The 110,751-nt window shown below is 65.8% G+C and carries 113 protein-coding genes and 1 tRNA gene (2 of these 114 running past the window's edge); 57 read left to right on the forward strand and 57 right to left on the reverse strand.

All coding sequences use genetic code 11. The features are described from left to right. The 6 genes from ispZ to K3M67_RS01750 form a co-directional block, all read right to left on the reverse strand. On the reverse strand, window positions 1–325 hold the start of the coding sequence (gene ispZ / locus K3M67_RS01725) for a septation protein IspZ (RefSeq protein WP_066860378.1). 338 nt of this gene lie to the left of the window's left edge; 325 of the gene's 663 nt are visible here — the first part of the coding sequence; it begins with the start codon at window positions 323–325; its stop codon lies beyond the left edge, outside the window. Continuing rightward, a complete protein-coding gene (gene ftsY, locus K3M67_RS01730) occupies window positions 315–1,247 on the reverse strand; it encodes a signal recognition particle-docking protein FtsY (protein ID WP_066860375.1) in 933 nt (310 codons plus the stop codon). Before ftsY ends, ispZ begins: the two co-directional genes overlap by 11 nt. 120 nt (window positions 1,248–1,367) lie before the next feature. After that, window positions 1,368–2,618 (reverse strand): tRNA (N(6)-L-threonylcarbamoyladenosine(37)-C(2))-methylthiotransferase MtaB, encoded by a 1,251-nt coding sequence (mtaB, locus tag K3M67_RS01735; RefSeq protein WP_285832098.1) that lies wholly within the window; start codon window positions 2,616–2,618, stop codon window positions 1,368–1,370. 3 nt (window positions 2,619–2,621) lie between these two features. After that, window positions 2,622–3,422, reverse strand: a complete 801-nt coding sequence (gene dapF / locus K3M67_RS01740) for a diaminopimelate epimerase (RefSeq protein WP_066860367.1) — start codon at window positions 3,420–3,422, stop codon at window positions 2,622–2,624. Window positions 3,423–3,465: 43 nt separating this feature from the next. Then, the gene (locus K3M67_RS01745; RefSeq protein WP_066860365.1) at window positions 3,466–4,065 is read right to left on the reverse strand and encodes an energy transducer TonB; all 600 of its coding nucleotides are present in this window, start codon (window positions 4,063–4,065) and stop codon (window positions 3,466–3,468) included. Between the two features lie 34 nt (window positions 4,066–4,099). Beyond that, complete coding sequence (locus K3M67_RS01750) at window positions 4,100–5,494, reverse strand: amino acid permease (protein ID WP_066860363.1); 1,395 nt, start codon at window positions 5,492–5,494, stop codon at window positions 4,100–4,102. A gap of 179 nt (window positions 5,495–5,673) precedes the next feature. Here K3M67_RS01750 and K3M67_RS01755 point away from each other — a divergent pair, with 179 nt between their 5' ends. The 12 genes from K3M67_RS01755 (at window position 5,674) to K3M67_RS01810 (ending at window position 16,300) form a co-directional block, all read left to right on the forward strand. Then, the gene (locus K3M67_RS01755) at window positions 5,674–6,396 is read left to right on the forward strand and encodes a hypothetical protein (RefSeq protein WP_066860360.1); all 723 of its coding nucleotides are present in this window, start codon (window positions 5,674–5,676) and stop codon (window positions 6,394–6,396) included. Window positions 6,397–6,589: 193 nt separating this feature from the next. Beyond that, window positions 6,590–8,062 carry a signal recognition particle protein gene (ffh, locus tag K3M67_RS01760; RefSeq protein WP_066860357.1) on the forward strand — a complete coding sequence of 491 codons (1,473 nt, stop codon included), beginning with the start codon at window positions 6,590–6,592 and terminating at the stop codon, window positions 8,060–8,062. Window positions 8,063–8,103: 41 nt separating this feature from the next. Then, complete coding sequence (gene rpsP, locus K3M67_RS01765; RefSeq protein WP_285832099.1) at window positions 8,104–8,544, forward strand: 30S ribosomal protein S16; 441 nt, start codon at window positions 8,104–8,106, stop codon at window positions 8,542–8,544. A 5-nt stretch (window positions 8,545–8,549) separates the two neighbouring features. Further along, window positions 8,550–9,044, forward strand: a complete 495-nt coding sequence (gene rimM, locus K3M67_RS01770) for a ribosome maturation factor RimM (RefSeq protein ID WP_285832100.1) — start codon at window positions 8,550–8,552, stop codon at window positions 9,042–9,044. 31 nt (window positions 9,045–9,075) lie between these two features. Next, entirely contained in the window at window positions 9,076–9,351 is a 276-nt protein-coding gene (locus tag K3M67_RS01775; RefSeq protein WP_066860350.1) for an AbrB/MazE/SpoVT family DNA-binding domain-containing protein, read from the forward strand. Then, complete coding sequence (locus K3M67_RS01780) at window positions 9,348–9,722, forward strand: type II toxin-antitoxin system VapC family toxin (RefSeq protein WP_285832101.1); 375 nt, start codon at window positions 9,348–9,350, stop codon at window positions 9,720–9,722. The genes K3M67_RS01775 and K3M67_RS01780 overlap by 4 nt, the downstream gene beginning before the upstream one ends. Continuing rightward, a complete protein-coding gene (locus tag K3M67_RS01785) occupies window positions 9,719–11,221 on the forward strand; it encodes a serine hydrolase domain-containing protein (protein ID WP_285832102.1) in 1,503 nt (500 codons plus the stop codon). The genes K3M67_RS01780 and K3M67_RS01785 overlap by 4 nt, the downstream gene beginning before the upstream one ends. 106 nt (window positions 11,222–11,327) lie before the next feature. Further along, a complete protein-coding gene (locus K3M67_RS01790; RefSeq protein ID WP_066860341.1) occupies window positions 11,328–11,603 on the forward strand; it encodes a hypothetical protein in 276 nt (91 codons plus the stop codon). Then, window positions 11,600–12,337 carry a tRNA (guanosine(37)-N1)-methyltransferase TrmD gene (gene trmD / locus K3M67_RS01795; RefSeq protein WP_066860589.1) on the forward strand — a complete coding sequence of 246 codons (738 nt, stop codon included), beginning with the start codon at window positions 11,600–11,602 and terminating at the stop codon, window positions 12,335–12,337. Before K3M67_RS01790 ends, trmD begins: the two co-directional genes overlap by 4 nt. A 7-nt stretch (window positions 12,338–12,344) precedes the next feature. Further along, window positions 12,345–12,713: a 50S ribosomal protein L19 gene (gene rplS / locus K3M67_RS01800; RefSeq protein WP_066860338.1), complete on the forward strand. Its 369-nt coding sequence runs from the start codon at window positions 12,345–12,347 to the stop codon at window positions 12,711–12,713. A 327-nt stretch (window positions 12,714–13,040) separates the two neighbouring features. Continuing rightward, window positions 13,041–15,716 (forward strand): TonB-dependent receptor plug domain-containing protein, encoded by a 2,676-nt coding sequence (locus tag K3M67_RS01805; protein ID WP_066860335.1) that lies wholly within the window; start codon window positions 13,041–13,043, stop codon window positions 15,714–15,716. Window positions 15,717–15,787: 71 nt separating this feature from the next. Beyond that, window positions 15,788–16,300: a GNAT family N-acetyltransferase gene (locus K3M67_RS01810; protein WP_066860332.1), complete on the forward strand. Its 513-nt coding sequence runs from the start codon at window positions 15,788–15,790 to the stop codon at window positions 16,298–16,300. Here the strand turns inward: K3M67_RS01810 and K3M67_RS01815 are convergent. Together K3M67_RS01815 and K3M67_RS01820 are read right to left on the reverse strand one after the other, a co-directional pair. Next, window positions 16,293–17,549: an MFS transporter gene (locus K3M67_RS01815; protein ID WP_232313797.1), complete on the reverse strand. Its 1,257-nt coding sequence runs from the start codon at window positions 17,547–17,549 to the stop codon at window positions 16,293–16,295. The genes K3M67_RS01810 and K3M67_RS01815 overlap by 8 nt on opposite strands. Before the next feature lie 149 nt (window positions 17,550–17,698). Further along, complete coding sequence (locus tag K3M67_RS01820; RefSeq protein WP_285832103.1) at window positions 17,699–18,499, reverse strand: TrmH family RNA methyltransferase; 801 nt, start codon at window positions 18,497–18,499, stop codon at window positions 17,699–17,701. A 127-nt stretch (window positions 18,500–18,626) separates the two neighbouring features. Here K3M67_RS01820 and K3M67_RS01825 point away from each other — a divergent pair, with 127 nt between their 5' ends. Next, window positions 18,627–19,748: an AI-2E family transporter gene (locus K3M67_RS01825; RefSeq protein WP_285832104.1), complete on the forward strand. Its 1,122-nt coding sequence runs from the start codon at window positions 18,627–18,629 to the stop codon at window positions 19,746–19,748. Between the two features lie 22 nt (window positions 19,749–19,770). Here the strand turns inward: K3M67_RS01825 and K3M67_RS01830 are convergent, their stop codons facing one another. Next, window positions 19,771–20,349 (reverse strand): GNAT family N-acetyltransferase, encoded by a 579-nt coding sequence (locus K3M67_RS01830; protein ID WP_285832874.1) that lies wholly within the window; start codon window positions 20,347–20,349, stop codon window positions 19,771–19,773. A gap of 33 nt (window positions 20,350–20,382) precedes the next feature. After that, window positions 20,383–21,006, reverse strand: a complete 624-nt coding sequence (locus K3M67_RS01835; protein WP_066860321.1) for a c-type cytochrome — start codon at window positions 21,004–21,006, stop codon at window positions 20,383–20,385. A 174-nt stretch (window positions 21,007–21,180) separates the two neighbouring features. Here K3M67_RS01835 and K3M67_RS01840 point away from each other — a divergent pair, with 174 nt between their 5' ends. From K3M67_RS01840 to K3M67_RS01865, 6 genes are all read left to right on the forward strand, one after another. Then, complete coding sequence (locus tag K3M67_RS01840) at window positions 21,181–22,071, forward strand: prephenate dehydratase (RefSeq protein WP_066860318.1); 891 nt, start codon at window positions 21,181–21,183, stop codon at window positions 22,069–22,071. 54 nt (window positions 22,072–22,125) lie between these two features. Then, entirely contained in the window at window positions 22,126–22,854 is a 729-nt protein-coding gene (locus tag K3M67_RS01845) for a sterol desaturase family protein (RefSeq protein ID WP_285832875.1), read from the forward strand. Window positions 22,855–22,865: 11 nt separating this feature from the next. Then, entirely contained in the window at window positions 22,866–23,285 is a 420-nt protein-coding gene (locus K3M67_RS01850; RefSeq protein ID WP_066860315.1) for a DUF2141 domain-containing protein, read from the forward strand. A 111-nt stretch (window positions 23,286–23,396) separates the two neighbouring features. Next, window positions 23,397–24,308 carry a tetratricopeptide repeat protein gene (locus tag K3M67_RS01855; RefSeq protein WP_285832105.1) on the forward strand — a complete coding sequence of 304 codons (912 nt, stop codon included), beginning with the start codon at window positions 23,397–23,399 and terminating at the stop codon, window positions 24,306–24,308. Between the two features lies 1 nt (window position 24,309). Next, a complete protein-coding gene (locus K3M67_RS01860) occupies window positions 24,310–24,948 on the forward strand; it encodes an LON peptidase substrate-binding domain-containing protein (protein ID WP_066860309.1) in 639 nt (212 codons plus the stop codon). Beyond that, window positions 24,945–25,139, forward strand: coding sequence for a Trm112 family protein (locus K3M67_RS01865; RefSeq protein ID WP_066860305.1), 195 nt, complete (start codon window positions 24,945–24,947; stop codon window positions 25,137–25,139). The genes K3M67_RS01860 and K3M67_RS01865 overlap by 4 nt, the downstream gene beginning before the upstream one ends. A 37-nt stretch (window positions 25,140–25,176) precedes the next feature. Here the strand turns inward: K3M67_RS01865 and K3M67_RS01870 are convergent, their stop codons facing one another. From K3M67_RS01870 to K3M67_RS01880, 3 genes are all read right to left on the reverse strand, one after another. Further along, a complete protein-coding gene (locus K3M67_RS01870) occupies window positions 25,177–25,614 on the reverse strand; it encodes a RidA family protein (protein ID WP_285832106.1) in 438 nt (145 codons plus the stop codon). A gap of 65 nt (window positions 25,615–25,679) precedes the next feature. Then, entirely contained in the window at window positions 25,680–28,331 is a 2,652-nt protein-coding gene (locus K3M67_RS01875; protein ID WP_285832107.1) for a TonB-dependent receptor plug domain-containing protein, read from the reverse strand. Window positions 28,332–28,575: 244 nt separating this feature from the next. Beyond that, window positions 28,576–29,169 (reverse strand): TlpA family protein disulfide reductase, encoded by a 594-nt coding sequence (locus K3M67_RS01880; protein ID WP_285832108.1) that lies wholly within the window; start codon window positions 29,167–29,169, stop codon window positions 28,576–28,578. 43 nt (window positions 29,170–29,212) lie between these two features. On the opposite strand from K3M67_RS01880, the gene argH reads away from it, so the two are divergent. From argH to K3M67_RS01900, 4 genes are read left to right on the forward strand one after another with little or no spacing between them, the layout of a single operon-like run. After that, the gene (gene argH, locus K3M67_RS01885; protein ID WP_066860296.1) at window positions 29,213–30,583 is read left to right on the forward strand and encodes an argininosuccinate lyase; all 1,371 of its coding nucleotides are present in this window, start codon (window positions 29,213–29,215) and stop codon (window positions 30,581–30,583) included. After that, on the forward strand, window positions 30,580–30,837 hold the full coding sequence (locus K3M67_RS01890) for a hypothetical protein (RefSeq protein WP_066860293.1): 258 nt from the start codon (window positions 30,580–30,582) through the stop codon (window positions 30,835–30,837). The genes argH and K3M67_RS01890 overlap by 4 nt, the downstream gene beginning before the upstream one ends. Before the next feature lie 16 nt (window positions 30,838–30,853). Next, complete coding sequence (gene lysA, locus K3M67_RS01895) at window positions 30,854–32,131, forward strand: diaminopimelate decarboxylase (RefSeq protein ID WP_285832109.1); 1,278 nt, start codon at window positions 30,854–30,856, stop codon at window positions 32,129–32,131. Continuing rightward, window positions 32,131–32,889 (forward strand): precorrin-2 dehydrogenase/sirohydrochlorin ferrochelatase family protein, encoded by a 759-nt coding sequence (locus K3M67_RS01900; RefSeq protein ID WP_285832110.1) that lies wholly within the window; start codon window positions 32,131–32,133, stop codon window positions 32,887–32,889. The genes lysA and K3M67_RS01900 overlap by 1 nt, the downstream gene beginning before the upstream one ends. On the opposite strand, the gene K3M67_RS01905 is transcribed toward K3M67_RS01900, so the two are convergent. Beyond that, window positions 32,875–33,495: a response regulator transcription factor gene (locus tag K3M67_RS01905; RefSeq protein WP_066860285.1), complete on the reverse strand. Its 621-nt coding sequence runs from the start codon at window positions 33,493–33,495 to the stop codon at window positions 32,875–32,877. The two genes, K3M67_RS01900 and K3M67_RS01905, sit on opposite strands and share 15 nt — an antisense overlap. Window positions 33,496–33,642: 147 nt before the next feature. On the opposite strand from K3M67_RS01905, the gene K3M67_RS01910 reads away from it, so the two are divergent. Genes K3M67_RS01910 through K3M67_RS01925 form a run of 4 tightly spaced genes read left to right on the forward strand, consistent with a single transcriptional unit; the run spans window position 33,643 to window position 36,139 of the window. Next, entirely contained in the window at window positions 33,643–33,783 is a 141-nt protein-coding gene (locus K3M67_RS01910; protein WP_198162936.1) for a hypothetical protein, read from the forward strand. Beyond that, complete coding sequence (locus K3M67_RS01915) at window positions 33,780–34,592, forward strand: hypothetical protein (protein WP_285832111.1); 813 nt, start codon at window positions 33,780–33,782, stop codon at window positions 34,590–34,592. Before K3M67_RS01910 ends, K3M67_RS01915 begins: the two co-directional genes overlap by 4 nt. Further along, window positions 34,580–35,518 carry a transposase gene (locus K3M67_RS01920; protein WP_285832112.1) on the forward strand — a complete coding sequence of 313 codons (939 nt, stop codon included), beginning with the start codon at window positions 34,580–34,582 and terminating at the stop codon, window positions 35,516–35,518. The genes K3M67_RS01915 and K3M67_RS01920 overlap by 13 nt, the downstream gene beginning before the upstream one ends. A 27-nt stretch (window positions 35,519–35,545) precedes the next feature. Next, a complete protein-coding gene (locus K3M67_RS01925; RefSeq protein WP_232313793.1) occupies window positions 35,546–36,139 on the forward strand; it encodes a winged helix-turn-helix domain-containing protein in 594 nt (197 codons plus the stop codon). On the opposite strand, the gene K3M67_RS01930 is transcribed toward K3M67_RS01925, so the two are convergent. After that, the gene (locus tag K3M67_RS01930; protein WP_066860277.1) at window positions 36,094–36,765 is read right to left on the reverse strand and encodes a TetR/AcrR family transcriptional regulator; all 672 of its coding nucleotides are present in this window, start codon (window positions 36,763–36,765) and stop codon (window positions 36,094–36,096) included. The two genes, K3M67_RS01925 and K3M67_RS01930, sit on opposite strands and share 46 nt — an antisense overlap. 89 nt (window positions 36,766–36,854) lie before the next feature. On the opposite strand from K3M67_RS01930, the gene K3M67_RS01935 reads away from it, so the two are divergent. The 3 genes from K3M67_RS01935 to K3M67_RS01945 are packed head-to-tail and all read left to right on the forward strand — an operon-like array spanning window position 36,855 to window position 41,041. Then, on the forward strand, window positions 36,855–38,369 hold the full coding sequence (locus K3M67_RS01935) for an efflux transporter outer membrane subunit (RefSeq protein ID WP_285832113.1): 1,515 nt from the start codon (window positions 36,855–36,857) through the stop codon (window positions 38,367–38,369). Beyond that, window positions 38,362–39,498: an EmrA/EmrK family multidrug efflux transporter periplasmic adaptor subunit gene (locus tag K3M67_RS01940; RefSeq protein ID WP_285832114.1), complete on the forward strand. Its 1,137-nt coding sequence runs from the start codon at window positions 38,362–38,364 to the stop codon at window positions 39,496–39,498. Before K3M67_RS01935 ends, K3M67_RS01940 begins: the two co-directional genes overlap by 8 nt. 13 nt (window positions 39,499–39,511) lie before the next feature. Further along, window positions 39,512–41,041, forward strand: coding sequence for a DHA2 family efflux MFS transporter permease subunit (locus K3M67_RS01945; RefSeq protein ID WP_066860268.1), 1,530 nt, complete (start codon window positions 39,512–39,514; stop codon window positions 41,039–41,041). A gap of 3 nt (window positions 41,042–41,044) precedes the next feature. Here K3M67_RS01945 and K3M67_RS01950 read toward each other — a convergent pair whose 3' ends face one another. From K3M67_RS01950 to K3M67_RS01980, 7 genes are all read right to left on the reverse strand, one after another. Next, window positions 41,045–42,640: an ABC-F family ATP-binding cassette domain-containing protein gene (locus tag K3M67_RS01950; RefSeq protein WP_285832115.1), complete on the reverse strand. Its 1,596-nt coding sequence runs from the start codon at window positions 42,638–42,640 to the stop codon at window positions 41,045–41,047. Window positions 42,641–42,915: 275 nt separating this feature from the next. Beyond that, a complete protein-coding gene (locus K3M67_RS01955) occupies window positions 42,916–43,188 on the reverse strand; it encodes an HPr family phosphocarrier protein (RefSeq protein WP_066860263.1) in 273 nt (90 codons plus the stop codon). After that, window positions 43,185–43,589, reverse strand: a complete 405-nt coding sequence (locus tag K3M67_RS01960) for a PTS sugar transporter subunit IIA (protein ID WP_066860260.1) — start codon at window positions 43,587–43,589, stop codon at window positions 43,185–43,187. The genes K3M67_RS01955 and K3M67_RS01960 overlap by 4 nt, the downstream gene beginning before the upstream one ends. A 28-nt stretch (window positions 43,590–43,617) precedes the next feature. Further along, window positions 43,618–44,550, reverse strand: a complete 933-nt coding sequence (gene rapZ, locus K3M67_RS01965; RefSeq protein ID WP_285832116.1) for an RNase adapter RapZ — start codon at window positions 44,548–44,550, stop codon at window positions 43,618–43,620. Beyond that, window positions 44,547–44,978: an HPr kinase/phosphorylase gene (locus tag K3M67_RS01970; protein ID WP_066860254.1), complete on the reverse strand. Its 432-nt coding sequence runs from the start codon at window positions 44,976–44,978 to the stop codon at window positions 44,547–44,549. The genes rapZ and K3M67_RS01970 overlap by 4 nt, the downstream gene beginning before the upstream one ends. 64 nt (window positions 44,979–45,042) lie before the next feature. Further along, entirely contained in the window at window positions 45,043–46,638 is a 1,596-nt protein-coding gene (locus tag K3M67_RS01975) for a sensor histidine kinase (RefSeq protein ID WP_066860251.1), read from the reverse strand. Next, entirely contained in the window at window positions 46,607–47,311 is a 705-nt protein-coding gene (locus K3M67_RS01980) for a response regulator transcription factor (protein ID WP_066860248.1), read from the reverse strand. The genes K3M67_RS01975 and K3M67_RS01980 overlap by 32 nt, the downstream gene beginning before the upstream one ends. Window positions 47,312–47,582: 271 nt before the next feature. On the opposite strand from K3M67_RS01980, the gene K3M67_RS01985 reads away from it, so the two are divergent. The 3 genes from K3M67_RS01985 to K3M67_RS01995 all read left to right on the forward strand — a co-directional run bounded on the left by K3M67_RS01985 (window position 47,583) and on the right by K3M67_RS01995 (window position 50,619). Further along, window positions 47,583–49,184, forward strand: a complete 1,602-nt coding sequence (locus K3M67_RS01985) for a phosphoenolpyruvate carboxykinase (protein WP_066860245.1) — start codon at window positions 47,583–47,585, stop codon at window positions 49,182–49,184. 133 nt (window positions 49,185–49,317) lie between these two features. After that, complete coding sequence (locus K3M67_RS01990; protein ID WP_285832117.1) at window positions 49,318–49,629, forward strand: hypothetical protein; 312 nt, start codon at window positions 49,318–49,320, stop codon at window positions 49,627–49,629. 174 nt (window positions 49,630–49,803) lie between these two features. Continuing rightward, entirely contained in the window at window positions 49,804–50,619 is an 816-nt protein-coding gene (locus K3M67_RS01995) for a ferredoxin--NADP reductase (RefSeq protein ID WP_066860575.1), read from the forward strand. A gap of 70 nt (window positions 50,620–50,689) precedes the next feature. On the opposite strand, the gene K3M67_RS02000 is transcribed toward K3M67_RS01995, so the two are convergent. Continuing rightward, on the reverse strand, window positions 50,690–52,537 hold the full coding sequence (locus K3M67_RS02000; RefSeq protein WP_285832118.1) for a DUF885 domain-containing protein: 1,848 nt from the start codon (window positions 52,535–52,537) through the stop codon (window positions 50,690–50,692). Window positions 52,538–53,245: 708 nt separating this feature from the next. After that, window positions 53,246–53,319: transfer RNA gene (locus K3M67_RS02005), tRNA-Cys, on the reverse strand. A 188-nt stretch (window positions 53,320–53,507) separates the two neighbouring features. On the opposite strand from K3M67_RS02005, the gene K3M67_RS02010 reads away from it, so the two are divergent. The 7 genes from K3M67_RS02010 to K3M67_RS02040 all read left to right on the forward strand — a co-directional run bounded on the left by K3M67_RS02010 (window position 53,508) and on the right by K3M67_RS02040 (window position 62,462). Next, window positions 53,508–54,140 carry a protein-L-isoaspartate O-methyltransferase family protein gene (locus K3M67_RS02010; protein ID WP_285832119.1) on the forward strand — a complete coding sequence of 211 codons (633 nt, stop codon included), beginning with the start codon at window positions 53,508–53,510 and terminating at the stop codon, window positions 54,138–54,140. Window positions 54,141–54,159: 19 nt separating this feature from the next. Continuing rightward, complete coding sequence (locus K3M67_RS02015) at window positions 54,160–55,635, forward strand: TolC family outer membrane protein (RefSeq protein WP_066860234.1); 1,476 nt, start codon at window positions 54,160–54,162, stop codon at window positions 55,633–55,635. 70 nt (window positions 55,636–55,705) lie between these two features. Then, window positions 55,706–56,170, forward strand: coding sequence for a DUF2497 domain-containing protein (locus K3M67_RS02020; protein ID WP_066860231.1), 465 nt, complete (start codon window positions 55,706–55,708; stop codon window positions 56,168–56,170). A gap of 199 nt (window positions 56,171–56,369) precedes the next feature. Next, window positions 56,370–57,416, forward strand: a complete 1,047-nt coding sequence (gene add, locus K3M67_RS02025; protein ID WP_285832120.1) for an adenosine deaminase — start codon at window positions 56,370–56,372, stop codon at window positions 57,414–57,416. Between the two features lie 69 nt (window positions 57,417–57,485). Next, window positions 57,486–58,172: an NnrU family protein gene (locus tag K3M67_RS02030; protein WP_285832121.1), complete on the forward strand. Its 687-nt coding sequence runs from the start codon at window positions 57,486–57,488 to the stop codon at window positions 58,170–58,172. A 45-nt stretch (window positions 58,173–58,217) separates the two neighbouring features. Then, window positions 58,218–60,917, forward strand: coding sequence for a valine--tRNA ligase (locus K3M67_RS02035; RefSeq protein WP_285832122.1), 2,700 nt, complete (start codon window positions 58,218–58,220; stop codon window positions 60,915–60,917). A 93-nt stretch (window positions 60,918–61,010) separates the two neighbouring features. Next, window positions 61,011–62,462, forward strand: a complete 1,452-nt coding sequence (locus tag K3M67_RS02040) for an MATE family efflux transporter (RefSeq protein WP_285832123.1) — start codon at window positions 61,011–61,013, stop codon at window positions 62,460–62,462. A 7-nt stretch (window positions 62,463–62,469) separates the two neighbouring features. Here the strand turns inward: K3M67_RS02040 and K3M67_RS02045 are convergent, their stop codons facing one another. Further along, window positions 62,470–64,125: an ATP-binding protein gene (locus tag K3M67_RS02045; RefSeq protein WP_066860216.1), complete on the reverse strand. Its 1,656-nt coding sequence runs from the start codon at window positions 64,123–64,125 to the stop codon at window positions 62,470–62,472. Between the two features lie 207 nt (window positions 64,126–64,332). Between K3M67_RS02045 and K3M67_RS02050 the strand changes: the two genes are divergently transcribed. Beyond that, window positions 64,333–65,415: an acyltransferase family protein gene (locus K3M67_RS02050; RefSeq protein ID WP_066860214.1), complete on the forward strand. Its 1,083-nt coding sequence runs from the start codon at window positions 64,333–64,335 to the stop codon at window positions 65,413–65,415. On the opposite strand, the gene K3M67_RS02055 is transcribed toward K3M67_RS02050, so the two are convergent. From K3M67_RS02055 to K3M67_RS02105, 11 genes are all read right to left on the reverse strand, one after another. Next, a complete protein-coding gene (locus tag K3M67_RS02055; protein WP_285832124.1) occupies window positions 65,402–66,415 on the reverse strand; it encodes an LLM class flavin-dependent oxidoreductase in 1,014 nt (337 codons plus the stop codon). The two genes, K3M67_RS02050 and K3M67_RS02055, sit on opposite strands and share 14 nt — an antisense overlap. Before the next feature lie 44 nt (window positions 66,416–66,459). Further along, window positions 66,460–66,900, reverse strand: a complete 441-nt coding sequence (locus K3M67_RS02060) for an Hpt domain-containing protein (protein WP_066860569.1) — start codon at window positions 66,898–66,900, stop codon at window positions 66,460–66,462. Between the two features lie 89 nt (window positions 66,901–66,989). After that, window positions 66,990–67,211 (reverse strand): sulfurtransferase TusA family protein, encoded by a 222-nt coding sequence (locus tag K3M67_RS02065; protein ID WP_285832125.1) that lies wholly within the window; start codon window positions 67,209–67,211, stop codon window positions 66,990–66,992. Beyond that, on the reverse strand, window positions 67,198–68,565 hold the full coding sequence (der, locus tag K3M67_RS02070; RefSeq protein ID WP_066860209.1) for a ribosome biogenesis GTPase Der: 1,368 nt from the start codon (window positions 68,563–68,565) through the stop codon (window positions 67,198–67,200). Before der ends, K3M67_RS02065 begins: the two co-directional genes overlap by 14 nt. A gap of 127 nt (window positions 68,566–68,692) precedes the next feature. Beyond that, the gene (locus tag K3M67_RS02075; protein ID WP_066860206.1) at window positions 68,693–70,042 is read right to left on the reverse strand and encodes an outer membrane protein assembly factor BamB family protein; all 1,350 of its coding nucleotides are present in this window, start codon (window positions 70,040–70,042) and stop codon (window positions 68,693–68,695) included. 8 nt (window positions 70,043–70,050) lie between these two features. Further along, entirely contained in the window at window positions 70,051–70,749 is a 699-nt protein-coding gene (locus K3M67_RS02080; protein ID WP_285832126.1) for a tetratricopeptide repeat protein, read from the reverse strand. 75 nt (window positions 70,750–70,824) lie between these two features. Then, window positions 70,825–71,697 (reverse strand): 3-methyl-2-oxobutanoate hydroxymethyltransferase, encoded by an 873-nt coding sequence (gene panB, locus K3M67_RS02085; protein ID WP_066860201.1) that lies wholly within the window; start codon window positions 71,695–71,697, stop codon window positions 70,825–70,827. A 157-nt stretch (window positions 71,698–71,854) separates the two neighbouring features. Beyond that, complete coding sequence (locus tag K3M67_RS02090; protein WP_285832127.1) at window positions 71,855–74,275, reverse strand: TonB-dependent receptor; 2,421 nt, start codon at window positions 74,273–74,275, stop codon at window positions 71,855–71,857. 174 nt (window positions 74,276–74,449) lie between these two features. Then, window positions 74,450–74,638 carry a YezD family protein gene (locus K3M67_RS02095; protein ID WP_066860195.1) on the reverse strand — a complete coding sequence of 63 codons (189 nt, stop codon included), beginning with the start codon at window positions 74,636–74,638 and terminating at the stop codon, window positions 74,450–74,452. A 95-nt stretch (window positions 74,639–74,733) separates the two neighbouring features. After that, entirely contained in the window at window positions 74,734–75,402 is a 669-nt protein-coding gene (locus K3M67_RS02100; protein ID WP_285832128.1) for an RBBP9/YdeN family alpha/beta hydrolase, read from the reverse strand. A gap of 178 nt (window positions 75,403–75,580) precedes the next feature. Beyond that, entirely contained in the window at window positions 75,581–75,946 is a 366-nt protein-coding gene (locus K3M67_RS02105) for a PRC-barrel domain-containing protein (RefSeq protein ID WP_285832129.1), read from the reverse strand. Between the two features lie 88 nt (window positions 75,947–76,034). Here K3M67_RS02105 and K3M67_RS02110 point away from each other — a divergent pair, with 88 nt between their 5' ends. Beyond that, the gene (locus K3M67_RS02110; RefSeq protein ID WP_066860188.1) at window positions 76,035–76,466 is read left to right on the forward strand and encodes an OsmC family protein; all 432 of its coding nucleotides are present in this window, start codon (window positions 76,035–76,037) and stop codon (window positions 76,464–76,466) included. Here K3M67_RS02110 and K3M67_RS02115 read toward each other — a convergent pair. The 12 genes from K3M67_RS02115 to K3M67_RS02170 form a co-directional block, all read right to left on the reverse strand. Further along, a complete protein-coding gene (locus tag K3M67_RS02115; RefSeq protein WP_285832876.1) occupies window positions 76,438–77,325 on the reverse strand; it encodes a DMT family transporter in 888 nt (295 codons plus the stop codon). The two genes, K3M67_RS02110 and K3M67_RS02115, sit on opposite strands and share 29 nt — an antisense overlap. Before the next feature lie 76 nt (window positions 77,326–77,401). After that, complete coding sequence (locus tag K3M67_RS02120) at window positions 77,402–78,205, reverse strand: class I SAM-dependent methyltransferase (protein WP_066860185.1); 804 nt, start codon at window positions 78,203–78,205, stop codon at window positions 77,402–77,404. A gap of 124 nt (window positions 78,206–78,329) precedes the next feature. Next, complete coding sequence (locus K3M67_RS02125; protein WP_066860182.1) at window positions 78,330–79,862, reverse strand: TadA family conjugal transfer-associated ATPase; 1,533 nt, start codon at window positions 79,860–79,862, stop codon at window positions 78,330–78,332. A gap of 95 nt (window positions 79,863–79,957) precedes the next feature. Further along, on the reverse strand, window positions 79,958–80,539 hold the full coding sequence (locus K3M67_RS02130) for a hypothetical protein (RefSeq protein ID WP_285832130.1): 582 nt from the start codon (window positions 80,537–80,539) through the stop codon (window positions 79,958–79,960). Then, the gene (locus tag K3M67_RS02135; protein WP_285832131.1) at window positions 80,536–82,524 is read right to left on the reverse strand and encodes a hypothetical protein; all 1,989 of its coding nucleotides are present in this window, start codon (window positions 82,522–82,524) and stop codon (window positions 80,536–80,538) included. The genes K3M67_RS02130 and K3M67_RS02135 overlap by 4 nt, the downstream gene beginning before the upstream one ends. Before the next feature lie 240 nt (window positions 82,525–82,764). Further along, window positions 82,765–83,019 carry an ATP synthase F1 subunit epsilon gene (locus K3M67_RS02140; RefSeq protein ID WP_066860176.1) on the reverse strand — a complete coding sequence of 85 codons (255 nt, stop codon included), beginning with the start codon at window positions 83,017–83,019 and terminating at the stop codon, window positions 82,765–82,767. Window positions 83,020–83,185: 166 nt separating this feature from the next. Beyond that, a complete protein-coding gene (gene atpD / locus K3M67_RS02145) occupies window positions 83,186–84,631 on the reverse strand; it encodes a F0F1 ATP synthase subunit beta (protein WP_066860173.1) in 1,446 nt (481 codons plus the stop codon). A gap of 21 nt (window positions 84,632–84,652) precedes the next feature. Continuing rightward, complete coding sequence (locus K3M67_RS02150; protein WP_285832132.1) at window positions 84,653–85,537, reverse strand: F0F1 ATP synthase subunit gamma; 885 nt, start codon at window positions 85,535–85,537, stop codon at window positions 84,653–84,655. Between the two features lie 3 nt (window positions 85,538–85,540). Next, entirely contained in the window at window positions 85,541–86,179 is a 639-nt protein-coding gene (locus K3M67_RS02155; RefSeq protein WP_066860167.1) for a LysE family translocator, read from the reverse strand. A gap of 37 nt (window positions 86,180–86,216) precedes the next feature. Continuing rightward, window positions 86,217–87,746, reverse strand: a complete 1,530-nt coding sequence (atpA, locus tag K3M67_RS02160; RefSeq protein ID WP_066860164.1) for a F0F1 ATP synthase subunit alpha — start codon at window positions 87,744–87,746, stop codon at window positions 86,217–86,219. Window positions 87,747–87,778: 32 nt separating this feature from the next. Next, window positions 87,779–88,333, reverse strand: coding sequence for a F0F1 ATP synthase subunit delta (locus K3M67_RS02165; RefSeq protein WP_285832877.1), 555 nt, complete (start codon window positions 88,331–88,333; stop codon window positions 87,779–87,781). Between the two features lie 187 nt (window positions 88,334–88,520). After that, on the reverse strand, window positions 88,521–90,080 hold the full coding sequence (locus K3M67_RS02170; RefSeq protein WP_285832133.1) for a S1C family serine protease: 1,560 nt from the start codon (window positions 90,078–90,080) through the stop codon (window positions 88,521–88,523). Window positions 90,081–90,192: 112 nt separating this feature from the next. On the opposite strand from K3M67_RS02170, the gene ada reads away from it, so the two are divergent. After that, a complete protein-coding gene (gene ada / locus K3M67_RS02175) occupies window positions 90,193–91,254 on the forward strand; it encodes a bifunctional DNA-binding transcriptional regulator/O6-methylguanine-DNA methyltransferase Ada (protein ID WP_285832878.1) in 1,062 nt (353 codons plus the stop codon). A gap of 68 nt (window positions 91,255–91,322) precedes the next feature. Further along, entirely contained in the window at window positions 91,323–92,846 is a 1,524-nt protein-coding gene (locus tag K3M67_RS02180; protein ID WP_443019595.1) for a tetratricopeptide repeat protein, read from the forward strand. Here the strand turns inward: K3M67_RS02180 and K3M67_RS02185 are convergent. Next, a complete protein-coding gene (locus tag K3M67_RS02185) occupies window positions 92,761–92,970 on the reverse strand; it encodes a DUF1289 domain-containing protein (protein WP_285832134.1) in 210 nt (69 codons plus the stop codon). The genes K3M67_RS02180 and K3M67_RS02185 overlap by 86 nt on opposite strands. Window positions 92,971–93,111: 141 nt before the next feature. Here K3M67_RS02185 and yfiR point away from each other — a divergent pair, with 141 nt between their 5' ends. The 3 genes from yfiR to yfiB are packed head-to-tail and all read left to right on the forward strand — an operon-like array spanning window position 93,112 to window position 95,398. Then, a complete protein-coding gene (gene yfiR, locus K3M67_RS02190) occupies window positions 93,112–93,660 on the forward strand; it encodes a regulatory sequestration protein YfiR (RefSeq protein WP_285832135.1) in 549 nt (182 codons plus the stop codon). Window positions 93,661–93,663: 3 nt separating this feature from the next. Then, a complete protein-coding gene (gene dgcN / locus K3M67_RS02195; RefSeq protein WP_066860159.1) occupies window positions 93,664–94,890 on the forward strand; it encodes a diguanylate cyclase DgcN/YfiN in 1,227 nt (408 codons plus the stop codon). 16 nt (window positions 94,891–94,906) lie between these two features. After that, window positions 94,907–95,398 (forward strand): outer membrane lipoprotein YfiB, encoded by a 492-nt coding sequence (gene yfiB, locus K3M67_RS02200; protein ID WP_285832136.1) that lies wholly within the window; start codon window positions 94,907–94,909, stop codon window positions 95,396–95,398. A 3-nt stretch (window positions 95,399–95,401) separates the two neighbouring features. On the opposite strand, the gene K3M67_RS02205 is transcribed toward yfiB, so the two are convergent. Continuing rightward, window positions 95,402–97,573 carry a primosomal protein N' gene (locus tag K3M67_RS02205; RefSeq protein ID WP_066860153.1) on the reverse strand — a complete coding sequence of 724 codons (2,172 nt, stop codon included), beginning with the start codon at window positions 97,571–97,573 and terminating at the stop codon, window positions 95,402–95,404. Between the two features lie 46 nt (window positions 97,574–97,619). Further along, window positions 97,620–98,273, reverse strand: coding sequence for a DUF2490 domain-containing protein (locus K3M67_RS02210; protein WP_285832137.1), 654 nt, complete (start codon window positions 98,271–98,273; stop codon window positions 97,620–97,622). A gap of 130 nt (window positions 98,274–98,403) precedes the next feature. On the opposite strand from K3M67_RS02210, the gene fsa reads away from it, so the two are divergent. The 3 genes from fsa (at window position 98,404) to K3M67_RS02225 (ending at window position 100,618) form a co-directional block, all read left to right on the forward strand. Beyond that, entirely contained in the window at window positions 98,404–99,057 is a 654-nt protein-coding gene (fsa, locus tag K3M67_RS02215) for a fructose-6-phosphate aldolase (RefSeq protein WP_066860150.1), read from the forward strand. 140 nt (window positions 99,058–99,197) lie between these two features. Then, the gene (locus K3M67_RS02220; protein ID WP_285832138.1) at window positions 99,198–99,539 is read left to right on the forward strand and encodes an antibiotic biosynthesis monooxygenase family protein; all 342 of its coding nucleotides are present in this window, start codon (window positions 99,198–99,200) and stop codon (window positions 99,537–99,539) included. A gap of 251 nt (window positions 99,540–99,790) precedes the next feature. Continuing rightward, window positions 99,791–100,618: a hypothetical protein gene (locus tag K3M67_RS02225; RefSeq protein WP_285832139.1), complete on the forward strand. Its 828-nt coding sequence runs from the start codon at window positions 99,791–99,793 to the stop codon at window positions 100,616–100,618. A gap of 30 nt (window positions 100,619–100,648) precedes the next feature. Here the strand turns inward: K3M67_RS02225 and K3M67_RS02230 are convergent, their stop codons facing one another. Both K3M67_RS02230 and K3M67_RS02235 read right to left on the reverse strand, forming a co-directional pair. Beyond that, a complete protein-coding gene (locus tag K3M67_RS02230; RefSeq protein ID WP_066860143.1) occupies window positions 100,649–101,095 on the reverse strand; it encodes an NfeD family protein in 447 nt (148 codons plus the stop codon). Between the two features lie 142 nt (window positions 101,096–101,237). Continuing rightward, window positions 101,238–102,212 carry an SPFH domain-containing protein gene (locus K3M67_RS02235; RefSeq protein ID WP_066860140.1) on the reverse strand — a complete coding sequence of 325 codons (975 nt, stop codon included), beginning with the start codon at window positions 102,210–102,212 and terminating at the stop codon, window positions 101,238–101,240. A 100-nt stretch (window positions 102,213–102,312) separates the two neighbouring features. Between K3M67_RS02235 and K3M67_RS02240 the strand changes: the two genes are divergently transcribed. After that, on the forward strand, window positions 102,313–103,128 hold the full coding sequence (locus K3M67_RS02240) for an HpcH/HpaI aldolase/citrate lyase family protein (protein WP_066860137.1): 816 nt from the start codon (window positions 102,313–102,315) through the stop codon (window positions 103,126–103,128). Window positions 103,129–103,317: 189 nt separating this feature from the next. Here K3M67_RS02240 and K3M67_RS02245 read toward each other — a convergent pair whose 3' ends face one another. Together K3M67_RS02245 and ubiG are read right to left on the reverse strand one after the other, a co-directional pair. Beyond that, window positions 103,318–103,443, reverse strand: a complete 126-nt coding sequence (locus K3M67_RS02245; protein WP_269747255.1) for a hypothetical protein — start codon at window positions 103,441–103,443, stop codon at window positions 103,318–103,320. Window positions 103,444–103,521: 78 nt separating this feature from the next. Then, window positions 103,522–104,253 carry a bifunctional 2-polyprenyl-6-hydroxyphenol methylase/3-demethylubiquinol 3-O-methyltransferase UbiG gene (gene ubiG / locus K3M67_RS02250; protein ID WP_285832140.1) on the reverse strand — a complete coding sequence of 244 codons (732 nt, stop codon included), beginning with the start codon at window positions 104,251–104,253 and terminating at the stop codon, window positions 103,522–103,524. Window positions 104,254–104,623: 370 nt separating this feature from the next. Here ubiG and K3M67_RS02255 point away from each other — a divergent pair, with 370 nt between their 5' ends. From K3M67_RS02255 to K3M67_RS02265, 3 genes are all read left to right on the forward strand, one after another. Continuing rightward, complete coding sequence (locus K3M67_RS02255) at window positions 104,624–105,889, forward strand: aspartate kinase (RefSeq protein ID WP_066860131.1); 1,266 nt, start codon at window positions 104,624–104,626, stop codon at window positions 105,887–105,889. Between the two features lie 121 nt (window positions 105,890–106,010). After that, window positions 106,011–107,024, forward strand: a complete 1,014-nt coding sequence (locus K3M67_RS02260; RefSeq protein ID WP_285832141.1) for an NAD(P)H-dependent flavin oxidoreductase — start codon at window positions 106,011–106,013, stop codon at window positions 107,022–107,024. Between the two features lie 86 nt (window positions 107,025–107,110). Continuing rightward, window positions 107,111–107,995: a hypothetical protein gene (locus tag K3M67_RS02265; protein WP_285832142.1), complete on the forward strand. Its 885-nt coding sequence runs from the start codon at window positions 107,111–107,113 to the stop codon at window positions 107,993–107,995. 10 nt (window positions 107,996–108,005) lie between these two features. On the opposite strand, the gene K3M67_RS02270 is transcribed toward K3M67_RS02265, so the two are convergent. Beyond that, window positions 108,006–108,440, reverse strand: a complete 435-nt coding sequence (locus tag K3M67_RS02270; RefSeq protein ID WP_285832143.1) for a winged helix-turn-helix transcriptional regulator — start codon at window positions 108,438–108,440, stop codon at window positions 108,006–108,008. Between the two features lie 98 nt (window positions 108,441–108,538). On the opposite strand from K3M67_RS02270, the gene K3M67_RS02275 reads away from it, so the two are divergent. Both K3M67_RS02275 and K3M67_RS02280 read left to right on the forward strand, forming a co-directional pair. Next, complete coding sequence (locus K3M67_RS02275; RefSeq protein WP_285832144.1) at window positions 108,539–109,279, forward strand: SDR family oxidoreductase; 741 nt, start codon at window positions 108,539–108,541, stop codon at window positions 109,277–109,279. A 203-nt stretch (window positions 109,280–109,482) separates the two neighbouring features. Continuing rightward, window positions 109,483–109,803, forward strand: coding sequence for a DMT family transporter (locus K3M67_RS02280; RefSeq protein ID WP_066860117.1), 321 nt, complete (start codon window positions 109,483–109,485; stop codon window positions 109,801–109,803). On the opposite strand, the gene K3M67_RS02285 is transcribed toward K3M67_RS02280, so the two are convergent. Beyond that, window positions 109,778–110,470 carry a winged helix-turn-helix transcriptional regulator gene (locus K3M67_RS02285; RefSeq protein WP_066860114.1) on the reverse strand — a complete coding sequence of 231 codons (693 nt, stop codon included), beginning with the start codon at window positions 110,468–110,470 and terminating at the stop codon, window positions 109,778–109,780. The two genes, K3M67_RS02280 and K3M67_RS02285, sit on opposite strands and share 26 nt — an antisense overlap. A gap of 121 nt (window positions 110,471–110,591) precedes the next feature. Here K3M67_RS02285 and K3M67_RS02290 point away from each other — a divergent pair, with 121 nt between their 5' ends. Next, window positions 110,592–110,751 carry the 5' end (the start) of a VOC family protein gene (locus K3M67_RS02290; RefSeq protein WP_066860112.1) on the forward strand. 281 nt of this gene lie beyond the right edge of the window, so 160 of the gene's 441 nt are visible here — the first part of the coding sequence; the start codon lies at window positions 110,592–110,594; its stop codon lies off the right edge, out of view.

Genomic DNA, 110,751 nt, shown 5'->3' on the forward strand with positions numbered 1-110,751 from the left:
AGATGATGGTCGGCTTGAGCTGGATGAAGCTCTGGTCGTGGAAATAGATGGTGAGGCCGCCGAAGAACAGGATCAGCAGCGCTGAGAGCCAGAGCATCGGCGACACACGGCCCAGCTTCACCTTCGAGATGATGACAGCGATCACGATCGCCGCCATGAAGGCTGCGGTGCCGAAGGTCATGGCGGTGATGGGATTGCCCGATCCCCAGATCCAGCCCGCGCCCTTGTAGGTCAGAAAGAAGACCAGCAGCGGCCCGAAGTCGAGCGCCAGGCTGAGCGTGCCGCCATGAGCGGGCTTTGCGGACGCCTTGGTGTCAGCGGGCATAGGCCGTCCCCGCAATCGCCTTGGCCATGTCGCCCGGATCGAAGGGGCGCAGATCCTCGATCTTCTCGCCCACGCCGATCGCATGGATGGGCAGGCGATATTTCTCCGCCGCCGCGACCAGCACGCCGCCGCGCGCCGTGCCATCGAGCTTGGTCATGACGAGGCCCGTCACCTGAGCGGTTTCCTTGAAGACTTCGATCTGGTTCAACGCATTCTGTCCCGTGGTGGCATCCAGCACCAGGACAACGTCGTGCGGAGCGGCGGGGTTCAATCGGCCCAGAACTCGGCGCACCTTGGCCAGTTCGTCCATCAGTTCGGTCTTGTTCTGGAGGCGGCCGGCGGTGTCCACGATCAGCACGTCGATGCCGGTGGCAGTGGCCTGCTTGACCGCATCGAAGACGATGCCCGCCGCGTCGCCGCCTTCCTTGCCCGCGACGATGGGGACGCCGAGCCGCTCGGCCCAGACCTTCAGCTGTCCGATGGCAGCGGCGCGGAAGGTGTCGCCCGCCGCCAGCATCACGCCATAATCCTGCTCCAGGAAATTATGGGCGAGCTTGGCGATGGTGGTGGTCTTGCCCGAGCCGTTGACGCCGATCACCAGGATCACCTGCGGGCGGGGGAAGGCCTCTATCTCCAGCGGGCGGGCGACCGGGGCGAGGGTCTTCTCGATCTCCTCCGCGATGATTTCGCGCAGATAGTCCTCGGTCAATTCCTTGTTGTAGCGCCCCTCGGCCAGCCGCTCGCGCACGCGTGCGGCCATGGCGGGACCAAGGTCCGACATGATGAGCGCTTCCTCGATCTCGTCCAGTGTCTGGTTGTCGAGCGCGGCCTTGGTAAAAAGGCCGGTGAGATTTTCCCCGAGCCTGTCGGAGGTGCGCTTCAATCCGCCGAAGAGGCGGTCGCGCCAGGAAGTGTCAGCCATGCAAATAAACCATCGTCATTCCCGCGAAGGCGAGAAACCATCTCCGGCCATATCCCAAAACCGCAAGTCCGGGAGATGGATCCCCGCCTTCGCGGGAATGACGGATGATGGAAATCCCTGTCATGCCGCCTCTTGCGCGATCAGGGAGCCATTCTCAAGGCCCGTGATGGTTGCGCGCACGATGGAGGAGGGCGCTTGCCCTTCCGTAAAGCGCACGGGCGCGAAATTTTCCGCATGGCCGCTCAACCCGCTGCGTTCGACCAGCACCGACTGGGTGGTGCCGATCAGGCTGCGGAGCCAGGCTTCGCGGCGGGTGGCACAGGCATCGCGCAGCCGCGCGGCGCGGGCCTTGATCGTCGCGCGATCGACCTGCGGCATTCGTGCGGCGGGGGTGCCCGTGCGGGGTGAAAAGGGGAAGATATGGCCATGGACGATGACGCATTCATCGATCAGGCGGAGGCTGTTTTCGAACATCGCCTCGTCCTCGGTCGGGAAGCCGGCGATGATGTCCGCGCCGATGCTGATGTCGGGGCGGGCGGCCTTGACCGTCTCCACGATGCGGATCGCGTCCGCGCGGGCGTGGCGGCGCTTCATGCGCTTGAGGATCAGGTCGTCGCCGGCCTGGAGCGAGAGATGCAGGTGCGGCATCATACGCGGCTCATGAGCGATCAGATCGAGCAGGCGGTTATCGATTTCCACGCTGTCGATCGACGAGAGGCGCAGGCGGGGCAGGTCGGGCACGCCTTTCAGGATGCGTTCGATCAACAGGCCCAGCGACGGACTGCCCGGCAGGTCGGGACCATAGCTGGTGACATCCACGCCGGTCAGCACGATTTCCCGGTAGCCGGCATCGACCAGCTGCTTCGCCTTCTCGACCACCGCGCCGGCGGGGACGGAGCGGCTGTTCCCCCGGCCATAGGGTATGATGCAGAAGGTACAGCGATGGTCGCAGCCATTCTGCACTTCCAGGAAGGCGCGGGCATGATCGGCGAAGGCCGACGCCATGTGCGGCGCGGTGTCGCGCACGGCCATGATGTCGGAGACTCTGACGATGTTCCGTTCGACTCGAACGGAGCTGTAGGTGGCCGCCTCCATCTTCTCAAGGTTACCGATCACGCCGTCGACTTCGGCCATGGCGGCGAAGGTCTGCGGCTCGGTCTGGGCGGCGCAGCCGGTGACGAGGATGCGGGCGTCGGGGCGTTCGCGCCGGGCGCGGCGGATCGCCTGGCGGGTCTGGCGCACGGCTTCGGCGGTGACGGCGCAACTGTTGACGACGATCAGGTCGTCCTGGCCGCTCGCCATGTCGCGGATCGCCTCGCTCTCCGCGATGTTGAGGCGGCAGCCCATGGTGATGATGTCGGGGCCGGCCATGGCCTAAAAGCGCGACCAGTCCGCCTCGCCATCGAAGACATGGGTGGCTGGGCCGGTCATCTGGATGGTGCCGCCCGGTGCCCATTCGATGACGAGGTCGCCGCCGGGCAGGCTGACCGTCACCGGGCCGGCCATCAGGCGGCGGCGGATGGCGGCAACGGCGGTGGCGCAGGCGCCGGTGCCGCAGGCGCGCGTCAGGCCCGCGCCCCGTTCCCATACGACCAGGCGGATATGATTGTCGCCGACGACCTGCGCGAAATTGACGTTCACGCGCGCGGGGAAGAGCGGATCATGCTCGATCAGCGGGCCGAGACGGTCGAAGTTCACACCGTCCAGATCGTCCACGAAGAAGATCACATGCGGGTTGCCGACATTGACCGCAGCGGGTGCGGGCAGGTCTTCCCAGGTCGCGCCCATGGTCAGCGTGTCCATGGGGTAGGCGAGCGGGATCGCATCCCACTCAAAGCGCGGCGCACCCATGTCTACGCTCGCGCCGCCGTCGACGGCTTTGGCATCCAGCAGGCCCGCCCTGGTGCGGATCAGCACGTCGCGGCCGACGAACAGGGGAACGCAGCGTGTGGCATTGCCGCACGCCTCGACTTCGCTGCCGTCGGCGTTGAATATCTGCATCGATACGTCGGCATCCGGCGCGTCGCCGATCAGGATCAGCTGGTCGCAGCCGATGCCGGCATGGCGATCGGCAATGGCCCGCGCGCGCGCTTCCGTCATCTCGACGGGGTGGGCGCGGGCGTCGATCACGACGAAGTCGTTACCCAGGCCATGCATTTTGGAAAAGCGTCCCATGGGCGCGCATGTAGTGGGAGTGGACGAAAAAGGCGAGTCCGGGCTATTGCGCGGTCTTGAACAAGACGCTGATGCCGCGAACCAAGGATATGGGGGTGCCGTCATTGTCCTTGATGATCTCGGCGGGTATTGCTTTCGCCTGCCCGCAGGCGACAGAGGCGAGCTTCCATTCTTTAGAATTGGTAGGGCTTGGCTCGCACGCAGCCATCTGTCCGGTGGCGTCGTATCTGGCGATGAGCCAGACCATTTTTTCCCGTGAACCGTCGGGCAATTTTTGAACCGTTAATTCAATTGTCGGGCCAGGTGGTGCGGGCCTCTTGCTCCTGAACGGTCCGGAACGACCGGGCAGATGCCATGTGAGGCGTCCGTCATAAATATTATAGCTCGGCTGACCGCTTTCGTCGGTCGCTGGTCTGAACTTTGAATGAGCGACGATCATACTACAAGTGGCTGCGTCCAGGTCCGTCGAGCCACTGGGTTCCATGATCGTGCACCGGGCAACTCTTCCTTTTGGGCCAATCAATAGCTGGAAGCCGGCTGTGCCTTCCTCTCGTCGTTTCAGCGCGCCGGCCGGATAGTCGTTGTCGGACATCCAACTGCCGGGATTTCCGGCCGGTGAAGCCAATGCAAGCGCACTTGCCATCAAAAGTCCGGATACCACAAACTTACTTTCCCCCTTACACGACGGTTGCCCGCCGCTGCCCGTAAAGAAAATAGACTGCCAACCCAATCGCGTTCCACACCGCACACGCCAGAATCGTCTTCATCGGCAGGCTGACGAACAGATAGGCGCAGCCTGCGACCGCGCCGATACCAACCAACCAGGCGGCGGGGGTGCGGAAGGGGCGCTTGAGGTCCGGGGAGCGGCGTCGCAGGACGAGGAGGCAGAGGCCGACCGAGGTAAAGGCGATCAGGGTGCCGGCATTGGCCAGTGCCGCGATCTCGTCGATCGGCAGGACGCCGGCGATGATCGCCACCAGCACGGCGGTGACGGCAGTAATGCGTGCGGGGGTGCCGCGCCGCGAAATCTTTGCAAGGCTCTGCGGCAGGAAGCCGTCACGCGCCATCACCAGGAAGATACGGCTCTGGCCGTAGAGGAAGCCCAACAGCACGGTCGGCAGCGCGATCACGGCGGCGATGGCTACGATCCGGGCGATGCCGCCCTGTCCCATCTCGCGCAGGATCAGCGCCAGCGGCTCCGGGCTGGCGGCGAAACGGGTGAAGGGCAGGGCGCCGATCGCGGCGGCGGCCACCAGCACATAGATGAGCGTGCAGACGATCAGCGACCCGACGATGCCGATGGCCAGGTCGCGGTCCGGGTTCTTCGCTTCCTCTGCCGCGGTCGAGATGGCGTCGAAGCCGTAGAAGGCGAAGAAGATGATCGCGGCGGCCGCCATCACGCCGCGTTCGACCCCGTCCGGCCCCATATGCTTGGCGAAGCCGAAGGGCATGAAGGGCTGCAAATTCTGTGCGTCGAAAGCGGGCAGGGCGACCCAGACGAACAGGCTCAGGGTTGCGATCTTGATGAGGACGAGGATGGTGTTGAGGCGCGCGCTTTCATGGGTCCCGAACATCAGCAGGCCCGCGACCACGGCGATGATGAAGATGGCGGGCAGGTTGACGAGGCCGCCCAGTTCCGGCCCTTTGGTCAAGAGTTCCGGGAAGCCCAGCGGCGTCAGCAGCGGCCCGGCATAGCCCGACCAGCCGACCGCCACGGTCGACACCACGAGCGAATATTCCAGAATCAGGCTCCAGCCCACGATCCAGGCGATGCCTTCGCCCAGCACGACATAGGAATAGCTGTAGGCGCTGCCCGCCGCCGGCATCATGGTCGACAGTTCGGCATAGGCGAGCGCGGCGCAGGCGCAGATCGCGCCCGCTATGGCAAAGGAGAGCAGCACGGCGGGGCCGGCCCGGTCCGCGCCGACCCCGATCAAGGTCAGGATGCCGGTGCCGACGATTGCGCCGACGCCCAGCGCCAGCAGATGCGGCCAGGAAAGGGTGCGCGCCATCTGGTGCACCGCCTCCTGCGGCATCATCGCCTCCATCGGCTTGCGGCGTGTCCAGCTCATGTCCTGATCGGCTCCCCATATATGTCTGTTGCGGGCTGTTGTGCTGGCGTAAAACAGCGTCCCGCGCAAGCGCTGACGGGACTCGTCGCGCCCTGTCGTCTTGCCCCTGCGCTTCTGATAGAAAGGCGTCAACGACAGTCGAAGGGTCGCGCCAGGGTCATCGAGCGGAAAGGGCTCCCATGGATGCGATAGCTATGCCGCCGCGCGTCACCGCGCGCGAGAACGGCTTTTTTCTGGCCATGGCCGTCTTCATTGCGGTCACGGTCATCGGTGGTTTCGGCTCCTTTGCCCTGCGGGGCCAGGTGGATGTGGGACGTGTGCCCTATTGGGTGCATGTCCATGGCGCCGTGTTCGTGGCGTGGACGCTGCTGTTCGTCGCGCAGGCCGCGCTGGTTTGGCGTGGCACGATGGCGTTGCATCGGCGGCTGGGGTGGATCGCCGTGGGGCTGGGCGTGGCGATGGTGCCCCTGGGCCTGCTGACCGCCGGCATGGCGGTGCGGCTGGGGCGGGTGCCGCCCTTCTTCACGCCGCGCATCTTCATGGCGCTGAGCCTGCTGGAGATAGTGGCCTTCATGCTGCTGCTGACGCTGGCCATCCGCGCGCGGCGGCGGACCGACTGGCACCGCCGGTTGATGATCTGTACGCTGATCGCGATAATCGGTCCCGCATTCGGGCGGATATTGCCGATGGCGCTGCTGGGGCCGTGGGGCGGACTGGCGGTGCTGGGGATGCAGCTTCTCTATCTGGGGATCGCGGCGGCCTATGATCCGATCTCGCGCCGCCGGGTGCATCCGGCCTATGGCGTGGGGGCGCTGGTCGTCATCGTCGAGGGGGTGGCGGTTCCGCTGCTGGCGGCGACCCCGCCGATCGGTGCACTGGTCGCCGTTCTGGCTCCTGCCTGATTGCTTGCATCGCGGACGCCCTTGCGCTAAGGGCGCCCGTGCAATCGGCCGGTCTCCGTCCGATACCCTGACGACTCCAGGACGCCCAAGAGGGGCATCGGATGGACGCTGGCCGGCGAGGTTTCGCCCGCCGGCGATTTTGTCGTTTGATGGGTAAGTGCAGTTTTCCGGGCCTTTCGGTCCAAATGAGGTGATGATGTTCGATTCGCTAAGCGATCGTCTCGGTGGGGTATTCGACAAGCTGCGTGGGCGCGGTGCGCTCACGGAGGACGATGTCCGCGCCGCGATGCGCGAGGTGCGAATCGCCCTTCTGGAAGCCGATGTCGCCCTGCCCGTCGTCCGCCAGTTCGTCGATCAGGCCACCGAGCGCGCGGTTGGCAGCGACGTGTTGCGGTCGGTCACGCCGGGGCAGATGGTCGTCAAGATCGTCTCGGACACGCTGACGGAGACGCTGGGTTCGGACACGTCCGACCTGATGATCGACGTGACCCCGCCGGCCGTCATCATGATGGTCGGCTTGCAGGGGTCGGGCAAGACCACCAGCACCGCCAAGATCGCCAAGCGGCTGAAGGAGCGGGAACGCAAGAAGGTGCTGATGGCGTCGCTCGACGTCCAGCGCCCGGCTGCGCAGGAGCAGCTGGCCGTGCTCGGCACCCAGACCGACGTCGCGACCCTGCCGATCATCGCGGGCCAGCAGCCGGTCGAGATCGCCAGGCGCGCGCTCCAGGCGGCGAAGCTCCAGGGCTTCGACGTGGTCATGCTCGACACCGCCGGCCGCCTGCACGTCGACCAGGCGCTGATGGACGAGATGAAGGCGGTCGCCGACGTCGCCAATCCGGCGGAAATCCTGCTGGTGGTCGACTCGCTGACCGGCCAGGACGCGGTCAATGTCGCGACCAGCTTCTCGGCGCAGGTGCCGCTGACCGGCGTGGTGCTGACCCGCATGGACGGCGATGCCCGTGGCGGCGCTGCGCTGTCGATGCGCGCGGTCACGGGTCGCCCGATCAAGTTCGCGGGCACCGGCGAGAAGCTGGACGCGATCGAGCCCTTCCATCCCGCCCGCGTCGCGCAGCGCATCCTGGGCATGGGCGACGTCGTCAGCCTCGTCGAGAAGGCGGCCGAGAGCATCGACGCCGAGGAAGCGGACAAGCTGGCCAAGAAGATGGCCAAGGGTCAGTTCGACATGAACGATCTGCGGGCGCAGTTGAACCAGATGCGCCGCATGGGCGGCCTGGGCGCGCTTGCCGGGATGCTGCCGGGCCTGAAAAAGGCGCAGGCGGCGATGGCTAACAGCGGCGCCAATGACAAGACGCTGCTGCATCTCGACGCGATGATCGGATCGATGACGCCCAAGGAGCGGGAGAAGCCCGCGCTGATCAACGCCAAGCGCAAGATCCGCATCGCCAAGGGCGCCGGGCGGACCGTGCAGGACGTCAACCGTCTCCTGAAAATGCATCAGGAAATGGAAACGGCGATGAAGAAGATCCGCAAGATGGGCGGCCTCAAGGGGCTGGCCAAGATGTTCACCGGCGGCGGCATGGGTGGCCTTGGCGGCCCGGACGGCGGTGCGGGTGGTCCCGACCTGTCGGGTCTGGGCGGCCTTGGCGGATTGGGCGGCAACATGCCCAAGCTTCCGCCCGGTTTCCAGAATTTCATGAAGAAATAAGCAGTTTCAACAGATTAGAATAGAGTAGAAAGGCAAGTTCCATGGCAACCTCCATCCGTCTGTCGCGCGGCGGCTCCAAGAAGCGTCCCTATTACCGCATCGTCGTGGCCGACAGCCGCGCCCCGCGTGACGGCAAGTTCATCGAGCGCATCGGCAGCTACAACCCCGTCCTGCCCAAGGGCGACGAGAAGCGCGTCGTTCTGGATACCGAACGTGCGAAGCACTGGGTCGAAGCCGGCGCGCAGCCGACCGACCGCGTCGCCCGCTTCCTGGACGCCGCCGGCGTGAAGGAGCGCAAGGCGCGCAACAACCCGAACAAGGCTGAGCCGGGCCAGAAGGCCAAGGACCGCGCGGAAGATCGCGCCGCCAAGGCTGCGGAAGCCGCTGAAGCCGCCGAAGCCGCCAAGGCTGCTGCGGCCGAAGCCGCTGCTGCGCCGGCCGCTGAAGAAGCTGCTCCCGCTGAAGAAGCGGCCGAGGGCTGATTATCTTGACCGACAAGCCCGTCACCCTTGCCGTCATCATCGGCGCGCATGGCGTGGCGGGCGAAGTCCGTCTGAAGCTGTTTGGCGAAGGGGCGGAAAGCCTCAAGAGCTTCAAGGGCTTCGATGCGGCGGGGCGCACACTGACTTTGAAGTCGGTGCGCCCCGGCCCCAATGGCGCGGTCGCCCGCTTCGCCGAGATCGGCGACCGGAGCGCGGCCGAGGCCTTGCGCGGCACGGAACTGACCGTGCCCCGTTCCGCACTGCCGCCCCTGGGCGAGGGCGAATATTATCATGCCGACCTGATCGGCCTTCCCTGCACCTCCAGCACCGGCGAAGCGCTGGGCGAGATCGTCGCGGTCGAGAATTTTGGCGCCGGCGACATCATCGAGGTGCAGCGTCCCGCGGTCGGCGACAAGCCGGGCAAGCGCTTCATGGCGCCCATGCATGTCGTCACGCTGAGCGAGGACGGCGCGTTGATTGACGCCGCTTTCGCTGAATAGTATATACACTCCGTATACACGGAGGTCCGCCATGGGCGAGGAATATCGGGCCAAGGTCTTCAAGTCGGGCAACAGCCTGGCATTGCGGCTGCCCAAGGCGCTTGGGCTCAAGGAGGGCGCCGAGGTGACGCTGCGCGAGGAGAAGGGCAAGTTCACCTTCGAGCCTGTGCAGACGGAGCGCAAGGTCGACGTCAGCAAGTTCGCCGGCAAGGCGCCTTGGCTGGAGCCGCGCACCTATGAAGAGGGCGAGTTCGAGGACAGTCCGCGCGACTGGCATCTTCTGGGGCGTGACAGCAGCGGCAAATGATCCATCTGCTGGATACCAATAGCTGCATCTATATTTTCACAGGTGCTTACCCGTCGCTGATCGACCGTCTGGCAGACCAGCCGGCCGGAAGCGTCTTCATATCGTCGATCACCTATGCGGAACTGGCTTATGGCACGGTAGGGGGTAAGCCGCCGTCGCCTGATGCTCTGGCTGCCTTCGTGGAAGAGATCGCAGTTCTGCCTTTCGATGAGGCGGCGGCGCGGGCTTATGCCGCCATTCCCTTCCGTCGGGGCAGCTTCGATCGTCTCATTGCAGCGCAGGCGCTCGCATTGGGCGCATCGCTGGTGTCGCGCAACCTGTCGGACTTTACCGACATAGCCGGCCTGAAAGTGGAGGACTGGACCCGGTGAGGTGGCTCTTCCTTCCATCGCTGCTGCTTCTGGCCCTGCTTCCCGCGACGGCCAGGGCGGCCGATGAGAGTAAGATCGATGCCGCAATCCCGGAGATCGACCGCCTGTTCGCCGAATTTCAGGTGGACAGTCACACGCCGGGCCTCGTCTACGGCATCGTCGCCAATGGGCGGCTGGTCCATGTGAGGGGCTTTGGCGTGCAGGAACTGGTCCGGAAACGGCCGGTGACGCCGGACAGCCTGTTCCGTATCGCGTCGATGACCAAGGCGTTTACGGCGCTGTCGATCCTCAAGCTGCGGGAGGACGGCAAGCTGTCGCTCGACGATCTGGCGGAGGCATATGTGCCGGAAATGCGCGGATGGGCCTATCCGACCAGGGACAGCCCGCGCATCCGCATTCGCGACCTGCTGACTCACAGTGCGGGCTTTGTCGATGACAATCCCTGGGGAGATCGGCAGACGCCGCTGCCAGAGGCCGAGTTCACCCGGATGCTTGCCGCTGGCGTGCCGTTCAGCACCGCGCCGGGCAGCCGGTATGAATATAGCAATTTCGGTTATGCTGTGCTGGGGCGGATCATCGCCAATGTGAGCGGGATGCCCTATCGCCGCTATGTCGAGCAGAGCCTGCTGGTGCCGCTCGGCATGACGTCGAGCGGCTATGCGGTGAACGAATGGCCGCTGGAGCGCCGTGCGCTCGGCTATCGCTGGGAGGAGGGGCGCTGGAAAAGCGAGCCGGACATGGTGGATGGCGCCTTTGGGGCGATGGGCGGCCTTCAGACCAGCGCGAACGACTATGCCCGCTGGGTCGCCTTCCTGCTGTCGGCCTGGCCGCCGCGCGACGATCCGCAGACGGGGCCGGTGTCGCGCGGCGCCGTGCGGATGCTGGCCGAAGGGAGCAATTTCGTGACCATCGCCCAGCGCAACGGCAGGAGCGGGGCGACGGCGTGCCGGCAGGCGGCAGCCTATGGCTTCGGGATGCGGGTGGCGCAGGATTGCGACCTGGGGCTGACGCTGGCGCATGGCGGCGGCTATCCGGGCTATGGCAGCCATGTGATGCTGATGCCCGACCATGGCGTGGGCATCTTCGTCTTCACCAACCGCACCTATAATGGCGGCAGCGGTCCGGCCTGGGACGCGGCGGTGGCGCTGAGGCAGGCGGGCGCGCTGATCGCGGGGACCGTGCCGGTGTCGGCGCTGCTGGCGGACGGCTATGCCGCCGCGGGGCGCATCTATGCGGCGGGCGATGTCGGGGCGGCGCGCGCGCATCTGGCGATGAACTTCCTGATGGACAGCGACATGGACAGTTGGACGAGGAAACTGGCGGCCGTCCGGAATGAGGTCGGCACATGCCGGACCGATGCGCCCGTGACCGCCACCGGCACTCTGTCGGGCAGCTTCACCTGGACGTGCGATAGGGGGCGGGTGGCCGGCACGATCCTGCTGGCGCCGACCGCCACGGCGCAGATCCAGGAATTGAAGATCGCCATCAAGACGCCCTGACGCGGCGGAACAGGGCGATGGCCGTCGTCTGGCCATCTCTTGATTTCCGTGATTTTCCGGATCGCCAGATGTTCCATCCGAGGGGGAATCGCTCTAAGCGCGGCGCATGGCCCAGATCGTCACCGCTCTCTATCTGCTGTTCATGCTCGTCGCTGGCTGGCGCCTGTTCGGCATCGGCTGGTCGCGCCTGGCCAGGCTGGCGACGGCGGCCGGGCTGATCCTGCCGATCCCGCTTCTGGTGCTGATCCCGGCGCTGCTGCATCCCGAGCGGCCCTTTGCCGGGTTGTTGCAGTCGGTCGGCATTGCGCTGCTGATCTGCGGCATCCTGTGCATGGCCGGCGGCTGGTCGGCCGCGCGCCTGCGGGCGGGGCGCCGCAAATGAGCTTCACCGCGCAGATACTGACCCTCTATCCCGAAATGTTTCCGGGGCCATTGGGCGTGTCGCTGGCGGGGCGGGCGCTGAGCGAGGGGAAATGGGCCTGCCATCCCATCCATATCCGCGATTTCGCCGCCGACCGGCATCGCACGGTGGACGACACGCCCGCAGGCGGGGGCGCGGGCATGGTGTTGCGCGCCGACATTCTGGCCAAGGCCGTCGACCATGCGCTGGAGACGCGCCCCGACCTGCCGGTGCTGGCGATGACGCCGCGTGGCCGCCCGATCACGCAGGGCCGGGTGCGCGCGCTGGCGGAGGGGCCGGGCGCGACCATATTGTGCGGCCGGTTCGAGGGGTTTGACGAGCGGATTTTCGATGCCCGGCCGATCGAGCAGGTCTCCATGGGCGACATCATCCTGTCCGGCGGGGAAATGGCCGCCCTGCTGCTGCTCGATGCTTGTGTTCGGCTGCTTCCCGGTGTAATGGGCGCGGCTTCCAGCGGAGTCGAGGAATCCTTCGAAACAGGGTTGCTCGAATATCCGCACTATACCCGCCCGGTAGAATGGGAGGGGCGCATGATCCCCGAAGTGTTGCGATCGGGGGATCATGCGAAGATCGCCGCCTGGCGGAAACAGCAGGCGGAGGCAGATACACGGCTAAGGCGGCCGGACCTTTGGGAACGCCATATCGGCGTTCGGGACCAGCCGCCCTCTGGTGCGCAACGAACGACCAAGGACTGAGTTTGACATGAACATCATCCAGCAGATCGAGGCGGAAAGCATCGCCGCCCTCGCCAAGGACATTCCCGACTTCCGCCCCGGCGACACGCTGCGCGTCGGCGTGAAGGTCATCGAAGGCGAGCGCAGCCGCGTCCAGAATTATGAAGGCGTGTGCATCGCCCGCTCGAACAAGGGCATGGGTTCCAACTTCACCGTGCGCAAGATTTCGTTCGGCGAAGGCGTGGAGCGCGTGTTCCCGCTCTATTCGCCCAACATCGATTCGATCACCGTCGTTCGCCGCGGCGTCGTGCGTCGTGCCAAGCTCTATTATCTGCGTGGCCGCACCGGCAAGCGCGCTCGCATCGCCGAGCGCCGCGACAACCGCAGCGAGGACTGATCGTCCTAATCGCTTGACAGTTGTAAAAATGAAACAGGCGGTGACCCCAAGGGTCGCCGCCTTTTTCGTTATGTTACAATGACTTCCAAAATTCGGACGAGCGTCCGGCCTTTGCGCCTCCGCGACATTGTGCGGCGGCATGAAAAAGGGCCATTTCTCCCCTAGTGGATTTGTGCCAGCCTTTCGTTTCCATATGTTGCTGAATAATTCGACGCCGAAATCCATCGATTTCGGCCATATATTTATGCGGCCATGGTGTTTTAGATCGGTTGTGGGGAAGAGGATGTCGAAAAGGCCTCAGTAAAAGAAACAATAGGGGGCTTTTTGATGAAGTATGAGGGTCTGATTTCGCGCGGCGCCATTGCTGTCGCGCTTTTCTATTCGATGCCCGCATTGGCGCAGGACGTTACGCCCCAGGAACCTGCGGCGGCGGCCGGCCAGACCATCATCGTCACCGGCACGCGGCGGACCGACCGCACAGTGGCCGAATCCCCCACGCCGATCGACGTCTATTCCGGCCAGGAACTGCAGAAGCAGGGCACGGCCGACATGAACCAAGTGATCCAGAACCTGGTTCCCTCCTTCTCGGTCGCGCGCTACGCCATCGGCGACGGTTCGTCCTTCGTCCGTCCCCCCAACCTGCGCGGCCTGGCGCCCGACCAGACGCTGGTGCTGGTCAACGGCAAGCGTATGCACCGTTCCGCGCTGGTCCAGATCGGCGCCAACGCCCAGTCGGCCGGCGCCCATTCCGCCGACCTTGCCCAGATTCCCGCGATCGCGGTGAAGGCGGTCGAAGTGCTGCGTGACGGTGCGTCGGCGCAATATGGATCGGACGCGATCGCGGGCGTCATCAACATGACGCTGCGCGACGACAGCGACGGCCTGTCGGGCTATGCGCGGTACGGCCAATATTATCGTGGCGACGGCGAGGATTATCAGCTTGCGCTGAATGCCGGGTTCAAGCTGGGCGACAGCGGCCATATCAACATCAGCGGCGAATATGTGAACGCCGGCAAGACCAGCCGCGGCGTGACCCGCGCGGGCGCGCACCTGCTGGCGCAGGAGCAGCCGGACATCGGGGTGCCTGAACTGGCGCAGCGCTATGGCAATCCGGAAATGGAGTCCTACCGCTTCTTCGTGAATGGCGGCTTCGATCTGGGCGAGGACAGCAGCGTCTATTTCTTCGGCAATTACGGCCACAGCTTCCAGGAGGAAAGCTTCAACTATCGCCAGTCGGTGAACACATCCGGAGTCGACATCGAGGGCAACAGCTTCGGCAAGAATGGCATCTTCAACGACTATTTCACCGACTTCGACAATACGCAGCCCGGCATCCAGAGCGGCGCGGCGGGCGGCAACGTCTACGCCCCCAACGATTATGAAGTCACCGATCGCGACTATACCCAGGTCGCCAGCTGTTCTGACCCGCTGGTCCAGAACTGGAGCTGCGTCTATCCCGGCGGCTTCACTCCGATCTTCTTCGGCAAGATCGACGATATTTCCGGTACGGTTGGCTATAAGGGGGTGACGGGCTTCGGCCTCAACTATGACCTGTCGGGCAGTTACGGCCAGTCGACCCTGCGCTACACGATGAACGGGACGATGAACCCGTCGCTGGGCATCACGTCGCCGACCGAATTCTATCTGGGCAAGCTGGAGCAGCGCGAAACCCTGGTCAACGCGGACTTCAGCTATCCGTGGGAAGTCGGCTTCGCCAGCCCCGTCACCATCGCCTTCGGCGGGCAATATTTCCGCGAATCCTATGAACTGGGCCTGGGCGATGCGGCCTCCTATGCGATCGGGCAATATACCGGGAACCTGGTGTTCCATCAGGACGGTACGCCGGTACTGAATGCGGATGGATCGCAACTGTCGGTTACGCTGCCGGTCGGGGCCAACGGCTTCCCCGGTTATGGGCCGGCAATCGCGGGTGAGAGCAGCCGTAATTCCAAGGGCATCTATATCGACATCGAAGGCGACGTCACCGAGCAGCTCTCCTTCGGCATCGCCGGCCGCTACGAGCATCTGTCCGACTTCGGCAATTCGACCACCGGCAAATTCTCGGCCCGTTACGCCGTCGTTCCCGACGTCCTTGCGCTGCGCGGGACGGTGGCGACAGGCTTCCGCGCGCCAACGCCGGGCCAGGTCAACAGCAGCAGCATCGCCACCGGCTTCAATCCCGGCAATCCCAATGCAATCGAATCGATGACGCTCCCGGTGACGAGTCCGGTTGCGGCCTATCTGGGCGCCAAGGCGCTCAAGCCGGAAGAATCGGTCAGCTTCTCGCTTGGCACGGTCTTCACGCCAGCACCCGGCGCGACGCTGTCGATCGACTATTACAACATCAAGGTGAAGGACCGGATCGGTACGTCCGGCACGTTCGAGATCACCGACGCGCAGCGGCCGACGCTCCAGTCGCTGGGCCTGGCCAATTATGCCACCGTCAACGAGGTGCAGTTCCTGACCAACGCCTTCGACACGAGGACGCAGGGCATCGATGTCGTTGGCAGCTATCGCTTCGCGGTCGGTGACCTCGGGTCGCTCAATTCGACTTTGGCCTTCAACTGGAACAAGACCAAGGTCATCGCGCGTGATGCGGCGATCGTGTCGGACGTGCGTGTGGCCCAGCTGGAAAGGACGCTGCCCAAGACCCGCGTCATCCTGACCGAGAACTGGACCGCAGGGCCTCTGTCGGTGCTGGGCCGCATGAACTGGTACGGCAAATATACGGTGACGGACGACGGCCCGGTGTCGCAGACCTTCGGCAGCGAGTTCGTGTTCGACCTGGAGGTCAGCTACGAGATCAACGAGAATTTCACGCTGAGCGCCGGCGCGCAGAATATCTTCAGCAACTATCCGGATAAATTCTCGAACACCAAGGGGACGCTGGGTCCGGTCTATGCCTCGACCGGCGGCCGCTTCACCGGTGACATCTATCCCGACGTGTCGCCCTTCGGCTTCAACGGCGGCTTCTGGTATGCGAAGGTAGGCTTCAACTTCTGATCCCTTCGTTCGACGTCACGACGGCGGCCGGTCCCTTGCGGGGTCGGCCGTTTTCGTCCCAGGAGCTATTCATGCTGACCCACCGACTTGCCGTCTTGTCCGACGAGCCCGCGCTTTCGGGGCTCATGACCTTGGCCATCGAGCGGCTGCAATCCGGCTGGCTGACGCCGGATCAGGTGCAGGCCAGCCATGGCTTCATGGGGCTGGACAGCCGGCTGATCGCCGACGGCACCTATTTCGTGATCGAGGATGCGGGCGATATCGCCGGCTGTGGCGGCTGGAGCCGGCGGGCGACAGCCTATGGCGGCAATCACAGCGCCGGGCGCGACGACCGGCTGCTCGACCCGGCCAGCGAGCCGGCGCGGGTGCGGGCGATGTACACCCATCCCGACCATGTCCGCAAAGGCGTGGGAACGCTGATCCTGTCGCTGTGCGAGGCGGCGGCGAAGGCGGAGGGCTTCGCCGCGCTGGAACTGTCGGGCACGATGGCGGGAGTGCCGCTTTACCGTAGCTTCGGGTTCGAAGGCGTGCGCCCGTTCGAGGATAGCGGCGTGCCGATGCTGCTGATGCGCAAGCTCATCTGATGGCGGGCGCCCGGCTCGTCCACCACAGGCCGCCAAGGCTGATGAGCGCGGCGGCCGACATGTAGAGGCCGACCAGCCCCACGCCCTGCGCGCCGATCAGCCAGGTAGCGACGATCGGGGCGAGCGCGCCGCCCAATATCCCTCCCAGGTTGAAGGCGAAGGAGGCGCCGGTATAGCGCAGCTGGATCGGGAAGAGGGCGGGCAGATAGGCACCAAGCGGCCCGTATATGAACCCCATGACGAACAGCGCCAGGCTGAGCGCCGCGAAGATCGGCAGCAGCGCCCCGGTGCCGATCAGCGGGCCGAAGGCGATGCCCATAAGCACCGTCCCGGCGCAGCCCCAAGCGAGCGCGGTGGTGGGGCTTGTGCGGTCCGACCACCAGCCGGCGAGGATGATGCTGAAGGCCATGAACAGGATCGCGCCGAGTTGCAGCGCGAGGAAGATTTCGCGGTCGATTGCAAGCGCGGTCGTACCATAGCCGAGCGCGAAGGCGGTCGCGATATAATAGACGGCGAAGCAGGCGGCGCAGGCGAAGGTGCCGGCGATTGCCGCGCCCAGATGCGAGGAGAGCAGGGTGGCCAGCGGCACGGCGGGCGGCGGCGTCTCCTTCTGCGCGGCGGCGAATTCCGGGGTTTCGGTCAGCTTGAGACGGACCCACAGGCCCAATATCACCAGCACCGCGCTGCCGAGGAAGGGCAGGCGCCAGCCCCATGCGAAGAAATCCGCGTCCGACAGGAAGGCGCCCAGCACCAGGAACAGGCCGTTGGCGGCGATGAAGCCGACCGGGGCGCCAAGCTGCGGGAACATGCCGAAACGGGCGCGCCATCCGGCCGGTGCGTTTTCCACCGCCAACAAGGCCGCGCCACCCCATTCCCCGCCCAGCCCGAAACCCTGGCCGAAACGCAGGAGACAGAGGATCAGCGGCGCCCACCAGCCGATCATCGCATAGGTGGGCAGGAAGCCGATCAGCAGCGTACAGCCGCCCATCAGCATCAGCGAAGCGACCAAGGTCGCCTTGCGCCCGACGCGATCGCCATAATGGCCGAACACCGCCGCGCCCACCGGTCGGGCGAAGAATGCGAGGGCGAGGCTGGCATAGGAGGCCATCAACTGCGCCGTGGGCGAGGAGGAGGGGAAGAAGAGCGAGGGGAAGATCAGGCTCGCGGCGGTGGCGTAGATGTAGAAGTCGTAAAACTCCACGGCCGTGCCGATCAGGCTGGCCGCGAGCACGCGCTTGTGCCGCCACATTTCGCCGATGCCGTTTGTGTTCGTCACGTCTTTTCGCCCCCTGTCGCTTTATCCCGTTCGCCATGCCCGCGAAGGCTGGAATCCATTTCCGGCGCTATCCCGTGGCGCAAGGTCGGGAGATGGGTTCCCGCCTGCGCAGGTCTGACGGTCTATTCGCGTCTTCTCTTCTGGTTCAGCAGTTCATAGGCCATCACCGCCGTGGCTACCGCGGCGTTCAGGCTGTCGGCCTTGCCGAGCATCGGCATCTTTACCAGCTGGTCGCATTCGGCTTCGTAAGATTCCGGCAACCCCTGCGCTTCATTGCCGACCAGCAGGAAGCTGGGGCTTTGATAGACGGGTTCCTGATAGTCCTGGGTCGCCTTGAGGCTGGTGCCGATCAGTTCGCCCGGACCCTGCCGCAGCCAGTGCATGAATTCGCCCCAGCGCGCCTGGGTGATCGACTGGGTGAAGAGCGCGCCCATCGAGGCGCGGACCGATTCGACCGAGAAGGGATCGACGCAATCGTCGATGAGTATGAGGCCGCCCGCACCCACGGCGTCGCCGGTGCGCAATATCGTGCCGAGATTGCCGGGGTCGCGCAGCGACTGGGCGACGATCCAGATGGCGGCCGTGCTGCGGTCGAGCCGGTCGAGGGGGGTGAGGCGATCGCGATAGACGCCGACAACGGCCTGGGCATTGTCCTTGCCGCTGATCTTCGACAGGATGTCGGGCGTGGTTTCGATCACGTCGCCGCCCGCTGCCTCCATCGCCGCGATCAGTTCGGCCGCCAGCGGATGCGTCGATCCGGCGTGGAACAGCATTTCGGGCAGTACGCCTTCCTCGCGCGCTTCAGTAAGGATGCGTAGCCCTTCGGCCAGGAACAGCCCCTCGACCTTGCGATATTTCTTTTCGCGCAAGGAGCGGACGCGCTTCACCAGCGGGTTGGAAAATCCGGTGATTTCGCGTGCCACGGTCGTTGCTGGTCCCAAAGACAAAGGAAGCGGCCTCTCTACCGGCGGAAAGAGGAAAAGGACAGGGGGAGGGCGCGACGATCTTTGCGCGATGGATTTGGCCGTGGAATTTTGCGAAGGAGCGGGCATGGACGCCGAACCGACCCCGCCGCCGCATCCCGCGCTCCCCGCGCCGGCCCTGAACGTCACGCCCCGGATCGAGGATGGCTTCTTCCTCGGTTTCGTGCTGATGGTGTCGATCGCCTTCGCGCTGGTGATCGAGCCCTTTTTTGCCGCAATATTGTGGGGGGTGATCGCTGCCATCGTCTTTGCGCCGGTCAACCGGCGGATATTGGCGGCGATGCCCCGGCATCGCAACGGCGCGGCGCTCATCACCCTGTTCCTGATCCTGGCCGTGGTGATCGTGCCCGCCTTCGTCCTGGGCGCCGCCCTGCTCCAGGAAGCGGCCTATTTCTATGGCAAGATCCAGTCGGGCGAGATCAACTTCGCGCGCCTCTTCTCCGAAGCGGTCGCCAGCCTGCCCGACTGGCTGCGTCCCTATCTGCGCCGGTGGGGCCTGACCAACTTCTACGCTGCGCAGGAAATGGTGACGAAGGGTATCACCAGCAGTTTCCGGATGCTGGCGGCGCAGGCCTTTCAGATCGGGCAAAGTGCCTTCAGCTTCCTGATGGCGCTGGGCGTGATGCTCTATCTCGCTTATTTCCTGCTGCGTGACGGGGAGGTGCTGGCGCAGCGCGTGGCGGCCGCGGCGCCGTTGCGCGCGGGCCAGCGCAAGGCGCTGATCGAACAGTTCGTCGTCGTCATCCGTGCCACCATCAAGGGCAGCATCGTCGTCGCTATCGTGCAGGGGCTGATCGGCGGCATCGTCTTCTGGGCGCTGGGCATACAGGGCGCGCTGCTGTGGGGCGTGCTGATGGGCGCTTTCTCGCTGCTGCCCGCGGTGGGAACGGGCCTCGTCTGGGTGCCGGTGGCCATCTATCTGTTCGTCACGGGCGCGGTCTGGGAAGGCGCGATCCTGGTGGCCTGCGGCATACTGGTGATCGGCATGGTCGACAATGTGCTGCGCCCGATCCTGGTGGGCCGGGATACGCGCATTCCCGACTATGTCGTGTTGATCTCCACCCTGGGCGGGATCGAGCTGTTCGGCTTCAACGGCATCGTCATCGGGCCGGTGATCGCGGCGCTCTTCATCGCCACCTGGAACATCTTTACGCGGATGCGTGGCGTGGGCGAGGTGGCGGAGGGCTGATCGGCGCGGCCTGCGGCAAGGGTCAGAGCCGCTTCGTCCAGAATTGCATGGCGTGGTCGGTCTGCGTCGCATGACCGATGTCCTTCCAGGCGAAGTGGCCGACAAGACCGTCGACCGGCGCGAAGCCCCGCTTGCGCCAGAAGGGATCTAGCGGGCTGTAGCCGGCTGGCCGGGCGGGATGATCCGCCGGCCGGATGACGGCGCAGAAGCTGGCGAGCGGGAAGCCCAGTTCGCGCGCCCTGGCCTCGCGCCGGTCGAAGAAGGCGTGGCCGATGCCATGGCCGCGCCATTCGGGCAGCAGCACCGATTCGCCGAAATAATAGACGTCGGCCAGGTCGATGCCGCACGCGCGGAACGGGGCGGCAAATTCGGCGGCATGATCGGCCATGGGGGCCGCGGTGGCGGCGCCCACAAGCCGTTCCTGTCCCGCCGCGCCGGCAAAGGCACCGACGACGAGCGCGTCGGGGCTTTGCGCATAGGCGGTCAGATAGTCGCGCTCATAGCCGTGGTCCCCATCATAGAGATAGGGGAATGCGCGGAAGACGGCGATGCGCAGCTCGGCCAGCGAATCGAGCGCGGCGGTCAGCGCCGCGCCCGTCAGATCCGCGATTCGGACCGGCGTGGCGATCGGCGCTTACTCGGCAGCGTTTGCGGTGTTTGCGGCCGGCGCTTCGGCGCCGTTGGCGGCCTCACCGGCGGCGGCGACATTCGCGCCCTCGGCAGCCGGCGCCGCGTCGGCGGCGGGCAGCGGCAGGTTCGACCCCTGGGTATTGAGCCAGGCGATCAGGTTGGCGCGATCGACCGGATTGCCAAGGCCCGCGAAGGTCATCTTCGTGCCGGGGGCAAATTCGCGCGGGCTTTTCAGCCAGTGATCCAGCGCGTCGAAGCTCCAGTTGCCGCCCTTGCTCTTGAGCGCTTCGGAGAAGGCGAAACCGCCCTTGCCCTGGGCGACGGCTTCACCCACCGTGGCATAGAGATTGGGGCCGATGCCGTTGGCGCCGCCCTGATTCACGGTGTGGCAGGCCGCGCATTTTGCGAACACCTTTTCGCCCGCCGCGACATCGGCGCTGGCCAGCAGGGTGTTCAGACCGGGGCCGCTGTCGCCGCCTTCGCCCTCGGCCTCCACGCCTTCGATCGCATAGCCCATTTTTTCGGGCCGTTCGTCATGGAAATATTTGGCGCTGACGATCCCACCGCCCAAGGCGATGATCCCCGCAAACAAAGCCCAGCCCGCCACGGTATTGAAACGATCGCCCATCTCGCTCGACTTCCCTAAGATTTTTGTCCTGGAGACTGTCAGACGCGCCCCCTCTTGTGCGCTGCCATAAAGGGGGACACGCGATGGTGCAAGTCGGGTTGGCACCGGATTGTGCCGGCGATGCCTGTCCGCGCTTGCGTGGCGGCGGCGGAAACCCTAAGCGCGCACGCGTCCATGGAAAATTATCCCGCCCCTGCCCGCGTGATCGTCGCGGAACTGGCCGCCAAGGCCGCCGCCGATCCCGCCCGCGCCGTCGCCTATCAGGGCGCGCCGGGCGCCAATTCGCATCTGGCCGCGCTCGGCTATGCGCCCGATTGCGTGCCGCTGCCCTGTTTCGCATTCGAGGATGCGATTGACGCAGTGCGCAACGGACAGGCCGCGCGGGCGATCATCCCGATCGAAAACAGCCTGCACGGGCGCGTGGCGGACATGCATTTCCTGCTGCCCGAATCGGGGCTGCGGATAGTCGACGAATATTTCCTGCGCATCCGCCATTGCCTGATGGCGCCGGACAACAGCCCGGTGAAGAGCGCGATCAGCCATCCGCAGGCGCTGGGCCAGTGCCGCCATTATCTGCGCGAGCGCGGCATCCAGCCGGTCGCCTATGCCGACACGGCCGGCGCGGCGGCGCTGGTGGCCGAGACGCGCACGCCGGGGGAGGGGGCGATCGCGCCCTATCTGGCGGCGGAACTCTATGGCCTGCGCCTGATCGCGGAGAATATCGAGGACAGCGACGACAATATGACGCGCTTCCTGGTGCTGGCGCGCGAACCGAAGATGCCGACCCCCAATGTCGGGCCGGTGATGACGACCTTCCTGTTCGAGGTGAAGAATGTCCCCGCCGCCCTATACAAGGCGATGGGGGGCTTCGCCACCAACGGGGTCAACATGACCAAGCTGGAAAGTTACCAACGGGGCGCGAGCTTTGCCGCGACCGAATTCTACTGCGACATCGAGGGGATGCCGGGCGACCCGGCGGTCGACCGCGCGCTGGCCGAGCTGGAGTTCCACACCAAATGGGTGCGGATGCTGGGCAGCTATCGCCAGGCGCGGCCCAGAACATAGGATCGCTCCACCTTTTGCTGGGATCATGGTCCTGGCTTGAGCTATAGCCGCGCCATGGCCATTGCTATCATCCTGTCCGCCCTGGCGATGAGCGCCATCGTCGGCGTGCGCTACCTGCTCACCAGCGGAGGATTCGCGCTGGCGACCCGGATGCGCCAGCCGGGCCTGTATCGCGGGCTCGAGGCGCAGATGGGGCGCGAGGTCGGCTGGTCGCTGCTGTCCGCGCTGATCTATGGCGTGCCCGCCGGGGTGGTCGCCTGGGGCTGGCAGGCGCGGGGCTGGACGAAAATATACACCGACCTGGACAGCTATCCGCTGTGGTGGCTGCCGGTATCGGTGCTGCTCTATCTGGCCGCGCATGACAGCTGGTTCTACTGGACCCATCGCTGGATGCACCGGCCCGCGCTGTTCCGCATCGCCCATGCCGTGCATCATGCCAGCAGGCCGCCGACGGCCTGGGCAGCGATGAGCTTTCACCCCTGGGAGGCGCTGACCGGCGCGGTCGTCATCCCGGCGCTGGTGGTCCTGATCCCGATCCATGTCGGCGCGCTGGGCGTGGTGTTGACCATCATGACGGTCATGGGGGTGAGCAACCATATGGGGTGGGAGATGTTTCCGCGCTGGATGGTGCGCGGACCGATGGGATCGTGGCTGATCACCGCCAGCCATCATCAACGGCATCATGATCTCTATCGTTGCAACTACGGTCTCTATTTTCGATTCTGGGATCGGCTGTGTGGCACCGACAAGGGGTTGGGCGACTTTGCGAAGGGGCAGGCGTGACGCGATACGGTATGTTGCTGGCGGCGATGGCGGGATCGGTGGGCGCGGCGCCCGCCCTCCAGCCCCAGCCGCTGCTTATGGGGCTGGAGGGCCTGCGTTCGGGCAAGGGGCAGATATTGGTGTGCGTCACCCGGTCGCCCGCTCATTTCCCCGATTGCAGCCATGACCCCGACAAGCGGCATTTCGCCGTGCCGGCGTCCGCCGCGCCGGTGGGACTGGGGCAACTGGCGCCCGGCATTTATGCCATCGCGATCATCCATGACGAGAATGGCAACGGCAAGCTGGACACCTTCGCCGGCATTCCGCGCGAGGGGGTGGGCTTCTCGCGCAATCCAGCGATCCGCTTCGGCGCGCCCAGTTTTCGGTCGGCCAGCTTTTCGGTCGGAGGCGGCGAAGTCGAGCAGGACATAAGGCTCAAATATTTCCTCTGACGCGGGGGCGCCGCCTTTCTCCCCTTCCTGTCTTGTGCCCGAGGGGTGACGCCCCACATAAGGCGCTGTATGACGGCGGCGAGTTGGACCGCATTGCAGGAGACGAGAAGCGTGGCGACCCTGGGACTGAGCGACACCGAAAAGGCGGCCGTGGAGGCATTTCGCCGCGACGTGGTGGAGCCTTCGCGCACCAGCCTGGTGATCGTCGATTTCTGGGCTGAATGGTGCGGCCCCTGCAAGCAGTTGACCCCGGTGATCGAGAAGGTGTGCGCCGAATATGCATCCAAGGGCGTGAAGCTGGTCAAGGTCAATGTCGACGAAAATGGCTTCATCGCCAGCCAGTTCCGCGTCCAGTCGATCCCCACCGTTTATGCGGTGTTTCAGGGCCAGCCGGTCGCGGACCTGAGCCAGGCGCGCACCGAAGGGCAGCTCAAGCAATATCTCGACCAGATACTGGGCCAGTTGCCGATCGAATCCGACGAGAAGGCGCTGGCCGCCGAAGTCGCGCCACTGATCGCCATGGGCGAGGAATTGCTGGCGGGCGGCGAGCCTGACCGCGCGCTGTCGGTTTTCGCCCAGATCGCCGAGATGGCACCCGACAATGTCGAGGTGGCGTCGGGCCAGGCGCGGGCGCTGGTTGCGCTGGGCCAGCTGGACGAGGCCGAGGCGGTGCTGGCGGCGTTGCCCGAGGATGCGGCCAAGCATGTCGCGATCGACCAGGCGCGGGCCGCCATCGCACTGGCGCGCGACGTCAGGCCGGTGTCCGACCTGTCGGGCGTCGCGGCGAAGGTCGCGGCCGATCCCGACGATCATGAAGCGCGGTTCGAACTGGCCGGCGGGCTGATGGCCAATGGCGACCGCGATGGCGCGGCCGACGCGCTGCTGGAGATCGTGCGGCGCGACCGGGCTTGGAATGACGGCGCGGCGCGGGCGCAATTGCTCAAGATTTTCGAGGCGGTGGGGCTGGAAGATCCCTGGGTAGCGGGGCAGCGGCGCAAATTGTCGCAGATTCTCTTTTCCTGAGATGCCGATCGCGCGCGTCTCGATCTTTCCTCTGTCAGGCGCGTTGCTGCTGCCGGGGATGGAATTGCCGCTGCATATCTTCGAGCCGCGGTATCGCGCGCTGATCCATGACGCCATGGCGCGCGACCGGCGGATCGGCATGATCCAGCCGCGCGGGGATGGGAGTGTGAAGGAGGCCCACGCCGCGGCGCAGCCCCCGCTGTTCGATGTCGGTTGCCTGGGCCATGTCAGCCAGATCGAGGCGCTGGAGGATGGGCGGTTCAATATCATTCTGACCGGCCTGGCGCGGTTTCGCGTGGTGCGCGAATTGCCGGTGGCGACCCAGTTCCGGCAGGTCGAGGCCGATATCGAGCAGGCGCCGCAGGAGGATGAGATATTGTCTGCCGTCGAGCGTGCGGCGCTGGAGCAGGAATCGCGGCGCTTCGCCGACCTGCTGGGCTATGTGGTCGACTGGACGGCGGTGTCGCGGCTGGACGATGCGGCGCTGGTGAACGGCATCGCCCAGATCGCACCCTTCGATCCCGCGGCCAAGCAGACCTTGCTGGAAGCGGACACGCTGTCCGAACGGTCGGAGCGGATCATCCAGCTGATGCAGATTGTCGGCCGGATCGAGCGCGATGGCGGGGCGACGATGCAATGAGCGCGGCGAAGATCGGGACGGGCCCGATCGATCCCTGGCTGATGGAGAAGCTGGTCTGCCCGGTGACGCGCACACCGCTGCGCTGGGACGCGGCGAGCGGGGCACTGGTGTCCGACGCGGCGGGCCTGGCCTTCCCGGTGCGGGACGGCGTGCCGGTGCTGGTGGTGCGCGAGGCCGTTGCCATCGCGTGAGGCGGCGAGCGTCGCATGAGCCGGGCGCGCCATCCGATCACTTGAACGCGGCGATGCATTCCACTTCGAGCGGGGCGCCCAGCGCCAGGCCGTCTGCGCCGAAGGCGCTGCGGGCGGGGAGCCGCTTGCCTTCGAAATAGGGGAGATAGGCGGCGTTGAAGCGGGGCCAGTCGGCCATGTCGTCGAGCATCACCGTGCATTTGACGACGTGGCCGAAGTCGAGGCCATTGTCCTTCAATATTCTGCCGATCGAATCCATCGCGCCCTTCACGGCGGCGTCGAAGCCTTCCAGGTGCTTGTCCATGCCGGCTGGCACCTGGCCGATCTGGCCGGACAGGAACAGGATGTCGCCCACGCGCACCGACGGCGAGAAGGGGAGTTTGGCCGGCATGGACTGGGGCTGGGGCTCGGGGGCGGGCTGGGCCAGGCCGGGAGTGGCGCCGAGCAGCAGGGCGGCGGCGAGCAGGCGTTTCATGCTTTTTCTCTCCATGGCAAAGGGCCGGTCCGTCGCCGGACCGGCCCTTCCTTCGTGACGTCAGGTTAGAACTTGATCGTCGCCCTGGCGTAATAATAGCCGCCGTTCGTGCCGTAGGGGCCGAACGTATAGGGGGCGTTGATGGTGCCGCCATTGTTGATGTAGGGCGAATTGCCCGTGGTCGGCCAGGTCGCCGGGTCGTAGTTGCCCACCAGCGGCGCGATTTCCGGCTTCTTGTCGAACAGGTTGTTCGCACCGATCGCGATGTTGGCGAATTCGGTGATGTCATAATCCAGTTCGAGATCGAAGATCGCCGCCGGCTTCACTTCGGCATTATAATAACGCTGTCCGTTCGCCAGCAGGATCGGCGCGGGCAGGGCCGCAATGCCCCGCGAAACGTTGCCGTTGGACGACGTGCTGTTCGGCTGCACGTAGGAATTCACTTTGGTATAATAGTTCATGCGCAGATTGGCGCCAAACCGGCCGCTGGTGAACAGAGCGCTGGCCGTGCCCTTGAACTTGGGGCTGGCCGCTTCGATGGTCTGTTCGGCGGTGGGGCTGAACAGGGTGCCGAGCTTGTTCTTCGTGACCTTGGTCACATTATAGTTGGCGCCCAGCGACAGGTCGAGTTTGCCGAAGTCCAGATTGACCGGATAGCGCGCTGCGATTTCCAGGCCCTTTGTCGAGGTGTCGATACCGTTGGTGAAGGTCTGGATCGCGAGCGAACCGTTGCTAATGACGGTGGGGTCGAGTTGCTTGCCGCTCGCGGCGATCGCGGCCTGGACCAGGTCATAGGGCGTCAGGCCGTTGATCAGCGGTGTCAGGATGCGGGTCGGTGCGGTAGTCAGGCCGTTAAATTGCTGGCCTGTGATCGAACCCGAGGACACGATGCGGTCCTTGATTTTGATGTAATAGCCGTCCAGCGTGATCGCCAAACGCGGGATCGGGCGCAACACGATGCCGGCGGACAGGTTGACCGACTTTTCCGGCTTCAGCGCGCCGAAGCCCGCGCTTGCCGAACCGGGCGAACTGGGCGCGAGTTGCAGCGTGGCCGAGGTTGGGCCGACATTGGTCGACGAATAGCCCGATTCCTGAAGCGACGGGGCGCGGAAGCCGGTGCTGGCGGTGCCGCGCAGCGCGAAAGCGTCCGAGAAGTCGTAACGGGTCGTGATCTTGCCGATCTGGGTGTCGCCGAAATCGCTGTAATGTTCGTAGCGGCCGGCGACGTCGACCAGCCATTCGGGCGTCGGATTGAAGGAGACGTCCGCATAGATCGCCTTGGCGGTGCGGCGCAGCGTGCCGGCGTCGCTGGCGGCGTAGCCGGGGAAGGACTGGCCGCCTTCGATATAGAGCGACAGTGGATCGCCTTGGCCGATGGTGTAGCTCTCCCGGCGATATTCCGCGCCGAACGCAAGGTTTAGTGGCTTGTCGAGGCCGATATCGAATTCCTTGCGGATATCGGCCGTGCCGACATATTGGCGGAATTCGAACTTGCCGTCGTAGAAGTCGCTGGGCGACTGGCCGGTGTTGACGAACAGCGATGCGTTGACCGAGTGGGTCGTATAGACCTTGGCGACGTCTTCCGAATAGCTGGCGGCCAGATCCCAATTCCAGCCGTCGCCCAGATCGCCCCGCAGGCCATTGGTGATCTGGAATTCATTCTGCTTCACTTCGATGTGCGGGACTAGACCGGTCTGTGCGGAGGTGCCGAAGCACTGAGTCGGATCGGTGGTCGTCGCCACCCATACGCCCGCCGAATTCTGGGCGCGGCACAGGCGGGTGGGATGGCGATAGCCCTGGAGCGCGTCGCCATGACGATAGGACACGTCACCGAAGGAGTAGAGTTCGACGCCGCCGAAATCATAGCCGAAATTGTAGAAACCCAGCGTCAGCTTCGACGCCGGCTGGCCGCCATTGACGTTGGCGGTGCAATCGTCCGCATTGCAGGCATCGAGTAGCGGCTTGAAGGCGGGAGAGACATTGGTGACGGTAGTGCCGTTATAGTTCATGACTGAAATCTGGCCGTCGCCGATCGTGGTCCAGTCGCTGCGGCGGTGGAACAGCGAGACGTCGAGATAGCCGTCCTCGCCGATCTTCATGCCGAAATTGCCGCTGGCGCTGTAGGTCGTGCCTTCGCCATCATAATATTGGCCGGCGTTCAGCTTGATGGTGCCGCCCTCCTTGTCATCCTTCAGGATGATGTTGATGACACCGGCGATCGCGTCCGAACCATATTGCGCCGCCGCGCCGTCCTGCAACACTTCGATGCGGCTGACGATGTCCGGCGGGATAAGGTCGATGCTCGGTGCGGCCGAACCGCCGAAGGCGCCGTTGATGACCTGCAGAATGGAGTTGCCATGGCGGCGCTTGCCGTTGACCAGGACCAGCGTGTGGTTGGGCGACAGACCGCGCAGGCGGGCCGACAGCGAAAAGCTCGCCATGTCGGTGCCCTGGGTCTGCGCCTGGAAGGACGGCACGAGTTGGGTCAACGCCTGATTGAGGTTCGGCTGGCCCACGCGGGTCAGCGCTTCTTCGCCCAGCACCTGGATCGGCGCGGCGCTTTCGGCTGCCTGCATGCCCACCGCGCGGGTGCCGGTGACGATGATCGCGGCGCCGTCGTCAGCCTGCGGCTCCTGCGGCGCTTCCTGCGCCATCGCGCAGGCCGACCAGGACGATGCCATAATGAGAGAAAGTTTCAACGCGGACAGTCTTGTCATTCATGCCCCCTGTTTTGCATTATCGATGACAAGGGGATGAACGAGCATTGCCGGTGAAACCGCTATTGCACTGCACAAATTTTACCCGAAAGCGGATTGTTTCCCGACTATTTCTGGCACTTGATCCGCAAGCATGTCGCATCGACTATCGCTCGGCAATTGATAACTGCACGACGATGCCAGTGCATTTTGCAGTCAACTGGCATGGCGGGTTTTTTCGGTTCGTTCGTTTATGCGCCAGTGGTCAGGAAGCTGTCGCTGCATCGATCAGCGCCTTCGCCTCCGGCCCTTCCCAATCCATCGCGCCGATCACCCGCACCATTTCCTTGCCCTGCGCGTCATAAATGACCGTGGTGGGGAGCTGGCCGGTGGCGTAATGGAAGCCGAACCGGTTTTCCGGGTCCGCATAGCCCCTGAGATGGGGCAGCTTGTGCTTCTGGAAGAAGGGCGTCACCGCCTTCATTCCCTGCATGTCCTGCGAGAGAGTGAGGACGGCCAGCCCCCTGGCGCCCTGGGCCGCCGCGATCCGGTCCAGTGTGGGCATTTCCGCGATGCACGGCGCACACCAGGTGGCCCAGAGATTGACGAGCAGCGGGCGGCCGGCGAAGTCCTGCAACGTCCTTTCCCCGCCATCGGGATCGAGGAAGGCGAAATCGGGCGCGGGGGTGCCCGCCTTGCTGCGGTCCAGCCTGTAGCTGAAAGCATTGCCCTTCGCGCCCGCGTCCCTGACTTCGCCGGAGGCGGCGGGAACCTCACCGCTGATGCCTGCATTGGCTTGCTCCGGGGACCGGGATTGCCTATCGCAGGCCGCCAGGGCGGCAGGCAGGAGCAGTATCATTAGCGCGCGGAACGACGATATCACGGAAGCAGGCTCCAACAGCATGTGGGGCGGCCGGTTCGCAGCCGGCCCGGCATCGATCATGCGTGAGATAAATGCCTCCATCCCCTTCGACAAGCGATTGTGGAAACAGGATATCGCCGGGTCCAAGGCGCATGTCGCGATGCTGGCCGCGCAGGGGATCGTCGATGGCGAGGATGCGCAGGCGATCACCGAGGGACTGAGCCGCATCGCCGCCGAATATGAAGCGAACGGCGTGCCGGTGAACCTGGACCTGGAAGATATCCACATGGTCACGGAGTCGCGGCTGGCCGAGTTGATCGGCCCCGCGGCCGGCCGCCTGCACACCGCGCGCAGCCGCAACGACCAGGTGGCGACCGATTTCCGCCTGTGGGTGCGCGACGCGATCGATGAAGTGGAGGCCGGGCTGCTGGGTCTCCAGCGGGCGCTGGTGGCACGGGCGGAGGAGCATGTCGATGCGGTGATGCCCGGCTTTACCCATCTGCAATCCGCGCAGCCGGTAACGCTGGGCCATCATCTGATGGCCTATTATGAAATGGTGCGGCGCGACCGCAGCCGCTTCGCCGATGCGCGCGCGCGGCTGAACGAATGTCCGCTGGGCGCGGCGGCGCTGGCCGGGACCGGATTCCCGACCGATCGCCACATGACGGCGGCGGCGCTGGGCTTTGCCAAGCCGACCGACAACAGCCTGGACAGCGTCAGCGACCGCGACTTCGCGCTCGACTATCTGATGGCGGCGACCCAGGCCTCGCTGCACCTGTCGCGGCTGGCCGAGGAGTTCATCATCTGGGCGAGCCAGCCCTTCGGCTTCGTGAAATTGCCCGACGCCTATTCGACCGGCAGTTCGATCATGCCGCAGAAGCGCAACCCCGACGCGGCCGAACTGGTGCGGGGCCATGCCGGGCGGATCATGGGATGCATGAATGCGCTGTGCGTCACCATGAAGGGGCTGCCGCTGGCCTATTCCAAGGACATGCAGGACGACAAGCCGCCGGTTTTCGAGGCGCACGACCTGCTGGGCCTGTCGATCGCGGCGATGACCGGGATGATCGAGACGGTGACGTTCCGCACCGACCGGATGCGGGGCCTGGCCGAAAGCGGCTTTGCGACCGCGACGGACCTGGCCGACTGGCTGGTGCGCGAAGGGGGCATTCCGTTCCGCGAGGCGCATCATATCACCGGCCGCGCGGTGGCTGCGGCGGAGGCAACGGGCGTGCCGCTGGACCGGCTGCCGCTCGAGACGCTGAAGGACATTGACGCGCGGATCGACGAGCGGGTCTATGCCGTGCTGACGGTCGACGCATCGGTCGCCAGCCGGCAGAGCCATGGCGGCACCGCGCCGAGCCAGGTACGGGCGCGTGTCGCGCAGGCCAAGGAGGAACTGGGGTCATGAGGACGCGCACGCTCGCGGGGCTTGGCATGGTTGCGCTGGCGCTGACGGCGTGCGGCGGACGCCAGCCCTTGAAGCCGGTCCAGGGCCAGAGCCTGCCCGCCGTGCCGACGGGCGCTGCAACCGCGCCGACCAGCACGGAACTGCTGACGCCCTCCATCCAGGCGCGGCCCGAACGCAATGTGGAATTGCTGACGCAGTCCCGGCAGAGGGGCGACGATCCGTTCGACCTGCCGCCCGAAGCGCGGCCCCAGTAAGTTACAGGAACAGACCTTGGATCATTTCACCTATGTCGATGGCGCCATGCAGGTGGAGCAGGTGCCGATGGACGCGATCGCGCAGGCGGTCGGTACGCCCGTCTATATCTATTCGACCGCGACGCTGGAGCGCCATGTCGGCGTATTCCGCGCGGGCCTGTCGCAGCTTGCGGACCCGCTGATCGCTTTTGCGGTCAAGTCCAATCCCAACGCCGCCGTGCTGGCAACGCTGGCCAGGCTGGGCCTCGGCGCGGACGTGGTGTCGGGCGGCGAATTGCTGCGCGCGGTGGCGGCGGGCATTCCCGCGAACCGCATCGTCTTTTCCGGCGTCGGCAAGACCGCCGAGGAAATGCGGATCGCGCTGGAACAGGGCATCTACCAGTTCAACCTGGAGAGCGAGCCGGAAGCGGAAATGCTGTCGGACATCGCCATGTCGATGGGAAGGAAGGCGCCCGTCGCCTATCGCATCAACCCCGATGTGGATGCGGGCACCCATGCCAAGATTTCCACGGGCAAGTCGGAAAACAAGTTCGGCATTCCCTATGACCGGGCGATCGAGAGCTATGCAGCCGCGCGCGATCTGCCCGGGCTCGACGTGCAGGGCGTCGCCGTCCATATCGGCAGCCAGCTGACCGACCTTGCGCCGCTGGAGGCGGCCTTCGTCAAGGTCGGGGCGCTGATCGAGGCGCTGCGGGCGGAGGGGCATGACATCCGCACCGCCGACCTCGGCGGAGGCCTCGGCGTCCCCTATGATCCCTCGCAGCCCTTGCCGCCCAGCCCGGCGGACTATGGCGCGATGGTGTGTCGCGTGACGCAGGGCTGGCCGGTGCGGCTGATGTTCGAGCCGGGCCGGGTGATCGTGGGCAATGCGGGCGCCTTGCTCTCGCGCGTGGTGCGGGTGAAGCAGGGCGCGCAGGCACCCTTCGTGATCGTAGACGCCGCGATGAACGACCTGATGCGTCCCAGCCTCTATGACGCGTGGCATGATATCCGCGCGGTGAAGCCGGTGGGTGCGCGCGCCACCGCCAATGTGGTGGGGCCGGTGTGCGAGACGGGCGACACCTTCGCCATGCACCGCGACATGGATGTCGTGCTGGCCGGTGATCTGGTCGCCTTCATGACGGCGGGCGCCTATGGCGCGACCATGGCGGGCACCTATAACAGCCGGCCGTTGACGCCCGAAGTGCTGGTGTCCGGCGACAAATGGGCGGTGGTGCGGGCCCGGCCGCCGATCCAGGCGCTGATCGATGGCGACATCATCCCCGACTGGGTGGCCAAGGACATCGAACACTGATGCAGAGCCTGCCCGTCTTCCTGTTGCTGACGGGCAGGCCGGTCATCCTGACCGGTGAGGGCGAGGCGGCCGACGCGAAACGCCGACTGCTGGAGCGGGCAGGCGCGATCATCGTCGGCGAGGAGGATGCGGCGGCGCGAATCGCCATCGTGTCGGACGGAGACGGCGCGGTCGTGGCGCGGCTGCGCGCGCGCGGCGTGCTGGTCAATGCGACCGATCGGCCGGCTCTTTGCGACTTTACCCTGCCGGCGATCGTGGACCGTGATCCGGTGCTGATCGCGATCGGCACCGGAGGCGCGTCGGCGGGCCTGGCCAAGGCTTTGCGGCAGCGGCTGGAAGCGATGTTGCCCGCCCGGCTGGGGGCGCTCGCGGAGGCGCTTTTCGGCGCGCGGGCGGCGATCCGCGCGCGCTGGGCCGATGCGGGCGAACGGCGACGGGCGATCGATGCGGGGCTGGCGCCGGGCGGGATCATCGATCCGTTGCAGGAGGACGCGGCCGGGGCTGTGCCATCCTGGCTGGCAGGGACGGGCGACCATCGTGGGTCGCGGCTGGAGTCGATCCGGCTGCTGTCGGGCGATCCCGATGATCTGACGCTGCGCGCGGCGCGGCTGCTGGGGGAGGCGGATCGCGTCTATCATCCGGCGCATGTGCCGGCGGCGATCCTGGACCGCGCGCGGGCCGATGCTGTGCGGATCGTTGCGGATGGGCCGCCCGACGCGCCGGGCGAGGGCCTGTCGCTCTGGTTATATCCGGGCTGATTGCAGCCGCGCGATTTCGTCCTGCAAGGCCTGGATCGAGGAGACGAGACGAGCGCGGTCGGCCTGCATTTCGCGCAGCGTTTCGCGGGTTTCGCCCAGTTCCACCGCGCGGCGGGCGATGCGCGCGTCCAGTTCGGCATTGTGCCGGTTGAGCGTCCCCACCTGCTCGGCGCGCTGGCACAGATGCCGCAGGCGGGCATCGAGCAGGTCGAAGTCGAAGGGCTTGAGGATATGGTCGTCGGCGCCGGCCTTCAGCGCCTCGATCGCGGACTGGCCGTCCTCGCGACCACCGATCATGACGACGCAGGCCGATGGCGCGAGATGGGCGGCGCGCATCTTTTCCATCGTCGTCACCGCCGGCAGCAAGGTCAGGCCCATGTCGATCAGGATGATGTCCGCCGGTCGCGTTACCAGCAGGCCGAGCGCGACATGGCCGTTTTCGGCCAGCGCCACATCATAGTTGAGATGGGACAGGCGGCGCGCCACGACGGCGCGGGCCACGGGATTTTCGTCGACCAGCAGCAGGCGCAGACGGCGCATCGGCGCAGCGTCGCCGGCCGGGGGCTTCCTGTGCGGATGAATCGGGTTGCGCCTGAAAAACTGCATGGGGTCCGGTTCCTGGGTCGAGGCCGCAGCATAGGATTGGCGCGCAAAGAAATGGTTAATGGCGGGCCGGGGATTACACCGATTTAATTGGTACCGCTCGCCGGCGCGCCATAGCCTTGATCCCGTTCAATCGACACGGGGGATCACATGCCGCAGACCATGGCGCAGCTGGCCATCGAGGATATTGCAGACCTGCCCGACGGCGCGAGCCTGTTCGGACTTGCCGATGGCGATGCGCTCGACATCAGCCTGATGGATGTGGTGATCGCGATCATCGACCAGCCGTGAGGCTTGCCGATCTTACCGCTGCGGTCGCGGTGGCCGACACCGCGCCGATCGAGCACGCGGTGGCGCTGATCCAGCCGTTCCTGGAGGATATTGGCTGGTTCGAGGCGTTGCTGGATAAGGAAAGGGCGCGGATCGCGGCCGACCCGCTGCATCTGCCCCCTTTCCGGGCGAGCCGCAGCGGCGCGGCGCGGCATCTGGTTTTCGCCCGGACGGAACGCATCTGGGTGACGGCGACCGTCGTCGATCCCGCGCCGGACGCGCATGGCCGCGTGCATTTTTCGGGCCGCCACGCGCTGTGCCGTCCGTTGAACCGGGCGATGAGCGCCGATGCCTATCGTATAGAGCAGGGGCGGGCGGTGCCGACCGGCCCGCGCCTCTGTCAGCCGGGGATGGTGATCGCGGTGGATGAGCGGCGGGAGACGCTGCGCTTTCGGCCGGGGGAGGTTCCCCTGCTGCTGCTCAGGGCGCAAGTCGCGCCGACCGGGCCGGTCGTGTCCCGCCTGTTCGACGTGGCCACGGGTGCGCCGCTGGGGCAGGCGCAGGCGGACGAGGGCCATGCGCGCGCATTGATGCTGCTGTCGCTGCTGCGGATGCAGGGGCGGCGAGACGCCGCCGACCAGTTCGCGGCCGAAATGGACGCTGGGCTGCCGGCGCAGCGCTGGGCGGTGATGCGGGAATATCTGGCGCTCGACACGGGGCGCGCGCTGCCGGCGTTGCGGGCGATGGCCGCGCGGGAAGAGGACGGAGCCGTGCGGTTGCTGGCGCAGCGCACGCTGACCCAGATAGCGGGCGGGTCATGCCGCGCCTGATCGAAACCCCGGCGTCGGAGGATAGCATCGGCCTCGACGAGTTGGTGGACTGGTGCGAAAGCGCCGCGTTCGACCCGTCATGCGAGGATGGGCTGGCGGAGGCTGCGCCGATGCTGCGCGCCCTGTCGCGCAACCGCCATTTCCTGGCCGATGCGGCGATCGCCGAACTCAAGACGCGGTGCGCCGAACAGCGGCGGATCAACCCCTATTCGGCGCAGGTGATGCTGCTGCGGCCGCCGGGGGGCAAATATGTGCTGCGGGCGGTCTTCTGGCCCGCGGTCGGCGACCATGTCGTGCGGATGAGCGGGACGGCGCCTTTTCTTTATCATGTGGCGCACGACCATGGCTTCGATTTTCTGACCGTGGGCTATCTGGGGCCGGGCTATGGGTCGGACTATTATGTCTATGAGGGCGATGTCGCCGGGGCGGCGGGGGAGGCGGTGGCGCTGCGCTTCGTGGAACGCAGCTATCTGAGTGAAGGGCGGATGCTGCTCTACCGCGCCAATCGCGATATTCATGCGCAATTGCCGCCCGATTCGCTCTCCGTATCGCTCAATATCCTGGCGAGTGCGCCGGGGCAGGGCTGGCGGCGCCAATATCGGTTCGACACGGCCAGGGGCGTGATCGCCGAATGCATGACGGTGGCGAGCGCGCAGATGCTGCTGGAACTGGCGGTCGGATGCGGTAGCGACAATGCGCAGGACCTGGCGGACAGCTTTTCCAGGGCGCACCCGCAGGATGCGATGCGACTGACCGCCTGGCAGGCGATCGGCGCGACGCTGGAGGATGCAGCGCGGCTGGCGCATTGGGAACAGGGTGCGCGCAGCAGCAGCCCGCTGATCCGCCGGGCCAGCGTCGCGGCCCTCGAAATCATCCATTATGGAGATGAAATGGCTTGTTTTTCTGCTGCCGGAACGGTCGGATGACTTGTATCAGCGGACGGCGGGCCGGATGTGAGCGGACGGATGGAATGCCATGGTTTGGGCAGCGATTTCGCCCCGGTGGCGCGGGCGCTGAACGCGCGCGGGTTCGACCTGGCGATGCGCGGCGACGCCGTCCGCCCCCACCTGCGCGCCGGGGATGCGACGATATTGTGGCAGCGGGTGGATGATCCGGCCGAACGGGCGCGGGCGCTGGAAAGCGGCGCGCATGAGGTTGTCGGTCCCTGGATGCACGAGGAGGAAACGGTCGCGCGGATCATCCGCCTGGCGCGGGAGCGGCAACCGCAACTCGCGCTGGGCGACCTGCTGATCCAACTGGTCGATCGCAGTGTGACGCGGGCGGGACGGGCGGTGCCGCTGCTGGCGCGCGAATATGCTCTGCTGCTGCATCTGGCGCGTCGTCCCGGCGAGGCAGTAACGCGCGGCGAATTGCTGCGCGCGGTGTGGCGGCTGGATTTCGACCCCGGCACCAACAGCGTGGAGGTGCATATGTCGCGCCTGCGCGCCAAGCTCGACCGGGGCTTTGCCCGGCCGATGCTGCATACGGTGAGAGGGCAGGGTTATATGCTGGAGACGGCCGAAGGTGGCGGATCGTCAGGTGTGTAGGCGCGCAGGAAGATGTCGACGGCGAAGGCCGCATCCAACTCGATCTGCGCCGGGTCGGGCGCCTTGATCTGGGCCATGAGCAATTGTTGGTGGCTACCTGCCATGCAGAGCGCCATCAGCACGCGGGCCGCGTTATAGGCGTCCGCCTGCCGCAAATGACCCCGCGCCATCGCGCCTTTCAGGAAGTCCGCGAGCATGGAGCGCGTGTTGCGGGGGGCAAGTTCGAAGAATATCTGGCTGAGTTCGGGAAAGCGGCCGCCTTCGGAAATGATGAGGCGGTGGAGCGCGATGGCTTCGGCCGACGTGACCTTGGCGATCAGGCTGATACAGGCACGGTGCAGGATCGAGCCGAGTTCCCCTTCGGGATCGAGTATTTGCGAGAGCTGCGCCCGATAGGCGCCGGCCACCCGCCCGAGTACGGCCGCGAACAACGCTTCCTTCGACGGGAAATGGCTCCACAAGGTGCCCTTCGACCCGCCAAGCGCGGCGGCGATGCCCGACATGGTCGTCCCCGCATAACCATGTTCGAGAAAATAACGCTCCGCCACGGTCAGAATCATGTCCTGCCGATTGCGGCGGCGCGCTTCCCGGCGGCCGCTCGGTGGGGGCGTCTTACTCTCCGTCATAAAATCGTACCATATAGTACGCTAACCCTGTTGACAAGGCCTTGCAACAGGCGCAATGGCCATTTTCATACTATCTGGTACGGTTTGTTATGGCGGTGAGTCGCATGGCTTTTTCCTCCCGCGTGATGTGCGCGGCGACATCGGTGATGGCGTTGGCGGCCTGCGCCGCGGTTCCCGATCTTGGTCCCAAACCCGTGGTTCGCGCGCCGGAGAGCGTGGCTGCGCAGCAAAGCCTGGCTGCGTCCGATGCGGCTTGGCCCAGGGATGATTGGTGGACCGCCTATGGCGATCCGCAGCTGACCGCACTGATCGAGGAAGGGCTGCGCAATGCGCCCGACATGGCGATCGCGGCGGCGCGTTTCCGCCAGGCCCAGGCGATGGCGCAGCAGGCGGGTGCGGCGATGCTGCCGTCGGCCAATCTGGAGGCCAGCGCGGCTGCCACCAAGCAAAGCTACAATATGGGGATGCCCAAGGAGTTCGTTCCGCAGGGTTGGCTCGGCACCGGTCGGGTAGCGCTGGATCTTGGCTTCGACCTGGACCTGTGGGGCAAGAACAAGGCGTCGCTGGCGGCCGCGACATCCGAGGCGCGGGCGGCCGAGATCGACGCCCAGCAGGCGCGGCTGGCGCTGACGACGGGCATTGCCGATGCCTACGCCGATCTTGCTCGCCTTCATGACGAGGCGGAAATCCAGCAGCGCACGCTCGACATCCGCACGGCGAGCCAGAAATTGGTCGCCGACCGGCGGCAAAATGGGCTGGAAACGCGCGGCAACGTCCGCCAGGCGGACGCCACCGTGTCGTCGGCCAAGGCGCAACTGGCCGGCGCGCAGCTGGCGATCCGGGTACGGCAGCATCAGATCGCGGCGCTGATCGGCGCAGGGCCTGATCGCGGCCTGTCGATCACCCGACCGCAGCCAGGCAAGCTGGCGCCGCTCGGTCTCCCGGCCGATGTCACCACCAACCTCGTCGCGCGTCGGCCCGACATCGCGGCGGCGCTTGCCCGCACCGAGGCGGCGGCCAAGCAGATCAAGGTGGCGCGGGCCGATTTCTTTCCGGCGGTGCGGCTGAGCGCGCTGATCGGCCTCCAGTCGCTCGGCTACAACACGATCTTCGCCAATGGCGGCGCGGTCGGTTCGGCGCAGCCCTTCGCCAACAATCTGTTCGAGAAGGATTCGCTCTTCGGCAATGCCGGCCCGGCGATCAGCCTGCCGATCTTCCGGGGCGGAGCGTTGCAGGGCCAGTATCGCGGAGCGCGCGCCACCTATGACGAAGCGGTCGCTGCCTATGACAAGACGGTGCTCGCCGCCTATCAGCAGGTGGCCGATGCCGTCACGACGCGCCGGACGCTGGAGCAGCGGCTGGCCGATGCCCGGGCCGCCGTCGCCGCGTCGGAAGATGCCTATGCCGTGGCGCAGAAACGCTATCAGGGCGGCCTGTCGACCTATCTCGACGTGCTGAACGTCGAGGACCAGTTGTTGGCGGCGCGCGAGGCGCTGGCCGGGCTGGAGGCAGGTGCCTTCTCCACCGATATTGCCCTTATCCGTGCGCTGGGCGGTGGCTTCACCGTCGGCGAACCTCTCTCCAAGGACCAACCGCATGGCTGACGCCGCTCTCGACACCACCGACGCACAGCAGGAAGGGCGCCAGTCGGCGCGCAGGATATGGCTGACCCGGCTGGCGCTGGCGGTCATCGTCCTCGGCCTGATCTGGGCGGCCTGGTACCTGCTGGTCGGGCGTAACCAGGTCAGCACGGACAATGCCTATGTGAACGCCGAGATGGCGCAGGTGACGCCGCTGATTTCCGCGCAGGCGACCGAAGTGCTGGTCAGCGACACCCAGATGGTGAAGAAGGGCGACATATTGGTCAGGCTGGACCCGACCAACGCCCAGATCGCCGTGGCACAGGCACAGGCCGACCTGGCCGAAGCGCGGCGGCGTTTCCGCCAGACGGCCGCGACCAGTGATTCGCTGGCGGCGCAGGTCGATGCGCGCGGCGCGGACATCGTCCAGGCGCGTGCGCAGCTGGCCACCGCACAGGCCGATTTCGACAAGGCGCGCATCGACCTCCAGCGGCGCGAGGCGCTGGTGGGAGACGGCGCGGTGTCCGGCGACGAAGTCACCGCCGCGCGCAAGGGCTATGCCGCTGCCCGGGCCGCGCTGGATCTGGCGCGCGCGGGCGTCAAGACGGCCGAGGCGACGCGCAGCGCGGCGAGCGGCCAGCTGGAAGCCAATGACGCGCTGGTGCGCGGATCGACGATCGACACCGACCCGGCGGTGATGGCCGCCCAGGCGAAGCTGGATTCGGCGAAGCTGGACCTCGATCGGACCGTCATTCGCGCGCCGATCGACGGCGTCGTCACCAAGCGGCAGGTGCAGGTCGGCCAGCGCGTGGCGCAGGGCAACGCGATCATGTCCATCGTGCCGCTGGCCCAGCTTTATGTCGATGCGAACTTCAAGGAACGCCAGCTGCGTGGCGTGAAGGTCGGGATGCCCGCCACGCTGACGTCGGACCTCTATGGCGGCGATGTCGTCTATCATGGCAAGGTTGTCGGTTTCGCCGGCGGCACCGGATCGGCCATGTCTCTGATCCCCGCGCAGAATGCGACCGGCAACTGGATCAAGGTGGTGCAGCGCCTGCCGCTGCGCATTGCGCTCGATCCCAGGGAACTCGCCGCGCATCCGTTGCGGGTCGGTCTGTCGATGGAAGTCGAACTCGAACTTTCCGAAAAATAAGGACAGCCGGGCGATGAGCAGCGACGACGAGATTTTTTCGCGGCTTTCGCCGCGCACCCGGACGCTGGCCGGGCTGGTGCTGGCCATGAGCAACTTCATGGTGGTGCTGGACCTCACCATCGCCAATGTTTCCGTGCCGCACATCGCCGGCAACCTGGGCATCGCTCCCGACCAGGGGACGTGGATCATCACATCCTATGCGGTGGCGGAAGCGATCTGCGTGCCGCTCACCGGCTGGCTCGCCGCGCGCTTCGGCGTGGTCAGGGTCTTCACGCTGGCGATGATCGGCTTCGGATTCTTTTCGCTGATTTGCGGACTGTCGATGACGCTGGGGATGATCGTCGCGGCCCGGGTCGGCCAAGGCATTTGCGGCGGGCCGATCATGCCCATGTCGCAGACCCTGCTGATGCGTATCTTTCCTCCCGAGACGCGATCGCGGGCTATGGGCCTGTGGGCGATGACGACGCTGCTGGGACCGGCCATGGGACCGATCATCGGCGGCTATATCAGCGACAATTGGAGCTGGCACTGGATCTTCTTCATCAACCTGCCGATCGCGGTGCTGTGCGTCTTTGCCGCGCAGGCGCTTCTGCGGCCGGTGGAGACGGATACGGCGCGCGTGCCGATCGACAAGATGGGCCTGTTCCTGCTGGTCTTCTGGATCGGCTGCCTGCAGGTGATGCTGGACATCGGCCGCGACCATGACTGGTTCGCCGATACGACGATCGTCATCCTGGCGGTGCTGGCGGCGATCGGCTTTCTGGCATTCATCATCTGGGAACTGACCGAGGAGCATCCGGTCGTCGACCTGCGCGTGTTCCGCCATATCGGCTTTTCGTCCGGCGTCTTTTCGCTGGCGCTCTGTTTCGGGGCTTATTTTTCCGGTATCGTTATTATCCCGCAATGGTTGCAGACGACCCAAGGCTACACCGCCACCTGGGCGGGCATCCTGACCGCCTTCACCGCGATGGCGGCGCTGATGACGGCGCCTTTCGCCGCCCGCTTCATGGGCCGGGTCGATCCGCGGCTGATGATTTCCGGGGCGGTATTCTGGCTGGGCCTGATGACCTTGTGGCGCGCGCACTGGACCAGCGGGGTCGATTTCTGGACCATGGCCGCGCCGCAGTTCATCCAGGGCTTCGCCATGCCCTTCTTCATGATCCCGCTGACCACGTTGACGCTGGGGTCGGTGCTGCCGAGCGAGACTGCGTCTGCGGCGGGGTTGCAGAATTTCGTCCGTACCATGGCGATCGCGATCGCGACATCGCTGGTGCTGACGGGATGGGGCGATTCGCAGCGCGTGTCCCGCAACGAACTGGCGAGCGTTTTGCAGCCGGGCGACGTGCAGGCCCAACTGAGCGCGATGGGTCTGTCGACCGAGCAGATCCGGCAGACCATTTCCAACATCGTGGAGCAGGAGGCGATCGTGATCGCGGTCGACCATGTCTTCTTCATTTCCGCGCTGGTCCTGTTCGCCGCCGCCGCGATCGTCTGGCTGGCGCCGCGGCCCACCGGGACGGTCGACACGTCGGCGGCGCACTGAGGCTCAGCGCGCGGGGAGAGCGATCCGGCGCGAGATGCCGATGGCGTCGAGAAACGCGGGGTCATGGCTGACCACCATCAGCGCGCCGTCATAAGCGGCGAGCCCCTGTTCGATCGTCGCGATCGAATCGAGGTCGAGATGGTTGGTCGGTTCATCCAGCAGCAGCAGCGGCGGCAGTGTTTCCCCGCCCAGTACGCAGGCGAGCGCGGCGCGTAGCCGCTGGCCGCCGCTCAATGCCTCCACCCGTTGCAGCGCCAGCTCGGCCCGGAAGCGGAAGCGTGCGAGCGCGGCATGGACGGCGTTGCGCGTCGTGCCGGGATGGAGTCTCGCGAAATTGTCGGCGATGGTCGCGCCGGGATCGAGCAGCCCCGCATCCTGATCGAGCAGGGCGCAGGCGATCGGGCGATGCAGGACGCCCGACAGCGGCGCGATCTGGCCGGCGACGAGTTGGAGCAATGTCGATTTGCCCGCGCCATTGGGGCCGGTGATGGCAATTCGTTCCGGGCCGGTCATGGCCAAGCTGAGATGGCGGATCGGCGGATCGGCAGGATCGTGGCCGGCGGTCACATCCTCCAGCCTCAGCAGCGTGCGGTTTGTCGCGACGCAGGCGGCAGGAAGGGCAACGGTCAGCGGGGCGAGAATTTCGATCTGCGCGCGGGCGTCGGCGATCGTCCTTTCGCTCTGCGCGCGCTGCCTGTCAGCGAGGCGGGCGGCGTTCCCGCCGGACCGCTCCGCCTGGTTCTTGCGCTGGCCCAGCAGGATGCGGGGCATGTCGCCTTTCGCCGCATGGCGGGCGCCCGCGCCGTCGCGTCGTTGCTTTCGCTCGGTCGCGCGCTGGATCTTGCGGGCGAGGTCGGATGCCGAGCGCTCGGCATGGTCCAGCGCATGATGGGCCGCGGCCAGTTCGACCACCTTGCACGCGCGATAGGCCGACCAGTTGCCGCCATAGCGGGTCAGCCCCAGGCCCGTCAGTTCGACGATGGAGTCCATCCGTTCCAGCAGCGTCCGGTCATGGCTGACGATGATCGCGCCGCCGCGCCAGCGCTCGAGCAGCGCGATCAGAGCATCCCGGCCATCGGCGTCGAGATGATTGGTCGGTTCGTCCAGCAGCAGCCAGTCGGGCCGGGCGGCCATGGCCGCCGCCAGCGCGGCGCGGGTGCGCTGACCGCCCGACAGATGCGCCAGCGGCGTGGCGGGATCGTTCGCGAGGCCGACCTCCGCCAGCGCATCGGCGAGGCGCGCGGGCAGGGTCCAGTCGCATTGCTCCAGCTCTGGAATTGTCGCTGCGCCGGTCTCGGCCCGGTCGAGCAGGGCGAGGGCGGCGCGCGCATCGAACAGGTCGGCGATGGTCTGTCCGGTCTCGGGCGCTTGCGTTTGGCGGAGCATGGCGATGCTGCCGCCGACCCGGACATCGCCGGTCGCGGGGCGACGTTCGCCCGCCACCAGCGCGAGCAGGGTCGATTTGCCGACCCCGTTGCGACCGATCAGGCCGATGCGTTCGGGAGAGAAACGGAAGTCCAGCCCGGTAAGGACGGGTGTCCTGTCAGGCGCGGACCAGCCGAGGTTGGAAAGCGTGATGGCAGAGAGGGGCGCAGGCATGGACAGGGGCTTTCCTGAAGGCAGAGCGAGGGGGCTGTGCGATCAGGGCGATGTCCATGGCGACGATCCTTTCGGAAGGGTGAGGGCGTGATGTAAGCGGTCGGAACCAGGGTGGCAAGCCGGGCGTGAGCGCGGGGGCATCGGGGAAGCGCGCAGCGGCGCGGCGGACAGCCCACGGTGTTGCGATCAAGTCCGGCCTGGCCGCACCCAGCCTCGCTGCCACTCCCGTCAACTGGAGTGGAGTGTCCGCTGACTATAGCTGTAACGCGGCGGCGTCACTCTTCGCCGAACTTATCCTCGACCAGGGTGACGAGCTTGCCGAGCGCGTCGACGGCTTCGGGGCCGGTGGCCTTGATGGTGATGCTGTCGCCCATCGCCGCGCCGAGCATCATCAGGCCCATGATCGACGTGCCGGTGACGTGGTTGCCGTCCTTGCTGACGGTGATGTCGGCGGGGAGGCCGCTGGCCAGGGTGACGAACTTGGCGCTGGCGCGCGCGTGAAGGCCGCGCTTGTTGCTGATCCGGACTTCCTGGCTGATTTCGTTCATGTGGTGCTGCCCAACAGTTCCGACGCGACGCTGATATATTTCTGCCCGGCTTCGCGCGCGGCGGCAACCGCGGCGCGCACGTCCATCACCTTGCGCGCGCTTTCGAGGCGGATGAGCATGGGCAGGTTGATGCCGGCGATCACCTCGATCTCGCCGGCCTTGAGCAGCGAGATGGCGAGGTTGGACGGAGTGCCGCCGAACAGGTCGGTCAGCAGGATCACGCCGGTGCCGTCATTGACGCGGGCTACCGCCGCCGCGATGTCGGCGCGGCGCAGCTCCATGTCATCTTCCGGGCCGATGCAGATCGTCTCGATCTGCTGCTGCGGCCCCACGACATGCTCCATCGCCACGACGAATTCCGTCGCGAGCGATCCATGGGTGACGAGTACGAGTCCGATCATCTGCTTGTGCGGCCCACCTGTGTCATGATTATGCTTTCGGGCCTCCCGGACGGCGCTTCTCCAGACTGTCCTGGGGCACCGATTCAATATTGCGGTGCAAGACCGTGGGCGAAAAGCCCGCTTCTTGCAAGTGTTTCGCGACCCGCGTCGCGACGTGGACGGAGCGATGCCGCCCGCCGGTGCAGCCGAAAGCCACGGTAATATAGGTCTTTCCGCCCTCCGCGTAGCGCGGCAGCAGGGTGACGAGCAGATCCTCGATCCGGCCCAGCGCCTCTTCATAGGCCGGGTCTGCCATCACATAGGCGGCGACGTCCGGGTCCAGCCCGGTCCGGGGCCGCAGCGCATCGTCCCAATGCGGGTTGCGCAGGAAGCGCATGTCGAACATCAGGTCGGCGTTGCGCGGCACCCCGCGCGAGAAGCCGAATGAGAGGATGGTCAGCACCGGTTCCGACAGCCCCTCGCGCGAGAAGCGGTTGCGGATTTCCTGTTGCAGGGCGTTGCTGGTGAAGCTGGTGGTGTCGATGACCTGGGTGGACCAGCGGCGCAGCGGCTCGGTCAACTCCCGTTCGCGGGCGATGCCGTCGGCGGCGGGGCGGTCCAGCGCCAGCGGGTGGCGACGGCGCGTCTCGGCGAAGCGGCGCTCCAGTTCGGTGCCGGAACAGTCGAGGAACAGCGTCTCGACATCATGGCCGTGTCGTTCGCGCAGCGCCTTGATCCGCTGGACGATGGCATTGGCGTCGAACCCGCGCGTGCGCGCGTCGATGCCCAGCGCCAGCGGCCGGTCGTCGCCCGGCTCATGCCCGGCGGCCAGCGGCGTGTCGAGCAGCCGGTCGAGCAGCAGGAGGGGCAGGTTGTCGACTACTTCCCAGCCCATATCCTCCAGCGTCTTGAGCGCGGTGGTCTTGCCCGCGCCCGACAGGCCGGACAGCAGCAGGATGGTCTTGGGATGGGGGGTGTTCATAGCGGGGCGAGCGTCCGGAGCGCCAGTTCGACCTTGATGGCGGCGGAAATTTCGAACGGGGCGATCTTGACCATCGGGATCTGGACCCCGGCGATCGCGCGGAATACCGGATCGAGCGGCATACGGTCGACCTTGTCGAACAGGTCGGCGACCAGTGCCACCGGCGCGTCGGCATGGGGCATGGCGACGATGCCGAGGCCGCGCACCTCCATCTGCCCCACGATCGTGTCCGGCGCCGTAGCGATCAGCTGGCCATCGACGCGCTTCACCAGCGTATAGTCGTCGCTGACCAGAATCGCGCCGCGGTCGATCAGGCGGAGTGCAAGGTCGGATTTGCCCACGCCGCTAGGCCCGGCCAGCAGAACGGCGCGGCCGCCTATGGCCACGCTGGTCGCATGAAGCGTTTCGGATGAAAGTGCGCGCGCCATACCCCTGCCTTCTTCTACCCTGTGTTGACGGCGATGGAAATGGCCGTGGCGTCGGTCCTTCGTCCTATTCCGAAACGATGCCGGGATCGCGGGCCACCGCCATGGGGAGGCGCACGACGAAGCAGGCGCCGCGTTGCGCATCTTCGCGGTCGCCAATGCTGATGCGGCCCTGATGCCCCTCCACGATCGAGCGGGCGATGGCGAGGCCGAGGCCGGAATGCTTGCCGAAAATCTCGCCCTCTGGCCGGACGCTGTGGAAGCGGCGGAAGACATGCTCGCGCTCGGACACGGGGACGCCCGGTCCTTCATCCTCCACGCTGACCAAAATCTGGTCGTCGGCGACGGTGGCGATGATCCGCACCAGTCCGCCCTCTGGCGAGAAGGAGACGGCATTGTCGATGAGATTGTCGAGGACGCGGATCAGCCGAGCCTCCTCGCCCAGCACGACCGCGACATCCTTGCGCGGGCGGGCGAAGGCGAGGCGGACGCCGCGCGGCACGCCGCGCGCCTCGCGGGCCAGCACCATCTTCTCGATCAGGAGGCCGAGGTCGATCGGCTCGAAGCGGGTGCGGGACAGTTCGGCGTCTACGCGGGAGGCTTCGGCGATATCGGTGACGAGCCGGTCGAGGCGGCGGACATCGTCCTGCGCGATCGCCATGAGTTGCGCGCGCAGGTCCGGCCGGTCGACCCGCTCCAGCGAATCGAGGGCGGAGCGCAGCGAGGCGATCGGATTTTTAAGTTCATGGCTGACATCGGCGGCGAAGGCGTCGGTCGCGTCGATCCGCTGGCGCAGCGCATGGCTCATGTCGGACAGGGCGCGGGCCAGCATACCAATCTCGTCGCGCCGTTCGGGCAGGCGCGGCACGGTGACTTCACGCGCGCGGCCGAGGCGGACGCGCACGGCGGCCCGCGCCAGGCGCTGGAGCGGCTGGACGATGGTGCGGGCGAGGAAGAGCGACAGGAGCACCGAGGCGAGCACCGCGACCGCCAGCACCATGCCAAGACGCAGCCGTTCGGCGCGGACGATGCGCGTGATGTCGCGCGCATTTTCGGTGGCGAGCAGGCTGCCGCCGTCCTTCATCGCCACGGCGGCGGAGATCATGAAGGTGCGGTCCGGCGCGTAGCGGTTCATTGCTGCGGGGCGGTCGGTCTTGCGCGCCAGCATGACTTCGGGCCACGCGGTGGCGCGGTCCTGTGCCGGTTCCTCGAAATCGGGCGGTCGGTCGGCGGAAACGACACGGTCGACCACCTTGTCGAGGAAGCGGGCGACATGACGCTGCCATTCCTCCTCCGAGGGCAGGCGCAGCCGGTAGCGCGGCGCGTCCATGGCAAAGCTGTCGGCGGCGAGCGCGCCGGTGGCGTCGTAGCGCCGGACCCGGTCTCCGGTCTGGCGCGAATAGGCGGCGATCAGACGATCCTGCCGGTCGGCAGGCGCATTGTCCAGGCCGATGGCGAGCAACTTCAGTTCGCGCGCCGACTGTTCCAGCCGGTCATCGACGATGCGCGTGCGATAGCTGTCGAGATAGAAGAAGCCGCCCGCCAGCAGGGCGAGGGCGAACACGTTGACCGCAAGGATGCGCGGGGTGAGACTCAGCCGTCCCGACCAGCGCACCGCGAGCGCCGCCGCGTCATTCCTCGGAGAATCGGTATCCGGCGCCATAGAGCGTGTCGATTGCGTTGAAATCGGAGTCCACCTCGCGGAACTTGCGGCGGAGCCGCTTGATATGGCTGTCGATGGTTCGGTCGTCGACATAGACGTCATCCTGATAGGCGGCATCCATCAGCTGGTTGCGGTTCTTGACCACGCCCGGTCGCTGGGCGAGCGTTTCGAGGATCAGGAATTCGGTGACGGTCAGGGTCACGTCCTTGCCGCCCCATTTCACGCGATGCCGGGCCGGGTCCATTTCCAGCCGGCCGCGCACTATGGGGTCGGCGACCGGCTCGTCCGGTTCCTCGGTCGCCTTGCTGACCTCCGCCCGGCGCAGGATGGCGCGGATGCGCGCGATCAGCAGCCGCTGAGAGAAGGGCTTTGAGATATAGTCGTCGGCGCCCATCGCCAGGCCCAGCGCCTCGTCCAGCTCGTCGGTCTTGGAGGTCAGGAAAATGACCGGCATCTGGCTCTTTTCGCGGAGGCGGCGCAGCAGCTCCAGGCCATCCATCTGGGGCATCTTGATATCGAACACGGCAAGGTCGGCGGGATTGTCGAGCAGCGCTTTCAAGGCGCCTTCCGGGTCGGAATAGATGCGCGTCAGGAAGCCTTCGGCCTGGAGCGCGATCGACACGGAAGTCAGGATATTCTTGTCATCATCCACAAGGGCGATGGTGGCGGTCATGCAATTACCCGGAATGAGCAGAAAGGAGAATGTTCCGAGCGTTAGACCATGGTTCGCCCAGCCGCAAGGAAGGGGTGGCGGCACGCTCTGCGGCGCAACTGCCGAGATTCGGGACGAATGGCCGTCCGCCCCGATTTGACGGCCGTTCCGCAAAGCCTTATGGCCGAAGTGTCCGCAGCCATGCCGACGCGCGAAGACGCGGCGCATGAGCGGCGGATTGGTCGCCAGATAAAAATCGGCGATCCGACATTGTTATATCGGGAGTAAAGGCGTGCAGGCCAAATCCTCAATCACCCTGGCGGACCAGGGCATTTCCACGCGTGCCGATCAGTTCTGGAATCTCGGCACCGCGCCGCTGGTCGAGGCAGCCATCCGCAATGGGGAAGGCATATTGTCCAAGGACGGCCCGCTGGTCGTCAAGACCGGCAAGCACACCGGCCGCTCGGCCAGCGACAAGTTCATCGTCCAGGACGCCGAGACCCAGGACACCGTCTGGTGGGGCAAGACCAACGTTCCGATGACGCCGGCGCATTTCGCGGCGCTGAAGGAGGATTTCTTCAAGGCGCTGGGCGAGAAGGATACACTCTACGTCGCCGACCTGTTCGGCGGATCGCAGCCCGAGCATCGCGTCAACGTCCGCGTCATCAATGAGCGCGCGTGGCACAACCTCTTCATCCGCACCCTGCTGGTGCGTCCGACCGCCGATGAACTGGCCGGCTTCACGCCCGAATATACGATCATCGACCTGCCGACCTTCCAGGCCGATCCGACCCGTCACGGTACGCGCAGCGAAACCGTGATCGCGGTCAATTTCACCGAGAAGCTGATCCTGATCGGCGGCACGTCCTATGCCGGCGAGATGAAGAAGTCGGTGTTCGGCATCCTCAACTATCTGCTGCCGACCAAGGGCGTGATGCCGATGCACTGTTCGGCCAATATCGGTCCGAACGGCGATACCGCCGTCTTCTTCGGCCTGAGCGGCACCGGCAAGACGACGCTGTCGGCCGATGCGTCCCGGACCTTGATCGGCGACGACGAGCATGGCTGGTCGGATACCGCCGTGTTCAATTTCGAGGGCGGCTGCTACGCCAAGATGATCAACCTGTCGGCCGAGGCCGAGCCGGAGATCTTCGCCACCACCAAGCGGTTCGGCACGGTCCTGGAAAATGTGGTCATCGACGAGGAAACCCGCACGATTGACCTGGACGATAACAGCCTGGCCGAGAATAGCCGCGGTTCCTACCCGATCGATTTCATCCCGAACACGTCGGAGAAGAATCTGGGTCCGGTCCCGAAGAACATCATCTTCCTGACCGCCGACGCCTATGGCGTCCTGCCGCCGATCGCGCGGCTGACCCCGGAGCAGGCGATGTATCACTTCCTGTCGGGCTATACCGCGCGGGTTGCGGGCACAGAGATCGGCGTGACCGAGCCGACCGCGACCTTCTCGACCTGCTTCGGTGCGCCGTTCATGCCGCGTCACCCCAGCGTCTACGGCAATCTGCTCAAGGAGCGGATCAACAAGGGCGGCGTCACCTGCTGGCTGGTCAACACCGGCTGGGCGGGCGGCAAGGCGACCATGCCGGGCATCAAGCGGATGCCGATCAAGGTGACGCGCGCGCTGCTCAATGCGGCGCTGGACGGCAGCCTGAACGATGTCGCGTTCCGCACCGATCCGAATTTCGGTTTCCAGGTGCCGGTCGCGGTGAACGGCGTCGAACCGACCATCCTCGACCCGCGCGCCATGTGGGCCGACAAGGACGCCTATGACGAAACCGCCGCGACCCTGGTAAAGGCGTTCGTGGATAATTTCGCCCAGTTCGTGGACCATGTCGACGACGGCGTGCGCGGGGCGGCCCTGACCGCCGCCTGATCGCAGCGACCGACGAGGCAAGGGAGCCGGGGGAGCGATCCTCCGGCTCTTTTGCTTCTGGGCCGGCTCTTTTGCTGTCGGGGGCGTGTCGGCGGTGCTATGCTTGCCGCCAACCTTTTGCGGGAGTTTGGGCATGTTCGAAGATCTGATTGGCAAGATGGGCGGGCTGGAAGCGATTGCGGCGCAGATCGGCGTGTCGCCGGAGAAGATGCAGGGGCTGATGAGCGAGATCAGCGCCAAGATCGGATCCGGCGAGACGAGCGTGTCGGCGCTGGCCGAAACGGCGGCCGAACATGGCGTATCGGCCGACAAGTTGCAGGAACTGCTGGGCGCGTTTGGCGGACCGGAAGCGATCCTCGGCAAGCTGGGTGGGCTGTTCGACCGGGATGGCGACGGCAATCCTCTCAACGAGCTGGGCGGGATCGCCAAGGGTCTGTTCGGATAGCGCGACGCGTCGGCGCCGGGCGTCCGGCAAGGGCGCCCTTTGGGCCGCACAAGTTTTTTTGGCCTTGCCTTCGCGCGGCGAAAGGGCCAATTCGCCAGCATCATCGTTTATTGCGAACGATCCGCAACTGGCGTCGCTGACCAGACGGCGCTGATGCAAGGCAAGGATAAGGTGTTGACCGACGTGACGATCGAAAAGCCGGTTCTGGAACCCACCGGCGCGCTTTCCGTGGAAACCGTGCTGTCGGTGCGGCACTGGAACGAGCATCTGTTCAGCTTCCGCATCACGCGACCCGCCAGCTTCCGTTTCCGGTCCGGCGAGTTCGTGATGATCGGCCTGATGGGCGACAATGGCAAGCCGCTGTTGCGCGCCTACTCGGTCGCCAGCCCCGCCTGGGACGAGGAACTGGAGTTCCTGTCGATCAAGGTGCAGGACGGACCGCTGACGTCCAAGCTCCAGCTGATCCAGCCGGGCGACCAGATCTATCTGGGCCGCAAGCCGACCGGCACGCTCGTCACCGATGCCCTGCTGCCGGGCAAGCGGCTGTTCATGCTGTCGACGGGCACGGGCCTGGCGCCGTTCCTGAGCCTGTCGCGCGATCCCGACGTCTATGAATTTTACGAGCAGGTCGTCGCAGTCCATTCGGTACGCCGGGTGAGCGACCTGGCCTTTCATGACGAACTTGAAGGCAAGCTGGCGGATGATCCGCTGGTGGCCGACCAGGCCGCGACCCAGTTCCATTACGTGCCGACCGTGACGCGCGAGCCGTTCCGCAACACCGTCCGCATCGACAAGCTGGTCGAGAGCGGCGCGCTGTTCGAGGGGATCGAGGGGCCGGCGAAGTTCGACCCGGAAACCGACCGGATCATGATGTGCGGCAGCATGGAGATGATCAAGCAGTTCGCCGCCTATTTCGAGGCGAACGGCTTTACCGAAGGCTCCAACGCGGCGCCGGGCCAGTTCGTGATCGAGCGGGCTTTCGTCGGCTGAGCGCCGACCGCAGCGAGAATAGGGAAGGGCCGGGGGAGCGATCCTCCGGCCCTTTTTCATGTCTCCGGGATCAGGCGTTCTTCCGTTCCGCCGCCCAGGCGTCGATATTCCCCGCCAGCACGGTCATCGGCACGCCGCCGCTCTTGACCACGGCGTCGTTGAACAGGCGGAAGTCGAATTTCGATCCCAGCGCCTGCTGAGCCATTTTGCGCAGGCGGACGATTTCGCCATGGCCGACCTTGTAGCCGCAGGCCTGGCCCGGCCAGGCGCAATAGCGGTCCACCTCGCCCTGGACTTCCTCGACCGTGGAACCGTTGGTGGTAGCGAACCAGTGGATCGCCTGCTCCCGCGTCCAGCGCTTGGCGTGGAGGCCGGTGTCGACCACCAGGCGGCAGCAGCGATAGGCGATCGACTGGAGATAGCCGAGCCGCCCGGCGACATCGCCATCATAGGCGCCCAGCTCGTCGCCAAGCTGCTCGGCATAGAGCGCCCAGCCTTCGCTATAGGCGTTGAAGGCGAGCAGCGAGCGGATCAGGGGCAGTTTGTAGGTATATTCGCCCTGCCAGATATGGCCGGGAATCCCTTCATGATAGCAAAGGGTGGGAAGCGCGTAGCGCGGCCACATGCCGGTGTCGCGCAGGTTGATATAATAATTGCCGGGGATCGAGCCGTCGATCGACCCCGCGCCGGCATAGGCGCCGGGCGCGCCCGCTTCGATCTCGACCGGTACGCGCTTCACGATCAGCTTCGCCGGCACGAGCGTGGCGAAGGCGCGGGGCAGGCGGGTGCGGATGTCGGCGAGGCGGCCGTCGATGAAGGACAATATCTGCTGGCGGCCATTGTCGTCATTGGGGAAGAGGTGGCGCGGATCTTTCCCCATGGCGGTCATGCGCTCGCCGACGGTGCCTTTTGTCATGCCCAGCCCTTTGAGCAGCTGGTCCATTTCCGACTGGAGCGCGGCGAGCTGGTCGAGGCCGAGCCTGTGGACCTCCTCCGGGGTCATGGTCGTGGTGGTGCCGGCGCGCAGCGCCCAGCCATAATAGGCCTCGCCCTGCGGCAGTTTCCATACGCCTGCATCCATCGTGGCAAGGGCACGCTGGCGCTGAAGTTCGCTGATCTGGCGGGCGAGGGCGGGAGCGACCCTTTCGCGGACGATGGCTTCGGCCCTGGCGGCATGGTCGCCCGGAATGTCCTTCGTGCGGCGGGCGAGGGAGGCGACCGCCGTCCATTGGTCGAGCGGCTGGCCCTGGACGCTGGTCATCTGCCGCAGCGTCTTTTCGAGCAGGAAGGCCGGGGCGACGACGCCGATCCCGGCGTCATGGCGCAGTCGCTCCGTTTCCCCATCGAGATTGGCGGCATAGGCGGTCAGCCGGGCGAGATAGGCGTCGGCGTCGGCGCGGTTGGTGACGGGATGGTTGCTGTCGAGGAAGTCGGGGGTCTCGACGAAGCTGCCCGTGTTCTGTGCGACGGCATAGGGCGAATTGCGATAGGACCAGTTGCTGTTCATCATCGCCATGTCCCCGAAAGGGAAGGCGAAGCCGTCCGCCGCCAGTTCATGGGCTGCCAGCACCACTTCCACGTCGGTCCGGGTGGCGGGGGAGAGTGGCGCAAGGTCGATGGCGCGCAGCGCGGCCAGGCGGTCGCGCACATGCGCGGCGATCCGGGCCTGGCCGGCAACGCTCTTGTCGCCGAGGCGGCTGCGCAGCGCGGCGCGGGCGCCGGTGTCCAGCCCCAGGCCGCCGGCGGTTTCGGGGGCGTCCGCCAGCATGGCTTCGGCCATGTCGGCCAGGATCCCCTGGGCGCGGGCGTCTGGCGTGTCGGTCGCCCGCGCGGCCTGGGCGAAGGCGCGAACGGGCAGGGCAGCGAGGGCAAGGGCAGAGGAGCCGGCGACAAGGAAATCGCGGCGGGACGTCGTCATGGGGCAAGGGTCTCCGGTATATGGTTACGCCTGCCATCGCATATTTTGCGCTTGATTGGACATGTTAAATCCGGCGCGCGACCATCCTGCCCGGTGCGCGGACGTATGTAAACGAGAGGAGCCGGAAGGGAACGCATCTCCGACAGGATCCCCAACGCTTGGCGGAACAATGGCGCCGAATGGGGCTGGCGCAACGTCATCTTCTCCTGGAGGATGATCCGGACCGCTTTGTCGAAATTGGCTCCAGCCATTCCAACTGTCGGCTTCTGCCGGGGCGCTGGAACACATGCGGTATAAGTTTCAGGGCATATATGACGACGGGATCGCCCCGATAATCCTCTGTTGCCCGCAGCAATGCGCCGAACCTGACCGGTCAGGTGATCGCCGGGAAGTGTTCGACCTTCGCTGTGGTCAGCGCGGCTCTCAGCCGTTCATTCTGCATGTGAGGAGCCGCTGCTTGCTGCCCCTGGGGTTGACCGACAAGAAAGCCGCAGAGAATCTGCCATCGTCTACGGCTTCTTCTTGGGCTTTGAGTTTCGGATTGCAGTATCGGTCGATGCCCTTGGGGGCCTTCCGAGGCTCATAGCGAAGTCCCGCCTTCGACAGTTACAGGCGAATAGAGGTGATCACCGCCAACCCGTGACTTCCCGTTAAATAAAGAAAATCGGAGGTTTTTTAATTATCAGCGAGCATTGGCTGACAGAAATATGGAGGCCCGAGCCGGAATCGAACCGGCGTGCACGGATTTGCAGTCCGCTGCGTCACCACTCCGCCATCGGGCCTCGGCGTGGGTGGCCGCAAATGTGCGGCTTTGGCGACAAAGTCAAGCCGCGGTTGGAGCTTGCAGCCCAAGAATCTTCGCGACCACCGCGCAAAGCCGCTTGGCGCGGGCGGCCTGCTGATTTAGAGGTCCGATGATCTCCTTAGTGTATTGCATTGCCAATACAGTTGTGCCAAGCGAGGAACTATCGTGACCGAGCAGAACTATTCTTCGATGCGGGCCGCCATGGTCGACAGCCAGTTGCGCACCAGCGACGTGGACGACCAGCGCGTGATCGCGGTGATGGCCAGGGTGCCGCGCGAGGAATTTGTCCCCGCGGACCGCCGCGCCATGACCTATGTCGATCGCCCGATCCCGCTGGCCGCCGGCCGCGCGCTCAATCCGCCGCTGGTCACCGGCCGGCTGCTCAAGGAAGCGCAGGTTGCCGAGGGCGACAAGGTGCTGCTGATCGGCGCCGCGACCGGCTATTCCGCCGCGCTGCTGGCGGCGCTGGGCGCGCAGGTGACGGCGGTGGAGGAAGAGGGCGGTCCGGAGATCGCCGTGCCTGGCGTGACCGTGGTGCGCGCGCCGCTCCAGGCGGGGGCCGCGGCCGGCGCGCCCTATGACCTGCTATTCATCGATGGCGCGGTGGAGGAAGTGCCCGCCGCGCTCGTTCAACAGCTTGCCGATGGCGCGCGCGTCGTGACCGGGATCGCCGACCGAGGCGTCACCCGCCTGTGCAGCGGTCGGGTGGTTGATGGCCTGCTGGGACTGAGCAGCCTGATCGACATGGAAATGGTGGTGCTGCCCGGTTTCGGCGCGCCCAAGGCTTTTGTGTTCTGACAATGACAGGCGGGGGGAGATGACAGCGAAGCGCTTACCGAAACGGCATCGTGCCGCAGCCGCCCTGCTGTTGCTGACCTCCGCGATCACCGCCCCCGTCCAGGCCGAAACGCTGCAGGGGGCGCTGGCCAAGGCCTATGCGTCCAACCCGACATTGACCGGCGCGCGCGCCGGGCAGCGGGCGACCGACGAGAATGTGCCGATCCAGAAGGCCAGCGGTCGTCCGGCACTCGACGTGACCGGCAGCTATAGCGAGAGTATCCTCAAGCCTACGATCAGCTTCACGTCGCCCCAGCGGACAGTGAACGCCCAGGCGCAACTGAGCGTGCCGGTCTATTCCGGCGGCGCGGTCCGCAACGGGGTCAAGGCCGCCAAGATCCGCGTCGAGGCGGGCCAGGCCAATTTGCGCGGGACTGAAGCCAGCATTTTTTCCCAGACCGTCGCGGCCTATATGGACGTGATCCGGGATACGGCGCTGGTCTCGCTCAACGAGGCGAATGTGAAGGTGCTGGACGTCAATCTCCAGGCCACGAACGACCGATTCGAGGTCGGCGACCTGACGCGCACCGACGTGGCGCAGTCCGAATCGCGGCTGGCGCTGGCGCGTTCGGACCTCCAGACGGCGCAGGCGAACCTGATCACCAGCCGCGAAAACTATATCGCGCTGGTCGGCGAGGCGCCCGACAGTCTGGAGCCGCCGCCGCAACTGCCCGGCCTGCCCGGCAGCCCCGACGCGGCGGTCCAGGTGGCGTTGAAGGACAATCCCGACATTCTGGCCGCGCAGAAGCAGCGCGAGGCGCGGCGCTATGACGTGAAGGCGGCGCGTGCCGGCGTGATGCCGACGCTGTCGGCCTTCACCCAGGCAGGTTACACCAACTATCTCGACTCGCTGGACAATGGCCAGCCGGGCGGGGGCGCGCAGATCAACAAGCAGGCGGCGGCGGGCCTCCAGTTGACCGTTCCGCTCTATCAGGGCGGCCGGCCGGCGGCCCAGGTGCGGCAGAACCAGGCCCTCGAATCGCAGGCGATCGAGCAGGAGATCGAGGCCGAGCGCAGCGTCATCGCCCAGGCCCGCGCCGCTTATGCCAGCTGGCAGGCGTCGCTCCAGACGATCGAGTCGAGCCGCAAAGCGGTGGACGCCGCGTCGCTGTCGCTGGAAGGCGTGCGGGCGGAAAATTCCGTTGGCAGCCGCACCATCCTCGACATCCTCAACGCCGAGCAGGAATCGCTGAACGCCAAGGTCCAGCTGGTGACGGCGCAGCGCAACGCCTATGTCGCGGGTTTCAGCCTGCTGGCCGCGATGGGCCATGCCGAAGCGGATGATCTGGGCCTGGAAAGCGGTGCTCTGTATGACCCGATGGCCAATTATGACCGGGTAAAGGGCAAATGGTTCGACTGGGACTTCGACCCGGCGCCCAATCCCGTGGCGACGCGCACCGTTGACACGCCCGCACAAAATGCCAATGTCGATGCCGCTTCTTCGCAGCAGCCTTAACCGCTTGTTAACCCGGTCGGGTAATCTTAAAGCATAAGGGTGCGCAATGGATTTTGGACGGGGACTATCCATGGGTGACATGACCAAGGAACCCTCGATGGAAGAGATACTCTCGTCCATCAAGCGGATCATCGCGGAGGAAGGGGAGGAAGCGGTCCAGGCCGCGCCCCGCCGTGCCCGCGCCGAGGCGGCGAAGCCCGTCCCGATCGAATCGGCCGTCGAAGAAGTGCTGGAACTGACCGAAGAGGTCGCGGAGGAGGAAGTCATGCCCGCTCCCAAAGCCGCCGCCAAGGCATCCCCCGTTGCCGCCGGCGACGAGTCGATCCTGTCGGTGGAAAGCGAAGTCGCGGCGCGTCATTCGCTGTCCGCCCTGTCATCGATGCTGGTCGCGCCCAAGGACGGCGAGGACAATACGCTCGAAGGGCTGGTCCGCTCTATGCTCAAGCCCATGCTCAAGGACTGGCTCGACGCCCGTCTGCCGGTGCTGGTCGAAGAGATGGTGGCGAAGGAAATCGCGCGCATCACCAGCCGCTGAGCCGCATCCCTCCCGCTCCCTTTTTTGCTACGGGGCGTGGACTATATCATGATGGACAGGCGCCGCCCGATCCCCGGATAGAAAGACGGGTTTCCGGGGGGTAGCGACTATGTTGAGCAGACGCGGTCTGGTTCGTGGCGTGCTGGGTGCATCCTGCGCCGCATTGGCGCCTTCCCTTCCTGCGTGGAGCACGCCCGCCGTGCCGGCTGATGATGCCGCTGACATGGTCCGCTTCATCGCGGCGCTGCCCAAGGCGGAATATCATGTCCATCTGGAAGGCACGCTGGAAGCAGAGATGAAGTTCGCGCTGGCGAAGCGCAACGGGCTGGACCTGCCTTTCGCCGATGTTGCGGCGATGAAGGCCAGCTATGTCTATCATGACCTGCCCAGCTTCCTCGCCATTTATTATGACGGCATGAAGGTGCTGCGCACCGAACAGGATTTCCATGACCTGGCCTATGCCTATCTGGCGAGGGCGGCGTCGCAGAATATCCTGTACGCCGAGATGTTCTTCGACCCGCAGGAGCATCTGAAACGGGGCGTGCCGATGGCCGCGGTGATCGGCGGCATCACCAGCGCGCGGGAGTCCGCGGCCGCGCAGCTGGGGATCGGATCGCAGCTCATTCTCTGCTTCGTGCGCGATCTGTCGGCGGAATCGGCGATGGAGACGCTCAATGCGGCCTTGCCCTTTCGCCAGCATCTGGTCGCGGTGGGGCTGGATTCGGATGAGAAGGATCACCCGCCGATCAAGTTCGCGGCCCATTTCGCCAAGGCCAGGGCGGCGGGGCTGAAGGTTACGGCGCATTGCGACCTCAACCAGAAGGACATATTGGAGCATATCCGCCAAGCCATCGTCGACATCCGGGTGGATCGGATCGACCATGGCGGCAACATATTGGAATCGCCGGAACTGATCGCGATGGCCAGGGCGCGGAACCTCAGTTTTACGGTCTGTCCGAGCTTTTCCGGCACGGTGCGCGGGGAAGCGCCGCCGATCGACGTGGTGCGCGGGATGCTGGACGCGGGCCTCAACGTCACAATCAATTCGGACGATCCGGCCTATATGGGCAGCGAATATCTGAACGAGGTGCTGGTGCAGGCGCAGGCGCGAAGCGCGCTGACCAAGGCGGAACTGGTGCGGCTGTCCCGCAACGCGTTCAAAGCGGGATGGATGGGAGAGGCGCCGCGCGCGGCCTGCCTCGCCCGGCTCGACGCCTTCGCCAGGGCGGAGGGCGTGGCCGGATAAGGCGACAGCGAAATGGACAGTTAAACGCGATATGCTAGACATGGCGCCATCCTGACGCGGGAGGGCGGCATGACGATGGTGTTGATCGCGGCGGTGGCCTTTGTGGGGACGCATTTCCTGCTGTCCCATCCGCTGCGCGGCCCATTGGTCGCGCGCCTGGGGGAGAAGGGGTTTCTCGGCCTTTATTCGCTGGTCGCCTTCGCCACGCTGGGCTGGCTGGTCGTCGCATATCGTTCCGTATCCGTAACGGATATGCTCTGGCAGGTGGGCGACGGGCTATGGGCGGTCGCCAGCGTGACCATGCTGCTGGCGGCGATCCTGCTGATGGGATCGTTCGTCGGCAATCCCGCCATGCCCGATCCCGAAGGCGGGCTGCGCGCGCCGGCCGAGGCGAAGGGCGTGTTCGCCATCACCCGCCATCCGATGATGTGGTCCTTCGCGCTGTGGAGCATCAGCCACATATTGGTCTATCCGGTCGCCAAGAATATCATCCTCGCGCTGGCCATCCTCATCCTGGCACTGGTTGGCGCGGCCTTGCAGGATCGCAAGAAGGAAGCGCTGAAAGCCGACGTCTGGACGCAGTGGGAGGCGCGGACCAGCTATTGGCCCTTTGCCGCCATCGCGGCTGGCCGGGCGCGGTTCGGGCGGTTCGGGATGCACGCGCTGGCGGGCGGGCTGGTCGTCTGGCTGGCCGCGACATGGGCGCATATCCCGCTTGCCGGCTGGGACGCGGGCATCTGGCGCTGGATCGGATGATAGTTTCGCTGGAATGGAGCGGGAAGGGCCTTTAAGGGCGCTTCCATGACCGAGCTGCCCAAGACCTTCGACCCCGCGACAATCGAATCCCACTGGTACGCCCATTGGGAGGAAAAAGGCCTGTTCCGCCCCGAACGCCCGGACGCGACGCCCTTCACCATCGTGAACCCGCCGCCCAACGTCACGGGCAGCCTGCATATCGGCCATGCGCTGGACAATACATTGCAGGACATCGTGATCCGTTACGAGCGGCTGCGCGGCAAGGATGCGCTCTGGGTGGTCGGCACCGACCATGCCGGCATCGCGACGCAGATGGTGGTCGAGCGCCAGCTCAACGCGCAGCAGCAGAAGCGCACCGATTTCACCCGCGACGAATTCGTTGCCAAGGTGTGGGAATGGAAGGCCGAGAGCGGCGGCGCGATTACGCGCCAGCTGCGGCGGCTGGGCTGCTCGATGGACTGGGCCAACGAGCGTTTCACCATGGACGAGGGTTTTTCCAGGGCGGTCGTCAAGACCTTCGTGGAACTGCACAAGCGCGGCCTGCTCTATCGCGACAAGCGGCTGGTGAACTGGGACCCGCATTTCCGGTCGGCCATTTCCGATCTGGAGGTCGAGACGGTCGAGACCAAGGGCGGCTTCTGGCGCTTCCGCTATCCGCTGGCCGACGGCGTGACGCTGGCTGACGGCAGCGACCATATCGTGGTCGCGACCACGCGCCCTGAAACCATGCTTGCCGACATGGCGGTCGCTGTCCATCCCGAAGACCCGCGCTATCAGAGCGTGATCGGCAAGGACATCCTCCAGCCGATCACCGGACGGCGGCTGCGGATCGTGGGCGACGATTATGCCGACCCGGAACTGGGATCGGGCGCGGTCAAGATCACGCCGGGGCATGATTTCAACGATTTCGAGGTGGGCAAGCGCGCCGGGCTGAAGGCCGGCGAAATGCTCAACATGTTCGACGCCGACGCCAATGTCGTCCAGACCGCCGACGGCCTGATCCCCGATCGCTTCCTGGGGCTGCACCGCTTCAAGAAGGATGGCGTGGACGGCGCGCGTGAAGCCGTGGTGGCGGAGATGAAGGAACTCGGCTTCCTCGTCCCCCATGTCACGAAGAACAAGGAAGGCGAGGAGGTCTCGGCCGATTTCGAGCCGCGCACGATCCAGACGCCGTTTGGCGACCGCTCCAACGTGGTGATCGAGCCGTGGCTGACCGATCAATGGTATGTCGACGCGGAAAAGCTGGCCGTCGCGCCGATGCAGGCCGTGCGCGACGGCGCGATCGAGATCGTCCCCAAGACGTGGGAAAAGACCTTCTTCAACTGGATGGAGAATATCCAGCCCTGGTGCGTCTCGCGCCAGCTGTGGTGGGGGCATCAGATCCCGGCGTGGTTCGACGCGGACGGCAACAGTTATGTCGCCGAAACCGAGGCCGAAGCGCAGGCGTTGGCCGGCAACAAGGTGCTGACCCGCGATCCCGACGTTCTCGACACCTGGTTCTCCTCCGCCCTCTGGCCCTTCGGCACGCTGGGCTGGCCGGAGCAGAGCGAGAAGCTGTCGCGCCATTACCCCAATGATCTGCTGATCTCCGGCTTCGACATCCTCTTCTTCTGGGATGCGCGCATGGCGATGCAGGGGATGGAGTTCATGGGTGATGTGCCGTGGCGCAAGCTCTATCTCCACGGCCTCGTCCGCGCGGCGGACGGACAGAAAATGTCCAAGTCCAAGGGCAATGTCGTCGATCCGCTGGGCCTGATCGACAAGTTCGGCGCGGATGCGCTGCGCTTCTTCATGGCGGCGATGGAAAGCCAAGGCCGCGACGTGAAGATGGATGAGAAGCGGGTCGAGGGTTATCGCAACTTCGCGACGAAGCTGTGGAACGCCGCGCGCTTCCTTCAGTCGAACGGCGTTACCGCATCGACCACGCATGAAGCGCCGCACGCCGCTCTGCCGGTCAACCGCTGGATCATCGCCGAAACGGTCGCGACCGTGCAGGCGATCGACGCGGCGATGATCGAACTGCGTTTCGACGCGGCCGCCAACGCCATCTATCATTTCGTCTGGGACCAGTTTTGCGACTGGTATATCGAACTGACCAAGGGCGCGATGGATGACGAGACGCGCGCCGTCGCGGGCTGGGCGTTCGACCAGATTTTGGTGATGCTCCACCCCTTCATGCCTTTCATAACCGAAGAGTTATGGCATCTGACCGGCGAGCGCGCGAACGAGCTGATCGTGGCGCGCTGGCCGCAGGCGCTCGCCGCCGTCGATACCGATGCGCAAGCGGAGATCGACTGGCTGATCCGGCTGGTGAGCGCGATCCGCACCGCGCGGACCGAACTCAATGTCCCGCCGGGCGCCAAGCTGCCCATGGTCGTGCGCGATGCGGCGGAAGCGACGCAGCGCCGCCTCGATCGTCAGGGCGTGGCGCTGGCGCGGCTTAGCCGCGTCGAAAGCCTGACCTTCGGTGAGCCGCCGGCGGGCGGCGCGGCGCAGATCGTGGTGGATGAAGCGACCTTCATCCTGCCGCTGGAAGGCGTGATCGACATCGCGGCGGAAAAGACCCGGCTGGCCAAGGCGCTGGCCGCGGCGGAGAAGGAGCGGGATTCGCTGGGCGGGCGCCTGTCGAACCCCAGCTTCGTCGAGAAGGCCAAGCCGGAAGCCGTCTCCAAGGCACGCGAGGACCATGGTGAAAAAACCGCCGAGGCGGAAAGGCTGAAGGCGGCGCTGGACCGGCTGGGTTAAGCAGTTAAACCCCACTCCGTTCGCCCCGAGCCTGTCGAGGGGCCGAACGGGGACAGGAATGGCCGGGGCAACATCGGGTTGGGGGGATGGTCTATGGCAGCAGGCAAGACGGGCGCGAAAGACCTGACGCAGGGGCCGATCGCGTCCACGCTGATGCTGTTCGCCATTCCCACGTTGGCGTCCAATATCCTCCAGTCGCTGAACGGGTCGATCAACGCCATCTGGGTGGGCCGTTTCCTGGGCGCGCAGGCGCTCGCGGCGACAGCGAACGCCAATATCATCATGTTCCTGATGTTCTCGATCGTCTTTGGCTTCGGCATGGCGTCGACGGTGATGATCGGCCAGTCGATGGGCCGGCGCGATGTCGACGCGGCGCGGCGCGCCTTCGGATCGGCGGTGGGATTCTGCATGGGGCTGGCGCTGGTGGTCGCGACCGCCGGGTGGATCGGCGCGCCCGCGCTGCTGCGCCTGCTTGCCACGCCTCCGCAAGCCTTCGACATGGCGCTGGTCTATCTGCGCGTAATCTTCGTGGCCATGCCCGCCAGCCTGCTGAGCGTCATGATGATGATGGGCCTGCGGGGCGTCGGCGACGCGCGGACGCCGCTGATCTTCATGATCGTCAGCGTGGCCGTGGACCTGGTGCTCAATCCGGTGCTGATCCTGGGGCTGGGGCCGGTCCCGGCCATGGGCATCGCCGGGTCGGCGGCGGCGACGGCGGCGGCCGGCTTCGTCAGCCTGATCGGGATCATCGCCTATACCTATGCCAAGGATCTGCCGCTGCGGCTGCGGGGGCCGGAACTGCGCTATCTGCGCCCCGCCGCCGACCAGATGCGCGTGCTGCTGGGCAAGGGATTGCCGATGGGGTTGCAGATGATCGTGATGTCGGCGTCGGGGCTCGTCATGATCGGCCTCGTCAACCGCGAAGGGCTGCTGGTGACGGCGGCCTATGGCGCGTCGCAGCAGCTGTGGACCTATCTCCAGATGCCCGCCATGGCGATGGGCGCGGCGGTCAGTGCCATGGCGGCGCAGAATGTCGGCGCCGGCCGCTGGGACCGGATCAGCCGCATCGCCGGCTATGGCATCGGCTATCAGCTGCTCATCACCGGCACGATGGTCGCGGTGATGCTGGCCTTCCACGAACCCCTGCTGGCGCTGTTCCTGGGCGATAATGGCGCGGCGATCGCCGAGGCCTGGCATATGCAGCTGCGGGTGAGCTGGAGCTTCATCGCCTTCGGCTGCACCATGATCCTGTTCGGGGTGATGCGCGCCAATGGCGTCGTGGTGGCGCCGCTGCTGATCCTGATCTTCACCCTGTTCGCGGTGCGGCTGGGCTTTTACTGGCTGGCCTATCCGGGGATCGGCGTCGATGCGCTGTGGTTCAGCTTCCCGGCCGGGTCGTTCATGTCGCTGCTGCTCGCCTTCCTCGTCTATGCGCAGGGCGGATGGCGCAAGGCCAAGCTGCTGGCCCCGGTGCATGAGGAGGAATGCCGCGAGGCGGTGAACAGCGAGGCCGAGCCGGCCGGGCGGATCGCGCCCACCGGCTGATGCGGTCCTACCGCCCCTGGCTGCGCCAGCGGGTAATGGTGCGATCGAGAATATCCGGTTCGCCGCCCGCCTGACGCCACAGTTCGGTGAAGCTCGGGTCGCTCGACGCGGGGCGGCGATGCTCCTCCAGATTGTCGAGCGCGACGCGGATCGGCACGGCGACGCCTTCGCCGCAGATGATCGCCTCGCGATTGCGCAGGGCGGGGATCGAATCGAGGAAGCCGCGCGCGCCTTCGGGCATGGCGGCCTTCACGAACGCCTGGTCGCGGTCGTTGTTGAGGCGCATCGAGATGATCGTGCCGCATTGCGACAGCACGCCTTCGGCAAGGTCCGACGGACGCTGGGTGATGAGGCCCAGCGACACGCCATATTTGCGGCCTTCCTTGGCGATGCGCTCCAAAATCTTGCGCACCGCCTGGCCCGAGCCGGAGGTGGTGTTGGGGATGTAGCGATGCGCCTCTTCGCAGACCAGCAGGATGGGCCGCTGCGGCTCGTCGCGCGCCCAGATGGCATAGTCGAACACCAGCCGTGACAGGACGGATACCACCACGGAGGTGATGTCGGATGGCATGGCCGACACGTCGATGATCGAGATCGGCTTGCCGTTGGCGGGCAGGCGGAAAATCTTGGCGAGGAAGGCCTGCATCGTGTCGGCGACCAACATGCCGGAGAACATGAAGCTGTAGCGGGGATCGGCCTTGATCTCGTCGATCTTGGTCTTGAGCCGCATATAGGGCAGCGAATTGGTGCCCTTGTCGAGCTTGCCCATCTCGTTCTGGAGGATGGTGGTCAGGTCGGACAGAAGATAGGGGATCGGGGAATCGACCGTCAGCCGGCCGATGCTTTCGGCAAGCCGGTTCTTCGATCGCGCCGCGAGCAGGCATTTGGCGAGGATGTCGCTGTCCACGGTGCGATCCGCCCCCTGCGACGTCACGAACACCTCGCAATGTTCCTCGAAATTCATCAGCCAATAGGGGAGGGCGAGATTGTTGACGTCATAGACCGCGCCATTGCCGGCGAAGGCGGCGCCATATTCGCCATGGGGATCGACCATGACGATATGGCCCTGCGGCGACAGGTCGCAGATGCGGTGGAGGATCAGCGCGGCGCTGGTCGACTTGCCGGTGCCGGTGGAGCCGAGCAGCGCGAAATGCTTGCCCAGCATCGAATCGACATAGAGGGCCGCGCGCGTGTCGCTGGTGGGATAGACGGTCCCGATCTGGACATGGGGCCGATCGTCGGCGGCATAGATTTGCTGCATGTCGCGGCTGGACACGGGAAAAATGTCGGTGCCGGGCGTCGGGTAGCGGGTCACGCCGCGCCGGAAGCGATAGATGCGCCCGGTCAGCTTTTCCTCGTCGCCTTCGCCCAGGAAATCGATGTCCGCGACGATGCTCTTGCTCGCCTGGTCGAGGGACAGGCCGCGGACGCTGGCGATCAGCCAGCTCTTGCCGACCCGCATCTTGACCTGGCTGCCGACCTGGCCCGCCATGGCGATGCAGGGATCGGCATCCTGTCCCAGAACGGCAAGGCGCTGGGCGTCGATCAGCACCTTGGAGCTGGAACCGGCGATCTGGAACACCATGCCCATGGATTGGGCCACGTCGGCCTCTGCTGCGGCGGTGGCGACGGAGAATTCATGTGCGGCCGGCATCTGGGTCATAAGCCTATGATCGTCCCTGAAACCGGAACGCATGTCCGGTGAACAGACATCGAATACAGGGCAGAGGTAAATTTAGGCTTATCCGCCCGGCGCGGACCTGCCGGTGCCTGTCACGCCATTGGTGGCAGGTCCGGCACGGATGGTCCCGGACGGGGGAACATAGATCAAGGCTGGACATTCATCCGTCGCCACAGTCAGGATGTCTGCTTGCCCGAAACGATACCGGTCCATGGAGCGCGCCGCTCCGACGCGATCGCCATAGCCCGTGTCATCTGCATCCTGGGGGTGGTCTATGTCCATGCCTGGACGGGCCTCAACGGCGAGACCCTGGCGGCTTTGCGGGGCAGCGGACAGGATGTGCTGCGCTGGACGCTGATGGAGATATTCGGTCGCAGCGCAGTGCCGCTGCTCGGCCTGATCTCCGGCTGGCTGGTGGCGGGGTCGGGGCGAACGCGTGACTGGCCGCACCATGTGCTGCGCAAGGCGCGGACGATATTGCTGCCGATGATCCTTTGGAACATGCTGGGGATACTGTTCGTGTCGGGCGCGGCGCGGCTGCTGGGCCTGTCGGCGCCGCAGCCCCAGTCGGTCTGGTGGCTGGTGGACGAGATCATCATTCTGACGCGCAATCCCGACATCAATGTGCAGATGCCCTTCCTGCGCGACCTGTTCCTGTGCATGGTCGCCGCGCCGATCCTGGTGCGCGTTCCCGACCGGATGCTCTGGCTGGTCGCCATCGCGGCGGCGGCGGCGCATATTGCGGGGCTGGGTCCGCCGGTGCTGATGCGCGCGTCGATCCTCCTCTTCTTCACGCTGGGCATTCTGGTCCGTCGCCACGCGATCGAGGAGAGGGCGGCGCGGCTGCCCGTGATGCTGGCCGTCCTGCCCTTCGCGCTGCTGATGGGGATGCAACTCTATCGGGCCGTCAGCCTGGGTGATGGCGAATGGCCGCTGGCCCAGCGCAGCCTCGACCTGGTGGTGCGGATCGCGGCAGCGGTCGCCTTCTGGCGGTTGGCCTGGTCATTGGCGGGAACGGCGGCGCGAGGATTGTTGCTCCGGATCGAACGCTACGCCTTCTTTCTCTTTTGTTCGCACCTCATCCTGATCTGGCTCGGCGGGCCGGTGCTGGGCGCGCTGTTCGGTCCGATGGGATCGCCATTTTACCCGCTCTACCTGATCGCCCAGCCGCTGATCGTGCTGGCGGCGGTGATCCTGATCGGATCGGTACTGCGCCGGATCGCGCCAGGCGCCGCCTTCATCCTGAGCGGAGGGCGGCTCAGGCGGCGCTGACGGGTTCGCGCCCGGCCACGGCCTGCGCTGCCGCCATGGCGATGGCGAAGCTGCGCTTGCGGGCGGCGGGATCGAATATCTGCCCGGTAAGGATCAGTTCGTCGGCCTGGGTGCGGCGCAGGAAGGCGGCGATGTCCCGTTCGACATCGGCCTGGATGCCGATGCTGGACACGCTCAGGACGTCGGCCAGCATGGCCTGCGCCTGCACGGGCAGGCTGTCGAGATAGCCGGGTACCGGCGGCTGGAGCTTGCCGGGCTGGCCGGTGCGCAGGCGCACGAAGGCTTGCTGCATCGAGCTGGCCAGCAATTGCGCCTCCCCCGCATCGTCGGCGGCGAAGACATTGTAGCCGGCCATCACATAGGGATATTTCAGCTGCGCCGAGGGACGGAAATCGCGCCGATAGACCGCGATCGCCTCGTCCAGCGCGGCGGGCGCGAAGTGGGAGGCGAAGGCGTAGGGCAGACCGAGCGCGGCGGCGAGCTGCGCCCCATAAAGGCTGGAGCCGAGGATCCAGATCGGGACATCCGCGCCCGCGCCGGGTGTCGCCTGGATGCCGAGACGCTCGTCGCCCGCGAAAAAGGCCTGCAATTCCATTACGTCGCGCGGGAACTGGTCGGGGCCGCCGGCCAGATTGCGCCGGATCGCCTGCGCGACCCGCTGATCGGACCCCGGCGCGCGGCCCAGGCCCAGGTCCACGCGGCCGGGAAAGAGCGCCTCCAGCGTGCCGAACTGTTCGGCAATCAGCAGCGGCGCGTGATTGGGCAGCATGATGCCGCCCGCGCCGATGCGTATGCTGGACGTGGCATGGCCGATATGGGCCAGGACGACCGAGGTGGCCGCAGATGCGATGCCCGCCATGCCATGATGTTCGGCGACCCAGAAGCGGTGATAGCCCAGCATTTCGGCATGGGCGGCGAGATCGGCCGCGTTGGCGAGCGCGGTGGCGACATCATCGCCTTCGCGGACGGGAACCAGGTCGAGCAGGGAGAAGCGCGTCATGCCCGTCATATGGGGGCATGATTGGTTTCATTTCAATACTAAATTCAGCCGGCGCGGCCGAAACCCTGTACGGGCGCCTCGACGCGGCGGCCGAAACTGGCGGGACGCCGGGCGACCAGCGGATTGGCATCGCGATCAAGCAGCGCCATCGTCTCGGTGAAGCAGGGGCGCAAGGCGACCACTGTCTCGATCAGTTCGTCCGGTCCTTCGCGAGTTTCGACGCAGCGCCGGGCGGTCATTTCGATCTCTTCGGCCATGGCGCTGAGGCGATAGGCGCCGAACTGCGCGGATTCACCCTTCAGCGTGTGGGCTGGCGTGACAAGCGCGGCGGCATTGAGGGCGCGAAAGGATTCCTCGATGGCGTTGATCGACTTCACGCCGTCCTCGCGGAAATAGCCCAGGATGCGCAGGAAGGCCGTGCCAAGTTCGCCGCGCGTCTTGGCAAATTCGGCCCAGTTCACCAGTTCGGTCTGTTGATGAGGCACGACGCCACTCCCTTTCATGCCAAACCAGAATAGGCTTCGCGCGTAAACAGCGGGTTAAGGGCGCGCCCGAAGGCAATGGATTGCAGGCGTCAGATCGGCCGGCGCAGCGAAAAACGATGATCGCCCAGCGCCGCGAAAGTCCATTGCTGCTGCTGCGCCAGCGCGGCCAGTTCGGCCGGGGCGATCGGATCGTCCGCTTCGATGATGATGGCGTTCCGGTCCCGCATCGCGCGGGCGGCGCGCAGCGCGGGCCAGGGACATTTCATGCCCCTGGCGTTCACGGTCAGCGCGTCGCCGTCACTTGGTGCCATAGGGATTCTTGGCGCTGCGCAGCGTCAGCCGCACCGGCACCGCGCCGAAACCGAGTTCCTTGCGGATGCCGTTCACCAGATAGCGGCGATAGCTTTCGGGGAGTTCGTCGAGCCGGGTGCCGAACAGCACGAATGTCGGCGGGCGCGTCTTGTTCTGGGTGATGTAGCGCAGCTTGATCCGCTTGCCGCCCGGTGCGGGGGGCGGATTGGCCTCCAGCGCGCGTTCGAACCAGCGGTTCAGCACGCCGGTCGAGATGCGCTGGGACCAGGCGGTGCGGGTTTCGAAGGCGACATGGATCAGGTCGTCCAGCCCCTTGCCGGTCGCCGCGGACACGGTCATGATCGGCACGCCGCGCACCTGCGCGAGGCCATCGGACAGCGCCTGCTTGATGCCCTGATAGAGGGCCGAGCCATTTTCCACCGTGTCCCATTTGTTGAGCGCGATGACGAGGGCGCGGCCTTCCTCCAGCACCTTGTCGGCGATGCGGAGATCCTGGGCTTCGAGGCCGCGGGTCGAATCGAGCAGCAGCACCACGACTTCGGCAAAGTTCACCGCGTTCAGGCCGTCCGAAACCGCCAGCTTTTCCAGCTTGTCCTGCACCTTGGCGCGCTTGCGCATCCCGGCCGTGTCGATCAGGCGGACGGGGCGCTCGACGCCCTCCCGGCTCGTCCAGCTCCAGTCGACGGCGATGCTGTCGCGGGTGATGCCCGCTTCCGGGCCTGTCAGCAGCCGGTTTTCGCCCAGCAGCCTGTTGATGAGCGTGGACTTGCCGGCATTGGGCCGGCCGACGATGGCGAGCTTGAGCGGCGCGCTCTCGTCATCCTCGTAAAATTCCTTCTCATATTCCTCGCCATCTTCCCGCTCCAGATGCGGGAGCAGCGCCTGGAACAGATCGGCCATGCCCTGGCCATGTTCGGCGGAAAAGGGGATGGGTTCGCCCAGTCCCAGGCTGAAGGCCTCCATGACGCCAGGTTCGGCCGCCTTGCCCTCCGCCTTGTTGGCGACGAGCACGACGGGGGCGTCGCCTTCGCGCAGCCAGCGGGCGATTTCCTCGTCCAGCGGGGTGATGCCCGCGCGCGAATCGATCAGGAACAGGGCGACGTCGCAATTCTCGACCGCCGCCTGGGTCTGCATCCGCATCCGGCCGGGCAGGGACTGGGGGTCTTCATCCTCATAGCCGGCGGTGTCGATGATGGTGAAGTCGAGGCCCAGCAGGTGCGCCTCGCCCTCGCGCCGGTCGCGGGTCACGCCGGGCTGGTCGTCGACCAGCGCCAGCTTCTTGCCGACCAGCCGGTTGAACAGGGTGGACTTGCCCACATTGGGACGTCCGACGATCGCTACCGTGGGCAGCATGGCCCGCATTCCTTCCAAAATCATAGTCTGCGATAAAAGCAGTGCTCCTGCGAAGGCGGGAGCCCGGTCCGTTTGCCGGAACCGGCCCCCCGCCTTCGCAGGAGCACGCTTAGCATGTTTGTCGTTCTTAGCGGAACGCCGTCAATTTTCCATCGTCGGCCAGCACATAGAGCATATTGTTGGCGACGATGGGGGAGAGCGACATCGACCGGTCCATGTCCACGCTCGACTGGACGGCGCCCGTCGTCGGGTCGACATAGACCATTTCGCCGCGCGTCGACACCACGATCAGCCGGTTGCCGGCCAGCACCGGGCCGGTCCAGCGGATCGCCTTGTCCTTCTTCTTTTCCTTCTGCCAGCGGCGCAGCTGGCTGACCCAGCGGATCTTGCCGGTGGCGCGCGCGACGCAAAGCAGCCGGGCGTCGCTGGTAACGGCGAACACCCATTCGCCCACGACCGCAGGGGTCGAGATGCCGGCGATGTTGATTTCCCAGAGGCGCTGGCCGCTGGTGAGTTCATAGCTGGCCATGCGGCCGCCCTGGCCGATGGCGAAGACGCGGCCGCGATCGATCACCGGATCGGCGTCGATGTCGGTCAGCGTGGCGACCGCCGTCGAGATGCTGGTGCGCGACAGCGCATCGCCCCACAGGCTGCGACCATTTTCATAGCGATAGGCGGTGATTTCGCCCGAGCTGTAGCCCGCGATCACCGTCCCCTGCGCGGCGGCGGGCGCGGCGACGCCGAAAATGCCCGTCACCTGCAACGTGCCGCTGTCGGTCCACTGGGTTTCGCCGTCGCTCTGGTTGAGCGCGAAGATCTGGTTGTCCTGGCCCATGACGTAGACATGGCCATTTTCCAGCGTCGGTGCGCCGCGCAGCGGGCCGCCGGGATGCTTTTTCCACACGATGGCGCCATCGGCCGCATTCAGCGCGAACACGTCGCCAAGGCCGGTGCTGGCGAACACCCGGTCGCCCAGGACGCTGACGCCGCCGCCGAACAGGGTGCGGCCGTTGCCCTTGCCCTCCGAAGGGAGGTTGGTCTGCCACAATTTCGCGCCGCTTGCGGCATCCAGGGCGATGACATGCGCGCCGGCATCGGTCACGAACAGCTTGCCGCCGGCCACGACCGGCGACGCGGCGAGCCGGGCCTGGGGCGAACTGCCCTCGATCGAGGTGGTCCAGACCTGGGTGGGCGAGCCGCCGAGCGAGACATGGCCCATCGCCTTGGACGGATCACCGCCCGGCTGCGACCAGCTTTCGTTGACATAGGGGGCAGGCAGGCTGACCGGCACGTCGGCCAGCGACGGTTCGACCTCGACACCCTGTTCGTTGGTCAGGATCGAGACGCGGTTGCCCACCACCGGGGTCTTGGGGCCCCCCTTCTTGCCGCCGACGATGCCGCAGCCCGCGAGCAACGCGATCATCGCCGCGATGGTCACGGTGCGCCCAACCGGCGCCAGGCTCTTCATGCTCACCATCTGCTCGCTTATCCTTCGCTCGGCTCAGCCGGAATCTCGACCGCGTCGATACCCATGACGCCCGCCATCTGACGGGCGCGTGAACGGATCGATTGCGGCACATTGGCGTCCTTCGCCATGGCGGCGAACATCGGCCCGGCCAGGTCGGTCTTGCCCATTTTCATATAGGCGATGGCGACCAGTTCGCCCGCGCTGCCGAACCAGGGCGCGCCCTCGACCGCCAGCGGCTTCAGCCGGTCCACCACCTGCTGGGGCTTGAGGCTGTCATATTCCAGCGCGGTCTGGCGGATCAGTGCCAGGTCGCGATAGGGCTGATCGAGGCCGGTGTCGGCCGCCATGGCGCTGTAGACGGCGATCGCGCCCTTGGCATCGCCCTTGCGCGCGGCGGCACCGGCCTTCGTCAGCAGGGCCGATGCGCGATAGCCCGGCTGGCTGGCCTTGGTCAGGGCGTCCAACTGCCTGGCGTCGGGCGTGCCGCCCCCGGCTGCGGCGGTCAGCACGGCGTCCATCTGTTCGGACACGGCTTCCGACTGGATCTTGCTGTAATGCTGCCAGTAGAGCCAGCCGCCAAATGCCGCGAGGCCAAGGACGATGACGACCAGCAGGGCACGGCCATAGCGCTGCCAGAAGGTCAGAAGCTGGTCCTGGCGGACCGCCTCGTCGACTTCGCGCATGAAGGCTTCGCTGTTTTGCGGCGTAAGTGCCACGGGAATCTCCGAGAAATGCAGCAGAAATCTCTGCCGGAAGGCGCGATCAATAGCGGCGCTTATGCCACAGGCAAATCATATTTTGGGCCGGTAGACCTGTTCGTCGGTCGGAAAGGCGCGGCTGCGCACGTCCGCGGCATAGCGCTCGGCGGCATTGCTGATCGTTTCGGCGATATTGTCATACCGCTTCACGAAGCGCGGCACCCGTTCGAACATGCCCAGCATGTCCTCCGCCACCAGCACCTGCCCGTCGCAGCGGGCCGATGCGCCAATGCCGATCACCGGCACGTCGACGCTGGCGGTGATGATGTCCGCCAGTTCCTCCATCACGCCTTCGACGACCATGGAAAAGGCGCCGGCGGCGGCCACGGCGCGGGCGTCGCCCAATATCTTGGCATGTTCTTCCTGGCTCTTGCCGCGCGCACCATAACCGCCCAACGCGTTCACCGCCTGGGGGGTCAGGCCGATATGGGCCATCACCGGGATGCCGCGCTGGCTGAGGAAGCGGATCGTATCCGCCATGGCTTCGCCGCCTTCCAGCTTGACGGCGGCGGCGCCGGTTTCGGCCATGATCCGGCTGGCGCTGGCGAACGCCTGGGCGGGCGATGCCTCATAGCTGCCGAAGGGCATGTCGACGATGACGACGCTGTGATAGCTGCCGCGCACCACTGCCGCGCCATGGGCGATCATCATGTCGAGCGTGACCGGCAGGGTCGATGGCAGCCCATAGATCACCTGGCCCAGCGAATCGCCGACCAGCAGCATGTCGCAGTGCGGATCGAGCAACTGCGCCTGCCGCGCGGTATAGGCCGTCAGCATCACCAGCGGCGTGTCCGTCTTCCCTTCGAACTTGCGTCGCTGGATGGCGGGCACGGTCAGGCGCTTCATCGGCGCGGGCGTGGGATTGGCGCGGCTGGTCGCGGTGTCGATCGTGAAGGTCGTGGACATGGAGGCGCTCTACCCCAGCAAGGGGCGGGGCGCAAATATCGGAAGGGGGCGCGGCGCGGATATGCCGCTCCCGACCTTTGCGGGTTGTGGGCGCGGCAAGCCGTGCCCGTTGTTCCAGTTTGTGGGCGCGGCAAGCCGCGCCCACGGGGGTGAGCCCTCAGAAATCGACCTTGAGCGTCAGGCCATAGGTGCGCGGGTCGCCTGGCTGGCCGGCGATCAGGCCGGTGTTGCCCGGCGTCGTCGCCAGCACTTCCATATAATTCTGGTCGAAGATGTTGCGGACCCAGCCATAGACGTTCAGCCCGTCGCTGTTGCGGAAGCCGAGGCGCAGATTGTTGAGGCTGTAGCCCTTGATGTCCATGTAGACGGAGCGCGAGGCGTTGGACGAGAAGGTCGATCGGTAGCTGCCGTCCCAGCCGATATAGAATTGCCCTTCGCCACCCAGCAACGCGGTCGGCACGTTGAATTCGACGCCATAGGACAGCGAATATTTCGAGATGCCGGGCAGCAGCTGGCCGGAAATATCGCAGACAGCCGGGCTGACCGCGCCCGGCACGCCCGGCGCGCCCGGCGTTGCCCCGCTATTGCCGCCGGACAGTTCGGGCGGGCAGGGGGCGTTGGTGAACTTGCGATATTTGGGATCGGTGTAGGCGCCGCTGACATAGGCGTTGACGCGATCGGACGGGCGGATCGAGAAATCGGCCTCGATGCCGCGCACCCGCACCTTGTCCGCATTGGCGAGATAGCCGCGCAGCACGCTGTTCTGGCCATTGTTCACGATCGCCTGATAATCCTCGATCTCGGTCCAGAAGCCGGTGAGGTTGAGCGTCGCCCGCTTGTCCCAGAACTGGGTCTTGAGGCCGATTTCGAAATGATTGACCTTTTCCGGCTTCACCGTCGCGACGTCGAGTTGCGGATTGCCCGCAGCGTCGAGCGGCACGCCGTTAAGGTTGATGCCGCCCGACTTGAATGCCCGCGAATAGGTGGCATAGCCCATCACATCGTCGCTGAATTCATAGGCGGCGGTGAAGTCGTAGGACAGGTTCCAGTCGCTGAAACTGGCCTCGAACGACTGGGGCGCCAGCACACCGCGCTGCGCGACGATCCAGGGATCGGTGCTGGCGAAGGTGACGAGCTGGCGCGTGCCGTTGGACGCTGTGCCGGTCACGACCGAATCATAGCTGCCCTTCTTCTTGTCATAGTTGAGGCGCAAGCCCGGCTGGAGGCTGAGACGATCGGTGACATGCCAGGTCAACTGGCCGAACAGCGCGGCGCTGGTATTCTTGAGGCGAATGTCATTCTCGGCGGTAAGCCCGTTCAGCACGGCCGGGTTGCGCGACAGCGAACTGGTCGGGTTGAGCAGCCAGGCGCTGGCGTCCGCGCCCTGGACCTGGCTGCCGGTGGTGTGGATCGTCTGGTGGAAGCCGAAGGCGCCGACCACGAAGTCGATCGTCTCCCCTTCCTGCGCATAGCGCAGTTCCTGCGTCCATTGCTTCTGCTGGGTCGGGTTCTGCGACCTGGTGGTGACGTCGAGACCGGTGAAGTCGCGGTCGTTGGACGGTTGCCAGTCCCAGTAGCGATAGGCGGAGACGGATGTCAGCGTGCCCCCGCCCAGATCCCATTCGGCGCGCAGCGATGCGCCGCCCATCTCGTTGCGGGCCTTCAGCTGCGCGTCGAGGTCGGTCAGCCGGTCATAGGGGTTGGTGCTGGGCACCTGATAGCCGAGCGATGCGGTCAGCGCCGGATACTGGCGATTCGCGGCGCGCTGGGTGGAGCCATAGCCGGCGTAGATCTGCGCGCAGCAGACCGGATTCTGGAGATTATAGTCGCCCGCCAGGGTGATGTTCAGAGTGTCGGTCGCCTTCCAGAGCAGCGAGCCCTTGAGGCCCAGGAAATCCTGGCTGTTCACATGCTGGTTCGACGCGACATTGTAGATCGTGCCCTGGCGGTCGGTGACGGACGCGCCGATGCGGATGGCAAGGCGGTCGGTGATCGGGCCGGACACGGTCGCCTTGGCCTGCTTGAAATTGAGATTGCCGACCGAAATCTCGGCCTTGCCCTCATAGCTGAAACTGGGTGCGCGGGTCGTGATGTTGATCGCGCCGGCGGTAGTGTTCTTGCCATAGAGCGTGCCTTGCGGGCCGCGCAGCACTTCCACCTGCTCGATGTCGACGAAGTCCAGCGTCGCGGCGGCGACGCGGTTATAATAGACCTGGTCGATATAGATGCCGACGCCCTGCTCGATGCCGTCATTGGTGAGGCCCAGCGGAGCGCCGATACCGCGGATGTTGATCGAGCTGTTGCGCGGGTTGGTGGAGTAGAATTGCAGCGTCGGCTGCAACTGCGTCAGCCGCTGTATATTGTAGCTGCCGGTCTGCTCGATCGCTTCGCTGTTAAGCACCGAGACGGAGAGTGGCACGTCCTGCAATTCTTCCGCACGGCGGCGCGCCGTGACGACGATGGCGCCGCCGACAATGTCGTTTTCGGCCTGTTGTGGCGTGGCTTCCTGCGCGTGAGCGGCAGGTATGGTCAAGGATGCGCTCGCGACGCTCGCGAGCAACAGGAAACGCGCAATCATGATAGTCCCCTTCCGGCTGTCCGGTGGTTGATGATCGCGGCATTTCCGGTGGTCCGGTCAAAGCCGTTGGTCTTTACGGGAATGACAGGCGTCTTGCGATGCGGCTCACCCCCTTCAAGCCGCATGAGCCGTTTCTTTGCGGCCCCCCTGGAATATCTTGCCCCCGTGCCGCCTTCAGGCGGTCAGGCGCGTTTTTTCGGTCACGTCGATCTGCACCACGCGCGCGTCATGGACGGTCAGCGTGATCGATCCGAAGCGCAGATCCTGCAGCACGTCGCGGACCTTTTCGATGCTGGCGATAATGTCGATCCGGGGCGCTTCGGCGCGTCCGTTGCGATAGTCGATCGGTCGTTGTTCAGTCATGGACACCTCTTGGCGGTCTATTATCTCAACTCAAAAAGTAGACAAAGAAAGAAAAATAGGGGGCGGGCAAGTTTGTCTTGTCCCACCCGGAAAGCTTAGCCCTGAACGTGCATCTCCTGCGTCCCGCGGCGAGCCGCCGTGGGACGGATGGCGGGCAGGCCCGGATCGGCGCTCGCCGCGCGGGTCTGCGCGTCATCGATCAGTCGGTCGAGCAGCGATTGGCCGAATTGCCAGTCGCCCAGTCCGGAATCGGCGTTGATGTGGCCGCAATATCCCGCATCGACGAACTGGCTGCCCCAATATTTGCCCATGCTGTGCGCCCGTTCGAAGAAGATATAGGGATCGTCCCGGCTCGCCACGAGGATTGACGGGAAGGGGAGTTGCGACCGTGGCACCGGGCCGAAATTGCCGATCATGTCGGGGGTTTCGACCCGGTCGCAATCGGGCGGGGCAACCAACAGGGCGCCCGTCACAGGCCAGCCATAGGCCTGGCTCTGAAGCGCGCCCCACCAGGCGACCGTGATGCAGCCCAGACTGTGGGCGGCCAGGATCACCGGCCCGTCAATCTCTCGGATCGCGGCATCGAGCCGCGTGACCCAGGCGTTGCGGTTAGGGCTGGACCAGCGGCCGAGGTCGACCCGCTCGCAGTCGCCGCGCGTCGTTTCCCAATTGGTCTGCCAATGGCCCGGACCGCTATTGTTGAGGCCCGGAACGGTCAGAACGACCGGTGGCCTTGTCCTGCTCGTATGTCCGAATCGGTCCATGATGGATTCTCCTCATCCTCGTTTTCGAGGACCGAGATAACTCTATTTTTAGAGTAGACAAATGGCAAGCGACAAAATGTGTCGAAATATGGGCGATCGGAGGGCGACCTGCCGCAATGGAAAAAGGGGCGCGCGATCCGCGGATCGCGCGCCCCTTTCTTGGGGCCGTCCGCCTGCCTTACCAGGGGTAGATCAGGCCATAATATTGATAGACGTTGCGGCCATAGCCATCGTCATAATCGGGCCGTTCATCGGCCATGTGACGGGGTGCATCGTCGAGCAGCTTCTTGTCCAGGTCGACCACATAGCCGCCCTTGTCGACATCATAGGTCAGCATCGACCAGGGCAGCGGATAATGGTCATGCCCCATGCCCAGGAACCCGCCAAAGGACAGGACCGCATAGCGCACCTGCCCGCTGCGCTTTTCCACCATGAAATTGGAAATCTTGCCCAGCCTTTCGCCCTGGCGGTTGTAGACGGCGGTGCCTTCGACCCGGTCGGATGCGATCAGGTCGCTGCGATTTTCCATCGTCAGGTCATTCATTGTCACTCTCCTGCATGAATTTCTCTATTCTATCGCAACCATGGGGAGCCGCCGGGGTTCCTCCGCTTCACCACAAGGAGCTACGGCCATGAAGATTAATCGCAGCGGATCGGCGGTCTGGACGGGCGGTCTGAAGGACGGGAAGGGCGCGATCTCGACCCAGAGCGGCGCGCTCGACGCCTATCCCTATGGTTTTGCGACGCGTTTCGAGGGGATGCCGGGCAGCAATCCGGAGGAGTTGATCGCGGCGGCCCATGCCTCCTGCTTCACCATGGCGCTCTCGCTGATCCTGGGCGAGGCGGGGCTGACGGCGGAGAAGATGGAGACGAATGCCGTGGTGACGCTGGAGCAGCAGGAGGGCGGTTTTGCCGTCACCGCCAGCCGGCTGACGCTCAAGGCGACGATTCCCGGCGCGGACGACGAGACGTTCCAGGATCTTGCCGCCAAGGCGAAGGCGAACTGTCCCATTTCCAAGCTGTTGAAAGCCGAGATCAGCCTGGATGCCGAGCTGCTGAGCTGACCGCCGGCTGCCTGGCGCGGACATGCTCGCGCCAGGCGATATAGAGGCCGCTGGCGATGATCAGGGTCGCGCCGATCCAGGTCGTCGCCATCGGCCAGTTCTCCCCGATCGCCACGCCCAGCAGCGTGGTCCAGATGATGGCGCTGTAATCCATCGGCAGCACCACCGAGACCGGTGCCCAGCGCAGCGCGGCGGTCAGGCAGAGCTGGGCGATCCCGCCGAACAGGCCGATCAGCAGCAGCAGCCCCCAGGTGAGAGCGTCGTGCGCCTGCGCGAAAAAGGGCATGGCGATCCCCAGAGGGATCATCGACAGGGCGGTGAACCAGAAGACGACGACGCCCGCCGCCTCGGTGCGCCCCAGTTCGCGCAGCACCAGGCTGACACAGGCGGTGGCGAAGGCCGCGGCGATGGCGACGGCGACGCCCTGCAGGGGGAAATGGCCGGCGTCGGGGCGGATCATCACCAGCACGCCGGCAAAGCCGATCAGCACCGCGCTCCAGCGATGGATACCAGTCGCCTCGCGCAGGATCAGGGCTGACAGGATCGTGCCGAAAATCGGCATGGTGAAGCCGATGGTCGCCGCTTCCGCAGGAGGCAGCAGGATATAGGACAGGAAATTGAGCAACATGCCGGTCAGGCCCAGCATCATGCGGCTGGCATGGACGCCGATGCGGCGGGTGCGGACGCTATGGAGGCCGCCGGCCATCGCGACCCAGACCAGGACGATCGGCAACGCCAGCGCCTGTCGATAGAAAAGCGATTCCACCACATGCACGCCGCGCTGGCTGGCCAGCCGCACCATGACGAACATCACCGACAGACAGATGACGGCGGTCAGGCGCAGGGCGATGGCGAACAGCGGGCGATGGGGGCGGGCGGAAGCGGTCACGCCCCCGCCTTAACCCCGTTCCGCCAGCGTGCAAGGCAAAGGGCGGTCAGGCCGCCGGCTTGCGGAATTTGAGCGTCATCCGGTCGCTTTCGCCGATGGCGAGATATTTGTCCTTGTCGACATCCTTCTGGCTGAGCGTCGGCGGCAGAGTCCAGACCCCCTTGGGCCAGTCGGCCGTGTCCTTCGGATTGGCGTTCACTTCCGACGCGCCGACATATTCGAAGCCGGCCGCCTCCGCGATGCGGCGGATGGTCGACACCTTGAGATAGCCGCTGCTTTTTTCGAGCGCGCTGTCGCGGTCCTCGGGCAGGCGATGGTCGACCACGCCCAGCGTGCCGCCGGGCTTGAGCATGGCGAAGAAGGCCTGGAAGGTCGCTGCCTCGCTGCCGTTCATCACCATGTTGTGGACGTTGCGGAAGGTGAGAACCGTATCCACGCTGCCGGCCGGGATGGTGGCGCTGTCCTCCGGATAGGCGACGAGCTTCACCTTGCCATAGACGTCGGGCTTGGCGGCGAGGAAATTGCGGTAGCCATCCAGGTAGCGGCCGGTCGGCTGGAGCGCGTAGAATGTGCCCTTCCCGCTCAGCAGCGGCGCCAGGATTTCCGTATACCAGCCGCCGCTGGGGCTGTATTCGACCACCGTCTGCCCCGGCGTGACGCCGAAAAAGGCGAGGGTTTCGGCCGGGTGGCGATATGTGTCGCGTGCCACATTGGCCGGCGTGCGGCTGGGGGCGGCGATTGCGGCGGCGATCGGACCGGCGGCGGCCTGATGATGGCCGGCATGTTGGGCGATGGCGCCGCCGAGCGGCACGATCAGGGCGGCGGCGGCAAGCAGGGCGGAAAGGCGCATCGTTCATCCTCTCGACTGGGGAGTGGATGATGTGCCGTCGGCGCGCCAGCGGCGCAAGGGGCGGCGGGTGCGAATGCGCCCGCCAGCCACATTAACTTACAGACCGGCCGTTACGGGCGGGTCGTCACAGGCAGGCTTCGAGGAAGGGCTGGTCGAAACCGAACATGCGCGCCTTGTCCAGCGTGTAGGGGCGCAGGCCCATGGAGCGATATTCGCCCACGATCTTTCCGCTGTCGTCCTCATCATGATATTCGAACTTGAACAGTTCCTGGGTGACGATGACGTCGCCTTCCATGCCGATCACCTCGGTCACGTTGGTGACGCGGCGCGAGCCGTCGCGCAGGCGCTTCACCTGCACGATCAGGTCGACCGAATCGGCGATCTGCTTGGAAATGGCCTCCTTAGGAATCTTGATGTCGCCCATCAGGATCATGTTCTCCATACGGCCCAGGCACTCGCGCGGGCTGTTGGAGTGGAGCGTGCACATGGACCCGTCATGGCCGGTGTTCATCGCGGCGAGCAGGTCGAAACATTCCGCGCCACGAATTTCGCCCAGGATGATGCGGTCCGGGCGCATGCGCAGGGCGTTTTTGACGAGATCGCCGATGGTGATCGCACCTTGCCCCTCCAGGTTCGGCGGGCGGGTTTCGAGCGGCAGCCAGTGCGGCTGTTGCAGGCGAAGTTCCGCCGCGTCCTCGATGGTCAGTACGCGCTCGCCCGGATCGATCATCTTCGACAGGGCGTTGAGCATGGTGGTCTTGCCCGAGCCGGTACCGCCCGAGATGACGATGTTGAAGCGGCAGGCGCCCGCTATCTTGAGCGCGGTAGCCATCTTGGGGCTCATCGCGCCCCATTGGGCGAGCATGTCGATGGTGATCGGCTTGGCCGAGAATTTACGGATCGAGATGGCGGTGCCGCGCAGGCTGAGCGGTGGCACGATCACGTTGACGCGGCTGCCGTCGGGTAGACGGGCGTCGGCCAGCGGCGTGGTCTGGTCGACCCGGCGGCCAACCTTGTTCACGATGCGCTGGGCGATCTGGAACAGATGCTCTTCATCGCGAAACTTGATCGGCGCGATCTGGAGCTTGCCCTTCTTTTCGATATATGTCTGGTCCGGGCCGTTGACCATGATGTCGCTGACATCCGGGTCGGCCAGCAATTCCTCGAGCGGGCCAAGGCCCAGCAGTTCGTCGACAAGCACTTTTTCCAGCGCGAACTGTTCGCGCCGGTTGAGGGTCAGCTTCAGTTCCGCCAGCACCTCCATGATGATCGGGCGGAATTCCTCCGCCAGTTCATCCTTGGTGAGGGTCGCGGCCGCCTCGGGGTCGACGCGCTCCAGCAGGCGGGGCAGCACCTGCTCCTTGATCTTGTGTACGCTCGCCTCGAACCCCTGCGGCCCGGCGTCGGGCACATGCTCCGCATTGGCGCGTTCGGACAGACGCGACATGGCGTCGGCATTGCGCTGCATCTGGCTGGTGGGCGCGGACAGCGGATCGAACGGCGAGTCGCCCGGCAGCGACGCGATGTCGAGCGGTGGGAACTGGTCGCCGCCGCGCGGCGCTTCTTCCCGCGGTGCCGTACCGCCCTGCATGGGCCGGGCCACGCCGAAGCCGGGCTTTATCCCGGCAGGTCCATTCTTCCGTCCAAAGGCGCTCATAGGTCTCCGCCGCAATTTTTTGTGACTGGCCTGCGAACCCGAGCGGGCCGGTCCTCTATGGTGAAGGTGAATAGGATCGAAACTTTGATAAATGGCTAATGGGCCGGCACGGGCCGCGCAGGGGCGGTCACGAAGCGGGGGTCCGCGCCGAACCAGCCGCCGACCCAGCGCCCGCCGGTCAACAGACCGCGGCCCTGGGGGGTGATGTGGATGCGGCCATCCAAGACCGCGATATTGCCCGACAGTCGCTGTTCCGCGATGCGCCGGTCGATCTGGCGCATGTCGCCCAGATATTCGCGCAGATAGACGCGCTCCAGCCCCTGCGCGTCGAGTTGCCCGTCCTGCGCCTCGATCCGGGCGAGCAGGAACATGGTAATGGAGCGGTCGAACGTGACCGGAAAGACGATCAGAAAGCTGATGTTGAACGCCAGCGACAGGGCGACGGCGCCGACGGCCGTGGACAGGTCGAGCATCGGCGCCCGCCGTGCCGCCAGTGCCATCAGCGCACCCAGCAGGAGCGCGCCCATGAAGGCGACCAGCACGCCGCGATAGAAGAGCAGGGGGATCGACCCCAGCAGGGGCGAGGCGATCAACGCCAGGTAGAGGAGGAAGCCGCCGGCCAGCGCGATCAGATAGACAAGGGCCAGTCCGCCAAGGCGCCGTAGCAGGGGTTTCATGGCCGGATGTCCTTGACCGAAACCAGGCAGGCGAGCGGTTCCCGGACGCGGCAGCGCAGGCCTGGCGGAGGGCCGTTCCCGTGTCGCCAGATCGGGTCCACCGAGGCGAACAGGAGGTGGTCGACACCGGCCCCTGCCGCCCGGCGGCGCATTTCGGCAGCTGGGACCGGCCGCTCGAAGATCGGGCGCAGCACCGCGATCCGTTGTTGCACGGCCTCCGTCGGTGCGCCGAACAGATTGGCTTCGCGATCGGACACGCCCGTGCGCTGCACGCCGTAAAGCCCGAAGTTGAAGATGCGACGGTGCAGCGCCGGATTATGCTGGATCACGTCGCGTGCCGGGAAAAGGCGTGCCGCCCGTTCGTAGACACGCCGCTGGTCGTCATCGTCGGCGCGAGGACTGATCAGTTCGCTGAAACTGGTTTCGACATAGAGCGGCCTGATGAACCGCAGACCGACGACATCCCATGCGACGGCCAGCAAGCCGAGTGCCAGCAAGATGCACATCCTGGGATGATCGCGCAGCCGAGGCGTCGGGCCTTGCAGCCAGGCGGCAGTCCAGACCATTGCAGCGCACTGCGCAAACCAGATCGATCGCCAGGCCAGATCGTTGTTGATGATCGTGGATTTCAGGAAGCTGGCGACCAGCAGCGACGACAGGGCGCTCGCGGCCAACAAGGTCTGGACGATGGTGCGCGAACGGAACGGCCCGGATCGCAGCCAAAGTACGGCCCCGACAGCAAAGATACCGAACTCCATGCCATAATTGAGGGGCAGCAACGCCAGATGCAACAATGTCCAGGCGCCGCCTTCCGGAAGCAGGACGGTGAAGGGGCGGACGGTCAGCGCGATCGGCAATCCGCTGTCGTGGCGGAAGCTGATAAGGTCGATGATCTGCATTGCAGCCATCGCCAGTGCGACAATGCCTGCGAAGGGCAGCATCGGGTCGCGCCGGATGAGCGCCAGACAGCCCCAGCCGACGAACACCGGCGCGATTGTCAGCATGATCCAGACCGACGATCCGAAGCATGTGGCTATGCCTATGCCGGCCGCGGCCGCCAGTGCCCAACGTTCGGACCGATCCGATTCCTGCGCGCGCGCCAGCAACAGCATTGCGCCCCATGCCGCAACCATCGCGGTCAGATGATGGGGTACCCAGAGCGTCGATCGAACCGCGAAATCGACCGCGGTATTCCACCAGTCGCTTTGCGATTCGAGCTTGCCGGTCGCCAGCACGCGCAGCAGCATCATGATGAGGTCTGCGCCCGAGACGAAGCAGAAGAGCAGGATCAGGCGCATGAAGGCGCGGTTGCGGGCGGGATGGATCAGGCCGCCATCGACAGCTATCCGCCAAAGCAGCGATGGGAAGGCAAGGCCTGCCCAGAAGGCAGCGCCCGCGAACGCCATGCGCGCGTTGATGAATGTTTCGTTCGACCAATGGATCGCGGCGGACCACAGATAGAAATAATAATAATAGCCGACATAGCCGGGCCGGGCGAAGAAGGGATCGGCGAAGGGCAGCCCTTCGCGCGCGATCGCGCCCGTGACTGCCGCATGTTTCACCAGATCAAGGTCGAGCAGCGACTGGTTGAGCGCCCCGCCGATGCTGAAATCCACGAAGACGAAGGCGACGATGCCGGCCCATAGCGCGATCAACGGCACGGCGATCGACCATCCGGCATCCCGCGCCGGGATCAGCAGGCGGGCCTGCGGCAATGCGAACAGGGCCAGTGCGGCATGGAGGCCGGCCATGGCGATCATGCCGCCGCCGCGCACCAGGAGCGCGTCGATCGCGGGCAACAGCGTCACCGCCAGCAGGAGCGACCAGCCCAGCCGGTTCCACCCAGTGCCGCAGCGCATGTCGATCCGATCGAACAGGCGGGCGATGCCGGCGCCGGGCAGCAGCATCCAGCCGATGCCGAGCAGCATGGCGAGGACAAGGCCGATGCCGTCCGCCAGCAGCGGTGGGGTCAGCCCGTCATGCATGACGCCCGAGCCTCCGGACGCACGCAGGGCAGGAGCCGACCGGCCCGAATCCATCGATCAACTTGCTGGCTGCACCTGGTCGCATCGTCCCCATGACTAGGGCGAGAGGGTAAATGTCTGTTTAACCCTGGGCGAAGGCTGCGAATGGGAAGGGCAATGACCCGGAAACGCAGATGGGGCGACCTGCTCGTGCAGGTCACCCCATCTGCGATCAGTCCGTCGACCGGTCAGCCGATCGGTTCAGCCGACATGTTCGGCTAGAACCGTCAGACCCTTTTCATTCACCTCGGCGAAACCGCCCTGCACCGGAATGACTTCCGGCGCGGCGCCGGCGCTGCTGAAGATCTGGATCGCGCCGTCGCGGACGGTCGACATGAAGGGTGCATGGCCTTCCAGCACGCCGAAATCGCCATCGGTGCCGGGAACGACCACCTGCCAGACTTCCTCCGAACGGACGAGCTTTTCCGGGGTCACGAGTTCGAAATGCAGTGCCATTTTCTAATCCTCAAACCCCTCTCCCATCGGGAGAGGGAGGGGCCCGCCGCGAAGCGGTGGGAGGGTGAGGGCGATAAACCGCCGATGCTCACCCTCGTCCAACTCCGACTAGCCGGCAGACCGGCAAGTCTGCGTATCCTTCTCCCGCTGGGAGAAGGACATCAGCTTATGCCGCTTCGGCCGCCAGCTTCTTGGCCTTCTCGACCGCCTCGTCGATGCCGCCGACCATGTAGAAGGCGTTTTCGGGCAGATGGTCATATTCGCCTTCGACCACGGCCTTGAACGAGCGGACGGTGTCCTCGATCTGGACGAACTTGCCGCTGATGCCGGTGAAGACTTCGGCGACGTGGAAGGGCTGCGACAGGAACTTCTGGATCTTGCGCGCGCGGGCAACGGTCAGCTTGTCCTCTTCCGACAGCTCGTCCATGCCCAGGATCGCGATGATGTCCTGAAGCGACTTGTACTTCTGCAGGATCGACTGGACCGCGCGGGCGGTATCATAATGTTCCTGACCCACGGTGCGCGGTTCCAGAACGCGGCTGGTGGAGTCGAGCGGATCGACCGCCGGGTAGATGCCCAGTTCCGAAATCGCACGGTTGAGAACCGTGGTGGCGTCAAGGTGCGCGAAGCTGGTGGCCGGCGCCGGGTCGGTCAAGTCGTCCGCGGGGACGTAGACGGCCTGCACCGAGGTGATCGAACCCTTGTTGGTCGACGTGATGCGCTCCTGCAGCGCGCCCATGTCGGTCGACAGGGTCGGCTGATAGCCCACGGCCGAAGGAATACGGCCGAGCAGAGCCGACACTTCCGCGCCCGCCTGGGTGAAGCGGAAGATGTTGTCGACGAAGAACAGCACGTCCTGGTTTTCGACGTCGCGGAAATATTCGGCGATCGTCAGGCCCGACAGGGCGACGCGCGCACGGGCGCCCGGCGGCTCGTTCATCTGGCCATAGACCAGGGCGACCTTGGAGCCTTCGCTGATCGCGTTGCCGTCGGCGTCCTTGGCGATGACGCCCGCGTCGAGGAATTCGTGATAGAGGTCGTTGCCCTCGCGGGTCCGCTCACCCACGCCCGCGAACACCGAGGTGCCGCCATGGCCCTTCGCGATGTTGTTGATCAGTTCCTGGATGAGCACGGTCTTGCCGACGCCCGCGCCGCCGAACAGGCCGATCTTGCCGCCCTTCGCATAGGGGGCGAGAAGGTCGATGACCTTGATGCCGGTGACGAGGATCGAGCTTTCGGTCGACTGGTCGACGAATTCGGGAGCCTTGGCGTGGATCGGCGACTTGAGCTCGGTGGCGACCGGGCCGCGCTCATCGATCGGTTCGCCGACGACGTTCAGGATGCGGCCGAGCGTGGCCGGACCGACGGGCACGCTGATCTGGGCGCCGGTGTCCGTGACTTCCTGGCCGCGGGTGAGGCCGTCGGTCGAGTCCATCGCGATGGTGCGGACGGTGTTCTCACCCAGATGCTGGGCGACTTCCAGCACCAGCCGCTGGCCATTGTTGCTGGTTTCCAGCGCCGAGAGAATGAACGGAACCGTATCGGGGAAGGTCACGTCGACGACAGCGCCGATGACCTGCGAAATGCGGCCTACATTGTTGGTGGTTGCCATGACTTCTGTCCTTGCCTGCACTTAGAGGGCTTCGGCGCCCGAGATGATTTCGACCAGTTCGGTGGTGATCGCGGCCTGGCGGCTGCGGTTATACTGAATGGTCAGCTTGTTGATGAGGTCGCCGGCATTGCGGGTCGCATTGTCCATGGCGGTCATCGACGCGCCCTGTTCCGACGCGTTGTTTTCCAGCAGCGCCTTGAACAGCTGCACCGTGATGTTGCGCGGCAGCAGGTCGTCCAGGATCGCTTCCTCGCTCGGTTCATATTCCACCGTCGCGCCGATGGCGTTGCGGTCGGCGTCGGCCGGAATCTTGACCGGTATGATCTGCTGCTCGGTCGGGATCTGGGCGAGGGCCGACTTGAAGCGCGAGTAGAAGAGATGCGCGACGTCGAACTTGCCGTTCAGATACATGTCGGTCAGTTCGTGCGCGATCGCCTGGGCCTGGTCGAAGCCGGGTTCCTTGGTGCCGGTGGTGTCGAACTGGGCGACGATCTGGCCCGGGAAGGCGCGGTTGATGACCGGACGCCCCTTGCGGCCTATCAGGTAGAAGCGGACCTGCTTGCCCGCTTCCTCCAGTTCGCGCGCCTTGGCGATGGCGGCCTTGACGATGTTGGCGTTGAACGCGCCAGCAAGGCCCCGGTCGGAGTTGGCGACGACCAGCAGATGGACGTCGTCCTTGCCGGTGCCGGCCAGCAGCGGGGAGGCGCCTTCGCCCGAACCGCCCGCGATCTTGGACGCGAGCGACGCGACCACCGCTTCCAGGCGGCTGCTATAGGGGCGGGCGGCCTCGGCCGCGGCCTGCGCCTTGCGCAGCTTCGCGGCGGCGACCATCTGCTTCGCCTTGGTGATCTTCTGGGTCGACTTGACCGACCCGATGCGGAGCTTCAGTTCCTTGAGGCTAGGCATAGATTATGTGTTCCGAGCAAGGGCCAGACGGCCCGCGAGACCAAAGAAACCGACGCCCATGGCGCCTTCGAACCAGCGGATTGCAGTGCTGTGGGCGCCCGATTGCCCCACCTTGCGCCCCGCCGTGGCGGCGAGCGCAGCAAGCAGCGCGCACCAGGCGAAGCCCAGCGCATAGACGATCGCGATCAGCAACATACCCTGCCAGGGCGCATCCGGGCCGGTGCCGACGAACTGCGGCAGCGCGGCGAGGAAGAAGATCGCGACCTTGGGGTTCAGCACGGTGCTGATGAACCCTTGGGCGAAGGGCGATCCGCCCAGCCGCATCTTCGGCATGTCCGAAGCCGGCGCGGGCCTGATCGCGCCGCGCAGCAGGCCGATGCCCATCCAGGCGAGATAGAGCGCGCCCGCAATCTTGACGGCCAGAAACAGGCCCGGCACCGCATTCAGCACGCTGAGGAAGCCGAAGCCGCACAGCAGCATGTAGAAGAGGCCGCCGAGCTGGATGCCGCCGATCGCCGCCATGCCCGCCTTCAGCCCACGGCGCGCCGCGTGACCGGCCACCAACATGGTGTCCGGTCCCGGAAGCAGCACCAGACCGATCGACATCACGGTCCAGGCAAGGAGGGATTGGGCGGTGAGCATTGCCTAGGCTTCGTTCTTCCTTTTTTCCGTGATGCCTTTACGCGAAGGTCTTGCCGAACGAGTCCAGCGCGGCCTTCAGCTTGGACTTGGGCTCGTCGCCCAGATCCTTGCTGTCGCGGATCGCGGTCAGGATGTCGGCATGGTCGTGCCGCAGATAGGCGAGCATCGCCTCTTCATAGCGCGTCACGTCCTTGACCGGGATGGCGTCCAGATAGCCGTTGGTGCCCGCGAAGATCGACGCAGTTTGTTCTTCGAAGGGCAGCGGCGAGAACTGGGCCTGCTTCAGCAGTTCGGTCAGGCGCGCGCCACGGTTCAGCAGCTTCTGGGTCGAAGCGTCGAGGTCCGAACCGAACTGGGCGAAAGCCGCCATTTCGCGATACTGGGCCAGCTCCAGCTTGATCGAGCCGGACACCTTCTTCATCGCCTTGGTCTGCGCGGCGGAACCGACGCGCGACACCGACAGGCCGACGTTGATGGCCGGACGGATGCCCTGGTAGAAGAGGTTGGTTTCCAGGAAGATCTGGCCGTCGGTGATCGAGATCACGTTGGTCGGGATATAGGCCGACACGTCGCCAGCCTGCGTTTCGATGATCGGCAGCGCGGTCAGCGAGCCAGCGCCGTTGGCGTCGTTCATCTTGGCCGCACGCTCCAGCAGACGGCTGTGCAGGTAGAAGACGTCGCCCGGATAGGCTTCGCGGCCCGGAGGACGACGCAGCAGCAGCGACATCTGACGATAGGCGACGGCCTGCTTGGAAAGATCGTCATAGACGATCACGGCGTGCATACCGTTGTCGCGGAAATATTCGCCCATGGTGACGCCGGTATAGGGCGCCAGATACTGGAGCGGAGCCGGTTCCGAAGCGGTCGCGGCGACGACGATGGAATATTCCATCGCGCCATTTTCCTCGAGCTGCTTGACGATCTGCGCGACGGTCGAGCGCTTCTGGCCGATCGCGACATAGATGCAGTAGAGCTTCTTGCTCTCGTCATCGCCCGCGTTGATGCCCTTCTGGTTGATGAAGGTGTCGATCGCTACGGCGGTCTTGCCGGTCTGGCGGTCGCCGATGATCAGCTCGCGCTGGCCGCGGCCGACGGGGACCAGGGCGTCGATCGCCTTGAGGCCGGTCTGCACCGGCTCATGCACCGACTTGCGGGGGATGATGCCCGGCGCCTTCACTTCGACGCGCTTGCGCTCGGTATACTGGATCGGGCCCTTGCCATCGATCGGGTTGCCGAGGCCGTCCACGACGCGGCCGAGCAGGCCCTTGCCGACGGGAACGTCGACGATGGTGCCGGTGCGCTTGACGACGTCGCCTTCCTTGATCTCGCTGTCGGACCCGAAGATCACGACGCCGACATTGTCGGCTTCGAGGTTGAGCGCCATGCCCTGCACGCCATTGGCGAATTCGACCATTTCGCCCGCCTGGACGTTGTCGAGGCCATGGACGCGGGCGATGCCGTCACCCACGGTCAGCACGGAACCGACTTCGCTCACCTGCGCTTCGGTGCCGAAATTGGCGATCTGGTCCTTGATGACCTTCGAAATTTCTGCGGCGTTGATATCCATGTTCAGCCTTTCATCGAAGCCTTTTGGGCTTGTCAGCCCTTCATAGCTTGGGCGAGCGTATTCAGTCGGGTACGGATGGAACTGTCGATCATCTGGCTGCCGATCTTGACGACCAGCCCGCCCAGGATCGCGGAATCGACCTTCGCCTCGACCGCGACTTCGCGGCCGACGCGCGCCTTCAGGCTCTTGGCCAGGGCGCCGATCTGGGTCTTGGTGAGGGGATGGGCGCTCGTCACCTCGGCGCGGGCCTCTCCCTTGTGATTCGACAGCAGCGTTTCATAGGCGCGGATGACCGCGGGCAGCTGGCCCAGGCGACGGTTCTGGGCGAGCACGCCGAGAAAATTTGTCGTCAGCGCATCGATTCCCATGGAGGATGCGACGGCGGCGATCGTCTTGCCTGCTGCGTCGCGGCTCAGCACGGGGCTGTTGATCAGCCCTTTGAAATCGGGTGATTCGGCCAAGGCCGCCTTGAGCGCGCCAAGGCTGTCCGCCACCGTGTCGAGCGAATGTGCATCGCGCGCCAGATCGAACAGCGCCACCGCATAACGGCCGCTGAGGCTGGCTTGAATACCGCCGCTAGTCTCCACGCGCTTACCGTCCTCCATGTGATTTGCCGGTCATGCAAAAAGAGGGGCGCGGTCTGATGCCGTCCCGAGCCCCTGTTGCCCGGCCGGTTAGCAGTGCGATTATGACTATGCAAGTCATGTGACGCGATTCCATCGTTAGTGCGAAATCGCGGCTATTTGCCTGAGTATTTACGCTGTCCCGAATCGGTTATTCGGCAGGATCGGCCGGGGCAAGCCGTCCCTTCTGGCAATGATAGACGATCCGTTCATTCGGCTGCGGCGGAAGCAGCGCTGTCATGTCGCTCTGGAGCGTCGCGATCCGGGCGAGCCTGCCGGAGTCGGCGCCGCATCCCTTGATCGGGCCGTCCCTGAGCAGCGCGCGCGCCTTGCCCATGGTATCGAGGTCGGGCAGCCAGCGCTGGACGCGCAGCGTGCCGGTTGCCGGGTCGAACTGGCTGGTCGTCACATAATTGGCCTCGTCGGGCACGGTGGGGCGCTGCCACTGGGTGCCGACCGAGACATATTGGGTGTCGCCGTTGACGCAACCGCCCTCGGCCCAGTTGAAGCCGATGTCATTGGGTTGCGACACGGTCAGCCGGCTGCGATCGAGGTCCACCTTGCACACATTGTCGCCGGCCCAGGCATAGGCGCCGTTGGCGGCGACGCCGATGTCGGCCTGCAACTTCACCTTGTCATCAATGCTGGAAAAGCTGGGTTTCAGGAAGAAGAGGCCGAGCGCCACGAACAGCAGCGCGCCGCCGCTGGCCAGGAACCAGGTCGCCTTGCGCTCCTTGCCCTGGCTGTAGAACAGGCCGCCCGCCGCCAATCCCAGCACCGCCAGCGCCAGGAACAGGGCCGCACCCGCCATGGCGTTTTCGCGCGCGGTGATGACGTCGCGCTCGGCGGCGTCCCGCGCGCGGGTCAGCGCTTCCTCGCGGGCGTCGGCGCTGGCGCGGTTCTTCTGCTCGCTCGCCTGCGCCTCGCGCTGGGTCAGGGCGGCGTCGGCCGCGTCGGCCTCCGCCATGGATCGGCACCCGACGATCGTATGGAGCGAGGAGATGCCCGCCTGCCGCAGGAAGGAGGCGACCTCGCGCCAGGAAACGGCGAATCCGAACTCGGCGTCATTGCCGTCCGACACCGATCCGAAGCTGTTGACGCCGATCACCCGGCCGCAATCATCGACCAGCGGGCCGCCGCTGTTGCCGGCGGCGAGCGGGGCGGTGTGGAGGACGGTGTCGAAATTCTGGCTGGCCCGGCCCGAGGAGATGGTGCCGCTGGTCTTGACCGTGGCGAGCGGCTCGACCAGCTGCTTGAGGCCCAGTCCCTGCGCGCGGTCGACCGTGCCGGGATAGCCGATCGCGGTCACATGCTGCCCGTCGCTGACCGCGCCGGCATAGAAGGTGCTGACCGGCAGGCGGCCTTCCTCCAGCTGGATGAGGGCCAGGTCGTTGCCCGGCGAATAGGCGATGATTCGCCCGCCATAAGTCTTGGTGCCTTCGGACGGGATGACGCCGATGACGAGATTTTTTTCCTCGCGCGCCAGTTCGACGACATGGGCGTTGGTCAATATCTTGTCCGGCGCTACGGCGAACCCGCTGCCATGGCCGACGAAATAGGCTTCGGTGCCATCGGTCGCGACCAGCACGACCCGCGCCACGCCGCGCGCGGCGGCGGCGATGTCCTGCTGCTCGGCATGGGAAGCGACCGGCGCGATCAGCGCGAGCAGGAAGCCAAGGGCAGGGGTGAAGCGGCGGAGGAGGGCGACCATCGTGGCGCATTCATATGCGATGGCGGGCTTTGCGCAATCGGGAAAAGGCGAAATGCTTTGACGGCAAGGCGCGGGAAGCATGGCGGCGCGCGCGCTTCTATCCCATATCGTCATGAACCAGATGACTCGCCTTTCTCCTTCCGCCCCGGCCCTGCCGGATGATGATGCCTGTTGGGCCGCCTTCATGGCGCGCGACCGGGCGATGGACGGGCGCTTCGTGGGCTGCGTCGCCACCACCGGCATCTATTGCAAGCCCAGCTGCGCCGCGCGCCACCCCAGGCGTGAGAATATGTCCTTCCTGCCCGATCCGGCGGCGGCGCGGGCGGCGGGATTTCGCGCCTGCCTGCGCTGCCGACCGGACGAGATCGGGCGCGACCGGCTCGCCGTGGAAGCGGCGGTCGCCTTCATCGAGGCGGCGGAGGAGGCGCCCCTGCTGGAGCAGGTCGCCGCCCATGTCGGCTATGCGCCGCATCATTTCCACCGTCTCTTCAAGCGGGAGACCGGACTGACCCCCGCAGCCTTCGCGCGCGGCCTGCGCGCCGAGCGACTGAAGACGGCGCTCGATCAGGGCGGCAGCGTGACGGAGGCGATCTACGAGGCGGGCTATAATGCGCCCAGCCGCGCCTATGCCGATGCGGAGGCGCATCTGGGCATGACGCCGAGCGCCTGGAAGGATGGGGGGCGGGGCGTGACGATCCGCTGGCGGATCGTCGACAGCAGCCTGGGACCAATGCTGGTCGCGGCGACCGAAAAGGGGTTGTGCCGTATCAGCTTCGGCGAGGGCGAGGCGGAATTGCGCGCCCGTTTCCCTCATGCCGACGTTCGGCGCGCCGATCCGGCGCTGGACGCCATGGCGGGGCGGGTCGCGGCGCTGGTCGACGATCCCGCCGCCGGCGCGGACCTGCCCGTCGACGTGCGCGGGACGGCGTTCCAGCAGGCGATCTGGGCGGCGCTGCGCGCCATCCCGCCGGGCGAGACGCGCAGCTATGGCGATATCGCCGCCGCGATCGGTCGTCCCGGCGCGGTGCGCGCGGCGGGAACGGCGTGCGGCGACAACAATCTCGCCGTCCTCATTCCCTGCCACCGTGTCGTCCGCAGCGACGGCAGCATGGGCGGCTATGCCTGGGGGCTGGACCGGAAGCGGGCGCTGCTGGCACGCGAAACGCTCAAGTAACGGATAGATTTCGTCTTTTCTTCCGCCGCTGCCTCGGTCAGAATAGGCTGGGGTGCATGGGGGAAGCGATGCGACGCGGGCGATTCTGGGGGAAGATGCTGGCCGGGCTGGGCCTGGCCGCATCGGGCATGGGGACGGCGCAGGCGGCCTGGTATCAGGCGCAGACCCGCCATTTCACCGTCTACAGCGAAGGCAACGACCAGAAGCTGCGCGGCTTTGCCGAGCGGCTGGAGAAGTTCGATTATCTGTTGCGGGTCGTGACCCGAGTCACCGATCCGGAACAGGGCAGTCCGGTCAAGGTCTATCTCCTGTCGAACGAGGCCAAGGTGAAGACCCTGGCCCGCAATCCCAATATCGGCGGATTCTACACGACCTCGGACCGGACCGCCTTCGCCGTGCTGTCGCGCGGGGCCAAGACCAGTGAATTTGATTTCGGGGCCGAGGAAATCCTCTTCCACGAATATACCCATCATTTCATGCTGCATCATTTTCCGGCCGCATATCCCGCCTGGTATGTGGAGGGGTTCGCCGAATTTTTTTCGGTCATCAAATTCCCGAAGGACGGATCGATCGAGTTCGGTCATGTGCCCCTGGCGCGTGCGCCGGGCCTGGTGCTGGGATCACCCTATCCGGTGAAGAATCTCTTCGCCCGCGATACCGATGGCCTCAGCCTGCGCGATGGCGACCGCTATTATGGCACCGCCTGGCTGCTGACCCATTATTTCCAGTACAAGGCCGATCGCCGTGCTGAAATCGCCCGCTATCTCAAGGATGTGGCCGACGGCGTAAAGAATATGCAGCCTGACAGCTATTTCGCGGGCGGCCTGGCTGGACTGGAAAAGGACTTGAAGGCCTATATGCGGCATCGGCTCTCGGCATCGGAGCTGAAGCCCAAGGAATTGAAGATCGACACGATCACCGTCGCCCCGGTCGACCCGGCGCAGGGCGCGGTGATCGAGGATGAGCTTCGGCTCATCAACCATCCGCGTACCGAAGACCTGCCGGAGCTCGTTACCGCGATCCGCGCGACCGCCGCCAAATATCCGGATAGTGCCTATACCGCCGCCCTGCTCGCCGAAGCCGAATGGGCGGCCGAACAGAAGGACTCTGCGCTGGCCGACGCCGACCGGGCGATCGCGATCGATCCCAAGTCGGCCCGCGCCTATGCCGTCCGTGCGCAGGCGCTTCTGGAAAAGGCGCATGACAGCGACAAGGCGGAGGACTGGAAGGCGGCCCTGACAGCGATCGTCCGCGCCAACCGCGCCGACACCGAAGACCCGGTGCCGCTCGCGCTCTTCTACCGCTATCATGCGATGCGCGGCGGCAAGATGCCGGACCTGGGCTATGACGGCCTCTACAAGGCTTTCACGCTGCTGCCCCAAAGCCCCGACTATCGGTTCAGCTTTGCCCATGCGACGGCGTTGCGGGGGGATTACAAGACGGCGTCGATCCTGCTCGATCCGATCGCCTATTCGCCGCACGGTTCGGACATGCGCGATGCCGCGCTCAGGCTGAAGGCGGAGTTCGACGCACAGGCGGAGGAAAAGGGGAAGGGCGCGCCGCCGGCTGGAAGTCCCGCACCCGCGCCATGACGGCGGCGCGCTCGGCGTCGGTCATGCTCCGCCAATGGACGATCTCCTCGATCGTCCGGCCGCATCCGGTGCAGTTCTTGCGCTCCCGGTCGAGCGCACACAGGTTGCGGCAGGGCGTTTCCATCGCCTCGGTCTAGTCGGCAGGGCGGACGGTCGCCAGCGGGAGATTGCCGGAGGCAGCAGCACTTGTCGCAAGCGAAATGATTTTAGCTGTATTTTACGCCCGATTAACTATAGTCGGCCGAGCCTTCGGGCATGGGGAGTGATGTCGGGCTTGCGCTGTTTGCTGTTCTGGTTGCTGCTTCTTGTGCCGGGCGCCCTGCTCGCGGTCCCGACCTTCCAGCCTGCGATGATGCCGCTGGGCAAAGGGCCTGATGCCGTCGCGGCGAGTACGGCGCGCATGGTGGGCGCCATGCTCGAATATTCGCGCTGGCCGTCCGCCCGGCCGGCGGTGCGGCTCTGCATCGCGGGTGCGGCGCGTCATGCCGATCGGCTTGCGGATATCCGTCTGTCCAGCGGTGCGGGGGTCGAACTGGTCGCGATCGGCGCGCCGGGGGAGCCTGCGCCGGATCGCTGCGATGCGCTCTATATCGGCCGGCTGGATTCGCCGACCCTCGGCAGGCTGATCGCAGGCGCGCGGGGAGAAGCGGTGGTGACGATCGCGGAAGATGATCCCGCTTGCCGCAGCGGCGCGATGTTCTGCCTGCTCTACACGCCGCAATCCCTGTCGTTCCAGCTCAGCATCGACGCCGTGTCGCGATCGGCCGTTCGCATCGACCCGCGCGTGCTGCGCCTGTCTAAAGGGGGCTATTGACCCATGAGAGCCTCGACCCGATCCGCCATGCCCACGCTGCGCCAGGTGCTGGCGCGCGGGCATATGCGCCTGATCCTGGTCGCCGTGCTGATGGCCAGCGTCACCCTGATGGCCACCGGGGTCCTCGTGATCCGGGGCTATGCCGATCGCAACCTCGCGCTGATCGCCCGGACCGTGGCCTATACTGTCGAGCCTGCGCTGGTGTTCGAGGATATGGACGCCGCGCGGCGGGGGATGGTCGCGGTGGCGGCCTCGGAAAGCGTCCACCGGGTCGATGTGCGCGACGCGCGCGGGCGGATGCTGGTGGAATGGCGGCGGCCGGGCGACGGTATGATGGCAGCGGTCGAGCGCGGTCTCGCCGAACTGGTCGCGCCCTCGCCTGCGGTCGCCGACATCCTGCGCGGCCATCAACGGGTGGCGCAGGTCCGGGTCTATGGCGGCGCCGACGGCCTCGGCCGGTTCATCCTGTCGGGCCTGGCGACGGGGCTGGCCTGTCTTGTCCTCACCCTTGTCGCAACCTGGACGCTGTCCCGCCGCCTGCAGCGCGACGTCACCGATCCGTTGGGCAAGATCGCCGATGTCGCCCATGCGGTGCGCGCCGATCGCCAGTTCGATCGTCGCGTGCCGACATCCGATATTCAGGAAGTCGATCAGCTGGGCCGCGATTTCAACGCGTTGCTCGATGAACTGCGCGATTGGCACAAGGGCATCGTGACGCAAAACCGGATGCTGGAGCGCCAGGCGACCCGCGACGCTCTGACCGGCCTCGGCAACCGCGCGATGTTCGAACAGGCGCTGCCCGCCACGGTGGAGCGGTCGAACGCGGAGGGGCGATCGTTCGCCATCATCTATATCGACGTCAACCGTTTCAAGCAGGTCAACGACACCCATGGCCATGATGCGGGCGACGCCATGCTCATCGTCATCGCCGCCCGGCTGCGCGCGGTGCTGCGGCCTGGCGACCAGGCCTTCCGCCTGGGCGGCGACGAGTTCGCTCTGATTCTTGCGCCCGGCCTGTCGGCGCCCGAGCTTGCCGCGATCAAACTCCATATCGCCGACGGCATGGCCCAGCCGATCATGCTGCCCAATGGGGAGCGCATCGACGCATCGCTCAGCATCGGGAGCGCCTGCTATCCCGAGGACAGCGCCGATGCCCGCGACCTGCTGCGCCATGCGGACGCGGCCATGTATGCGGCCAAGGCCGGCCGCGTTGCCAATGGCGATCGTTGACAGGACAAGGATCAGGATGCGCCACGCTTTTCTTCTCTTTTCCCTTTTGCCCCTCGCTGCCTGTCAGACGGTGCAGTCCCCGCAGCCCGCGGGCTTCTCGCCGCAACAGGTGACGGCGCTGCGGCGGCAGGGCTTCGAACCGTCCGGTCAGGACTGGCAGTTCGGCATGGCCGACAGGCTGCTTTTTGCCACCGACGAAAGCACGCTGATCCCGGATCAGAAAGTCGCGATCGGGCGGATCTCGGCGGCCTTGGCGGCGGTGGACATCCGTGGTGCGCGCGTCGAAGGCCATACCGATTCCACGGGGGCGTCCAGCTATAACGAAGCCCTTTCGCTGCGGCGGGCGCAGGCGGTGGCCGACGCGCTGGTCGCAGGCGGTATGGCGCAGCCGGCGATGCGGGTCGTGGGCATGGGTGCGCGCGTGCCGGTCGAAAGCAACCGCTCGGCGGACGGGCGGCGCGAAAACCGCCGGGTGGTCATCATCGTCTCTCCGGCGGACGCCACCTGATCCTCACATGAAGCTGTAGGGGTCGACGTCCACCGCCACCCGCGTGCCCGACTTCCAGGCCAGATTGCCCAGCCATTCGCGGATCGCCGCCTGCACGTCCACCTGCCGTGTCGCATGGATCAGCAGCCGATGGCGATGCCGCCCGCGCAGCACGGACAGCGGCGCCGGGGCGGGGCCGTAGACGCGCATCCCGTCGATCAGCGGCGCCGACTTGCCGATCAGCCGCGCGGTCTGCGCCGCCTCGTCGGCATCCTCGCTCGATATGATGATCGCGGCGAAGCGGCCGAAGGGCGGGGCATTGGCGCGCCGCCGGTTTTCCGTTTCCACGGCATAGAAGCGTTCGGTGTCGCCCTCGATCAGAGACTGGATCACCTCGCTGCCGGGCATCCGGGTCTGGATGAAGACCTTGCCGGGTTTTTCTCCGCGACCTGCGCGTCCCGCTACCTGCACGATCTGCTGGAAGGTCCGCTCCGCCGCGCGCAGGTCGCCGCCTTCCAGCCCCAGATCGGCGTCGATCACGCCGACCAGAGTGAGGTTCGGGAAATGATAGCCCTTGGTCACGAGCTGGGTGCCGACGATGATGTCGACGTCGCCGCCCTCCACCGACTTCACGAAATCGGCGGCGCGGGCGGGGGAACTCAGCGTATCGGACGTGGCGATGGCGGTCCGCGCCTGCGGCCATAGCGCCTTCACCTCGTCGGCGATACGCTCGACGCCGGGGCCGCAGGCTACCAGGCTATCTTCCTCCTTGCATTCCGGGCAGCGACGCGGCGCGGGGATGACATGGCCGCAATGATGGCAGGCGAGCCGATGGGTCAGCCGATGCTCGACCATCCAGGCGGTGCAGTTGGGGCATTGGAAGCGATAGCCGCAATGGCGGCACAAGGTCAGCGGCGCATAGCCGCGCCGGTTGAGGAAGAGCAGGCTCTGCTCCCCCTTTTCCATGGTTTCGTCGATTGCCTTGACCAGCGGCGGCGCGATCCAGCGGCCGCGTTCGGGCGGGTCGGTCAGCAGGTTTACGCCCTCGATCTGCGGCATCTCCGCCCCGCCATAGCGCGAGGGCAGCTTGATTTCGGCATAGCGGCCCAGCTCGACCTGATGCCGCGTCTCGATCGCGGGGGTGGCAGACGCCAGGATGACCGGGAACTTCTCGATCAGGCCGCGCATCACCGCCACGTCGCGGGCATGATAGTGAACACCATCCTCCTGCTTGAAGCTGGCCTCATGCGCTTCGTCCACGACGATCAGGCCCAGGTTCGGATAGGGCAGGAACAGCGCCGACCGCGCGCCGACGACGACCTGTGCCTGACCCGAAGCGATGGCGCGCCACGCCCGTCGCCGTTCGCTCTGGCGCAGGCCGCTGTGCCAGTTGACCGGCACCGTCCCGAACCGCTTTTCGAACCGCTCCAGAAACGGCTCGGTCAGCGCGATTTCGGGCAGCAGCACCAGCGTCTGCCGGTCGGCCCGGATGGCGGCCGCGATCGCCTCGAAATAGACCTCCGTCTTGCCCGATCCGGTCACGCCGTCGAGCAGGAAGGGCGCGAAGTCATGGGCCCGCACCGCATCGGCCATGGTCGTCGCGGCCGCCCGCTGCGCGTCCGACAGGGCGGGCGGCGCATGGTCGGGATCGGGCATCGGGAAGGGCGTGTCGACGCTGACCTCCACCGGCTCGAATATGTCCTGCTTGATGAGGCCGCGGATCACCGCGTCGCTGACCCCGCCGATCATCGCCAGCTCGCGGATCAGCCCCTGCCGCTCGCCGATCCGGTCCAGCGCCTGCGCGCGCTGCTCGGTCATGCGGTCGGGCACCGCGCCGGTCGCGCGATATTCGATCACCGTCCGCGCACCCTCCAGCGCGGCCATCGACGACAGCGCCATGCGCAGCACCGCCGCCGGAGGGCTGAGATAATAGTCGGCCGTCCATTCGATCAGCCGGCGCAGCGGCTCGGGCAGCGGCGGGGCGTCGACCAGCTCGATCAGGTTGCGCAGCCGGTTGTCGCCCACCGTCTCGACATCGGGGAAGCTCGCTTCCTCCCACACCACGCCGACCAGCTGGCGCGGTCCCAGCGGCGCGACCACGATGCTGCCGGGCTGCACGGTCATTCCGTGGGGCACGCGATAGTCGAGCGGGCCCAGGGCGGCGTTCAGGATCAGGACACGGGCGCGCGAAGACATGGCTTCCGTCCTTAAAGCGCTGGCCGCGCTGTGCAATGCCCTCCGCTCAGAGCCGCCAGCTCAAAGTCAGCCAGGGGATATGCGACACGGCGTCCGGCCGCCCGTCGCGGAAATTCTGCTGCCGCATGTAGAGAAGCTGCGCATCGATGGCCCTGGCGATCGGATGGCGCACGCCGATCTGGTGGCGCATGGTCGCCAGCCCCGTCCTGTCGCTGGCGCGCGCGCGGTTGAGGTGGAAGAAGATTTCGGCGGCGGCAATCACGGTCCAACGCTTCGCCCGGTCGACCGGCACTGCGGCCTGCACCCGCTGGCGCAAGCGCCAGCTTGCCTCATCGGCATTGTCGAAGAAGCGCTGCTCCATCCGCGTGCGGCTCGTCCAGATCCCCTTGGTCAGCGTCAGCTGCTGGAACAGGCGTAGTTCCTGGTCGACCTCGCTCTTGAGATAGGCGAAGCCGCCGCCGACCTGCATGGCCGGCGCGATCCGGTGGTCGATGGCGATGCGCGCCAGAAACTGCTCGCCGCCGCTCCCGGCATCGGCGCGGGCGCGCTGGCTCGAATCCAGGGTCACGACAGTGTCTGGGTCGATGCGGATGGCGGCCTGCTCGGTGATCCAGGCCTGGCTTTCCTCCGTCGCCGCCGATGCTGTCGACGCGCTCGCAGCGGCGAGGACAAGGGTAAGCAGTCGGGCGGCGCGCTTCATGACCGGTCCTTTGGAAAGGTGGCTGCGGCTTAATCGGGAAGCGGTCGCGACGCAATTGTCTGCGCCGAAGATGGCGAATCCGTCCGCCACCGGCTAAAGGGGCGCGATTCGTCCATCCCGGAGTCCTCCCATGAAATTCTTCGTCGACACCGCCGACACTGCCGAAATCCGCGAGCTGGCCGCCACTGGCCTGCTGGACGGCGTCACCACCAATCCCACGCTGATCCACAAGTCGGGCCGCAAGTTCCTGGAAGTCGTGGAGGAAATCTGCGGCATCGTGGATGGCCCGGTGTCCGCCGAAGTCGTCGCGCTCGATCATGAGACGATGATGAAGGAAGCCGCCGTGCTGCGGAAGATCGCGGACAATGTCTGCATCAAGGTGCCGCTGACCATCGACGGGCTCAAGACCTGCAAGGCGCTGACCGATGACGGCGCGCTGGTCAATGTGACGCTCTGCTTCTCCGCCAACCAGGCGCTGCTCGCCGCCAAGGCGGGCGCCAGCTTCATCTCGCCCTTCGTCGGCCGCCATGACGATAATGGCTTCGATGGCCTCGCGCTGATCGAGGACATCCGCCTGATCTACGACAATTACGCGTTCAAGACCGAGATTTTGGCCGCCTCGCTGCGCCACCCGATCCATGTGCTCGATTGCGCGAAGATCGGCGCCGACGTCATCACGGCTCCCCCCGCGGTCATCAAGATGCTGTCCAAGCATGTGCTGACCGACAAGGGGCTGGAAGGCTTCGCCGCCGACTGGGCCAAGACCGGCCAGACGATTCTCTGATGTAGCGGCGCCAGCCCGCTCATCTGACATTCCAGGCGCGATGTCGGATGCGGGAGCGGGCTGGCGTGGCTCTGCGCGAGACAGCACTGGAACCGGCGCCCGATCCGGCTCATTCTCCATATCCTGAAAGGAGAGAGCCGATGTTCGTCGCGGTCTATTGGTGGCGGGTCCATGCCGGCAAGGAGGAGCAGTTCCGCGCGGCCTGGCGGCGCGGAACCGACCTCATCCGGGAAAAATATGGCAGCTACGGGTCCCGCCTCCATCGCGACGCCGACGGCCGCTTCGTCGGCTATGCCGAATGGCCCGACGAGCGGACCTGGCGCGCGGCGTTCGAGCAGAAGATGGTCTATGACGATCCGGCGACCCGCGCCGCCTTCGTCGACGCCATCGCCGAAGTGCCCGCCGATGCCGACCCGATCTTCACCATGACCGTTACCGACGACCTGCTGGTGCTGCGCGCGGCCGGCGAACGACAGGACTGATGTTGATGCCGGTCTGCGTCTGACGCCGCACCGAAAAACGGCAAGTGTCGACTGGACTGGTGCGACTAGTAGAAACGGGCGTTGCGCATCCTCAAGATTATCCATGCGGCCTATCCTTTTGCGCCCGGCCGACACGTTGTCGGTCCGTCACGACCATGGCAGACATGACGGCCTAACGCCCGCGCTGATGGCGGCTTTCCTTGCCTATGTGCGACCGAGCGACAGGTGGAAACAGAGACAGAGGCATGGCCATGCGCGGCACTATTCTCGTCATCGGTGGACTGATGTGGCTGGCCGGATGCGGCGGCGGCAGCGACAAGGACGCGAATGGCAGCGCCGCGGGCGACGCCCCGTCCGGTGAAGAGGCGGCGGGGGAGGCGGCGCCGCCGGCGGTCGAGAAGGCCGATCTCGACTGCGGCAAGTTCAAGCCCCAGACCGCGCCCGAAGGCCAGGCGGCGGACGACATAGTGGGGCTGCGGCAGGGGATGAGCGAGGAACAGGTGCGCGGCGTCCTGCTGTGCAAGAATCCCAGCTATGCGATCAATGTCAGCAAGAGCAGCACCTCGCTGCCCGATGGGGGGCAGATGTCGCGAATCAACCTTTATGCCGACACTGGCCTCGACAAGGTGAATGTCTGGCTGATCGGCCCCCCAGATGGGGAACGGCTGGTCCATGTCGACCGGACCAACGAATATCCAGCCGGCAAGGAACTGCCCGTGGCCAACATCGCGCAGGAGGTAAGCGCCAAATATGGCGCGTTCGACGACAGCAGCTATGGCAACCAGCGGTCGGGATGGATCATCCGGTCGCGCGACGGCCAGCGTATGGCAAACGGCAATATGAGCTATTCGGAATGTCGCAGCCACAATATCCGTACCGACAAGGTGCTGCCCTGCCTGCACGCCATTTCCTATGAGGTGATGCCCAACCAGCAGAATCCGGCGCTCGCGGCGCGTTTCAGCGTGGGGCTGACCAGCTTTGCGATGATGACCCAGATGGCGATGGCGACGCAGGCGCAGCAGGCCAAGGCGGTCGAGCGCGCGCAGGAAAGCGCCGACGAGAAGGATCTGGACCTGTAGGCGTTCGCGGCAGCCCGGCGGGAGACGGCGTCAGGCAGGCTCGACCCGCAGAACCGTGCCGTCCGCCCCGGTCACGCGCATCCGGGCGCCCACCGCCGCGTCGGGGCCGGTCGCAGTCCAGACACCGTCGCCGACCTTGACCCGGCCCTCGCCGCCGCTGATCGGCTCCACCACGGTCACGGTCTGGCCGACGAGGCGGGCGGTGCGATCATTGAGCAGGGGGTCGGCAGACGCGACCGGATGGTCGGCATACCAGCGCCGCCCGCCCCAGACCGCCGCAATGCTGAGGGCGGCGAACAGGAGCAGCTGGACGGGCAGGGCGATGGGCAGGGCGAGCGCGGCAAGGCCGGTCAGCGCTGCCGCGATCGCGATCCAGATCAGGAAGACGCCGGGAACCAGCACTTCCCCCACACCCAGCAGGGCGGCGAAGACCAGCCAGGCCCAATGATCGTGCAGCAGGCTCAGCCAGTCGGTCATGGCCGGGCACTCCCTGTTTTCGCGTTATTCCAGTTCGGGCGGCGATGTGTCGCCCCGACCCCGTGCCTGGCGGACGGGTCGGGAGACGGGTTCTCGCTGTCGCGGGAATGACGGCGACGGAAATCAGTCGGTCGCATCACGCTTATCCCTGCGCCTGTCCGAAGGGGCCGCGCCTCGGCGCGGGCGGCGGGGCGCTGGGTGTGGGCGCGTCGCCGCCCAGCGCGTCCTTCGCCAGCGCGCCGATGCCGCCCAGGGTGCCGATCAACTGTGTCGCCTCCACCGGGAAGAGGATGGTCTTGGCGTTGGGGGAGGTGGCGAACTGGCTCACCGCCTCGACATATTTCTGGGCGATGAAATAGTTGAGCGCCTGCGGGTTGCCGGCCGCTATGGCGTCGGACACCATCTGCGTCGCCTTGGCTTCTGCCTCCGCCTCGCGCTCGCGCGCCTCGGCATCGCGGAAGGCGGCTTCGCGGCGGCCCTCGGCCTCCAGTATCTGGCTTTGCTTCTGCCCCTCGGCCTTCAGGATTTCGGCGGCGCGCATCCCTTCGGCATCAAGGATATTGGCCCGTTTCTCGCGCTCCGCCTTCATCTGGCGGCCCATGGCGCTGACGATGTCGGCGGGCGGGCGGATGTCCTTCAGCTCGACGCGGGTGATCTTGATGCCCCAGCTGTTGGTGGCCTGATCCACTACCGACAGGAGGCGCGCGTTGATCTCGTCGCGCTTGGACAGGGTTTCGTCCAGGTCCATCGAGCCCATGACGGTGCGCAGGTTGGTGGTCGCCAGTTGCATGATGGCGACATAGAGTTCGGACACTTCGTAGGCCGCCTTGGCCGCGTCCAGCACCTGGAAGAAGACCACGCCATCGACCGATACCATGGCGTTGTCCTTGGTGATGATCTCCTGCCCCGGAATGTCGACGACCTGCTCCATCATGTTGATCTTGCGGCCCACCGCGTAGAAGAAGGCGGGGTAGAAATTGAGGCCGGGCCTGGCCACTTCGGTAAAGCGCCCGAAGCGTTCGATGGTATATTGATAGCCCTGCCGCACCACCTTCACGCTGACGGCGAGGTAGAAGAGGACGAGGCCGGTAAGCGTAAGCGCGAATGTCGTCAGCATGTCCAAATCTCTTCCCCCCGTTTCGCAGGCTTGGATTATGCGCCCTAATCGTTAACGGGGGAAGTCAAACCGCCAGGGTCCGATCCGAGGGAGAGTCTCCATGTTGCTTCGCCACGCCCGTTCGCTGCTGTTCCTGCCCGCGTCCAATCCCCGCGCGATCGCCAAGGCGCGGAGCCTGCCCTGCGACATGGTGATCCTGGACCTGGAGGATGCGGTGCCCGAAGACGCCAAGGAAGCGGCGCGGGCCGGGGCGATCGCGGCGCTGGGCGATGGCTTTGGCGGACGATTGAGCGCGGTGCGGATCAATGTGGAGGGCACGCCCTGGCATGGCGCCGAAATGGTGGCGGTGAAGGCGTCGGGCGCCGACTATGTCGTGCTGCCCAAGGTCGAGCATCCCAGGCAGGTGCGGGACGTGTTCAGCGTGTGCCAGAAGCCGGTGATCGCGATGATCGAGAGCGCCAGGGGCGTGCTGGCTGCGCCGGCGATCGCGGGGGAGGAGGGCTGCGCCGGCCTGTTCATGGGCAATAACGACCTTCGCAAGGATCTGTGCATTCCGCCCTCGGCCGGGCGGTCGGGCCTGTCTCACGCGCTGCAGGCGGTGGTGCTGGCGGCGCGGGCGACGGGGATCGCGGTGTTCGACGGCGTGTTCAACCGGCTGGAGGACGAGACGGGGCTCGAGGCGGAATGCGCGCAGGGGCATGAACTGGGCTTCGACGGCAAGACGCTGATCCACCCGAGCCAGGTGCCGGTGGCGAACCAGGTGTTCGGGCCGGACGCGCAGGCGGTGGCGGACGCCCGGCGCCTGATCGAGACGGCGACCGGCGGGGCGGAACGGTTCGAGGGCCGGATGATCGAGGCGATGCATGTCGAGGAGGCGCAAGCCCTGATCGCGCGGGCCGAGGCGGTGGGGCAGTAGGCGGGTTGGCCAAGCCGGGCGGGTCGGCTTTTCTCTTTGCGGTCAGGGGGAATGGCCGAGATGGCCCATGCCGCGTTGTTCGGCGCGGATGTCGTCGTCCTCGCTATACCAGAAGCCGATCGCGGCATGGCCCTTGAACGCGGCCATGGAGGCGAAATTCCTGGTCCGGTGGACGAAGTGGAGAAAGCCCTATTTGATGGCTTCGCTGGCCTGCGGCCGGGCGGCGTGGACCAGCGTGCGGAAATGGGTGAGGGTGGGGCGGGCGAAGTCGGCGTGGGTGGTGATATAAGCGTCGACTTTCGACTCTTCGGTCATCTCGCTCCCCCCTCATCCGACTTCGCCTGGCCGTTTCGCGGCACGGCTTCCTATCCGTCTCCCTAACCGGAGAAGATTTTACTTGTGCCTGGCCGTGAGCAGATAGTTGATCGCCTTGTTGCTCGACAGGGTGAAGCCGCTGCGCGGATCGAAGGCGAGGCCGCTGCTGTCGGTGACGTCCAGGCCCGCTTCTTCCAGCAGTGCGGTCAGTTCATCGGGCGTGAGGAATTTGTGCCAGTCATGCGTGCCCTTGGGGATGCCGCCGACGCTTTCGCCGATGGTGATCATGGCGAGGCGGGAGAGGGGCGTGCGGTTGGGGGTCGAGAGGATCATGAGGCCGTCGGGCGCCAGTTTTCCGGCGAGCGCGCGCACGAAGGCGGCGGGATCGGCCACATGCTCGATCACCTCCATCGAGGTGACGAGATCGAAGCCGCTGTCGGTCATTTCCTCCACCGGGGTGGTGCGATAGTCGATGGCGAGGTGCTGGCCCTGTGCATGGGCGGCGGCGGCGGCGATATTTTCCGGGGCGGCGTCGAGGCCGGTGACGGTCGCGCCGAGGCGCGCCAGCGGTTCGGCGAGCAGGCCCGCGCCGCAGCCGACATCGAGCGCGCGCCTGCCGGCGAGGGGCCGGAACGCCTGCTCATGGCCGGGCCAGTGGCGGTCGATCGCCGCGCGGATATAGCGCAGGCGCACCGGGTTCAGCTTGTGCAGCATCGCGCTGGAGCCGGCGGGGTCCCACCAGTCGGCGGCCATGGCGCCGAAATGGGCGGCTTCCTTCGGGTCGATCGTTGCGGTGGTCTGGGTCATCATGCACCTTGGCTTCTGGCGACAATGGCGGTTAGCCATCTGGCTGACATTTCGGGATCGCGACCATCTTTCTATCGTTCGGATCGAGCCTGTCGAAGCCCAATAGTCTCTTCAGGAAAGGGACGGCCCTTCGACAAGCTCAGGGCGAACGGCGGAAAGGGGATATCGATTTCTCCGCTTTTTAGCAGGCCAGCGACGGTAGGCAAATGCGCCTATCCCGTTGAACGTAAATAAGGCGGGTGGGCGAGCGGCGACGATGCGGCGAGCCGCGCCGCAGGATTGCTTGCCATATCCGTCGCGGCTGCTAATAGGAGCGCCGTTTTGCCCCTTTGGGACATATTCTTTCACAACAGCAAGCAGGTTCGACAAGCAAATGGCGCGCATCGTGATGAAATTCGGCGGCACCTCCATGGCGGGGATGGAGCGAATTCGCAACGTGGCGGCGCGCGTCAAGCATGTCGTCGACCAGGGGCATGAAGTGGCGGTCGTCGTGTCGGCCATGGCAGGCGAAACCGATCGTCTGGTAGGCTTCTGCAAGGAAGCCTCGCCGCTTTACGACCCGGCGGAATATGATGTCGTCGTCGCGTCGGGCGAGCAGGTGACGAGCGGCCTGCTGGCCATGACGCTGAAGTCGATGGGCGTGGACGCCCGCAGCTGGCTGGGCTGGCAGATGCCTATCCGCACGACCGAAGCCCATGCCAAGGCGCGGGTCGAGAAGATCGACACCGAGGCGCTGCTGGCGGAGATGGCATCGGGCCAGGTCGCGGTGATCCCCGGTTTCCAGGGCATGATGGCCGATGGCCGCGTGTCGACGCTGGGCCGGGGCGGGTCGGACACGTCGGCAGTCGCGGTGGCGGCGGCGGTCAAGGCCGATCGTTGCGACATCTATACCGACGTGGACGGCGTCTACACCACCGACCCGCGCATCGTGGCGCGCGCCCGCAAGCTGGACCTCGTCACCTATGAGGAGATGCTGGAACTGGCCTCGGTCGGCGCCAAGGTGCTCCAGACCCGCTCGGTCGGCCTCGCCATGAAGGAAGGCGTGGTCGTGCAGGTGCTCTCTTCCTTCGATGATCCCACCCAGGACGACCTCCCCGGCACGCTGATCGTGAGCGACGAGGAACTGGAAGCCAAGCTCAAGGAAAGCAAGATGGAACGTCAGCTCATCACCGGCATCGCCCATGACAAGAATGAGGCGAAGATCATCGTCACCCGCGTGCCCGACAAGCCGGGCGCGGTCGCCAGCATCTTCGGCCCGCTGGCCGATGCGGCGATCAACGTCGACATGATCATCCAGAATGACTCCAAGGACAATGAGGAGACGGACGTCACCTTCACCGTCCCGCGCGCCGACCTGGCCCGCAGCGTCGACCTGCTGGAAGCGAACAAGGAAGAGATCGGCTTCCGCCGCATCATCACCGACACCGAAGTCGCCAAGATCAGCGTCGTGGGCGTCGGGATGCGCAGCCATGCCGGCGTCGCCGCCACCATGTTCAAGACGCTCGCCGACCGCGGCATCAATATCGAGGCGATCTCCACCAGCGAGATCAAGGTCAGCGTGCTGATCGACGAGGACGAGACGGAACTGGCGGTGCGTGTGTTGCACACCGCCTATGGCCTCGACGCCCCGGCGGCTTGATTTTTTGCCTCTCCCCGGTCAGGGGGGGAGAAGAGAAAGGGTGAGGGGGCTGTTTCGGCATGTTCCCACCCCAACCCCTCCCCGACGGGGAGGGGCTTTTTGTATCTTGAAGGCTAGACATATGACCACCGCCAAACTCGCTTCCCTGATGGCCCGCGGCACCGAATTTCTCGGTTGCGAGACCGCGATCCTGTGCGGGGCGATGAGCTGGGTATCCGAGCGGCATCTGGTGTCGGCCATTTCCAATGCTGGCGGTTTCGGCGTTATCGCCTGTGGCGCGATGACGCCCGAACTGCTGGACAAGGAGATTGCCGCGACCAGGTCCATGACGGACAAGCCGTTCGGCGTGAACCTCATCACCATGCATCCGCAGCTGTTCGACCTGATCGAGGTTTGCGCGAAGCATGAGGTGAGCCATGTCGTGCTGGCCGGCGGACTGCCGCCCAAGGGCAGCATCGAGGCGATCAAGCAAAAGGGCGCGAAGCTGATCTGCTTCGCGCCGGCGCTGGCGCTGGCGAAGAAGCTGGTGCGGTCCGGGGTCGATGCGCTGGTGGTGGAAGGTATGGAGGCGGGCGGCCATATCGGCCCGGTGGCGACCAGCGTGCTGGCGCAGGAAATCCTGCCCGAGATGGCGGAGCAGGTTCCCGTCTTTGTTGCCGGCGGCATCGGCCGGGGCGAGGCGATCGCCGCCTATCTGGAAATGGGCGCGGCGGGCGTGCAGCTGGGCACCCGCTTCGCCTGCGCGAGCGAGAGCATCGCCCATCCCAATTTCAAGAAGGCCTTTTTCCGCGCGTCGGCGCGCGATGCGATCGCCAGCGTGCAGATCGACCCGCGCCTGCCGGTCATCCCGGTGCGGGCGCTCAAGAATGCGGGGACCGAAGCCTTCACCGCCAAGCAGCGCGAGGTCGCCAATCTGCTCGACAGTGGCGCGGTGGACATGGGCCAGGCGCAGCTGGAGATCGAGCATTATTGGGCCGGCGCGCTGCGCCGCGCGGTAATCGACGGCGATGTCGAGGGCGGATCGCTGATGGCGGGCCAGTCGGTCGGCATGGTCACGAAGGAAGAACCCGTCGCCGCGATCATCGCCCAGTTGATGGACGAAGCTGGCCAGGCGCTGGAACGGCGAGCCGCCTGAGGGGTTGCGGTGAACGGAGCATAAGGCATATTCCCCCTGCGCCTTTTGCCCGGCATGAACGGGCATCATGCCCCTCGGAGAATTTGATGTCCGTAACGCGCCGTTTTCTTGGGCGAATTTCCCTTGTGTCGCTGGTTGTGCTGGCGGCTTGCTCGACCCCCAAGCCGCCACCGCCGCCGCCCGCGCCGCCACCGCCGGTCGTCCCGACTATCCGTCCCACGCCGCCCAACAATGCGGCGGAAGGGATGAGCCTGCCGACGAAGGACGAAGAGGGCGCCTATCTGACGCCCAACCGGAAGGTGACGTCCAATACCGCGCTGTGGCACGTCCGCATGGCGCTAAACGTCGCGGCGCTGAACTGCGAACGCTATGGCAGCACCGCGCGCCTCCAGTATAACCAGATATTGACCGTGCATAAGGCGGTGTTGACCGATGCGAACGCAGCCGTCGACCGCAACTACAAGGTCGCCTATGGCCGGGCGGGCGTGGGTTCGCGCGAGCAGCTCAATACCATCGTCTATAATTTCTTCGCCCTGCCGCCAGTCATCAAGAGCTTCTGCCCGGTGGCGACGGCCGTTGGCACGAAGATCCTGGCGATGCCGTCCGGCGCCTTGCTGGCCTATGCGCCCGAGGCGCTGAAGGAGCTGGAAAAGCCCTATCAGGAATTTTACGCCGCCTATGCGGACTATCTGCGCCGGCTGGCCGAATGGCAGTCGCGCTTCGGCGGGACGGTGACGGTGGTGGTGTCGCCCACTCCGCTGCCGCCGCCGCCCGTGCCGCCGGGCGAGGCGCCGCCGCCAGGCGGCTGGTCGCCCAGCTACACGACCGCGTTGGAAAAGGCGCCGCCGCCGCCGGCCGATGCGCCGGCCACGCCCGCCCCATCGCTGTCCGGTCCGCCGCCAGTGGTGCCGACCCTGCCGGGCGCCGCGCCGAGGCTGATGGTGCAGCCGCTGCCGACGCCGTCGGAGTAGGCGCGGGGGATCAGTCGCGCGCGTCGAAGGCGGCGCGTGCGGCTTCCACCGTCTCCCGATGGCGCTCGGCCCAGACCCAGACGCCGCAGAAGGCGGCGCTGAGGCTGTTGCCGAGCGGGGTCAGGGCATAGTCGACGCGCGGCGGAACGACCGGATGGACGGTGCGGGTCAGCAGCCCGTCGCGTTCCATGTGCCGCAGCGTCTGCGTCAGCATCTTCTGGCTGATGCCTTCGACCTGCCGGCCGATCTCGGTGAAGCGGAGCGTGCCCTTCTCCTCCAGCAATTCCAGCACCAGCAGGGTCCATTTGTCGGCGATGCGGCCGATCAGCTCGTTGACGAGTCGCTCGACGCGCGGGTCGATGTCGGTGGGGGATTCCGTCGCCAGATGTCGTTCAGCCTGCGCGATGTCGTCGGCACGGAATCGATTTTCGAGCAGATTTGTCATTTCTTACCCTCAGGTGAGTACGGCACTTTATGGTGCTTACTTTCCAAAAGAGAGCATAAGTTTAGGGTGTCGTCAAAGCCAACCGAAGGAGTTGACCCATGCAATCCACAGGCAAGACCATTCTCATCACCGGCGGCGGTTCGGGCATCGGCGCGGCGCTGGCGCATGAATTTCATGCCGCGGGCAATCAGGTGATCATCGCCGGGCGGCGGCGAGGAGCGCTGGACGCGGTCGTGGCGGCGCACCCCGGCATGGCAGCAATGGTGCTGGACATGGCCGATCCGGCGGCGATCACGGCGTTCGCGAGCCAATTGGTCGCCGACTTCCCTGCCCTCGACGCGGTGCTGCTCAACGCCGGCATCATGGTGGCCGAGGAGAAGATCGACCTCGACATCGCGGAGGCGACGATCGCGACCAATTTGCTGGGACCGATCCGCCTCGCCCATGCGCTGCTGCCACATCTGGAGGCGCGGCCGGCTGCGACCATCCTGACCGTGTCGTCAGGACTCGCCTTCGTGCCCCTGGCGGCGACGCCGACCTACAGCGCCACGAAGGCGGCGATCCACAGCTGGTCCCTTTCGATGCGCGAGCAATTGAAGGACACGAGCGTGGAGGTCGTCGAGATCGTTCCGCCCGGCGTGCAGACAGATCTGATGCCGGGCCATGCCGAAAACGACCAGATGATGCCACTGGCGGAATTCATGGCCGAGACGATGGCGCTGCTGCGGCAGGAGCCGACGCCCGCGGAAATCCATGTCGAGCGGGTGAGATTCCTCAGCGAGGCGACGAAGCGGGGCGAGTTCGCGCAGGTGTTCGGGATTCTGAACGGGGCGCATTGAGAGACGCGCCGCCTTCTCAGTTCCGTTCGTCCTGAGCTTGTCGAAGGGCCATCCTTGTTTTAAGAACAGGCAGGGCTTCGACAGCTTTCCCAACTAGGCGATGGGCCGAACGGGCATGGAATTCGGCAAGCGAGGCCACGTCCTCCCCCAGTCATGGGTATAAGTCCGGGACGGCCCGGCTCTCTTGTGGAAGGAGAGCCGTCATGGCCTGGATCGCGTTGTTTTTTGCCGGTCTGCTGGAAATCGTATGGGCCTTTGCGATGAAGCAGTCGCAGGGGTTCACGCGGCTGGCGCCCAGCCTGATTACCCTGGGTGCGATGATCGCGAGTTTCGGTCTGCTGTCGCTGGCGATGCGCAGCCTGCCGCTGGGGACGGCCTATATGATCTGGACTGGGATCGGCGCGCTGGGCGCTTTCGCGGTCGGTGTCGTTTTCCTGGGCGAGGCGATCAGCCCCGCGCGGCTGGTCGCGGCGGGGCTGATCCTGTCGGGGCTGGTGCTCATGAAGCTGACGGCGGCCCATTGAGCATGTCGGGCGCCTTGGGGGGCAGCGGGAAGAGGGTGGCGAAACGTTCCGCCAGCCCCCTGTCGCCTTCGACCGTCAGCGCCTCCGCCACATCCTGATAGCGCGCGCCACCATAGAGAACCGCGGCCAGCGCATTCTGGTCGCCGCTGACGATCGCGTCTGCGCCGGCCGCGGCGCCCCGGTCGATCAGGAAATCGCCATCCTTGAGTGTCGCGCGAAATTCCTCCTCCCCAAAACGAAAGCCCAAGCTGGCGTCCATGTCACCGATCCGGCCGCGGTCGATCATCGTACGCATCGACAGGATCACCGAAACCTGGCTCATCGGCTTGCCGGGCTCCATGGTGGGCGAGCGGCAGGCCCATCGGCCCAGCACCTGAAACAGGATCTCCGACTCGCGGCCCCAGTCGGTCAGTTCGTAGATCTGGCTGGCGGCGGGCGGGGGCAGGCGACGGCGGATGAGGATGCTGGCGGCTTCCAGATCCTCCAGTCTTTGCGTCAGCACATTGGCGCTGATTCCGGGCAGGCCGGCGCGCAGGTCGGTGAAACGCTTGGGGCCGAGCATCAGTTCGCGCATGATCGGCATAGCCCAGCGATCGCCGATAATGTCCAGCGCATGGGCGACGGCGCATCCGTCCTGATAGGCACGTTTTCTGGGTGGCGGACTCATTGGTTATCTTTTCTAACGTAGATGTTGCATAAAATAATCAATAGGCGCAGAAAGTTCAAGCCGTGAGTCGCGTGGCCCGAGGAAGGCGCCTGCGACCGATAATATTCCGAGGAGAAGTGCGATGGCGACCGAACCCGCTCCGAAGATGATTTTCGTCAATCTGCCGGTCGGTGATCTGGGCGCCTCCATCGCCTTCTATGCGGCGGTTGGCGCGGCGCCAAACCAGGATTTCGCCGACGAGAGCACGCAGATGATGAGCTTTTCCGAGAGCATCCACGTGA

Source organism: Sphingobium sp. V4 (genome assembly GCF_029590555.1).
GTDB lineage: Bacteria > Pseudomonadota > Alphaproteobacteria > Sphingomonadales > Sphingomonadaceae > Sphingobium.

Excerpts from the sequence above, each read along its gene's own strand:
- K3M67_RS02110 (WP_066860188.1), top strand. The coding sequence starts at position 76,035 with ATGAAGATTAATCGCAGCGGATCGGCGGTCTGGACGGGCGGTCTGAAG.
- K3M67_RS02105 (WP_285832129.1), bottom strand. The coding sequence starts at position 75,946 with ATGAATGACCTGACGATGGAAAATCGCAGCGACCTGATCGCATCCGAC.
- K3M67_RS02240 (WP_066860137.1), top strand. The coding sequence starts at position 102,313 with ATGTTGCTTCGCCACGCCCGTTCGCTGCTGTTCCTGCCCGCGTCCAAT.
- K3M67_RS02100 (WP_285832128.1), bottom strand. The coding sequence starts at position 75,402 with ATGGACCGATTCGGACATACGAGCAGGACAAGGCCACCGGTCGTTCTG.
- K3M67_RS02000 (WP_285832118.1), bottom strand. The coding sequence starts at position 52,537 with ATGACGACGTCCCGCCGCGATTTCCTTGTCGCCGGCTCCTCTGCCCTT.
- K3M67_RS02075 (WP_066860206.1), bottom strand. The coding sequence starts at position 70,042 with ATGGTGAGCATGAAGAGCCTGGCGCCGGTTGGGCGCACCGTGACCATC.
- K3M67_RS02230 (WP_066860143.1), bottom strand. The coding sequence starts at position 101,095 with ATGACCGACTGGCTGAGCCTGCTGCACGATCATTGGGCCTGGCTGGTC.
- K3M67_RS01870 (WP_285832106.1), bottom strand. The coding sequence starts at position 25,614 with ATGAAACGCCTGCTCGCCGCCGCCCTGCTGCTCGGCGCCACTCCCGGC.
- argH (WP_066860296.1), top strand. The coding sequence starts at position 29,213 with ATGTGGGGCGGCCGGTTCGCAGCCGGCCCGGCATCGATCATGCGTGAG.
- K3M67_RS01840 (WP_066860318.1), top strand. The coding sequence starts at position 21,181 with ATGGAAAATTATCCCGCCCCTGCCCGCGTGATCGTCGCGGAACTGGCC.
- K3M67_RS01865 (WP_066860305.1), top strand. The coding sequence starts at position 24,945 with ATGAGCGCGGCGAAGATCGGGACGGGCCCGATCGATCCCTGGCTGATG.
- K3M67_RS02225 (WP_285832139.1), top strand. The coding sequence starts at position 99,791 with ATGCGCGGCACTATTCTCGTCATCGGTGGACTGATGTGGCTGGCCGGA.
- K3M67_RS02055 (WP_285832124.1), bottom strand. The coding sequence starts at position 66,415 with ATGACGCGCTTCTCCCTGCTCGACCTGGTTCCCGTCCGCGAAGGCGAT.
- K3M67_RS01790 (WP_066860341.1), top strand. The coding sequence starts at position 11,328 with ATGGCCCAGATCGTCACCGCTCTCTATCTGCTGTTCATGCTCGTCGCT.
- mtaB (WP_285832098.1), bottom strand. The coding sequence starts at position 2,618 with ATGGCCGGCCCCGACATCATCACCATGGGCTGCCGCCTCAACATCGCG.
- K3M67_RS02040 (WP_285832123.1), top strand. The coding sequence starts at position 61,011 with ATGGCAGCAGGCAAGACGGGCGCGAAAGACCTGACGCAGGGGCCGATC.
- K3M67_RS01980 (WP_066860248.1), bottom strand. The coding sequence starts at position 47,311 with ATGACCGCCACCATCGCCCTTGTGGATGATGACAAGAATATCCTGACT.
- K3M67_RS02220 (WP_285832138.1), top strand. The coding sequence starts at position 99,198 with ATGTTCGTCGCGGTCTATTGGTGGCGGGTCCATGCCGGCAAGGAGGAG.
- ffh (WP_066860357.1), top strand. The coding sequence starts at position 6,590 with ATGATGTTCGATTCGCTAAGCGATCGTCTCGGTGGGGTATTCGACAAG.
- K3M67_RS01845 (WP_285832875.1), top strand. The coding sequence starts at position 22,126 with ATGGCCATTGCTATCATCCTGTCCGCCCTGGCGATGAGCGCCATCGTC.
- K3M67_RS01940 (WP_285832114.1), top strand. The coding sequence starts at position 38,362 with ATGGCTGACGCCGCTCTCGACACCACCGACGCACAGCAGGAAGGGCGC.
- K3M67_RS01905 (WP_066860285.1), bottom strand. The coding sequence starts at position 33,495 with ATGCAGTTTTTCAGGCGCAACCCGATTCATCCGCACAGGAAGCCCCCG.
- atpA (WP_066860164.1), bottom strand. The coding sequence starts at position 87,746 with ATGGATATCAACGCCGCAGAAATTTCGAAGGTCATCAAGGACCAGATC.
- K3M67_RS01875 (WP_285832107.1), bottom strand. The coding sequence starts at position 28,331 with ATGACAAGACTGTCCGCGTTGAAACTTTCTCTCATTATGGCATCGTCC.
- K3M67_RS01780 (WP_285832101.1), top strand. The coding sequence starts at position 9,348 with ATGATCCATCTGCTGGATACCAATAGCTGCATCTATATTTTCACAGGT.
- K3M67_RS02120 (WP_066860185.1), bottom strand. The coding sequence starts at position 78,205 with ATGCGCCTTTCCGCCCTGCTTGCCGCCGCCGCCCTGATCGTGCCGCTC.
- K3M67_RS02020 (WP_066860231.1), top strand. The coding sequence starts at position 55,706 with ATGGGTGACATGACCAAGGAACCCTCGATGGAAGAGATACTCTCGTCC.
- K3M67_RS01955 (WP_066860263.1), bottom strand. The coding sequence starts at position 43,188 with ATGAACGAAATCAGCCAGGAAGTCCGGATCAGCAACAAGCGCGGCCTT.
- K3M67_RS01750 (WP_066860363.1), bottom strand. The coding sequence starts at position 5,494 with ATGAGCTGGACACGCCGCAAGCCGATGGAGGCGATGATGCCGCAGGAG.
- K3M67_RS02210 (WP_285832137.1), bottom strand. The coding sequence starts at position 98,273 with ATGAAGCGCGCCGCCCGACTGCTTACCCTTGTCCTCGCCGCTGCGAGC.
- K3M67_RS02170 (WP_285832133.1), bottom strand. The coding sequence starts at position 90,080 with ATGGTCGCCCTCCTCCGCCGCTTCACCCCTGCCCTTGGCTTCCTGCTC.
- K3M67_RS01960 (WP_066860260.1), bottom strand. The coding sequence starts at position 43,589 with ATGATCGGACTCGTACTCGTCACCCATGGATCGCTCGCGACGGAATTC.
- K3M67_RS01880 (WP_285832108.1), bottom strand. The coding sequence starts at position 29,169 with ATGATACTGCTCCTGCCTGCCGCCCTGGCGGCCTGCGATAGGCAATCC.
- K3M67_RS02045 (WP_066860216.1), bottom strand. The coding sequence starts at position 64,125 with ATGACCCAGATGCCGGCCGCACATGAATTCTCCGTCGCCACCGCCGCA.
- K3M67_RS02245 (WP_269747255.1), bottom strand. The coding sequence starts at position 103,443 with ATGACCGAAGAGTCGAAAGTCGACGCTTATATCACCACCCACGCCGAC.
- ubiG (WP_285832140.1), bottom strand. The coding sequence starts at position 104,253 with ATGATGACCCAGACCACCGCAACGATCGACCCGAAGGAAGCCGCCCAT.
- der (WP_066860209.1), bottom strand. The coding sequence starts at position 68,565 with ATGCTGCCCACGGTAGCGATCGTCGGACGTCCCAATGTGGGCAAGTCC.
- K3M67_RS02235 (WP_066860140.1), bottom strand. The coding sequence starts at position 102,212 with ATGCTGACGACATTCGCGCTTACGCTTACCGGCCTCGTCCTCTTCTAC.
- K3M67_RS01850 (WP_066860315.1), top strand. The coding sequence starts at position 22,866 with ATGTTGCTGGCGGCGATGGCGGGATCGGTGGGCGCGGCGCCCGCCCTC.
- K3M67_RS01810 (WP_066860332.1), top strand. The coding sequence starts at position 15,788 with ATGCTGACCCACCGACTTGCCGTCTTGTCCGACGAGCCCGCGCTTTCG.
- K3M67_RS01930 (WP_066860277.1), bottom strand. The coding sequence starts at position 36,765 with ATGACGGAGAGTAAGACGCCCCCACCGAGCGGCCGCCGGGAAGCGCGC.
- K3M67_RS02125 (WP_066860182.1), bottom strand. The coding sequence starts at position 79,862 with ATGAGCGCCTTTGGACGGAAGAATGGACCTGCCGGGATAAAGCCCGGC.
- K3M67_RS02180 (WP_443019595.1), top strand. The coding sequence starts at position 91,323 with ATGCGACGCGGGCGATTCTGGGGGAAGATGCTGGCCGGGCTGGGCCTG.
- yfiR (WP_285832135.1), top strand. The coding sequence starts at position 93,112 with ATGTCGGGCTTGCGCTGTTTGCTGTTCTGGTTGCTGCTTCTTGTGCCG.
- K3M67_RS02035 (WP_285832122.1), top strand. The coding sequence starts at position 58,218 with ATGACCGAGCTGCCCAAGACCTTCGACCCCGCGACAATCGAATCCCAC.
- K3M67_RS01910 (WP_198162936.1), top strand. The coding sequence starts at position 33,643 with ATGCCGCAGACCATGGCGCAGCTGGCCATCGAGGATATTGCAGACCTG.
- K3M67_RS02185 (WP_285832134.1), bottom strand. The coding sequence starts at position 92,970 with ATGGAAACGCCCTGCCGCAACCTGTGTGCGCTCGACCGGGAGCGCAAG.
- K3M67_RS02285 (WP_066860114.1), bottom strand. The coding sequence starts at position 110,470 with ATGAGTCCGCCACCCAGAAAACGTGCCTATCAGGACGGATGCGCCGTC.
- K3M67_RS01825 (WP_285832104.1), top strand. The coding sequence starts at position 18,627 with ATGGACGCCGAACCGACCCCGCCGCCGCATCCCGCGCTCCCCGCGCCG.
- dgcN (WP_066860159.1), top strand. The coding sequence starts at position 93,664 with ATGAGAGCCTCGACCCGATCCGCCATGCCCACGCTGCGCCAGGTGCTG.
- rpsP (WP_285832099.1), top strand. The coding sequence starts at position 8,104 with ATGGCAACCTCCATCCGTCTGTCGCGCGGCGGCTCCAAGAAGCGTCCC.
- panB (WP_066860201.1), bottom strand. The coding sequence starts at position 71,697 with ATGTCCACGACCTTCACGATCGACACCGCGACCAGCCGCGCCAATCCC.
- rplS (WP_066860338.1), top strand. The coding sequence starts at position 12,345 with ATGAACATCATCCAGCAGATCGAGGCGGAAAGCATCGCCGCCCTCGCC.
- K3M67_RS01775 (WP_066860350.1), top strand. The coding sequence starts at position 9,076 with ATGGGCGAGGAATATCGGGCCAAGGTCTTCAAGTCGGGCAACAGCCTG.
- ada (WP_285832878.1), top strand. The coding sequence starts at position 90,193 with ATGAACCAGATGACTCGCCTTTCTCCTTCCGCCCCGGCCCTGCCGGAT.
- K3M67_RS02275 (WP_285832144.1), top strand. The coding sequence starts at position 108,539 with ATGCAATCCACAGGCAAGACCATTCTCATCACCGGCGGCGGTTCGGGC.
- K3M67_RS01745 (WP_066860365.1), bottom strand. The coding sequence starts at position 4,065 with ATGGCAAGTGCGCTTGCATTGGCTTCACCGGCCGGAAATCCCGGCAGT.
- K3M67_RS02280 (WP_066860117.1), top strand. The coding sequence starts at position 109,483 with ATGGCCTGGATCGCGTTGTTTTTTGCCGGTCTGCTGGAAATCGTATGG.
- K3M67_RS02260 (WP_285832141.1), top strand. The coding sequence starts at position 106,011 with ATGACCACCGCCAAACTCGCTTCCCTGATGGCCCGCGGCACCGAATTT.
- K3M67_RS02255 (WP_066860131.1), top strand. The coding sequence starts at position 104,624 with ATGGCGCGCATCGTGATGAAATTCGGCGGCACCTCCATGGCGGGGATG.
- K3M67_RS02205 (WP_066860153.1), bottom strand. The coding sequence starts at position 97,573 with ATGTCTTCGCGCGCCCGTGTCCTGATCCTGAACGCCGCCCTGGGCCCG.
- K3M67_RS01945 (WP_066860268.1), top strand. The coding sequence starts at position 39,512 with ATGAGCAGCGACGACGAGATTTTTTCGCGGCTTTCGCCGCGCACCCGG.
- ftsY (WP_066860375.1), bottom strand. The coding sequence starts at position 1,247 with ATGGCTGACACTTCCTGGCGCGACCGCCTCTTCGGCGGATTGAAGCGC.
- K3M67_RS02140 (WP_066860176.1), bottom strand. The coding sequence starts at position 83,019 with ATGGCACTGCATTTCGAACTCGTGACCCCGGAAAAGCTCGTCCGTTCG.
- K3M67_RS01860 (WP_066860309.1), top strand. The coding sequence starts at position 24,310 with ATGCCGATCGCGCGCGTCTCGATCTTTCCTCTGTCAGGCGCGTTGCTG.
- K3M67_RS01990 (WP_285832117.1), top strand. The coding sequence starts at position 49,318 with ATGTTCGAAGATCTGATTGGCAAGATGGGCGGGCTGGAAGCGATTGCG.
- K3M67_RS01900 (WP_285832110.1), top strand. The coding sequence starts at position 32,131 with ATGCAGAGCCTGCCCGTCTTCCTGTTGCTGACGGGCAGGCCGGTCATC.
- K3M67_RS01975 (WP_066860251.1), bottom strand. The coding sequence starts at position 46,638 with ATGGCGCCGGATACCGATTCTCCGAGGAATGACGCGGCGGCGCTCGCG.
- K3M67_RS02150 (WP_285832132.1), bottom strand. The coding sequence starts at position 85,537 with ATGCCTAGCCTCAAGGAACTGAAGCTCCGCATCGGGTCGGTCAAGTCG.
- K3M67_RS02265 (WP_285832142.1), top strand. The coding sequence starts at position 107,111 with ATGTCCGTAACGCGCCGTTTTCTTGGGCGAATTTCCCTTGTGTCGCTG.
- K3M67_RS02030 (WP_285832121.1), top strand. The coding sequence starts at position 57,486 with ATGACGATGGTGTTGATCGCGGCGGTGGCCTTTGTGGGGACGCATTTC.
- K3M67_RS01815 (WP_232313797.1), bottom strand. The coding sequence starts at position 17,549 with ATGTGGCGGCACAAGCGCGTGCTCGCGGCCAGCCTGATCGGCACGGCC.
- K3M67_RS02015 (WP_066860234.1), top strand. The coding sequence starts at position 54,160 with ATGACAGCGAAGCGCTTACCGAAACGGCATCGTGCCGCAGCCGCCCTG.
- K3M67_RS02155 (WP_066860167.1), bottom strand. The coding sequence starts at position 86,179 with ATGCTCACCGCCCAATCCCTCCTTGCCTGGACCGTGATGTCGATCGGT.
- yfiB (WP_285832136.1), top strand. The coding sequence starts at position 94,907 with ATGCGCCACGCTTTTCTTCTCTTTTCCCTTTTGCCCCTCGCTGCCTGT.
- atpD (WP_066860173.1), bottom strand. The coding sequence starts at position 84,631 with ATGGCAACCACCAACAATGTAGGCCGCATTTCGCAGGTCATCGGCGCT.
- K3M67_RS01920 (WP_285832112.1), top strand. The coding sequence starts at position 34,580 with ATGCCGCGCCTGATCGAAACCCCGGCGTCGGAGGATAGCATCGGCCTC.
- K3M67_RS02130 (WP_285832130.1), bottom strand. The coding sequence starts at position 80,539 with ATGAAACCCCTGCTACGGCGCCTTGGCGGACTGGCCCTTGTCTATCTG.
- K3M67_RS02090 (WP_285832127.1), bottom strand. The coding sequence starts at position 74,275 with ATGATTGCGCGTTTCCTGTTGCTCGCGAGCGTCGCGAGCGCATCCTTG.
- K3M67_RS01950 (WP_285832115.1), bottom strand. The coding sequence starts at position 42,640 with ATGCCTGCGCCCCTCTCTGCCATCACGCTTTCCAACCTCGGCTGGTCC.
- dapF (WP_066860367.1), bottom strand. The coding sequence starts at position 3,422 with ATGGGACGCTTTTCCAAAATGCATGGCCTGGGTAACGACTTCGTCGTG.
- K3M67_RS02095 (WP_066860195.1), bottom strand. The coding sequence starts at position 74,638 with ATGACTGAACAACGACCGATCGACTATCGCAACGGACGCGCCGAAGCG.
- K3M67_RS01970 (WP_066860254.1), bottom strand. The coding sequence starts at position 44,978 with ATGGCGCGCGCACTTTCATCCGAAACGCTTCATGCGACCAGCGTGGCC.
- K3M67_RS01890 (WP_066860293.1), top strand. The coding sequence starts at position 30,580 with ATGAGGACGCGCACGCTCGCGGGGCTTGGCATGGTTGCGCTGGCGCTG.
- fsa (WP_066860150.1), top strand. The coding sequence starts at position 98,404 with ATGAAATTCTTCGTCGACACCGCCGACACTGCCGAAATCCGCGAGCTG.
- K3M67_RS01935 (WP_285832113.1), top strand. The coding sequence starts at position 36,855 with ATGGCGGTGAGTCGCATGGCTTTTTCCTCCCGCGTGATGTGCGCGGCG.
- rapZ (WP_285832116.1), bottom strand. The coding sequence starts at position 44,550 with ATGAACACCCCCCATCCCAAGACCATCCTGCTGCTGTCCGGCCTGTCG.
- K3M67_RS01835 (WP_066860321.1), bottom strand. The coding sequence starts at position 21,006 with ATGGGCGATCGTTTCAATACCGTGGCGGGCTGGGCTTTGTTTGCGGGG.
- trmD (WP_066860589.1), top strand. The coding sequence starts at position 11,600 with ATGAGCTTCACCGCGCAGATACTGACCCTCTATCCCGAAATGTTTCCG.
- K3M67_RS02065 (WP_285832125.1), bottom strand. The coding sequence starts at position 67,211 with ATGGCACCAAGTGACGGCGACGCGCTGACCGTGAACGCCAGGGGCATG.
- K3M67_RS01805 (WP_066860335.1), top strand. The coding sequence starts at position 13,041 with ATGAAGTATGAGGGTCTGATTTCGCGCGGCGCCATTGCTGTCGCGCTT.
- K3M67_RS02135 (WP_285832131.1), bottom strand. The coding sequence starts at position 82,524 with ATGCATGACGGGCTGACCCCACCGCTGCTGGCGGACGGCATCGGCCTT.
- K3M67_RS01755 (WP_066860360.1), top strand. The coding sequence starts at position 5,674 with ATGGATGCGATAGCTATGCCGCCGCGCGTCACCGCGCGCGAGAACGGC.
- K3M67_RS02270 (WP_285832143.1), bottom strand. The coding sequence starts at position 108,440 with ATGACAAATCTGCTCGAAAATCGATTCCGTGCCGACGACATCGCGCAG.